This window comes from Williamsia sp. Y721 (assembly GCF_059683565.1).
Map to the genome: position 1 here is coordinate 1,143,877 of NZ_JCASNH010000002.1, position 115,343 is coordinate 1,259,219.

Annotated in this window: 91 protein-coding genes and 1 tRNA gene (1 of these 92 running past the window's edge); 45 read left to right on the forward strand and 47 right to left on the reverse strand. The window is 64.0% G+C overall.

Annotated features, from left to right (window positions below; all coding sequences use genetic code 11):
* The 3 genes from AC56PL_RS14090 to AC56PL_RS14100 all read left to right on the forward strand — a co-directional run.
* On the forward strand, positions 1–8,651 hold the 3' portion of the coding sequence (locus AC56PL_RS14090) for an amino acid adenylation domain-containing protein (RefSeq protein ID WP_497154206.1). Its footprint begins 3,256 nt before the window's first position; 8,651 of the gene's 11,907 nt are visible here — the last part of the coding sequence; its start codon lies beyond the left edge, outside the window; its stop codon occupies positions 8,649–8,651.
* Positions 8,652–8,680: 29 nt separating this feature from the next.
* The gene (locus AC56PL_RS14095) at positions 8,681–17,656 is read left to right on the forward strand and encodes an amino acid adenylation domain-containing protein (RefSeq protein WP_497154207.1); all 8,976 of its coding nucleotides are present in this window, start codon (positions 8,681–8,683) and stop codon (positions 17,654–17,656) included.
* Positions 17,657–17,813: 157 nt separating this feature from the next.
* On the forward strand, positions 17,814–18,713 hold the full coding sequence (locus AC56PL_RS14100) for an AMP-binding protein (protein ID WP_495514288.1): 900 nt from the start codon (positions 17,814–17,816) through the stop codon (positions 18,711–18,713).
* Here AC56PL_RS14100 and AC56PL_RS14105 read toward each other — a convergent pair.
* Both AC56PL_RS14105 and AC56PL_RS14110 read right to left on the reverse strand, forming a co-directional pair.
* Positions 18,691–20,592, reverse strand: a complete 1,902-nt coding sequence (locus AC56PL_RS14105; RefSeq protein ID WP_497154208.1) for a hypothetical protein — start codon at positions 20,590–20,592, stop codon at positions 18,691–18,693. The two genes, AC56PL_RS14100 and AC56PL_RS14105, sit on opposite strands and share 23 nt — an antisense overlap.
* A gap of 68 nt (positions 20,593–20,660) precedes the next feature.
* Entirely contained in the window at positions 20,661–21,815 is a 1,155-nt protein-coding gene (locus tag AC56PL_RS14110) for an isochorismate synthase (protein ID WP_497154209.1), read from the reverse strand.
* Between the two features lie 102 nt (positions 21,816–21,917).
* Here AC56PL_RS14110 and AC56PL_RS14115 point away from each other — a divergent pair, with 102 nt between their 5' ends.
* Positions 21,918–23,663: an ABC transporter ATP-binding protein gene (locus tag AC56PL_RS14115; protein ID WP_497154210.1), complete on the forward strand. Its 1,746-nt coding sequence runs from the start codon at positions 21,918–21,920 to the stop codon at positions 23,661–23,663.
* Positions 23,660–25,459 carry an ABC transporter transmembrane domain-containing protein gene (locus AC56PL_RS14120; protein WP_495514292.1) on the forward strand — a complete coding sequence of 600 codons (1,800 nt, stop codon included), beginning with the start codon at positions 23,660–23,662 and terminating at the stop codon, positions 25,457–25,459. Before AC56PL_RS14115 ends, AC56PL_RS14120 begins: the two co-directional genes overlap by 4 nt.
* Here AC56PL_RS14120 and AC56PL_RS14125 read toward each other — a convergent pair.
* The gene (locus tag AC56PL_RS14125; RefSeq protein ID WP_495514293.1) at positions 25,431–26,699 is read right to left on the reverse strand and encodes a serine hydrolase; all 1,269 of its coding nucleotides are present in this window, start codon (positions 26,697–26,699) and stop codon (positions 25,431–25,433) included. The two genes, AC56PL_RS14120 and AC56PL_RS14125, sit on opposite strands and share 29 nt — an antisense overlap.
* Before the next feature lie 136 nt (positions 26,700–26,835).
* On the opposite strand from AC56PL_RS14125, the gene AC56PL_RS14130 reads away from it, so the two are divergent.
* Complete coding sequence (locus tag AC56PL_RS14130) at positions 26,836–27,477, forward strand: MSMEG_1061 family FMN-dependent PPOX-type flavoprotein (RefSeq protein WP_495514294.1); 642 nt, start codon at positions 26,836–26,838, stop codon at positions 27,475–27,477.
* Positions 27,478–27,526: 49 nt separating this feature from the next.
* A complete protein-coding gene (locus AC56PL_RS14135; protein ID WP_497154211.1) occupies positions 27,527–28,303 on the forward strand; it encodes an SDR family oxidoreductase in 777 nt (258 codons plus the stop codon).
* A gap of 28 nt (positions 28,304–28,331) precedes the next feature.
* Here AC56PL_RS14135 and AC56PL_RS14140 read toward each other — a convergent pair whose 3' ends face one another.
* From AC56PL_RS14140 to AC56PL_RS14155, 4 genes are all read right to left on the reverse strand, one after another.
* Positions 28,332–30,101, reverse strand: coding sequence for an HNH endonuclease signature motif containing protein (locus tag AC56PL_RS14140; RefSeq protein WP_497154212.1), 1,770 nt, complete (start codon positions 30,099–30,101; stop codon positions 28,332–28,334).
* Positions 30,102–30,205: 104 nt separating this feature from the next.
* A complete protein-coding gene (locus tag AC56PL_RS14145) occupies positions 30,206–31,153 on the reverse strand; it encodes a hypothetical protein (RefSeq protein ID WP_497154213.1) in 948 nt (315 codons plus the stop codon).
* A 121-nt stretch (positions 31,154–31,274) separates the two neighbouring features.
* Positions 31,275–32,120, reverse strand: coding sequence for an HpcH/HpaI aldolase/citrate lyase family protein (locus AC56PL_RS14150; protein WP_497154214.1), 846 nt, complete (start codon positions 32,118–32,120; stop codon positions 31,275–31,277).
* Between the two features lie 121 nt (positions 32,121–32,241).
* Positions 32,242–34,074 (reverse strand): acyl-CoA dehydrogenase, encoded by a 1,833-nt coding sequence (locus AC56PL_RS14155; protein ID WP_497154215.1) that lies wholly within the window; start codon positions 34,072–34,074, stop codon positions 32,242–32,244.
* A 223-nt stretch (positions 34,075–34,297) separates the two neighbouring features.
* Between AC56PL_RS14155 and AC56PL_RS14160 the strand changes: the two genes are divergently transcribed.
* On the forward strand, positions 34,298–35,029 hold the full coding sequence (locus AC56PL_RS14160) for a GTP pyrophosphokinase (RefSeq protein ID WP_497154216.1): 732 nt from the start codon (positions 34,298–34,300) through the stop codon (positions 35,027–35,029).
* A 7-nt stretch (positions 35,030–35,036) separates the two neighbouring features.
* Here the strand turns inward: AC56PL_RS14160 and AC56PL_RS14165 are convergent, their stop codons facing one another.
* Complete coding sequence (locus tag AC56PL_RS14165; RefSeq protein ID WP_495514303.1) at positions 35,037–35,810, reverse strand: deoxyribonuclease IV; 774 nt, start codon at positions 35,808–35,810, stop codon at positions 35,037–35,039.
* A gap of 130 nt (positions 35,811–35,940) precedes the next feature.
* Here AC56PL_RS14165 and AC56PL_RS14170 point away from each other — a divergent pair, with 130 nt between their 5' ends.
* Positions 35,941–37,338 carry a wax ester/triacylglycerol synthase family O-acyltransferase gene (locus AC56PL_RS14170; RefSeq protein WP_495514304.1) on the forward strand — a complete coding sequence of 466 codons (1,398 nt, stop codon included), beginning with the start codon at positions 35,941–35,943 and terminating at the stop codon, positions 37,336–37,338.
* Here the strand turns inward: AC56PL_RS14170 and AC56PL_RS14175 are convergent.
* The gene (locus tag AC56PL_RS14175) at positions 37,335–38,237 is read right to left on the reverse strand and encodes an alpha/beta fold hydrolase (protein WP_497154217.1); all 903 of its coding nucleotides are present in this window, start codon (positions 38,235–38,237) and stop codon (positions 37,335–37,337) included. The genes AC56PL_RS14170 and AC56PL_RS14175 overlap by 4 nt on opposite strands.
* A gap of 105 nt (positions 38,238–38,342) precedes the next feature.
* Here AC56PL_RS14175 and AC56PL_RS14180 point away from each other — a divergent pair, with 105 nt between their 5' ends.
* Complete coding sequence (locus tag AC56PL_RS14180; protein ID WP_497154218.1) at positions 38,343–38,627, forward strand: hypothetical protein; 285 nt, start codon at positions 38,343–38,345, stop codon at positions 38,625–38,627.
* A 1-nt stretch (position 38,628) separates the two neighbouring features.
* Here the strand turns inward: AC56PL_RS14180 and AC56PL_RS14185 are convergent, their stop codons facing one another.
* Entirely contained in the window at positions 38,629–39,744 is a 1,116-nt protein-coding gene (locus tag AC56PL_RS14185; RefSeq protein WP_497154219.1) for a DNA adenine methylase, read from the reverse strand.
* Positions 39,745–39,801: 57 nt separating this feature from the next.
* Entirely contained in the window at positions 39,802–40,017 is a 216-nt protein-coding gene (locus AC56PL_RS14190; protein WP_482136089.1) for a hypothetical protein, read from the reverse strand.
* A gap of 169 nt (positions 40,018–40,186) precedes the next feature.
* Here AC56PL_RS14190 and AC56PL_RS14195 point away from each other — a divergent pair, with 169 nt between their 5' ends.
* Positions 40,187–41,314 carry a phosphatase PAP2 family protein gene (locus AC56PL_RS14195; protein WP_497154220.1) on the forward strand — a complete coding sequence of 376 codons (1,128 nt, stop codon included), beginning with the start codon at positions 40,187–40,189 and terminating at the stop codon, positions 41,312–41,314.
* On the opposite strand, the gene AC56PL_RS14200 is transcribed toward AC56PL_RS14195, so the two are convergent.
* Positions 41,302–42,321 carry a DMT family transporter gene (locus AC56PL_RS14200; RefSeq protein ID WP_495514309.1) on the reverse strand — a complete coding sequence of 340 codons (1,020 nt, stop codon included), beginning with the start codon at positions 42,319–42,321 and terminating at the stop codon, positions 41,302–41,304. The two genes, AC56PL_RS14195 and AC56PL_RS14200, sit on opposite strands and share 13 nt — an antisense overlap.
* Before the next feature lie 113 nt (positions 42,322–42,434).
* On the opposite strand from AC56PL_RS14200, the gene AC56PL_RS14205 reads away from it, so the two are divergent.
* On the forward strand, positions 42,435–43,601 hold the full coding sequence (locus AC56PL_RS14205; RefSeq protein WP_495514310.1) for an ATP-grasp domain-containing protein: 1,167 nt from the start codon (positions 42,435–42,437) through the stop codon (positions 43,599–43,601).
* Positions 43,602–43,607: 6 nt separating this feature from the next.
* Here AC56PL_RS14205 and AC56PL_RS14210 read toward each other — a convergent pair whose 3' ends face one another.
* The 6 genes from AC56PL_RS14210 to AC56PL_RS14235 form a co-directional block, all read right to left on the reverse strand.
* Positions 43,608–44,441 carry an alpha/beta fold hydrolase gene (locus AC56PL_RS14210; protein WP_495514311.1) on the reverse strand — a complete coding sequence of 278 codons (834 nt, stop codon included), beginning with the start codon at positions 44,439–44,441 and terminating at the stop codon, positions 43,608–43,610.
* A gap of 18 nt (positions 44,442–44,459) precedes the next feature.
* Entirely contained in the window at positions 44,460–45,272 is an 813-nt protein-coding gene (locus AC56PL_RS14215; RefSeq protein ID WP_495514312.1) for an acyl-CoA thioesterase domain-containing protein, read from the reverse strand.
* Entirely contained in the window at positions 45,262–46,512 is a 1,251-nt protein-coding gene (locus tag AC56PL_RS14220) for an MFS transporter (protein ID WP_497154221.1), read from the reverse strand. Before AC56PL_RS14220 ends, AC56PL_RS14215 begins: the two co-directional genes overlap by 11 nt.
* Positions 46,509–47,168: a GntR family transcriptional regulator gene (locus tag AC56PL_RS14225; RefSeq protein WP_497154222.1), complete on the reverse strand. Its 660-nt coding sequence runs from the start codon at positions 47,166–47,168 to the stop codon at positions 46,509–46,511. The genes AC56PL_RS14220 and AC56PL_RS14225 overlap by 4 nt, the downstream gene beginning before the upstream one ends.
* A 58-nt stretch (positions 47,169–47,226) precedes the next feature.
* Positions 47,227–47,682: a hypothetical protein gene (locus tag AC56PL_RS14230; RefSeq protein ID WP_495514315.1), complete on the reverse strand. Its 456-nt coding sequence runs from the start codon at positions 47,680–47,682 to the stop codon at positions 47,227–47,229.
* A gap of 87 nt (positions 47,683–47,769) precedes the next feature.
* On the reverse strand, positions 47,770–48,126 hold the full coding sequence (locus tag AC56PL_RS14235) for an SH3 domain-containing protein (RefSeq protein WP_497154223.1): 357 nt from the start codon (positions 48,124–48,126) through the stop codon (positions 47,770–47,772).
* Between the two features lie 146 nt (positions 48,127–48,272).
* Here AC56PL_RS14235 and AC56PL_RS14240 point away from each other — a divergent pair, with 146 nt between their 5' ends.
* A complete protein-coding gene (locus AC56PL_RS14240) occupies positions 48,273–49,691 on the forward strand; it encodes a YibE/F family protein (RefSeq protein ID WP_495515990.1) in 1,419 nt (472 codons plus the stop codon).
* Between the two features lie 24 nt (positions 49,692–49,715).
* Here the strand turns inward: AC56PL_RS14240 and AC56PL_RS14245 are convergent, their stop codons facing one another.
* The 3 genes from AC56PL_RS14245 to AC56PL_RS14255 are packed head-to-tail and all read right to left on the reverse strand — an operon-like array spanning position 49,716 to position 52,757.
* On the reverse strand, positions 49,716–50,708 hold the full coding sequence (locus AC56PL_RS14245) for a fumarylacetoacetate hydrolase family protein (RefSeq protein WP_497154224.1): 993 nt from the start codon (positions 50,706–50,708) through the stop codon (positions 49,716–49,718).
* On the reverse strand, positions 50,705–51,700 hold the full coding sequence (locus AC56PL_RS14250; protein ID WP_497154225.1) for an MBL fold metallo-hydrolase: 996 nt from the start codon (positions 51,698–51,700) through the stop codon (positions 50,705–50,707). Before AC56PL_RS14250 ends, AC56PL_RS14245 begins: the two co-directional genes overlap by 4 nt.
* A gap of 28 nt (positions 51,701–51,728) precedes the next feature.
* Positions 51,729–52,757 (reverse strand): ABC transporter permease, encoded by a 1,029-nt coding sequence (locus AC56PL_RS14255; RefSeq protein WP_497154226.1) that lies wholly within the window; start codon positions 52,755–52,757, stop codon positions 51,729–51,731.
* 110 nt (positions 52,758–52,867) lie between these two features.
* Between AC56PL_RS14255 and AC56PL_RS14260 the strand changes: the two genes are divergently transcribed.
* Together AC56PL_RS14260 and AC56PL_RS14265 are read left to right on the forward strand one after the other, a co-directional pair.
* On the forward strand, positions 52,868–53,458 hold the full coding sequence (locus AC56PL_RS14260; protein ID WP_497154227.1) for a TetR/AcrR family transcriptional regulator: 591 nt from the start codon (positions 52,868–52,870) through the stop codon (positions 53,456–53,458).
* A 41-nt stretch (positions 53,459–53,499) separates the two neighbouring features.
* Positions 53,500–54,069 carry a DUF308 domain-containing protein gene (locus AC56PL_RS14265; protein ID WP_495514321.1) on the forward strand — a complete coding sequence of 190 codons (570 nt, stop codon included), beginning with the start codon at positions 53,500–53,502 and terminating at the stop codon, positions 54,067–54,069.
* Positions 54,070–54,083: 14 nt separating this feature from the next.
* On the opposite strand, the gene AC56PL_RS14270 is transcribed toward AC56PL_RS14265, so the two are convergent.
* From AC56PL_RS14270 to AC56PL_RS14280, 3 genes are all read right to left on the reverse strand, one after another.
* Positions 54,084–54,887 (reverse strand): lytic transglycosylase domain-containing protein, encoded by an 804-nt coding sequence (locus tag AC56PL_RS14270; RefSeq protein ID WP_497154228.1) that lies wholly within the window; start codon positions 54,885–54,887, stop codon positions 54,084–54,086.
* 342 nt (positions 54,888–55,229) lie between these two features.
* Complete coding sequence (locus AC56PL_RS14275) at positions 55,230–55,655, reverse strand: hypothetical protein (protein ID WP_497154229.1); 426 nt, start codon at positions 55,653–55,655, stop codon at positions 55,230–55,232.
* Positions 55,652–56,326 carry an acyl-CoA-like ligand-binding transcription factor gene (locus tag AC56PL_RS14280; RefSeq protein ID WP_497154230.1) on the reverse strand — a complete coding sequence of 225 codons (675 nt, stop codon included), beginning with the start codon at positions 56,324–56,326 and terminating at the stop codon, positions 55,652–55,654. Before AC56PL_RS14280 ends, AC56PL_RS14275 begins: the two co-directional genes overlap by 4 nt.
* 122 nt (positions 56,327–56,448) lie before the next feature.
* Between AC56PL_RS14280 and AC56PL_RS14285 the strand changes: the two genes are divergently transcribed.
* Together AC56PL_RS14285 and AC56PL_RS14290 are read left to right on the forward strand one after the other, a co-directional pair.
* On the forward strand, positions 56,449–57,396 hold the full coding sequence (locus AC56PL_RS14285; RefSeq protein ID WP_497154231.1) for an AAA family ATPase: 948 nt from the start codon (positions 56,449–56,451) through the stop codon (positions 57,394–57,396).
* Positions 57,397–57,465: 69 nt separating this feature from the next.
* A complete protein-coding gene (locus tag AC56PL_RS14290) occupies positions 57,466–58,386 on the forward strand; it encodes a vWA domain-containing protein (RefSeq protein ID WP_497154232.1) in 921 nt (306 codons plus the stop codon).
* A 1-nt stretch (position 58,387) separates the two neighbouring features.
* Here AC56PL_RS14290 and AC56PL_RS14295 read toward each other — a convergent pair whose 3' ends face one another.
* A complete protein-coding gene (locus AC56PL_RS14295) occupies positions 58,388–59,206 on the reverse strand; it encodes a DUF1542 domain-containing protein (protein WP_497154233.1) in 819 nt (272 codons plus the stop codon).
* Positions 59,207–59,316: 110 nt separating this feature from the next.
* Here AC56PL_RS14295 and AC56PL_RS14300 point away from each other — a divergent pair, with 110 nt between their 5' ends.
* Positions 59,317–59,883 carry a DUF4334 domain-containing protein gene (locus AC56PL_RS14300; protein WP_497154234.1) on the forward strand — a complete coding sequence of 189 codons (567 nt, stop codon included), beginning with the start codon at positions 59,317–59,319 and terminating at the stop codon, positions 59,881–59,883.
* A gap of 6 nt (positions 59,884–59,889) precedes the next feature.
* Here the strand turns inward: AC56PL_RS14300 and AC56PL_RS14305 are convergent, their stop codons facing one another.
* Positions 59,890–61,080 (reverse strand): glycoside hydrolase family 183 protein, encoded by a 1,191-nt coding sequence (locus tag AC56PL_RS14305; protein WP_497154235.1) that lies wholly within the window; start codon positions 61,078–61,080, stop codon positions 59,890–59,892.
* 161 nt (positions 61,081–61,241) lie between these two features.
* On the opposite strand from AC56PL_RS14305, the gene AC56PL_RS14310 reads away from it, so the two are divergent.
* Positions 61,242–61,883 carry a nucleoside/nucleotide kinase family protein gene (locus AC56PL_RS14310; protein WP_497154236.1) on the forward strand — a complete coding sequence of 214 codons (642 nt, stop codon included), beginning with the start codon at positions 61,242–61,244 and terminating at the stop codon, positions 61,881–61,883.
* Here the strand turns inward: AC56PL_RS14310 and AC56PL_RS14315 are convergent.
* The 3 genes from AC56PL_RS14315 to AC56PL_RS14325 all read right to left on the reverse strand — a co-directional run bounded on the left by AC56PL_RS14315 (position 61,880) and on the right by AC56PL_RS14325 (position 63,551).
* Entirely contained in the window at positions 61,880–62,389 is a 510-nt protein-coding gene (locus tag AC56PL_RS14315) for a hypothetical protein (protein ID WP_495514331.1), read from the reverse strand. The genes AC56PL_RS14310 and AC56PL_RS14315 overlap by 4 nt on opposite strands.
* 279 nt (positions 62,390–62,668) lie before the next feature.
* The gene (locus AC56PL_RS14320) at positions 62,669–63,133 is read right to left on the reverse strand and encodes a DIP1984 family protein (protein WP_497154237.1); all 465 of its coding nucleotides are present in this window, start codon (positions 63,131–63,133) and stop codon (positions 62,669–62,671) included.
* Positions 63,134–63,305: 172 nt separating this feature from the next.
* Positions 63,306–63,551: a hypothetical protein gene (locus AC56PL_RS14325; RefSeq protein WP_495514333.1), complete on the reverse strand. Its 246-nt coding sequence runs from the start codon at positions 63,549–63,551 to the stop codon at positions 63,306–63,308.
* 392 nt (positions 63,552–63,943) lie between these two features.
* Here AC56PL_RS14325 and AC56PL_RS14330 point away from each other — a divergent pair, with 392 nt between their 5' ends.
* Positions 63,944–64,468 (forward strand): CarD family transcriptional regulator, encoded by a 525-nt coding sequence (locus AC56PL_RS14330; protein WP_495514334.1) that lies wholly within the window; start codon positions 63,944–63,946, stop codon positions 64,466–64,468.
* A gap of 45 nt (positions 64,469–64,513) precedes the next feature.
* Here AC56PL_RS14330 and AC56PL_RS14335 read toward each other — a convergent pair whose 3' ends face one another.
* Positions 64,514–65,011: a MarR family transcriptional regulator gene (locus AC56PL_RS14335; RefSeq protein WP_495514335.1), complete on the reverse strand. Its 498-nt coding sequence runs from the start codon at positions 65,009–65,011 to the stop codon at positions 64,514–64,516.
* Positions 65,012–65,103: 92 nt separating this feature from the next.
* Here AC56PL_RS14335 and AC56PL_RS14340 point away from each other — a divergent pair, with 92 nt between their 5' ends.
* Positions 65,104–65,526, forward strand: coding sequence for a Rid family hydrolase (locus tag AC56PL_RS14340; RefSeq protein ID WP_495514336.1), 423 nt, complete (start codon positions 65,104–65,106; stop codon positions 65,524–65,526).
* Positions 65,527–65,547: 21 nt separating this feature from the next.
* Here AC56PL_RS14340 and AC56PL_RS14345 read toward each other — a convergent pair.
* A tRNA-Gly gene (locus AC56PL_RS14345) sits at positions 65,548–65,621 on the reverse strand.
* Between the two features lie 125 nt (positions 65,622–65,746).
* Between AC56PL_RS14345 and AC56PL_RS14350 the strand changes: the two genes are divergently transcribed.
* Positions 65,747–67,531 carry an HNH endonuclease signature motif containing protein gene (locus AC56PL_RS14350; RefSeq protein ID WP_497154238.1) on the forward strand — a complete coding sequence of 595 codons (1,785 nt, stop codon included), beginning with the start codon at positions 65,747–65,749 and terminating at the stop codon, positions 67,529–67,531.
* Positions 67,532–67,613: 82 nt separating this feature from the next.
* Positions 67,614–68,234 carry a methyltransferase domain-containing protein gene (locus AC56PL_RS14355; protein WP_495514338.1) on the forward strand — a complete coding sequence of 207 codons (621 nt, stop codon included), beginning with the start codon at positions 67,614–67,616 and terminating at the stop codon, positions 68,232–68,234.
* A 29-nt stretch (positions 68,235–68,263) separates the two neighbouring features.
* Here the strand turns inward: AC56PL_RS14355 and AC56PL_RS14360 are convergent, their stop codons facing one another.
* Positions 68,264–69,142: a sigma-70 family RNA polymerase sigma factor gene (locus tag AC56PL_RS14360; protein ID WP_497154239.1), complete on the reverse strand. Its 879-nt coding sequence runs from the start codon at positions 69,140–69,142 to the stop codon at positions 68,264–68,266.
* A gap of 97 nt (positions 69,143–69,239) precedes the next feature.
* On the opposite strand from AC56PL_RS14360, the gene AC56PL_RS14365 reads away from it, so the two are divergent.
* From AC56PL_RS14365 to AC56PL_RS14375, 3 genes are all read left to right on the forward strand, one after another.
* Positions 69,240–69,701 (forward strand): carboxymuconolactone decarboxylase family protein, encoded by a 462-nt coding sequence (locus AC56PL_RS14365; protein WP_495514340.1) that lies wholly within the window; start codon positions 69,240–69,242, stop codon positions 69,699–69,701.
* Positions 69,702–69,726: 25 nt separating this feature from the next.
* On the forward strand, positions 69,727–70,305 hold the full coding sequence (dcd, locus tag AC56PL_RS14370) for a dCTP deaminase (RefSeq protein ID WP_495514341.1): 579 nt from the start codon (positions 69,727–69,729) through the stop codon (positions 70,303–70,305).
* Between the two features lie 75 nt (positions 70,306–70,380).
* A complete protein-coding gene (locus tag AC56PL_RS14375; RefSeq protein WP_497154240.1) occupies positions 70,381–71,793 on the forward strand; it encodes a UDP-glucose dehydrogenase family protein in 1,413 nt (470 codons plus the stop codon).
* Between the two features lie 4 nt (positions 71,794–71,797).
* Here AC56PL_RS14375 and AC56PL_RS14380 read toward each other — a convergent pair whose 3' ends face one another.
* Complete coding sequence (locus tag AC56PL_RS14380; protein ID WP_497154241.1) at positions 71,798–72,529, reverse strand: MerR family transcriptional regulator; 732 nt, start codon at positions 72,527–72,529, stop codon at positions 71,798–71,800.
* A 343-nt stretch (positions 72,530–72,872) separates the two neighbouring features.
* Between AC56PL_RS14380 and AC56PL_RS14385 the strand changes: the two genes are divergently transcribed.
* Complete coding sequence (locus AC56PL_RS14385; protein WP_495514344.1) at positions 72,873–74,096, forward strand: hypothetical protein; 1,224 nt, start codon at positions 72,873–72,875, stop codon at positions 74,094–74,096.
* 17 nt (positions 74,097–74,113) lie between these two features.
* Here the strand turns inward: AC56PL_RS14385 and AC56PL_RS14390 are convergent, their stop codons facing one another.
* Positions 74,114–74,722, reverse strand: coding sequence for a WHG domain-containing protein (locus AC56PL_RS14390; protein ID WP_495514345.1), 609 nt, complete (start codon positions 74,720–74,722; stop codon positions 74,114–74,116).
* A 119-nt stretch (positions 74,723–74,841) separates the two neighbouring features.
* On the opposite strand from AC56PL_RS14390, the gene AC56PL_RS14395 reads away from it, so the two are divergent.
* A complete protein-coding gene (locus AC56PL_RS14395; protein ID WP_495514346.1) occupies positions 74,842–76,443 on the forward strand; it encodes a DHA2 family efflux MFS transporter permease subunit in 1,602 nt (533 codons plus the stop codon).
* Positions 76,444–76,446: 3 nt separating this feature from the next.
* On the opposite strand, the gene AC56PL_RS14400 is transcribed toward AC56PL_RS14395, so the two are convergent.
* From AC56PL_RS14400 to AC56PL_RS14415, 4 genes are read right to left on the reverse strand one after another with little or no spacing between them, the layout of a single operon-like run.
* Positions 76,447–77,958, reverse strand: coding sequence for a flavin-containing monooxygenase (locus tag AC56PL_RS14400; protein WP_497154242.1), 1,512 nt, complete (start codon positions 77,956–77,958; stop codon positions 76,447–76,449).
* Positions 77,959–77,987: 29 nt separating this feature from the next.
* Positions 77,988–79,106, reverse strand: coding sequence for a PDR/VanB family oxidoreductase (locus AC56PL_RS14405; protein ID WP_497154243.1), 1,119 nt, complete (start codon positions 79,104–79,106; stop codon positions 77,988–77,990).
* Positions 79,103–79,978: a metal-dependent hydrolase gene (locus AC56PL_RS14410; RefSeq protein WP_495514349.1), complete on the reverse strand. Its 876-nt coding sequence runs from the start codon at positions 79,976–79,978 to the stop codon at positions 79,103–79,105. The genes AC56PL_RS14405 and AC56PL_RS14410 overlap by 4 nt, the downstream gene beginning before the upstream one ends.
* Before the next feature lie 23 nt (positions 79,979–80,001).
* The gene (locus AC56PL_RS14415) at positions 80,002–81,795 is read right to left on the reverse strand and encodes an SDR family oxidoreductase (protein ID WP_497154244.1); all 1,794 of its coding nucleotides are present in this window, start codon (positions 81,793–81,795) and stop codon (positions 80,002–80,004) included.
* Between the two features lie 635 nt (positions 81,796–82,430).
* On the opposite strand from AC56PL_RS14415, the gene AC56PL_RS14420 reads away from it, so the two are divergent.
* Positions 82,431–82,652, forward strand: a complete 222-nt coding sequence (locus tag AC56PL_RS14420) for a hypothetical protein (RefSeq protein WP_497154245.1) — start codon at positions 82,431–82,433, stop codon at positions 82,650–82,652.
* Here the strand turns inward: AC56PL_RS14420 and AC56PL_RS14425 are convergent.
* A complete protein-coding gene (locus AC56PL_RS14425; RefSeq protein ID WP_495514351.1) occupies positions 82,640–83,893 on the reverse strand; it encodes an aminotransferase class I/II-fold pyridoxal phosphate-dependent enzyme in 1,254 nt (417 codons plus the stop codon). The two genes, AC56PL_RS14420 and AC56PL_RS14425, sit on opposite strands and share 13 nt — an antisense overlap.
* A 234-nt stretch (positions 83,894–84,127) precedes the next feature.
* Entirely contained in the window at positions 84,128–87,466 is a 3,339-nt protein-coding gene (locus tag AC56PL_RS14430) for a (Fe-S)-binding protein (RefSeq protein ID WP_497154246.1), read from the reverse strand.
* 195 nt (positions 87,467–87,661) lie between these two features.
* On the opposite strand from AC56PL_RS14430, the gene AC56PL_RS14435 reads away from it, so the two are divergent.
* A complete protein-coding gene (locus AC56PL_RS14435; protein ID WP_495514353.1) occupies positions 87,662–88,267 on the forward strand; it encodes an ElyC/SanA/YdcF family protein in 606 nt (201 codons plus the stop codon).
* On the opposite strand, the gene AC56PL_RS14440 is transcribed toward AC56PL_RS14435, so the two are convergent.
* Entirely contained in the window at positions 88,209–89,471 is a 1,263-nt protein-coding gene (locus AC56PL_RS14440; RefSeq protein WP_497154247.1) for an acyltransferase, read from the reverse strand. The genes AC56PL_RS14435 and AC56PL_RS14440 overlap by 59 nt on opposite strands.
* Before the next feature lie 102 nt (positions 89,472–89,573).
* Between AC56PL_RS14440 and AC56PL_RS14445 the strand changes: the two genes are divergently transcribed.
* The 4 genes from AC56PL_RS14445 to AC56PL_RS14460 all read left to right on the forward strand — a co-directional run bounded on the left by AC56PL_RS14445 (position 89,574) and on the right by AC56PL_RS14460 (position 92,932).
* A complete protein-coding gene (locus AC56PL_RS14445) occupies positions 89,574–90,347 on the forward strand; it encodes a TSUP family transporter (RefSeq protein ID WP_497154248.1) in 774 nt (257 codons plus the stop codon).
* A 77-nt stretch (positions 90,348–90,424) separates the two neighbouring features.
* Positions 90,425–92,002, forward strand: coding sequence for an HNH endonuclease signature motif containing protein (locus tag AC56PL_RS14450; RefSeq protein ID WP_497154249.1), 1,578 nt, complete (start codon positions 90,425–90,427; stop codon positions 92,000–92,002).
* Between the two features lie 38 nt (positions 92,003–92,040).
* A complete protein-coding gene (locus AC56PL_RS14455) occupies positions 92,041–92,451 on the forward strand; it encodes a helix-turn-helix domain-containing protein (RefSeq protein WP_495514357.1) in 411 nt (136 codons plus the stop codon).
* Between the two features lie 19 nt (positions 92,452–92,470).
* Positions 92,471–92,932 (forward strand): VOC family protein, encoded by a 462-nt coding sequence (locus tag AC56PL_RS14460; RefSeq protein WP_495514358.1) that lies wholly within the window; start codon positions 92,471–92,473, stop codon positions 92,930–92,932.
* A gap of 12 nt (positions 92,933–92,944) precedes the next feature.
* Here AC56PL_RS14460 and AC56PL_RS14465 read toward each other — a convergent pair whose 3' ends face one another.
* Together AC56PL_RS14465 and AC56PL_RS14470 are read right to left on the reverse strand one after the other, a co-directional pair.
* Positions 92,945–95,098, reverse strand: a complete 2,154-nt coding sequence (locus tag AC56PL_RS14465; RefSeq protein ID WP_497154250.1) for an acyltransferase family protein — start codon at positions 95,096–95,098, stop codon at positions 92,945–92,947.
* Positions 95,095–97,275, reverse strand: a complete 2,181-nt coding sequence (locus AC56PL_RS14470) for an acyltransferase family protein (RefSeq protein WP_497154251.1) — start codon at positions 97,273–97,275, stop codon at positions 95,095–95,097. Before AC56PL_RS14470 ends, AC56PL_RS14465 begins: the two co-directional genes overlap by 4 nt.
* 283 nt (positions 97,276–97,558) lie before the next feature.
* On the opposite strand from AC56PL_RS14470, the gene AC56PL_RS14475 reads away from it, so the two are divergent.
* Both AC56PL_RS14475 and map read left to right on the forward strand, forming a co-directional pair.
* Positions 97,559–98,713: a hypothetical protein gene (locus AC56PL_RS14475; RefSeq protein WP_497154252.1), complete on the forward strand. Its 1,155-nt coding sequence runs from the start codon at positions 97,559–97,561 to the stop codon at positions 98,711–98,713.
* 59 nt (positions 98,714–98,772) lie between these two features.
* Positions 98,773–99,540, forward strand: coding sequence for a type I methionyl aminopeptidase (gene map, locus AC56PL_RS14480; protein WP_497154253.1), 768 nt, complete (start codon positions 98,773–98,775; stop codon positions 99,538–99,540).
* Positions 99,541–99,639: 99 nt separating this feature from the next.
* Here map and AC56PL_RS14485 read toward each other — a convergent pair whose 3' ends face one another.
* Together AC56PL_RS14485 and AC56PL_RS14490 are read right to left on the reverse strand one after the other, a co-directional pair.
* Positions 99,640–100,518: a universal stress protein gene (locus AC56PL_RS14485; RefSeq protein WP_495514363.1), complete on the reverse strand. Its 879-nt coding sequence runs from the start codon at positions 100,516–100,518 to the stop codon at positions 99,640–99,642.
* A gap of 98 nt (positions 100,519–100,616) precedes the next feature.
* Entirely contained in the window at positions 100,617–102,089 is a 1,473-nt protein-coding gene (locus AC56PL_RS14490; protein ID WP_497154254.1) for an MFS transporter, read from the reverse strand.
* Between the two features lie 410 nt (positions 102,090–102,499).
* Here AC56PL_RS14490 and dnaK point away from each other — a divergent pair, with 410 nt between their 5' ends.
* The 5 genes from dnaK (at position 102,500) to AC56PL_RS14515 (ending at position 108,027) form a co-directional block, all read left to right on the forward strand.
* Positions 102,500–104,347 carry a molecular chaperone DnaK gene (gene dnaK, locus AC56PL_RS14495; RefSeq protein WP_495514365.1) on the forward strand — a complete coding sequence of 616 codons (1,848 nt, stop codon included), beginning with the start codon at positions 102,500–102,502 and terminating at the stop codon, positions 104,345–104,347.
* Positions 104,344–104,961 carry a nucleotide exchange factor GrpE gene (grpE, locus tag AC56PL_RS14500; protein ID WP_495514366.1) on the forward strand — a complete coding sequence of 206 codons (618 nt, stop codon included), beginning with the start codon at positions 104,344–104,346 and terminating at the stop codon, positions 104,959–104,961. The genes dnaK and grpE overlap by 4 nt, the downstream gene beginning before the upstream one ends.
* A gap of 108 nt (positions 104,962–105,069) precedes the next feature.
* A complete protein-coding gene (dnaJ, locus tag AC56PL_RS14505) occupies positions 105,070–106,263 on the forward strand; it encodes a molecular chaperone DnaJ (protein WP_495514367.1) in 1,194 nt (397 codons plus the stop codon).
* A 65-nt stretch (positions 106,264–106,328) separates the two neighbouring features.
* Positions 106,329–106,691: a heat shock protein transcriptional repressor HspR gene (locus AC56PL_RS14510; RefSeq protein WP_495515991.1), complete on the forward strand. Its 363-nt coding sequence runs from the start codon at positions 106,329–106,331 to the stop codon at positions 106,689–106,691.
* Between the two features lie 91 nt (positions 106,692–106,782).
* A complete protein-coding gene (locus tag AC56PL_RS14515) occupies positions 106,783–108,027 on the forward strand; it encodes a DUF7159 family protein (RefSeq protein ID WP_497154255.1) in 1,245 nt (414 codons plus the stop codon).
* Between the two features lie 8 nt (positions 108,028–108,035).
* Here the strand turns inward: AC56PL_RS14515 and AC56PL_RS14520 are convergent, their stop codons facing one another.
* Positions 108,036–109,190 (reverse strand): FAD-binding oxidoreductase, encoded by a 1,155-nt coding sequence (locus AC56PL_RS14520; RefSeq protein ID WP_495514369.1) that lies wholly within the window; start codon positions 109,188–109,190, stop codon positions 108,036–108,038.
* Between the two features lie 181 nt (positions 109,191–109,371).
* On the opposite strand from AC56PL_RS14520, the gene AC56PL_RS14525 reads away from it, so the two are divergent.
* Complete coding sequence (locus tag AC56PL_RS14525) at positions 109,372–110,568, forward strand: amidohydrolase family protein (RefSeq protein WP_495514370.1); 1,197 nt, start codon at positions 109,372–109,374, stop codon at positions 110,566–110,568.
* A gap of 1 nt (position 110,569) precedes the next feature.
* On the opposite strand, the gene AC56PL_RS14530 is transcribed toward AC56PL_RS14525, so the two are convergent.
* Entirely contained in the window at positions 110,570–112,291 is a 1,722-nt protein-coding gene (locus tag AC56PL_RS14530) for an FAD-dependent oxidoreductase (RefSeq protein ID WP_495514371.1), read from the reverse strand.
* A 122-nt stretch (positions 112,292–112,413) separates the two neighbouring features.
* On the opposite strand from AC56PL_RS14530, the gene AC56PL_RS14535 reads away from it, so the two are divergent.
* From AC56PL_RS14535 to AC56PL_RS14545, 3 genes are all read left to right on the forward strand, one after another.
* Positions 112,414–113,835 (forward strand): LLM class flavin-dependent oxidoreductase, encoded by a 1,422-nt coding sequence (locus tag AC56PL_RS14535; protein ID WP_497154256.1) that lies wholly within the window; start codon positions 112,414–112,416, stop codon positions 113,833–113,835.
* Between the two features lie 40 nt (positions 113,836–113,875).
* A complete protein-coding gene (locus tag AC56PL_RS14540; protein WP_497154257.1) occupies positions 113,876–114,634 on the forward strand; it encodes an SDR family oxidoreductase in 759 nt (252 codons plus the stop codon).
* Between the two features lie 153 nt (positions 114,635–114,787).
* A complete protein-coding gene (locus AC56PL_RS14545) occupies positions 114,788–115,177 on the forward strand; it encodes an SHOCT domain-containing protein (RefSeq protein WP_495514374.1) in 390 nt (129 codons plus the stop codon).
* Positions 115,178–115,343 lie beyond the last annotated feature (166 nt).

The following is a 115,343-nucleotide window of genomic DNA, read 5'->3' on the forward strand; positions in this document are numbered from 1 at the left end:
ACCGCGGCCTGACCAACATGTACTTCAACCATGCCGAGCGCATCTTCGATCGTGTCGTCGCCGGGCAGGGTGGACGCCGAATGCGGATCGCCCACACCACTTCCTTCTCCTTCGATGCGTCGTGGGAGCAGTTGTTCTGGCTTCTCGCCGGACACGAGGTGCACGTGATCGACGAGGACATGCGCCGGGATCCGACCGCACTGCTGGCCTATTACGACCGCGAGGTGATCGACGGATTCGACGTGACGCCGTCGTATGCGCTGTATCTGATCGAGCAGGGACTCCTGGAGCGGGATCGTCCGCGGGGTCTGTCCGTGTCGGAGACTGCGCCCGGCGTCGTGTTCGTCTCACTCGGCGGCGAAGCGGTACCGGATGTGCTCTGGACCGCGCTGCGGGACGCACCCGGGGTGGAGGGCTACAACCTCTACGGCCCAACCGAATACACGATCAACGCACTGGGGGCCGACGTCGCGGACAGCACCGTGTCGTCGGTGGGGAACCCGATCTTCAACACGCGTGCACACATCCTGGACTCCGGCCTCAATCCGGCCCTGCCCGGTGTTGCCGGTGAGCTGTATCTTGCAGGCGCGGGGACAGCGCGTGGCTACTTCGAACAGCCGTCGATGACCGGCCACCGATTTGTCGCCTGCCCCTGGGGCGATGGTGAGCGGATGTACCGCACCGGCGATCTGGCGCGGTGGCGTGCCGACGGCAGCATCGAATACCTGGGCCGGGTCGATGACCAGGTGAAGATCCGGGGTTATCGCATCGAGCTCGGGGAGATCGTCAACGTCCTGCTCGATGCACCGTCGATCGCGCAGGCGACGGTGGTTGTTCGGGAGGGTGCCGCGGGCCCGATCCTGGTCGCGTATGTGGTTGCTGCCGAGCATGATCGACACATCGACACCGATGCCCTTCGTTCGCACGTCGCACAAAGCCTGCCGGACTACATGATCCCGTCGGCGTTCGGCGTGATCACGGAGATACCGCTGACCATCAACGGCAAGGTCGATACCAGGGCGCTACCTGCAGTGGACACCGGCGAGGACGTCCATGTGGCGCCACGCACGGCGACCGAAGAGGTTGTCGCCGACGTCATCGCCTCGATCCTGGGTCTCGACCGGGTGTCGGTGGATGACGACTTCTTCGCGTTGGGTGGCCATTCGTTGTTGGCGATGCGGTTGGTGTCGAGGGTCAACGGGGCAGTGAACTCGGCGTTGTCGTTGCGGGACGTGTTCGACAGTCCATCGGTGGCTGGCATCGCGGCGGTGGTCGATTCGGAAACGTCCGGTGTCGGACGGCTCAGGGTGGCCGACGTCGCGCGCGCAGATGTGGTGCCCGCGTCGTACGGCCAGCAGGCCCTGTGGTTGATCGGGCAGGTCACCGGCGCCGGCTCGGTCTACACGATTCCGGTGCTGCTCTCGGTTGGTCCCGACTTCGATCAGGCGGAGTGGTCTGCGGCGTTGACGGATGTGGTGACACGCCAAGAGGCGTTGCGCACCTTGCTGGTCGATGTCGGTGACGGAGTCCTGCAACAGCAGCTTGTTGCCGCTGACGAGATCGATTCGTGGCTTGTTGTCGAGAACATCGACGTGACCGGCCCGGCGGAATCGGCGGTGCCGCAGCGGGTGCAGGCCTGGGTGCGGCAACCGATGGACGTGGGCCGCGACTTTCCGGTGCGGGCGGCGGTGTTCTGCGGTGGATCCGATGGAATCGCTGTGGGCGCGCCCGTGGTCGCGGCACTGGCGATACACCACGCGTTCATGGACGAGTGGTCGTTGCCGGTGTTGTTGCGCGACCTCGGTGTTGCGTACGCGGCACGCAGCCGCGGGCGGAACCCGGCATGGGAGCCGTTGACGGTGTCGTACGGGCAGTACGCGCTGTGGCAGCGGGAGCTGTTGGGTGAGGGTGATGTGGCGGGTTCGGTTGCCGCGCAGCAGCTGAACTATTGGGCCACGCATCTGGCGGATGCGCCGGATGTGTCGATGGTGGCGACGGACCGGCCTCGGCAGGCACTGGCATCCTATGACGGCTTCTCGGTGGAGTTCTCGGTCGATGACGCTGTGACGCAGGGGCTCCGGGCTTTGGCGGCGTCGTCGGATGTGTCGATGTACATGCTGGTGCAGGCGGCTGTCGCGGTGACGATGAGTGCCTTCGGTGCCGGCGATGACGTGGTGCTGGGATCGCCGGTGGGTGGCCGCGGTGACGAGGATCTCGATGATCTGGTCGGCTATTTCGTCAACACCTTGCCGATGCGCCATCGACTGGACGGCAACCCGGCCTTGGTCGAGGTGCTCGATCGGGTGCGTGAGGTGGTACTCGGCGGCTTCGCGAACCAGGATGTTCCGTTCGACCAGATCGTGAAGCACTCCGGGGTGAGGCGTAGTAGCGCGCACAACCCCCTGTTCCAGACGCTGGTGACCTATCGGGCCGCTGGCGTGGTCGGGTCGAGTGCTGATTCGCTTGCGGCAGCAGGATTCGGGCCGTATGCCGAGCGGGTCGAGATCGGCACGGTCAAGAGTGACCTCGACATTGACATCGCAGATGGGGTCGACGGGCTGACCGGTGTCATCGCCTGTGCAGCAGCGCTGTTCGACGAGTCGACGGGCAGGCGATTGGCGGCGGGTCTGTCGCGAGTACTGGCCGCATTTGCCGGCGATCTGACCCGTCGACTTTCGGACCTCGCGGTAGTGAGCTCATCGGATCTCGAACACATCGAACACTGGTCGCAGGGTGAAGCTGTGCCCACCGATCGTGACGCGACGCTGGATGTCCTGGTGGCCGATGCGGTCCGCGCGCAGCCGGACGCGACTGCGGTTCGCGGCGGTGGGAGGGAGCTGTCCTACCGGGAGTTGGGTGAGGCCACCACGCGCCTGGCACGACGCCTGATCGCCGATGGGATCGCACCCGAAGACCGTGTCGCGGTGTTCGTTCCGCGATCGATCGAGATGGTGACCGGGTTCGTCGGTGCGGCTGTGGCCGGCGCGGCCGTGGTGCCGGTGGATTCGTCGTACCCCACCGAGCGCATCCGGATGATCCTGGACGACTGCCGTCCGGCGGTGGTGTTGACCACTGCCGCATTGGCCGAGGCCATCTCGGAGATCACCGGAGGGCTCGGGGCACGTGTGATCTGTCTGGACGAACTCGACCAGAGTTCTTCGGAGGCCGCCGGTCTCGACGATGGGCTACCTGCGCTTCGCTCGTCCAACGCCGCGTACGTCATCTACACGTCGGGGTCCACCGGCCGTCCCAAGGGTGTCGTCGTCGACCATGCGGCGATCATCAACCTCATCCGGTGGCGGCAGTCGGAGTTCCCGCTCACCGTGGGTGAGGGTGTGTTGCAGAAGACGTCGGTGGGATTTGATCCCGCGATCCCGGAGATCCTGTGGCCCTTGGTCGTCGGAGGCACGGTGGTCCTCGCCGATGATGGCGGGGACAAAGACCTGTCCTATCTCGGCCGGGAGCTGAACTCGGGCGGCATCACCTTTGTCGAACTCGTCCCGTCGGTGATCGCGGCGATGCTCGAACAGGGCATCGACCTGTCCGGCTCCGGTCTGAAATACCTGTCCGCCGGTGGCGAGGCGTTGTCCGGGGCCCTCCGTGAGCGCATCGCGCAGGCCTGGGGTGTGCCGGTCTGGAACACCTATGGTCCGGCCGAGGCAGCGGTGGAGGTCACCAGCTTCGGCGGCGATTCCGACAGCCGGGGTGCGGTCCCGATCGGATCGCCTGTCTGGAACACCCACGTGCTGGTGCTCGACGATCTCCTGCGGCCGGTCGCCCCAGGAGTGACGGGCGAGCTCTATGTGGGTGGGCACCAACTGGCCCGCGGTTACCTGGATCGCCCCGACCTGACTGCCGGACGATTTGTCGCCTCTCCCACAGGCACAGCAGGCGCGAGGATCTATCGCACCGGTGATCTCGTGCGATGGACCGAGGCCGGGGATCTGGTCTTTGTCGGGCGGGTCGACAACCAGGTGAAGATCAACGGGTCCCGGGTCGAACTCGGTGACGTCGAAGGAGCACTCGGGTCCATCGCCGACATCGCGAATTGCGCGGTGACCGTGCTGGATACACCGAACGGCGTGTCCCGCCTGATCGCATACGTGACCCCGGCCGGGCGCCGGAAGGCCGACGACCTCGATCCCTCGGCGATCCGAACCGCTCTCTTCGATCACGTCCCGGCGCACATGGTTCCGTCCGTGGTGATCGCGGTGCAAACGTTGCCGCGCACCGCAAACGGCAAGCTCGACCACAGGGCGCTACCCGCACCGGCGGATACTGCCGGTACCGGGCGGCTTCCGCAGACCCCGACCGAGCAGATGATCGCCGCCGCGTTCGCCGACGTACTGGGTGTGGATCGGGTGTCGGCCGACGACGACTTCTTCGGTTTGGGCGGTCACTCACTGTTGGCGATGCGGGTCGTGTCGCGGATCAATGGCGCACTCGGGTCGGCGTTGTCCCTGCGGGATGTGTTCGACCGTCCGTCGGTGGCAGGGCTTGCCTGCGTGGCGGATTCGGCGGTCGGTGGGACCGGCCGGATTCGGCTCGCCGATGTGACATGTGGCGAGGTCGTGCCTGCGTCCTTCGGTCAGGAGGCGTTGTGGCTGATCGGACAGGTGACCGGTGCGGGCTCGGTCTACACGATTCCGGTGGTCCTCACGGTTGGCGCTGATTTCGACGAGAATGCATGGTCGGCGGCGTTGACCGATGTGCTGATCCGGCAGGAGGCGTTGCGAACCCTGCTCGTCGACTCCGGTGAGGGTGTGTTGGTGCAGCGGGTTGTCCCTACCGGTGGCCTCGGTTCATGGTTCGGCGTTGAACGGCTGGCTCTTTCGGGTTCCGATATCGACGGTGCCGCGAGCACTGATGCTCATGCGCGGGTCGAATCCTGGGTGCAGCGCCCCGTCGACGTGGGTCGCGACTTCCCAGTGCGTGCTGCTGTGTTCGCGAACGTCGACAGCAGCGCGGATGATCGGGTGGTCATCGTGGCGCTGGCGATCCACCATGTCGCGGTTGACGAGTGGTCGCTGCCGGTATTGCTGCGTGACCTGGGTATGGCGTACTCGGCCCGTCGCCATGGCCGCGCTCCGGTCTGGGACCGTCCGGTGGTGCCATACGGACGCTACGCGGTGTGGCAACGGGAGTTGTTGGGCGACTGTGATAATCCGGGCTCAGTCGGTCACGAGCAGTTGGGTCATTGGCGCGAACATCTCACCGGTGCGCCGGAGGTGTCGATGGTGGCGACGGACCGGCCGCGCCCTGTGGTCGCGGCGTTTGACGGATTCTCGCTCGAGTTCGACGTCGATGACACTGTGACGCAGGGTCTTCGGGAACTGTGTGCGTCGTCGGACGTGTCGATGTACATGGTGGTCCAGGCCGCTGTCGCAGTGATGATGTTCGGATTCGGCGCCGGTGACGACGTGGTGCTGGGGTCGCCGGTAGGTGGCCGTGGTGATGAGGATCTGGATGACGTTGTCGGCTATTTTGTCAACACTCTGCCGTTGCGTCATCGGCTGGATGGGAACCCGACCCTGGCCACGGTGCTGGCCCGCGTTCGGGAGGTGGTCCTGAGTGGTTTCGCGAATCAGGACGTGCCGTTCGGCCAGATCGTGCAGGACTCCGGCGTGAGGAGGAGTAGCGCCCACAACCCGTTGTTCCAGACGCTCGTGACGTATCGGGTTGCCGGAGTGCTCGACTCGAGTGTGGAGTCACTGCTGGCAGAGGGCTTCTCGCCGTTTCCCGACAGGGTGGGGATCGGTGCTGTCAAGAGCGACCTCGAGGTCGACATCGGCGAAGCCGGTGACAGTCTCGTCGGCACCATCTCGTGCGCGTCCTCGTTGTTCGACGAGGTCACCGCACAACGGTTGGCCGATGGAATGCGTCAGGTGCTGGCGGCTTTTGCCGGCGATGTGGATCGGCGGCTGTCGGATGTCGCGGTGATCGGTTCCGCAGAGTTGGCGCGAATCGACGGCTGGTCGCGCGGTGAGGTGGTACCCCTTGATCACGATGTGACCGTGGACGTGCTGCTGGCCGAGGCCGCGCGGACGCATGCCGCCGTGCCCGCGGTTCGCGGTGGTGGGAAGCAATTGTCCTATGCGGAGTTCGATGGCGCGGTGAACAGGCTGGCTCGGTTCCTGCTGGCGCGGGGTGTGAGACCGGAGGCCAGGGTGGCTGTCCTGCTGCATCGCTCCGTGAAACTTCCCTCGGTGCTGAGCGGAATCGTGCGTGCCGGTGCGACATTCGTTCCGATCGACCCGTCGAACCCGGCGGACCGGATCGAATACGTTCTCACACAGAGTGGCTCGACCATCGTGTTCGTCGAATCCGCCACGCGCTCCGCGCTCGACGGGGTCGCGATCGGAGACGACGTCACGGTCATCGACCTCGGAAGTCCGGACGTTCAGGTGCAACTCGCGCAGTTCGGCAGTGCCCCGATCGAAGACGAAGAGCGTCCTCGTCGGATACTGGGATCCGACGCGGCCTACGTGATCTACACATCGGGATCGACCGGCCGGCCCAAGGGCGTGGTGATCGAGCACCACGGGTTCGTGAACTTCCTGCGGTGGAAGCAACAGGTCACCGGTATCGAACCCGACGAACGAGTGCTTCAGAAGACCCCGATATCATTCGACGCTTCCCTCTGGGAGTTCTTCGTGCCGTTGATGATCGGTGCGACGGTGGTGATGGCGGATCCGGATGGACATCGGGATCCGGCCTACCTGGCGCGGATCATCGCCGAAGAGCAACTCACGACCATCGAGTTCGTCCCGTCGATGCTCGACGCCCTCCTCGAATACGGTGTCGACGACGTGGACATGTCGAGTCTGCGGCGGATCTTCTGCGGTGGTGAGGCACTCTCGGTGGCCACCGCATCCGCGGCATTGGCGAGATTCGGTGACATCTTGTTCAACCTCTACGGGCCCACCGAGACCACGGTGGGAATCACCTCGCAAAGGGTCAGTTCGTCGTTGCTCGAATCGGGTGCACGGTTCGGCGGAGGATTGCCGATCGGCGTGCCCGCACACAATTCGCAGGCCTTGGTGCTCGACCGGTACCTCTCGCCGGTCCCGGTCGGTGTGGTCGGCGAGTTGTACCTGGGCGGTCCGCAGTTGGCCCGCGGCTACCATGGCCGAGCTGATCTGACGGCCACCGCGTTCGTGGCGAGCCCGGTGCCCGGCGCCACGGGGGAGAGGATCTACCGAACCGGAGACCTGGTGCGGTGGAACAAATTCGGCTCGTTGGAGTACCTGGGGCGGGTGGACGATCAGATCAAGATCCGTGGGTTCCGGGTCGAGGTCGACGAGATCAGAACAGTTCTCGAACAGCATCGGGGTATTCGGTCGGCGGCTGTGGTGGCCCGTGACCGGACCGGTGTCGGCTCTTCGGACCGATACCTGGCCGCCTACTACTGTGTCGAGGCATCCGGCGGACCCGAGTTCGCCGCCGCTGATCCGGTGGCAATCGAACGCACACTGCGAGCGCATCTGTCGGCGCGACTGCCCGACTATATGGTGCCGTCGGCATACGTCGCGCTGGAGTCCATTCCGGTGACCGTCAACGGCAAGCTCGATGTGAAAGCGCTGCCGGAGCCGGGCACCTCGAACGAAGGTGGCACTGAGCCGACCACGGATCTCGAAAGGGCTGTGGCACAGGTGGTGCAGGAGATCCTGGGTCTCGATGCTGATCAGACGCTCTCGCTGGAAGACGACTTCTTCCGGCTCGGTGGGCATTCGCTCTTGGCCGCGCGCCTCGTCACGCGGCTGAACCGGGACCTCGGCAGTTCACTGACAATGCAGAGTGTGTTCTCGGCCCCGTCGGTCGGAGCTCTGGCGCAGGCCCTCGATCCTGATCGCGGCGTCGGGTCGGACACCGATCCGTTGCTCCTGCGCCTGACCGATACCGAGGCCGGGCAGCAGCCGGTCATCGCCGTGCATGCGAGCTCGGGCTTCGGGACCGTCTATTCGACGCTGGCGTCGTACGTCGAACCCGGGAGGGGTCTTGTGGCGCTGCAGGATCCGTCCCATGCGGGTGATCAGCGCGACTTCGAGACCCTCGACGAGCTGGTCGATTTCTACACCGGTTCTGTGCTGGCGGGTGCACCCGAGGGACCGTACAACCTGGTGGGCTGGTCGTACGGAGGTCACATCGCCTTCGGTATCGCGCGTGAACTCGAGGCGATGGGCAAAGAGGTTGCGACCGTGACGATCCTGGATACCCCACCGGTGACCGGGTCGAGCGTGATCATCTGGGACGACCAGGAACGGGAACACGAGGTGCGGACCTCGTTCGCACGCTTCGCCGAACTACCCGATGTCACCGGACTGTCCCGCGCGGAGATCCAGGAGCTCAACACCGCAACAACCGGTCCGCTCTCGAATCTCGGTGACCGCGAGGCATTCGCGTTCATGGATTCCTTCGATCGGTGCCTGCGGTTGATGGAGGCCCTGCCTACCAGGGGTGCGCTCAAGGCCCGGGGTCTGCTCGTCCTCGGCCGGGAGCACGCGGACTTGGCCCGCCAGACCACAGAGCAGTGGAGCCGTCACTTCCACGAAGGCGTCGAGGTGCGCTGGGTGGACGTCGACCACGAGGACATGGTGTCAGCCATCGGTGTCACCGAATGGGCGCCGTGGTGGGCGCAGCACCTTCGCTGAACTCGTAATTCGATCTAGGAGATATGAACATGTCAACGTCGACAGTCACCGGAATCGAACTGTTCCGAGCTCAGCAGGGTGTGTGGTTTGCACAGCAGCTGATACCGGACAGCGCCGTGTTCAACATCGGCCAGGCGATGTGGTTGCACGGGGAGCTCGACGCGCGGGCGCTCGAAGGCGCATGGCGGCGAACATGGCACGACGCAGAAGTGCTGCGTTCTCGCTTTGTTGCCGACGGGGACGGCGTGATGGCTTACCCCGCCGATCGGGATGCGCCGTGGACCGTCATCGACCTGTCGTCCGATCCGTCCGGCACAGAGGCATCCGACGGCCGGGTCCGTCGCGCGATGGAGGCAGAACTGGCGGTCGCCCGTGACCTGCACGGTGACGACCTGGTCGGCTCGATACTGTTCGATCTCGGTGAGAACCGGTGGGTCTGGTTCTTGCGCATCCATCACATCCTCATCGACGCCTATGGCCTGTCGCTGGTGTCGAAGCGCGTCGCACAGGTGTACACCGCGCTCGTTGCCGGCAAGCCCGTGGAGGATTCGTCGTTCGCTGCTCTGGCCGCGGTCGCGGAGGCGGCCCGACGATCGCCCGATGCTGTTGCCGCCGACCGGGAATTCTGGTCGACGACGGTTGGCGGGCGTGGTGTCGGCCGGTCACTGGCCGGTGAATCGGTGGCGCTGGCACCGGTCAACCCGAGATTCCCGCTGCATGCGCGCCGTGTGGTGGCCGACAAGGTGATCTCGGACATCGAAAATCTCTGCAAGGCCACGCGTTCCACATGGGCGGAGGTGGTGGTCTTCGGTTGGGCGGCCCATACCCGGCACCTGATGGCGTCCGACCAGGTGATCGTGGGTATGCCGATGATGGGGCGACGTGGCCCGGCCGCGCTGCGCACGCCGATGTTGGCCGCCAACATCTTGCCCCTGCATCTCGACCTTCCCGGCGGGGCAACCATCGCCGATTCGGTGAAAGCGGTTGTGGCAGGGCTCAAGAAGCTACGGGCCCACCAGGAGTACCGAGTCGAGGACGTCGCTCGCGACAACGGACTCGTCGGCACCGACATGCAACCGGTCGGCTCGCTCGTCAACATCAAGGCCTTCGACTATCGATATGGGTTTGGCGCCCTCGACGTCGTCCCGGAGAGCATAGCCACCGGACCGGTCACCGATGTGGCGTTGTCGGTGTACAACGACCCGATCCACGGCTTCGTGTTCGACTGTGACGCGAACCCGGACCTCTACACACAGGAAGCACTCGAAGCCCTGCTCGACCGGTTCGCGGATTACTTCAGTCGGATCGTGGCTGCAGGTCCGGCGACCCGAACCGGTGACGTCACCACGGTCACCGAGGCGGAAACCCGTTGTATCGCAGACTGGTCCGGAATCAGCCACCGGCCGACGACCGAGCACTCCGCCGTTGCCGACCAATTCGCCTCACGCGCCGGCGAGTGCTCCGTATGCACGGCACTGATCACCAGGACCGGAGAGCTCACCTACTCCGAGCTGGCCCGTGACGTCGCCCGGATGGCACGGCTGCTTTCTGCTGAAGGGGCCGGCCCGGAAAGCCGAATTGCGTTGTTGTTGAACCGAGGAACCGAACACGTCACCGCGCTGCTGGGTGCACTGACCGTCGGATCAGCGATCGTCCCGGTCGATCCGACCTATCCCCGAGCCCGGATCGGGTACGTGCTCGATGATGCGCAGCCCGACGTGATCGTCACCAGCGGGTCGCTGTTAGCGCAATGGGCAGACCTGGTGGGTTCGCGCAGCACCCGTGTCATCGTGCTCGACGACCCCGAAACACTCTCGCGCATCTCGGAATTCGCGGGCGAGAGGATCGAGGTGGGTGAACTCGGGCGGCCGGTGGAACCCGCCGACATGGCCTACCTCATCTACACATCGGGTTCGACCGGGCAGCCAAAAGGTGTCGCCGGAACACACGGAGCGCTGGCCCATCGGATCGGATGGGCGACCACGGCCTGGGGGCCGGTCGATCCCGGTCGCCGCGACGTCCGGATAGCCAAGAGCTCGGCCGGCTTCATCGACGGCACCACGGAGTTGCTTGCCGCGTTGGTTGCGGGGGCCACCGTGGTGCTGGCCGACGATCAGATCGCATCCGACCCGCGGGCCCTCGCCGAGGCGGTGGACACGCATCAGATCACTCAGCTCACCGCGGTGCCTTCCCTGTTGCGCTCGATGGTCGATGTGGCCGCCGACAAGCTCGCCGGTGTCGAGCGATGGATATCCAGCGGTGAAGATCTGCCGGAATCGCTGATGGTGGATCTTCTTCGGGTGGCACCGGATTCGGTGGTCATCAATTCGTACGGATCATCGGAGGTGGCCGGAGATGTGGCCTACGCCGAACTCCGCGGGTCCGGGTCGGTGACGATCGGCAGGCCGGTCCCGGACACCACCATCGAAATCCTCGACCGCTGGCTGGCGCCCGTGCCCCCGGATGCCGTTGGGGAGGTCTACGTCGGCGGCACGCAGTTGGCGCGCGGGTACTGGGGCCGTGCCGGCCTGAGTGCGGAGCGATTCGTTGCCGCGCGGCACGGGAACCCCGGCACCCGGATGTACCGCACCGGTGACCTCGCGCGCTGGACCTCCGAAGGTGAACTCGTCTATCTGGGGCGCGCCGATCATCAGGTGAAGATCCGTGGCTTCCGGATCGAACTCGGTGAGATCGAGTCGGTGCTCGGCGGACTCGACGGGGTGGCGACCGCAATGGTGGTCGCACATCCCCAGAGCGACGATGGCCGTGTTCTGGTCGGATACGTCACCGCCGAAGGTGTCGGAGATCTCGATCCCGCCGCGATGATCGCCGACCTGTCTTCGGCCCTGCCCGCGTATCTGGTCCCGGCAGCGGTGGTGGTACTCGACGAGTTGCCGGTCACCGCATCGGGCAAGCTCGACCGGGCCGCATTGACGCTCCGTGACTTCCGACCCCGGCATGCCGAGACCACCGCACCGTCCACCCCGACGGAAACACTGCTGTCGGAGTACTTCTCAGACGCTCTCGGTGTGGCGGATCCGGGAACCACCGAGAACTTCTTCGCCCTCGGCGGTCACTCGCTGTCGGCAACCCGGGTGCTGGCGCGGATCGCGGGTCAGACCGGCGTTCCGTTGTCGTTGCGGGATGTCTTCGACAACCCGACCATCCGGTCCCTGGCCGTCGTGGTCGAGCGCAAGCGCAATGCCGGGGGCTTTGACGCAGCACCGCCGATCCTGCCCCGAGCGCAATCGGGCCCGGCGCCGTTGTCGGCATCGCAGGCGCGCCTGTGGTTCCTCTATGAGCTCGAAGGCCCGAGCCCGGTCTACAACATCGTGATCCCGCTGCGTGTGCATGGTCGACTCGATGCCGATGCCCTCCGTACCGGGCTGCGCGAGTTGCTGTCCCGGCACGAACCGCTCCGCACGATCTTCCTGGACACGGAGACGGGCCCGGTTCAGAAGGTGCTCACCGTCGACGAGGCGGATCCGGGTGTGGCGTTCACCGACGGTGACGACGACCCGGACTTCGTGGATCGTTGCCGTGGGCACCACTTCGACCTCGGATCGCAGATTCCCATCAGGGTGTCGGTGCTGGAACGCTCCGACGGCGAATCGGTGTTGTGCATCGTTGTGCACCACAGTGCTTTCGACCAGTGGTCGGTACCGATCCTGTTCGCCGACCTCGACCGTGCCTACCGGCGGTCCCGGGGTGAGGGTGTTGGAGAACCCGAACAACTCCCGGTGCACTACGCGGATTACGCCCAGTGGCAGCAGGCACTACTCGGTGGGGGAGCGAGCGGCACCGAACCGGCGCAGATGATCCGGCGCCAACTGGGCCACTGGGCAACGCTCCTGTCAGATCTGCCGGACGAACTGCCGATCCTCACCGACCGGTCACGGCCGGTCGTGGCGGGCCAAGAGGGTTTCACCGTCAGCCGGGTCCTCGACCCGAGTGTGGTGCGCGCGATCAAGTCGGCCTGCAGTCGGCACGAGATCACCGAATACATGTTTGCGCAGACCGCGGTTGCCCTGGTGCTCGGCCATTTTGGCGCGGGCGCCGATGTCCCCATCGGTACACCGGTCTCCGGTCGCGGACAACCAGGGATCGAGCATCTGATCGGCTTCTTCGTCAACACGCTTGTCGTCCGTAACAACCTCGACGGTGATCCCACCGTCGAGGACCTGTTGCAGCGGACAAAAACGCTCGTTCTCGACGCGTTCGACAACCAGGATGTGCCGTTCGAAAGGGTGGTGGACCAACTCAATCCGGAGCGGATCGCCTCGCGACACCCGCTGTTTCAGACGATGGTCGTCTACCGGAACGCGCGTGGACTGCCCGCCGACATCGGTGACGTACCGATCGAGCTGATCCAGACGCAGGCAACCACCGCCAAGTTCGACCTCGAATTCGAACTGGTGGAACTCGATTCGGGTGCGTTGAGCGCCGACGTCGTCTTTGCCGCGGACCTCTTCGATCGTGGTACCGGCGAGCGCTACGTCGATACCCTGCTGCGGGCGTTGGAGCAGCTCGCCCGCGCCACCACCGAACGGATCAGCGACCTCGACATCGTCGACCATCGCGAGCGCGAGATGGTGCAGAAGTGGTCACGTGCACCGCGGGTGGACGTGCGCGCACACACCATCGACGGCTTGTTCGCCGAGCAGGCCGCCGCGACCCCCGAAGCGGTGGCGCTGTCACAAGAGGAGGCCCGGTGGACGTATCGCGATGTGTCGCAGGCCGGTAACCGCCTGGGCCGGCTGCTGATCTCCAGGGGCGTCGGTGCCGGGGACCGCGTGGCCGTACTGGCGCCACGGCGGCCGGAATTGGTGGTCATGGTGCTGGCGACGCTGACGGCAGGCGCCGCGTATGTGCCGGTCGATCCGGGCTATCCCGCAGCCCGGATCGATCACCTGCTCACCGACAGTGATCCTTCGGTACTACTGGTGTACGGCGAGGACGAGCGCCTGCTCGTTGCCGATCATGCGGCACCGTGCATCGTTCTGACCGATACCGAAGTGGCGGAGCAGCTTCAGGTACTGTCGGCGGATCCGGTTGCCGACACCGAACGCCGTCGCCGGCACGTGAACACCGATCCGGCGTACATGATCTACACCTCCGGCTCCACCGGGACGCCCAAAGGTGTTGTGGTCCCGCACCGCAACGTGGTTGCACTGCTCGATGCAACCGGGGACATGGACTTCGGCGCGCAGGATGTCTGGACGCTGTTCCACTCCTACTCCTTCGACTTCTCGGTCTGGGAGATCTGGGGCGCGCTGTGCACCGGCGGGCATCTCGTGGTGGTCGATCAGGAGACGTCCAGGGATCCGGCGGCATTCGGGGATCTCGTGCGCCGAGAACAGTTGACCGTACTCAATCAGACACCCTCGGCCTTCTACGCGTTTGTCGATGCCGAGCGCGAACGGGACGGTGATACCTCACTTGCCCTGCGCGCCATCATCTTCGGGGGTGAGGCGCTCGATTTCCGGAAGCTCCGGGGATGGTACGACACGCATCCGGAGAGCGCAGCGAACCTGATCAACATGTTCGGTATCACCGAGACCACGGTGCACACCACCGTCCATCGACTCAGCGGTGACTCCGAACCCGGGGCAAGTGTCATCGGCCGACCGCTCGACAACCTGAACACGTACGTACTGGATCACCGCATGTCTCCGGTTCCCCCGGGCGTTGTCGGTGAGCTATATGTCGCCGGTGATCAGGTGGCACAGGGTTATTGGAATCGTCCCGGACTCAGCGCAACCAGATTTGTCGCCAATCCGTTTGATGGCGGAGGTAGTCGTCTGTACCGCACCGGCGACCTGATGCGCTGGAATTCCGCCGGACTACTCGAATACGCCTCACGCGCGGACGAACAGGTCAAAATTCGTGGATACCGCATCGAACTCCATGAGATCGTGGCGGCGCTCGAAGCGCACCCGCTGGTGAAGTCGGCGGTCGTCGTTGTCGGCGAGCGCGAACGCGGCGGGTCGGCGGTGGAATACGCGCCGGAGAAGTACCTCGCCGCGTATTGGGTTGGCGCTGATCAGGACCCAGGCGATTTGACCGGCGACATCGGCAGGATGCTGCGCGAACACCTGGAGGCCTCACTTCCGGCGCACATGGTGCCCGGTCATGTGATCGGTCTGGATGCGTTGCCGCTCACCACCAACGGAAAGCTCGATCGCCGGGCATTGCCGAACCCGCAGGACGTGCTGCGGGTCGGCACCGATGCGCGCGGACCGGAGGGGCCGATGGAGGTGGCGGTGGCCAAGGCTTTCGAAACCGTCCTCGGACTCGACGCCGTGGCGGTGGACACCGACTTCTTCCATCTCGGTGGTGACAGCATCTCTGCGCTGGCAATCGTCCGTCATGCCCGGACCCACGGCGCCCACACCAGTCTTCGGAAGGTGTTCGACCACCGCACGGTCGAAGACATTGCAGCACATGCCGACCCGGTCGACGGTGCCGATTCGGCAACGGATCGGGTGCACCTGACCCACCGTCCGACGTCGTTGATGCCCATCATGCACCGGCAGCTTGCCTCCGGTGGCGATGGTGCCGGAGGTGATCAGTCGGGGGTACGGCAAACACTTCTGCTCACCGCACCCACCGATGTCGATCTCGTGCGGTTGCGGGAGGCACTGTCCGCGACCATCGCGATCCACGGGGCACTGTCGCTCCGCGTCACCTGTGATGATGGGCGTCCCACGGTGCATGCGGGGGATGCGTACCTAGAACTTCCGGATATCAGAACCGTTGATGCCCGGGGTCTTTCGCAGGACGAGTTCACCGACCTGATCCGTGCGGAAGAGCAGAAGGCGTCGCAGGAACTCGATCTCGGGGGCGGAGCCCTGACCACCATGGTCCACTTCGACCGTGGTGGAGGCGAGGGTGTGGTGGCCTGGCTGGTCAACCATTTTGCGGTCGACTTCGTGTCCTGGGAAATTTTGGTCGCCGACCTGTCGCAGATGTACGAGCGTCCAGAGCTCGCAGATGAGGTGGATCTGTCGTATTTCGAGTGGATGGAATACCTCAACACCGAATCGACACTCGATCAGTTTCGTCCCCAGCTGCCGTACTGGATCGAGTGCGTCGGGGCGGTCGGTTCGAATCAGGCGGTGGCAGAACCGGACCGGATCGACAGGGTTGCACATACCGGAACCTTCGGCGAGGCGGCCTCGGCTGCGGTCGCCGGAGGTGTGGCCGGGCGCGACGGGTTCGTCAACTCGGTGCTCCTGGCGGGTTTGGCACTGGCACTGGGGATCCGGCGCCAACGCGTCGGGCAGGAGCCCTGGGCCGGTCTGCTGGTCGACGTCGAAGGACACGGCCGGGTGAGCCGACCGGACGCGCCACCGTCAGAGGGCGCGGTGGGGTGGTTCACCACCGTCAAGCCGATCGCCCTTCGGGTTCCGGACGACGTGTCGGGGCGGTTGTTCGATTCGCCGATCGTGGGACTGGATGCGCTCGATGCCGTCGACCGGGCTCTGGATCAGGTGCCCGACGACGGACTCGGTTACGGCATCCTGCGGTACCTGGACAATCAGAGCCGGGAGGTGTTCGACCAATTGCCCACTGCAGAGGTCCAATTCAACTATGGCGCGATCACAAACGCGTCGCCGCAGGCGCAGGTATGGACGACACCGCCGGGGCTCCCACGCCTGATCGCAACAGATCCGGCACGGCCGGCGCATCCGTTGGTGGTCAACATCGTGGGCCGCCGTACCGCCGGTGGCGTGGAGTTCCACTATTCACTGGAATCCGATCGGGTGGAGTACGGATCTGCCCTCACCGAGATCGCCGAACTCTGGGAACAGGCCGTCCTGGCGCTGATCTCCGTGACGGATCTCGAGCGTCCCGCGGCGCGTGATGAAGCCGCGGCGGCCGTGGTTCCGACGGCAAATCAGCATCGGCTCCGGGCATCCGCTGTGGATGTCGCCGGATTCGCCCTCACCGAGGTGATCGACCTCGCGCAGGCCCCCGGCCGCGGCCAGCTCGAAGCAGCGCTACTGGATCAGGTGCACCGATATGATGCGCTGCGCCAACGGATTCGGGCCCGGGGCCGGGTATTGCTCGCCGAGGTGCTGCCGGTCTCGGCCGTTGCCGTTGCCGACGCCATCTCCTTCCACACCCTCGACATGTCCGCCGATGCCGCCGTCGCCCACGTCGCGCATCAGATGTGTGGCGAACTCGACGCCGCCGAGGGCGTGATGTGCAGGGTGGCAGTGGTCGCCTCCTCTGCCGGACACCACCTGGTGGTCGCGGTGCACGGGACGGCCGCCGACAACCGGTCCTTGCACACGCTGGCGACCAGACTCGCCACCGGGTCGCGGGTGGTCGAGCCTGGCGATGCCGGGATCTCCGTGGTGGACATGGCTGCTGCGTTGAACGACCTGTCCCGGTCACAGCGGGCCACAGAGGCGATCGACGATCTGTGCGACCCCGGGTCCGCCGCTGTGGTGGACCTTTCGTCGATCACTACCGGCGACCGGGTGCAGACCTTTACCCGCGAGGTGCCGGCCAACGCTGACGCCGCAGCGGTGGAGGCGGCATTCCTGCAGGCGGCGGACCGGGGCGAGTTCGGTTCGGCAGTCGACGTCGATGCCGATCTGCGACTACTCGTCGATGGCGACGATCGGGAGCGCCATGACGCATTCGGCTGGTGGACGGCATCCGGACCGGCCGCGTGCGGCGGTGTGCCCGCGGACCCGGCAGCACGGGCCTGGGATCCGTTGGTCCGCTTCGGAACACGTGAGGGTCGCAAGAAGGCGAAGGGATATGCGGCTTTGCCGATATTGCTCACCAGAAAATACGGGGCGAGCGCGCGACCGAATATGCGCGAGAGTAACGAACTCTTCTACCAATTGGTGTTCAGCTATCGCATCCGAGAAGAATCGGTTGATCTCCGGGTTTGTGGAGATCAGAAGGAATTCGGCGCCCATTTCCTGGACATGTGGGCATCCGCCATCATAAACCGCACATCAGATATGTCCGATATTGATTCTTGAGGTCACTAAACAGAGATAAGGCATCCGTGCAAATCGAATAGGGAGGCTGGCGCCCCAGATAAGATAAGGCTACCCTCATGAAGTTGGTGAGTGGCCCGTGTCCGGTTGGCACGGCGCCGAGTGCGCCGACGTCATACCGACGGGAGGAAATTGCCGCATGCTCGCTGTTGCGCCGAATGCGATATTCGATCACGTTGTATGTGACGATCCGCAGCTGGAGGCCATGGTCTGCGGTGATGACGTGGTGGATTTCGAGCGACTGGACGAATCCGTCGACTGGCTCTGTGAGGATCTGTCCGCGTGCGGCATGCGCTCGGGCCATCGGGTGGGGCTCTGTATCCGCGAGGGCTGGCAATTCGTGCTCGCGTTGCACGCCTTGATGCGCATGGACGCCGTGATCGTCCCGCTGAATCCTCTCGACGACGAAGCGCTTGTCGGCGCGCGTGATCTCGACCTTCACTACGTCGTGTCCCACGTGCTGGAAGACGACCTCGTCGAGGACGTGGCCGTGCTGGTCGGTGAACGCGATTGCGCCCCGATGTTCAGCGTCGCCGATGAGTTCACACTGATCGGCGTCGGGGACGGGCCCATCGACCGAAACGGCGGATTCGTCCTGGGCGGGTCCGATCGATCGATGTGGAGCTGGCCCCGGTGTGTCGAAGCGGTCGACGAGGTCCGCAGGGGGCTCGACCTGGATTCGCAGGCCCAGGTGATGCTCTGTGGAAGTTGCGAGAGTGCAGCGGCGGTCATGGTGATTCTCGCCTGTGCCAGCGCCGGATCCTGCCTGCAGATCGCGCCGCCTGCGGTGGATGCGAACACCTGGCCGGGCATCGGTAGCGGTCAGACGTCAGTCCTTTTTGCGCCCTCCGCATCTGTATGCGCATTCATCGAGCAAGCACCACAACAGCTTTGGCGCAACCTTCGGGTGGCACTGGCGTTGCGGGACGCGGTGCCGGAGGTGGTCGAACGCCGGTACGGGCTGGTTCACCAGTGCGTCGGGAACGTTGCGATCTACGAGGTGGAGAACTGCCCGATCAGGTTGAGGTCGGTTTCGTAGTGTCTGTGCCCGCGGGCCCGGTCGCGATGTTCACCAGGTCGGCCAACGCGTCTTCTCTGCGGTGCCGGAGTGTGTCGATCACCGCCGCGATATCCGCGTCTTCCGGCAACCACAGGGCCGACACCAGGGTCTCTCGCAGGTGCGAAACGTCCGCGGACCTGTCCGCACGACCGAGCATGGCCAGGATCTGTTGCGCCGGTTCGGCTCCGACTTGGGGCCGGTAGGGCCGGATATCGAAGTGCTGTGGCGCGAACTCCAGGAAGATCTCGTCACCCTCGGTCAGGCCGAGGTCGTCGATGAACCGTTTGACGGTGCCCAGCCGGCCTTGCACCGACACCCAGATGATCGATTGGGGACCGAGTCTCGACGGTAGCTGCAACGGCGTCCCCGGCCCGACGCCCAGATGCCCGGCCAGTGCGGACGGGATGTTGAACGCCGACCCCTTGATGTGCGCCTTGGATACCACCGAACGCCAGCGGACGATGTCGCCGTCGCGGTACAGATTCCGGGTCTTCGTCGGCGATTTTCGGTTCACGTAACGCTTTTCACGCCGGGTGACGACATCGTCGCGCGTGATGAACTCACCGGCCCCGGCGTATGCGCGGATGGATGATTCGGTGACGTTGTACTTGGCCATGATCCGGCTGATCAGGTCCTCGATGCCGATCTGCCCGCCGACCTCGTCGAGTATCGCGCCGATCTGCCGGTGGACGGGAAGGTAGCGTTCCCCACCCCAGCGGGCCAGGCCGTACGTCGCGCGGTCGGTTTTCACGATCCGGTCGTCGGTGGCGATGGCGTTGCGGATGCTCGACCGCGACCGCGGTGTGTCCGCCATGGAGTCGACGATCTCGTCGAAGGTCAGCGAGGTGCCTGCGATGGACAACGTGGCCGCGACCAGATCGCCGGTCGCGGTCGACGCGGTCACCACATGATCGCCGATCACGGCAAAACCATTGCGCCCCAACCAGCGGGCGGTGGTCTCGGCACTGAGCATCAACGCCTTCGCCACCGGGGCGAGCGGTACCACCGACTCCGGTCCGGCATGTTCGTCGAGGATCTCCCGCACCCGGGTATTCGCCTCTTGCACACTACCTTTGACGATCCAGTCGTCGGTGATGTGGAGTTCGCCGGACCCGGCGCCGAGGATGCGCCACAGTGGGATCTCCAGGGTGGGGAATGGCAGTCCCAGCTCGGGGATGTCCGCGATCACATCGGAGATGTCGGCGATCGGGTTGGCCCGAGCGATCATCTCCGAGAGCAGCGGGCGCAATGTGGCCGATGCCTCGACCATCTCGGCCAACTGCAAGCGCAGGCTCCGGTCGAGCTGGTTGACCCGTTCGCGGGACAGGCCTATCTGGGTGGCCAGGTGGGCCTGCGTGCGAGGCCGCGAGGCGACGATGCGTTCGCCGAGGATGAGACGGTCGCGGTCATCGAGACCGTCGACGAACTCCCTGACGCGTCGGTCTTCGGTCAGCGGGACCGGCAGTACGTCATCGGTGGCCGATGGATCGCCGGCAACCGCTGTGGCCGCGACCAGGTTCCGGACGATCTCGGTCGCCGCGTCGCGGTCGATGCCGGGGGATTCGAGCAGCTGGTTCACTGTCCGATCGAGAGGTTGGCCGGTGTGAGCGGCATTCGGGAAGTCGGAGGCGAGCCGGTGATCGGGCCGGTCGGCGACGTATCGGGCCGCAACAACGGCGCAGAACGCGTCGAAGTTCTCGCTGGTCAGGCTCTCCGCCGGAGTGGTGCCGATCCAAGCGTTCGGGATCAGTTCGTTCTCGGACAGGATCGGCGGACCGGACCGATAATCATCGAGCCACGGCAGGAGCTCACCCCAACGGCGGTGTGCCAGCGGGCGAACTGCATTCGCGGCGGGCATCAAGACGACCTTTCGGGTGCAGCGGGTATATCGAGCAGAGTGGACAACTCAAGCCGCGACACCGCAGTTTAACCGACACCCAACGCCGAGAGGATGGTGCGGAATTTTGCAGAGGTCTCGGCCAGTTCCTGATCCGGGTCGGAATCGGCCACGATACCGCCGCCCGCCGAAGCGCGGATGGTGCGACGGTCGGCGTCGAGTTCGGCGCACCGGATGCTGACCAGCCATTCTCCGTTGCCGGTGGCGTCGCACCAGCCGACCGCGCCTGCGTAGAAGCGCCGGTCTTCCTCGGTGCGCAGGATGTGGTCGCGAGATTGTGCGGTGGGTGTGCCGCAGATGGCGGGCGTCGGGTGCAGGATGCGGGCCAGGTCCAGCGCCGTGATGGACGGATCGCGGATCTGGCCGGAGATCTCCGTTCCCAGATGCCACATCGCAGGCGTCTTGGTGAGTGAGGGTGTGGCGGGCACGATGACCTCGCCGCACAGTGGACGCAGCCGTTCGGCCAGCGCCTCGACAACAAAGGCGTGCTCGTGCTGATCTTTGACCGAGGCGGTCAGTCGCTGAGCCTGCTCTCGATCGGTGTCCGGATCAGCCGACCTCGGTGCCGAGCCGGCGAGCGGATGGCAGGTCACCGTCGAACCCGTCCGGCGCACAAGCAATTCCGGGCTCGATCCGATCAGGAGATGGCCGTCGTAGGCGGGCCCCGCGGGTGTCAGGTCGGCGAGGAAACCGTTGTGGGTGGGGTCGGCGTCGACCAATCGGCCGAGTAGTGCGAGGGGGTCGATCGGCGCGCTCGCCCGCAACAACAGTGTTCGGGCCAGAACCACCTTCGACAGTTCGGTGGCCGGATCGGTCAGAGCGCGCAGGGCCAGACGAACGCGTCGGACGTGCTCTTCGGGTGCAGGCACCGTTGAGACGATCTCCACCGGCGGGAGCGACTTGGCCCGCGACTGCCATTGCTGTGCGGTGTGGGTCACCTCGGCAGGCGCCAACAGGGCGGCGGGCTGGTCGGTGTCGAAGGGGAGTGCGCCCACGATGTAGTTGTGGCCACCACGTTCGAGTGCCTCGCGCGCCGCTGCGATGCTGTCAAAGTGGGCGCTGACACCGGTCGCCAGCAGGTGATAGCCCGGGCGCGAGAGTACAAACGCCGGAGTGGTTTCTGCCGTGGCGCTTGTGGTCGTGGCCTCCGGCTTCGAGCGTGTACCGGCGGATGTGGTGGACATGGTCTGACTAACCCCTTAAACGCTTGTCGGCTGTGAACAGCCTAGTGCTTCCGGTCGGACGCCAGTAGAAATAGCCTATCCGAATGATGTAGTTCTTGATAGGTGTCCTCCCTCGCGCCCCCCAGACCACCCACTCGGCGCCGGTTACCGGTCTTCTTCGATGCACCAACCGAACCGGTCGACTCGACCTGGATCGAGGTCGATGCCACAACGACCCCGCGGCAATTCACCCTGCGGACGATCTTCGCGGCCAAACGGCGCACCCTGCCCGCAGCCGGGCTGATGATCGGTCACCAGGTGGGTGAGGCGCTTGTCCCGGTGGTGATGGGTCTGGCGATCGATCAGGCGATCACCGACCACGACCTGACCGCTCTGGTGATCTGGCTGATGGTCCTCGGTGGCATCTTCGCGATGTTGTCGTTCTCCTTCCGCTTCGGTTCCCGGATCGGATTCCTCGGCATGCAATCGATCCAGCATCAGCTGCGCAGCCGGGTCACCGACCGGATCCTCGATCCGGCCGGGATGGAGGGTCCGCCTGCGATGTCCGGCATGCTGCTCTCCATCGCGACCGCGGACGTGGCGAAGTTGTCGGCGGCGGTCGCGGTGGCGGTATATCCGGTCGGACAGCTCGCCGCGGTCCTGTTCTGTGGCGTTGTGCTGCTGTGGATCTCGTGGCCACTGGGCCTGGCGATCCTGATCGGCGCCCCGGTCATCCTGCTGGTCCTGGACCTGTCCGGTGGGCCGTTGCGCCGGCGGAGCGAGCATCAGCAGGAATTGGCGGGCGAAGCCGCTGCCACGGCTGAGGATCTCATCGCCGGGTTCCGCGTCGTCAAAGGTATCGGCGCCGAGGCGCAGGCGCGGCACCGGTACGACGAGGCCAGTTCGCGCGCACTCGCCGGGGTTCTGGCGGCCCGTCGATCCGAGGGCTGGTACCTCGGTGCGATGGAGTGGGTGTCCGGCCTGTTCGTGGTCGCTGTCGCCGTCGCGGCCGGATTGATGGCGGTCGACGGATCACTCAGCGTGGGCGAGCTGATCACGGTGGTCGGTCTGACGCAGTTCGTGATGGAACCACTGAGCGATCTGGGCACCGGCTTCGGGAAAATCTGGTCGGCGGGGATCGCATCGGCCGAACGCGTTCTCAAGGTGCTGCAGGCACCGACCGTGACACCTGCACCCCGGTCATCCGCTGGAGAAGTGGTTGTTGCACAGGGCGTCTCGGTGCGCTGCGACGGGCTGACCGTGGATCCGATCAAGGCGCTCGACCTCGAACTGCCCGACCGCGGGCTTGTTGCCGTGGTCGCCGATCACGAGACGACAGCTGCGTTGACCGCGGTGCTGGCGCGGCTGCGCCGACCCCGAGCCGGGTCCGTATGGGTCGGTGGTGTCGACCTGTTCGACCTGGATGATGTTGCCGCACGGCACAGTATCCGCGTGGTCCCGCACGCCACCGATCTGTTCGAGGGCTCGGTGCTGGAGAACATCACCGCCGATGTCTCCGAGTCCCCGGACCGGGAGGCGGCGATCGCGCGGGCCGTGTTCGCCGCGGCTTGCGACGACATCGCCGAGGTCCTGCCGCAGGGCCTGCACAGCCCGGTCGGTGAGGCAGGCCGCCGATTGTCCGGTGGTCAGCGTCAGCGCGTGGGACTGGCCCGGGCTCTGGCCGCGGAATCGGCGGTGCTGGTACTGGTCGATCCGACCACGGCGGTGGATTCCGTCACCGAATCCCTTGTTGCCGAACGCATCGTGAAGGCACGCGCCGACCACACGACGATTGTCTTCACGCGATCTCCGGCACTGCTTGCGCTCGCCGATCAGATCATCGTCCTCGATGAGAGTGGGCAGGCATGAGTGCGCCGACAACCGTGCCGATGACCGTGGCCGGACCAAAGGCGGTCTGTGGCCGGATGGCCGCAACCGTGCGGGGCCGATGGTGGTTCCTGGCGGCAGTGGTCGTGGTGCTGATCGGCGCGGCCGCGCTCGGTCTCGTCACGCCGTGGGCTCTCGGTCGAATCGTCGACATCGCCATCGACGACAGCGGGTTTCGTCAGGTGTGGCAACTCGGTGGATTGATGCTGGTTGCCGCATTCGGGTATGCGGTGCTGACCGGACTCGGCGTGGCACTGTCGTCACAGCTCTTCGAGACGATGCTCGCGCGGCTGCGTGAACAGATGCTCGATGCGGTGCTCCGCCTGCCGCTGGCCCGGGTCGAGTCGGCCGGTAGCGGCGATGTCGTCTCCCGGGCCACCGACGATGTCAGCGTGGTGAGCGAGGCGATCTCCAGAGCTGTTCCCGCACTGTCGACCTCGGGTTTCACGATCGTGCTGACCGGCATCGGTCTTGCCGTACTCGACTGGCGCTACCTCGTGGTCTTTGTGGTGTTGATGCCGGTCTACGTGGTCGGGGTGCGGATGTATCTGCGCGAGGCGCCACAGGTCTACGCGGCCGAACGGGTGGCGATGGCAGAACGCGCCCATCACGTCCTCGGCGCAATCCGCGGCCTGGAAACCGTGTACGCCTTCGGGTTGTCGGCCGGGCTCAGCAGGCGGATAGCGTACCGGTCATGGGACGTCGTGCGCTGGGCACTGCGTGCCCGGATCGTTCAGAACCGGTTCTTCGGCAAGATCAACCTGGGCGAATTCCTGGGAATGGCAACGATTTTGATCGTGGGCTACAACCTGGTGGGTGCCGGGATGTCGACGGTGGGTGCCACCACCACCGCCATGCTGTTCTTTTTGCGGCTGTTCGGGCCGATCTCGGCCCTGCTCCTGGTGATCGACGATCTGCAGTCCGGTGCGGCGTCGCTGGGACGGATCGTCGGCGTCATCGAGGAGGCCGAAGGATTTGTGTCACCGGCGCCGGTGGCACCGAACGCCACCGGTGGTACCGAATTGTCTGCGGAGTCGGTGAGCTTCGGATACTCGGCGGAACATCCGGTGTTGCAGGACATCTCCATCCGCCTGGTGCCGGGCGAGAAGGTGGCGGTGGTGGGGGCGTCCGGTGCGGGCAAGACCACGTTGGCATTGTTGCTGGCCGGCGTGCATCCGGTCACCTCTGGCCGGATCTGCCTCGGCGGGACCGACGTTCGCGATCTCGAAGGCTGCGATCGGGCCCGCCGGATCGCGATGGTGACCCAGGACGTCCACATCTTTGCCGGACCGTTGGCCGCGGATCTGCGGATGGTCGCGCCGGAGGCAAGCGATTCGGCGCTGAGGTCGGCGCTGGAGGCGGTGCTCGCGTGGGACTGGGTCAGTGCGCTCGACGACGGTATGGACACGGTGGTCGGCGCGGCCGGGGTCAGGCTCACACCCGTGCAGGTTCAGCAAGTCGCATTGGCCAGGTTGGTTCTGCTCGACCCGGAGGTGGTGATCCTCGACGAGGCGACAGCCGACGCGGGCAGCTACGGTGCCGAGACGCTCGAGAGGTCCGCGCAGGCCGCCATTGCGGGACGTTCGGCCCTGATCATCGCCCACCGGCTCAGTCAGGCGGCGATGGCCGACCGGATTCTGCTGATGGAGAAGGGTCGCATCGTCGAGTCCGGGACCCACGCGGACCTGGCCTCGGCCGGTGGCCGCTACGCACGGTTGTGGTCCGCCTGGTCCCGGGACCGTGACGGCGCTATCGCGTCTGGCCCGACGACCCGGTGACCGACGAGCCGGGCGCCGGGGCGGTACCCGCGGCCAACGCCAGGCGCAACTGATCGGCAACGGCGGTGGGATTCGCCGAGTTCTCATTGGTCAACACCGTGACCGCCCACCCCGTCGATGGCACGAGCTCGGTGACACTCTGGGACCCGCCGGTTGTGCCGTCCTTGTAGGCGTAGGGCAGCGGGTTGGCATCCGACGTCGGATACAGCTGCCAGGCCATGCCCATCTGCATGCCGCCGGAACCTCCGGGCGCCACCCGATCCAGGGTGGTGTTCAGGGTCGCGGCCAGCGGGTTCCCGCCTTTGCCCATCGTCGCTTCGGCCCACGTCGCCATGTCCTCGGCGGTGCTGACCAGACCGCCGGCGCCGGCGTATGCCTCGGTGTTGTTGTGGTAGCAGACGGGCTTTCCGTCGCTGTACGGCACGGCCAGATCGGCATTCGGCCCCGGCTCCAACTCCGTGGCGGACATCCCGAGCGGGCCGGTCAGTTCGTTTGCCACAACGTGTCCGTAGGGCTCACCCGCGCCCGGCTTGAACCCGCCGCTGACAATCGACCCGAGCAGCCCGAACCCCCAATTCGAATACAGCCAGTCCGTACCCGGGGTGTGGACAAGGGCGTCGTAGTTGTTGTTCAAACCCGCTGCGAGCTTGGTGATGTCGTAGTTCATCTCGGCATAGCAACCCTGCCCGAGATTCATCGCATCCCGCTTCAACCCCGACCGATGGGTGACCAGCTCGCCCATGGTGATGAACTTGCCGTCCGCTCCCGGCAGGGTCAGGTCGGCCGTGGCGGGTAGGCGACCCTGAGCGCGGTCGTTCAGCGCCACCGCGCCGGACTGAACCCGCAAGGCAAGTAGCGAGGCAGTGAAAGTCTTTGTCTGTGAACCGATCTCGAATTGAGTCTGCGGTCCCACGGGCAACGACTGTGCCTTGTCGGCGTCGCCGAAGTAGTAGGTGGTCGTGATCGATGCGCTCGGGTTGCCCGGAGCCGGTTTCACGATCGCGATCGCGGCCCCTGTCGTGTCGGTCAATTGCGAACCGACAGCGGCGACGACCGCCGCCACTTCTGCGGCGTCGCCGGGACGAGAACCAGGGTTGAAGGTGGTGGGCACCGCGTTGGCGGCCGGTGCGACGATGCCACCGAGTGTCAGTGACGCACACACTGCCACCGCTGCCGGAACCCATTTCCCGCGCCGCGTCTTCTCGGACGAATTGGTCGACAATGAGCGGCGCAGATTCATGTCGTGAGGTTACTTCACGACTTTCGAAACGGCAGCGCGTCGGAAACTCCTTCGCCGCATCATTGCGCTCACGCGTGTCTCACACGATGGTGGGGGCCGCTGCCGGGCACTGGCAGACCTGGTGTCTGATGGGAGTGTGACGACCCATCCAGCATCGAGCTCAGGCGACACCCACGCGATCACCACCCCGGCGGACCTCGAGCGGGTGCTCGGAGTGGCCCACGAAGGTGTCCTGAACAAGCACACATCGTCGATGACGCCGTTGATCGTCGAGTACCTCGAGCGCGCAAGGTTTTTCGTGTTGGCCACGGCGGACGCCGACGGCAACTGTGATTGCTCGCCGCGCGGCGACGTCGACTCGGCGGTACTCGTCCCCGACCCGCACACCCTGGTGCTGCCCGATCGGATGGGCAATCGCCGGGTCGACTCCTACCGCAACATCCTGGCGAATCCCCACGTCGGGGTGTTGTTCATGGTTCCGGGAATCGACGAGGTGGTCCGGGTCAACGGTCGGGCGAGGTTGCGCACCGACCCAGATCTGCTGGATGCCATGGCGATCAAGGGCAAGGCGGCGACACTCGCCGTCGTCATCGACGTCGACGAGGTCTACGTCCACTGCGCCAGGGCGATCCTGCGGTCGGATCTGTGGAATCCCGAGCGGTTCGCCGATCCGGACGACGTCCCGACTGTCCGCGACATCTACGCCGAACAGCACGCGGAGACGGTGCCTGCCGACGAGCCCCGCCGGCAGGAGCTGTACCGCTCGTATTTGTACTGATCGCGATTGACCCTTGAACCGAACAAGCGCTCGGTCATAGGGTGCGAGGATGGAAATCAACGGAGCAAGCGCAATTGTGACGGGTGGGGCATCGGGTATCGGTGCTGCAGTGGCGCGGCAACTCGCCGCACTGGGGGCCAAGGTGGTGGTGGCCGACGTGCAGGCGGACAAGGGGGAGGCCCTGGCCAAAGAGATCGGCGGAGCCTTTGTCAGCGTCGATGTCACCAAGACCGAGCAGATCGAAGCGGCGGTCAACAAGGCACTCGAGCTCGGACCGCTACGAGCGCTGGTCAACTCGGCGGGTATCGGATCGGCGCAGCGCACCATCGGGCGCGACGGTGAGTTCTCCTCCGCGCATGACATCGATGTCTTCCGGAAGGTCATCAACATCAACCTGATCGGCAGCTTCGACGCCACCAGGTTGGCCGCCACCGCGATGAGCCGTGGCGAGCCGACGGAAACGGGCGAGAAGGGCGCGATCGTGTCCCTGGCCAGTGTTGCCGCGTTTGACGGCCAGATCGGCCAGGCCGCGTACTCGGCGTCCAAGGGCGGCATCGTCAGCCTGACCCTGACCGTCGCCCGCGACCTCGCGGCCGCAGGCATTCGCAACAACACCGTCGCCCCGGGTCTGATCGAGACCCCGATCTACGGCAGCGGGCCCGAGTCCGAGGCGTTCAAGGCCAAACTCGGTGAGAGCGTGCTGTACCCGCGCCGTCTCGGCACCCCCGACGAACTCGCGTCGATGGTCATCGAACTCATCACGAACTCCTACATGAACGGCGAGGTCGTCCGCGTCGACGGCGGCGTGCGGCTCCCACCGAAGTAGCAAGCGGACTTCTGAAGGGACGCTGCGATCATGGCGCCGGCGATTCGTCGGCGCCATGATCGGCCCGTGAACGAACCCGGTTCCGGTTGCGTTCTCGCTCCTGTTGTCGGCGTTTGTGTTTGGCTTCGGTGCGGGGTCTTCTTTTCGGAGGTCTGTCCGGTGCCCGCTGTGGTGCTGACGGTGATGGCTCGTCCCAGGTGATGTGTCGTATCGCTGGGAAGAGGTCGTCGCCGGTCCAGGCTGGTCCGTGATAGATGCGGCCTTCGGGGGTGATGACAACGGTGGTGGTGCGGCCGTTGTCGTCGACGTATTGGTCGTCGAGCCAGTCGATTGGTCGAGCTTCGCTGCGCTTCGTCTCTGCCGTGTGGGTTTTGAGCAGGTGGTGAAAACGGCACAGCGCTTTGAGTCCGGTGGGATGGGTGCGGCCTCCGGCGTCGGGGTCGGCGTGGTTGTATTCGGTGGTGTGGTCGAGGTCAGCGGTCCAGGCGGGTTTGTTGCAGCCGGGCCAGGTGCAGTAGCAATCACGGATGCGGATGAATGCATCAAGGACTGCGGACGGTCGGTAGTGGTCACCGGGTTTGTCGACCGGTAGTGGAATTGTTTGCAGCCGTGGTTCTTTGACCCGCGCCCAGTCGGGGTCGATCCCGGCCAGTCGTGGATCGGGTGGGCCCTGCATCGGCACTGTCTTCTTGGCTGCGCGGCGAGCCTTGCGGTTCGGGCCGGACGGTGGTGTCGGGCACTGCTGTGCCACAGCATCGTTGGCTTCGGAATCGCCGGCCGGTGCGGGTGCCGACTCAGGTGCTGGTGCGGGTTTGGTCTTGTTGCCGAGCGGTCGGACGGTGGTGGCGTCGTGGTCGGCCAGTTCGCGGGCGTGGTCGGCGGTGATGACGCCGTGGCCTTCGAGGTAGCCGGGTTGCTCGTCGTCGCCGTCGAGAGTCGATTGGTTGACGATGGCGTGCAGCACGATCTTCACATCAATCCCGGAGACGACGTGTCTGCTGGGTACGGACAGGATTTCGGCCAGGCAGGGGTGTTCCGCATCCTCCTCGCATTGGCAGGCGAACTCGCGGGCCATGGTGATCGCGAACAAGGCGTCGGACATCCGTTGCGGTTTACGGCGCGGGTCACGTTTACAGGTGGAGGCGGCGAGCTTCTCGAGGCGTCGCATGATCATCGCGGTGTGTTCAGCTGCCATCGTCGCGGTCAGGACACCCATACCGTTTTGTTTCTCGTCGGCCCAGACTCCCCGGTTGTTGTTGGCGTCCTCGCGTTCCTCACGGACCAGGGTGGGGTCGCGGCGAAAGATGGTGGCATCGATCATGTCCCGCATTGCTTTCGACGACCAGGATCCGCGACGACGCAGGTTCTCGGCGATGTCCCGATCGATGTCGGCGGCGTGATCGGTGCCTTCGATCAAATCCGTGCGGGCGACGATCGCCGCGATGTGATGCGCTGCCACCAGACCGTACTTGAGGGCTTCGGCCACGTGCGGAAGGCGATCACGCAACGCCAACGCACACGTCAGATGATTTTCGGCGACCGTCTGACTCATCCGCTGCGCCAACGCCAACCGGGCCGCGCACTGGGTGTAGGCGTCCTTCAGGAAGTCCGAGGCGTCGAGGCTCTGGGTATCCATTTGCCGATGCAACTCCGCCGCATAGGCGTACCGGGCCCACTCCAGATACCCCTGTCCGGCCATTGCACGCTCCACCGAACCCAATAAATCGTTGACGCCCAACAACATCGCCGGTTGTATCCCGGTGATGGCGGGGTCCACGCTGGGCCACGGTTCGAACATGCTCCTAGTCTAAATGCGGGGTCCGACATTGCTTTTCATCGCCCGAAACCGTAGTCCTACGGCCCGATCGGTCGAAATAAGGGCCCGGTCAACGGTGTTCGGCCTCAGTTGAGGTTGCACCTACGCGCGGCATCATTGGCCTGATGCATAGTCGGCCCGAAGTTCCGGGGACTCATGAAGTCGTACAGATTGATCCGAAGCTGATTCTGGCCGGTTCCGAACATTGTGTTGGCGGTGTTCGGCCTGATGAAGTCGTCGGTTTGATCGTCTCCCCAGACCCCCGGATTCTCGCGCGTGAAGAACATGTTCCATTTCACGGGCTGTCCGTTGCCGGCGAAACTCCACGTCGCTCGCATCTGAGCGTTCGCGGGCATGGAAGACCAGGGATGCCAACTGAGGTCGCTGGGAAACTCGTACTTGGTACAACTCAGACCGTTCACGTCACCGGGACCCACTGGTGGGGGAGTGCCGCGGATGAGCCATGGATACATGGCCGAGACGAGCGTGGTTGCGAACCACGTGCGCAATCCGGTCGTCAGGTTGTTCAACAGTTGCCCGGGTTCGATAGGCGCGATCCAGTGCTCCTCAGCGAGCTCCGCATTGGCAGCTTCGAGTTTGCCGTAGTCGGACGCCATGACCAATGCGACTGTGGTGAACGCGTACGTCGAGGCCGTGGGGGAATCTTCGACTTGCTGCGCGAGCCGATCGGCTCGGACCTTGGTCCTGTTCGCCAGCGAGTTCGCGTTCGCGTTCGCGTCGGCTTCGCCACTGGCATAGGCGCCTAGTGCGAGGAGAGTCGATATGGGCCCCCACACCGCTTTGATCTCCGGTGCGACCAGCATCACGGTATTCATGACGACGTTCGTCAGCTTGAGGCCGTCAGCGAAAGCGGTGCTTGCCGGCGGCGGTGACACCTCGTTGACGATGTCGTTGCCGATCTTGGTGACGCTCAGTTTGGCGTCGCCGCGAACCAACCCCATCGCTTGCTGCAAATTCGCGTAGTAGGTCTTGACTGCGACGAATGCGGTGACTTCCTTACGAAGTTGTGTCACGGCTGCGTCGAACTCCGCGGCGGTGAATGTGGCTCCACAGTGCCGCGCCCAGTGCGCACACTATTGCCAGGAGAGAGTCGCTCACGGCGGGAATCTATCCCGGCCAGATGAACCGCGGGCATCACACCGGTGAGATACCGAATTCGCCTGCGAGCTCGGCAATTCGCTCGGCGCGTTTGAGGCGGGGGAGGTCGCTGCCGTCCCGCACCAAGCGACCACGGGCTTCGAAGTCGGAGAGGAACCCGGTCGCCCACGCTACGTCGGCCGGGCTCGGACTGATGACGGTGTTGATGACTCCCGTGTGGGCCGGATTCAGGCACAGCTTGCCGGTGAGTCCGAATGACACGCTGGTGGCGGTCTTTTCGCGGAGGATCGTCTCGTCGTCGGTGACCGCCGGTCCATCGATCGGTCCGGTCAGGCCGGCCACCCGGCTGGCGACGACCAGGCGCGATCGCGGGTAGGCCATCACCAGATCGTCTGCGTCGGTGGCGGTGTCACGACGGTAGTCACCGCTTCCGAATGCCAGACGCAGGACGCCGCGGCGCCGGGCGATGTCGACCGCGTTCTCGATCCCCATCGCGGACTCGATGAGCGGGATCACGGGCACGCGTCCGCCGAGGCGGTCGTAGGTCTCGTCGACCTGGTCGGGATATTCGGTCTTGGCCAGCATGACTCCGCCGAGGCCCGGTGCCGCCCGGAGGTGATCGACGTCGTTGGACCAGAAAGGCGTGGTCCGGTCATTGATCCGCACCCATGCCTCTGCGGCGCGCAGCCACGCGGTGACACTGTCGCGGGCCGCGTCCTTGCTGCGTGGATCCACGGCATCTTCGATGTCGAGGATGATCTGGTCGGCCTGCGAGCGGGCGGCGGCCGTGTAGGCCGCCGGGACCGACGCGTTCACCAGGAGCCATGAGCGTGCGATATTTGCGTCGATGCGAGGGCGGGACTGCAGATCGGGTTGTGCCATGGAGCCCAGTGTGCCGTAGCCGGTCGAGCACGCCGGCGGTCAGTGCAATACGTTCATCGTTTGCCGCCAGAAAAGTGGGCCGCCCCTGACCTGTGGAGCGACCCACTCTCTCGTCAGTTGACTAGAACGAGGCTTCGTCCAGCTCCATGATGTCGTTGTCGACCTTCTCGACGATGCCGCGGACGGCGGTGAGCTCGGGCAGCATGTTCTTCGCGAAGAACGTCGCCACGGCGACCTTGCCGTTGTAGAAGGCGGTGTCGGCTTCGCTTGCACCGGCATCGAGAGCAGCTTGCGCCACCTCGGCCTGCCGCAGCAGCATCCAGCCGATGAGCAGATCGCCGACGCTCATCAGGAAGCGGACACTGCCGAGGCCGACCTTGTACAGCTCGGTCGGCTGCTCCTGCGCGTTCATCAGGAAGCCGGTGAGGGTGGCGGCCATGACCTGGACGTCATCGAGGGCGGTCTTCAGGAGCGCCTTCTCTGCCTTGAGGCGGCCGTCGCCCGAATCGGACTCGATGAAGGCGCTGATCTGGCCGGCGACGTGAGCCAGGGCCTGGCCCTTGTCGCGAATGATCTTGCGGAAGAAGAAGTCCTGCGCCTGGATGGCGGTGGTGCCCTCGTACAGCGAGTCGATCTTGGCGTCGCGGATGTACTGCTCGATCGGGTAGTCCTGCAGGAAGCCCGAACCGCCGAGCGTCTGCAGCGAGCCGATGAGCTGCTCGGAGGCCCGCTCGGAGCCGACACCCTTGACGATCGGCAGCAGCAGATCGTTGACGCGGTACGCCATTTCCTTGTCCGAACCGGAGACGAGCTGTGCGGCCGCGGCGTCCTGGTGCGACGCGGTGTACAGGTAGACCGCCCGCAGACCCTCGGTGTAGGCCTTCTGGGTCATCAGCGACCGGCGTACATCCGGGTGGTGGGTGATGGTCACGCGCGGTGCGGCCTTGTCGGTCATCTGCGTCATGTCGGCGCCCTGCACGCGCTCCTTGGCGTATTCCAGCGCATTGAGGTAACCGGTCGACAGCGTGGCGATTGCCTTGGTGCCCACCATCATTCGAGCGTGCTCGATGACGTCGAACATCTGCGCGATACCGTCGTGGACCTCGCCGACGAGCCAGCCCTTGGCCGGGACGCCGTGCTGGCCGAATGTCAGCTCACACGTGGACGAGACCTTCAGGCCCATCTTGTGCTCGACGTTGGTGACAAATGCGCCGTTGCGCTCGCCGAGTTCGCCGGTCTCGTGGTCGAAGTGGAACTTCGGAACGAAGAACAGTGACAGACCCTTGGTGCCCGGGCGCGCGCCCTCGGGGCGGGCCAGCACCAGGTGGATGATGTTCTCGGTCATGTCCTGGTCGGCCGAGGTGATGAAGCGTTTCACACCGTCGATGTGCCAGGTGCCGTCTTCCTGCTTGATCGCCTTGGTGCGGGCGGCGCCGACATCGGAACCGGCGTCGGGCTCGGTCAGGACCATGGTGGCGCCCCAGCCGCGCTCGGCACTGATGACGGCCCACTTCTTCTGCTCGTCGGTGCCGTTGTTGTAGAAGATGTTGGAGAAACCGGCGCCGGCTGCGTACATGAACGCGCCCGGGTTGGCGCCGAGGAGCAGTTCGCCGATCGCCCAGTACAGCGAACGGGGGGCAGGCAGGCCGCCGAGCTCCTCATCGATGCCCAGCTTGTCCCAGCCGGCGTCGGTCAGAGCCTTGTACGACTTCTTGAACGACTCGGGGACGGTGACGCTGTGGGTCTCCGGATCGAAGACGGGCGGGTTGCGGTCGGCGTCCGCGAAGGACTCCGCCAGCGGGCCCTGGGCGAGGATGTTGACCTCGCGCAGCATGTCGATGGCGGTCTCTTTGTCGAGATCGCCGAAATCTCCACTACCCAGGACTTCCTCGAGCTTGAACATCTCGAAGAGGTTGAACTGGAGGTCGCGGAGATTGCTCTTGTAATGCCCCATTGCAGAATCCTTTGCAATCGTCGAACTGCTTTTGATTGTGGTGAGTACTCGGTGGGTGGACTGCACAGTAAGTTACTCACCAGTAACAACCCGAATATACATCCGCTTACCACGTCGCACAAACGCTCGGTGAGTCAGTAATTGTGATGCGCAGCACTTCAGGGGCTGGATGGGGTGATGACTCACCGGTGGCGTGTCCGGCAGGTCGGGCACCATGGATGGCATGTCTGACGCGGTGAAAAGCAGTGAAGGTGTCCAGAGCGAACCTTCCGGCCCCCTGGTGCAATGGTTGGCCGAGGCCGGACCGGAACGCGATCTCGGGCCCGCCGACATCGTCGAGATCGGTCAGAGCATGCAGAAGTTCATGCTGCCGTTCCAGTTCGCGATCAAAGAGATCGTCACCAAGCTGGAGATCTTGCGCGATGAGTTCGCCTACCTCAACGACTACAACCCGATCGAACACATCAGCGCCCGGGTCAAGAGTCCCGAGAGTCTGCTCGCCAAGGCCAGTCGCCGCAACATCCCGGTGAACCCCGAAGCCCTCCAGGGCCAGATCGACGACATTGCCGGAGTCCGGGTGTCGTGCACGTTCATCGCCGATGCCTATCAGCTCACCGAGCTGTTATGCGCCCAACCTGACGTGAAAACCCTGCACACAAAGGACTACATCGCCCATCCGAAACCGAACGGATACCGCGGACTGCACACCATCGTCGAGACGCCGGTCAACCTGAGCACCGGCCAGTTGCCGGTGAAGGTCGAACTACAGATCCGCACCATCGCGATGGACTTCTGGGCCAGCCTCGAGCACAAGATCTACTACAAATACGACCGCACCGTGCCCGCCCATCTCCTCGACGAGCTGACCGAGGCCGCCGAAACCGCCAACATCCTCGATCAGAGGATGCAGGCGATCCGGCGGGAGATCCACGGCAGCGGAAATCGCGAGCTCTGACGATGTGTCAGGCCAGCGCCTTACGCAGATAAATCAGATCGTCGGCGAGACCTTCCTCGGGCGTCTCGAGGATCACCGGAGCACCCGCCGCCTTCACTACCGCGACCAGGACATCGGGGTCGATGTGGCCATCGGTGAGGTTGGCGTGGCGGTCGCGGCCGGAGTCGAACTCGTCGCGTGAATTGTTCAGGTGGATCAGGTCGATCCGCCCGGTGATGGCCTTGACCCGCTCGACGATGTCGACGAGATCTTCTCCGCCCGCCCACGCGTGGCAGGTGTCGAGGCAGAAGCCTGCGTTCTCGTAGTCGCCGACCGCTTCCCACAGCCGTTCGATGTTCTCCAGGGTGCGGACCATCGCATGGTCGCCGCCTGCGGTGTTCTCGATCAGGATCGGGACGGGGAAGCCGCCCTTGTCGTTCGCCCGCTCGAAGAGCTTGCGCCAGTTCTCGTATCCGTCCTTCGCGTCTTCGTCGTCGCGTAGGTGTCCGCCGTGCACCACCAGTCCGAACGCGCCGAGTTCCGCGGCGGCGATGGCCTGGTTGATCACTGCCTGACGTGACGGCATCCGGAGCCGGTTGTTGAGGCTGGCCACGTTGATCATGTACGAGCTGTGCACCACCACATCGATCGGGGAGTTGCGGATTTGTTCTGCCAACGGATGGGGTTTCGGCTTTTCCCAACCCTGTGGATCTGTCACAAACATCTGTAGCAATTCGGCGCCGAGCTCCTCGGCGCGGCCGATTGGATCGCTGTCTTGTCGTACGTGGGCACCTGTGCGCATGAACACAGCTTAGGAGGCTCGGGCTGTCAGAGTGTTTTTCATCGGCGATCCCGAGGTATTTGGCGACAATTAGGGGCAGAGTGGAGATCCGTAAGACTCTGTCGGACGAACTGTTTTTGGGGGAGTAAACGTGGAACGTTTGAGCGGTCTCGACGCCTCATTTCTCTATCTCGAATCACGATCGCAGTTGATGCACATCGTCGGGCTGATCGAACTCGACCCGGACACCGTCGAAGGCGGATATTCGTTCGAGAAGATGCGCGATGTACTCGACCGGCGGATCGCCGGACTCCCGACATTCCGTCGGAAACTCCGGGATTCGATCCTGAACATCGACCATCCCGTGTGGGTGGAAGACCGGAATTTCGACATCGAAAGTCATGTCCACCGGGTGGCCGTCCCGCCTCCGGGCGGACGCCACGAATTGGCAGATTTCTGTGCACACATCGCCGGGGTGCCGCTCGATCGCAGCAAACCACTGTGGGAGATGTGGGTCATCGAAGGGCTGCTCGACGGGAAGATCGCGGTGTTGCTCCGGATGCATCACGCCAGCGTCGACGGGGTGAGCGCTGCGGATCTGCTGGCCAAACTGTGCACCATCGGTCCCGACGAACCCGAGCTGGACGAGGAGGACCTGGCCCAATCCGCCGGGGACGCCTCGCTCGTCGGCCTGGCGGTCGACGGTGCGCTTCAGGTGGCGCGTCGGCCGCTGAGCTTCGCGCGATTGCTCCCCAAGACTGCCCAGGTGCCGTTCGACTGGATCTCGCGGGCCCGCCGCAACGAGGCGATGCCGCTGCCGTTCCGGGCACCGCGGACACCGTTCAACAAGTCGATCACGGGCCACCGGAGCCTGGCGTACACGCAGGTGTCGCTGACGGACGTCAAACGCATCAAGGATCACTACGGCGTCAAGATCAACGACGTCGTCCTGAGCGTCTGCGCGGGGGCATTGCGGAGCTACCTCGACGATCTGGGTGAACTCCCGGACCAGCCGCTGGTCGCGATGGTCCCGGTGTCGGTCCACGGCGACAACGACGACGACCTCGTGACACAGGGCACCAACAAGGTCACCGGCATGTTCACCAAGCTGGCCACCGATATCGCCGACCCGGTCGAGCGCATCACCACGGTGGGCGATCAGGTCCGAAAGTCCAAGGAACACCATGGTTCGATGGACTCGAACCTGTTCCGGGGCTGGGCACAATTCGTGCCGCCTGCGACCATCGGCATGGCGATGCGGCTGTATGCCTCACAGGAGCTGGCAGATCGGCATCCGGTGATCTACAACCTGGTGATCTCCAACGTGGCCGGACCCGACTTCCCGATGTATTACCTCGGCGCGAAGATCGAGGGGATGTACCCGCTGGGGCCGGTGTTCCACGGTGCAGGCATGAACATCACGGTGTTCTCCCTCGACGGCCACCTCAACGTCGGCGTCATCGGCTGCAAAGAACTCGTCCCCGATCCGTGGCCGTTGGTGCAGGCCTTCGAAGACGAGGTGAAGGCGCTCCTGGAAGCCTGCGACTAGCTCTCGACGGGCTCGAGAACGAGCGCGGAGACCTCGCGCGCGGCCTCCATGAAGACCGGGATGAATTTGGGGGCTTCGAGGACACAGCAGGCGTGGCCCCCGTCGACCTCGAAGACCTTGATGCCGGGAATGTTGTCGGCAAGCAGATGCTGGCGCGACGGGGGGATGACCCGATCCTTGACCGAGATCAGGACCGCGCTGGGCACGTCGATCTCGGACAGCCACGGGCGTGAATCGAACCTGCCCATGCCGTCGCCGAGCGGGCCGAGCCGAGAGAGCGGCGTCGCCAGGAACTGCCGAATAGCCCACAACGAGTCGGGGACCGTTCGATCGTCGAGCTTGGCGGCATTCGGTTGCACGTGGGGCGGATGGATGACCTTCATCATCCGGCCGATGTTCGACATGCTGGTCTGGCGTTTCGGGTCGTGGCTGCCGAAGAACGGGCCGGTGGAACACAGGATCAGACCGTTGACCCGGCCCGGGTGCCGCCGCCAGGCCAGCTGTGCCACACCGCCGCCCATCGAGAACCCGGCAGCGGTGAAGGTGTCGATACCCAGGACGTCGGCGAGTGCGACCACATCGTCGGCGCAGTCGTCGAGATCGAACCGACCGTCGCGGATGCCGCGCCCGTGCCACCGCTGGTCCAGCGTGATGACCCGGAACTCCTTGTTGAGCTCGGGGATCAGCGGATACCAGCACAGCAGCCCGTTGGTCATGACCGAATGCAGCAGGAATATCGCCGGTTTGTCCTTCGGCCCGGAGTCGGTGACGTACGTCGAACCGCGTCCGGGCAGGTAGACCATGCGGCCGTCGGGGAGGTCGCGGACCGGATAGGGGTCGATGACGCGCTCGACCCGGCGCAAGATCGCATTGCGAACCCTGACCAAAGAACTCTCCATCTGTTCGACGGTACGGGGGAAATGGTCCTGCCGCCGCTTCTGCACGAAGCGTAGGATCAGAAAAAAGTGATGTGGATCACGGTCGGGCAGAGATGGGAGATGTCCATGCATTCAGGAACCTCACTACACGTCCGCAGGCTTGCGGTCTGGCCGGCCGGCTGGCTTGCTTACTTCTCCGGCTTGGCCGGGGCGGCGGCCGCGGCTCTGACGCTTCTCGCGATGGCGAGTGAACACTATGTGGAAGGTGCTGTCGCCGGCATCTGTTTGGTGGGCCTCGTCGTGCTGGGGATCGTGTCGTTGCGTGCGATTCCGCGGATCTCCGACGAGCACACCCACGCCATCGAGGCGCGGCGAGATCACGCGGTGTACCGGGCCCGCTATCCGCTGTAGTTCAGAACCGCTCCACGAGGTAGAGGTGCTCGGTGACGTGTGCGCTCCTGCCGCGAAGGTTGCGGCTGCCACGAAAGGTGTTGTAGCGCTGGGTGAATTCGGTGACGACTCCGATGGGCTCGAGCATGTCGCGCATCTGTTCCGGTGCGATGAAACCCTCGTCGTTGAACGAGATCAGTAGATACCTGGCGTCGAGTTCGTCGATCAGTGACCGCAACAGCCCGGCGGCAATCGAACGCACGTTGTAGCCCGAGCGGTTCCAGTCGCCCGGGATACCCGAGACCGGACTCATGGCCGTGGGCACGCGATTGTCGGCGATCAGGTTGAGCATGAAGTAGTTCGACCCGTAAGGATGCTGGTTGTACGGCGGGTCCAGGTATGCGACGTCGACGCCCCCGACCAGTGCCGGTAGCTTCGCGGCGTCGGTCTGCAGTACCCGGCGCTCGCAGTGGTGCGTGCTCAGGACGGGCGGGCGCAGGGTGATCGTTCCGGTGATGCGGCCCAGTGCATCTGCGCCACTGCCGCCGAATCGTCCGATCCCCGTTTCGCGATCCTTGTAGAAACCCTTGAACACCCCGGAGGTGTTGGCGTGGACCGAGGCCGCCGAGAGCAGCGGTCCGAGCAGCAAGGTGCGCAGCGGTTCATCGAGCTCATGGATGAGGTGGATGTAGGAGTCCAGGCGCCGCGCGTTGTCGCTGGTGTAGAAAACCCGTTCCCCGGGGGCGATCTGGTCGTCGTCCGCGGGCGCGTAGTGCTCGGCGATGAAACCATTTGTCCGGTGGCCTGATTCGACGATCTGATTGATCTCGTAGACGGTCTTGGCGAGCAAGTCCGGATCCATCTCGCAGGCATTGGTCAGGTAGCAGTCGCTGATCACCCGGGCATAGCTCTCCAGGTCGTTCGCGATCACCGTGCTCGACCGTGCCTTCGCGAGCCGCGAGACCACACCACTGCCGGAGAACGCGTCGAGTGTGACGAGCGGCCTGCCGATCTGCCGCTGTACCTGGGCCAACGCCTCGTCGATGAGGACCAGGAGTTGGCGTTTGTTGCCGATGTAGGTGATCAGCTGCGACGTGCGGTAGGCGGCTTCAGGGTCTTCCGCGTCAGCCGTGTCCACAACTGCAGAGCGTATCGAGGACGGTTCGCACATCGAACAGGCGTCCACTGTGCCGGTTCAGTCGTCCAGGCAGATCTCGGTTTCGATGGTGATGGGAACGCCGGTGGCGATGAGCAGCCGGCACGGGGCCTCGGAGTCGCGGTACAGGCTCAGCCACTGGTGGCCCCGGCTGCCATCGGCGTAGACCGCCTCCAAGGTCCGGTTCAGGCGTGCCTCGGCCTCGTTGTTGATGATGTAGCGCCGGTCGCCGTATCGCAGATACTTGTTGGGCACGTTGCCTCCGGAGTCGAGTCGGTTGCGTGTGCAATCAGTGTGACTCACGCCACTTCTGGTGTTGGCCGGTTTGGGCCGAGCCAATCCTGGAGATGAACGTCTGTTTCCGGGCAGGAACGTTTTCGCGAATTCTTGGCCAACAGTCGGCCTCTGGTGACAACGTGGCTTCATGAGCACGCAGGAGGCCGATCGGTCCGACGTGGCAATCGCCCGTGGTCCGCTCGCCGATCGGTCGTGGCGCACGCGGCTGCGCGAGGTGAGGCGAATTCGCCTGGGCGATCTGAGGCTGTGGCGTGCGGTTGCGCTGGCGGTGTGGTTGGCGGTCGTGATCTGGCACATCGCCTACCTCGGGTTGGCCTTCGACCGGACCCGGCTGTTGCTGCTTCTGTGTGCCGGGCTGGCAGCGGCCAGCATCGGACGCAGGCGCGTCATCACGGTGGTCATCGACTGGCTGCCGTTTGCGCTGATCCTGCTGCTCTACGACTTCACCCGCAATATCGCCCAGTGGCTGGACATGCCAACCCAATGGGCGCTGGCCGTCGACTTCGATCACTGGATGTTCGGGGTCAACCCGACGGCGTTTCTGCAGAGTCACCTCAAACAGGCCGAGCCGCCGTGGTGGGAGGTGATCACCAGCGTTGTCTACATGTCGTATTTCATCGTCCCGTACGCGGCGGCCGCGCTGCTCTGGCTCAGAGACCGTCACGCCTGGCGACGGTATGCGGTGGGATTTCTGCTGACGACGTTTCTGGCGCTCGTCGGCTACACGCTGGTGCCCGCCGCGCCGCCGTGGGCCGCTGCCCAGTGCTCGGCAGTTGAGGTCACCGACAATCCTCGGCATCCGGACTGTATGGACCGCGCTCCGTATGAGGGTGGCGGCATGCTGGGCGATGTGACGCCCGCACACGAGGGCGCAGAGCCGTACGTGGAGCGGATCTCGGCCAGGGGCTGGGACGTTCTCGACATCCACGCGGCGTCCGGGCTGCTGCAACTCGGTCAGGCAAAAGCGAATCTGGTGGCGGCCATACCTTCGCTGCACGCCGGCCTGACGATGTTTCTCGCACTGTTCATGTGGCCAAGGGTGGGCGCGTTGGCCCGAACATTGTTTGTGGGCTACGCATTTGCGATGGCATTCACGCTGGTCTACACGGCCGAGCATTTTGTGATCGATATCCTGCTCGGCTGGGGGCTCGCCGTTTTTGCAGTTGTCGTGGTCGGTTTGGGTGACAAATATCTGGCAGGCCGGAAAATGAACAAAGAAGAGGAATTTCTCGGGCGCCTGAGTCAGGTGCCCTGATCGCGTAGGGCATCCGGGGCATCGGTGCCCGAATCCGTAGACGAGGTTGTGCTGCCGGACCCCGAGGAAGCGGCGGGTTTGGATCGTCGCAGACTCCAGCCGCCCGTGTCCGGCTCGGCTTCGCCGAAGTGGTCGGCGTCCACGGAGCTGTACAGCGCCACCAACATGGCCCCGACCACGGCACCGATGAATCCGAGGAACGCGAGCCAGGTGAGGCCGGGTTTGGCGGTGTCGTCGAGGAATATCACGCCGATGATTCCGGGGCCTGCGGTCTCGCCGACCACCAGAAGGGCGGTGACCCCGTTGACCTGGCCGAGCTGCAGGGCCACGGTCTGGACGTAGAAGCCCACCGCACCCGCGACCGCGATCGTCCAGGCGGCCGGATCGGTGAGCAGTGCGACGATGTCGAACGGATGGACCCCGCGCAGGATGCGGACCGAGATCGCAATGATGCCGAACAGGAGTCCGGCAGCAGCTCCCCCGACGATGGCCCCGCGTTTACCGAGGCGGTAGACGGCCAGCAATGCCACGATCGCCAGCAGGCAGGTGGCAGCGAACAGGCCCCAGTGGAAGCTGTTTTCCTCGTCGCCGCCACTCTGGTGTGACGACGACACGCCCAGGGCGCACAGCGAGAAGACGACCAGGCAGATGGCAACCCAATCGCGGCCGTGCAAACCGATGCCGAGGATGGCGGTCCCGAGCAGGGCGGTCACGATCAAGTTGGCCGAGACGATCGTCTGAGACAGGAACAGCGGGAGGAATCGGGCCGCCACCGCTCCGGCACCGAAGCCGAGCACCACCAGGGATGTTCCGATGATGAACTCACGTGTCTTGAAGGTGTCCAGGGTGGAGGCGACCGAGGGGCCGCCTTCGCTGGTGAGCTGATCTTGCTTGTTGGCATCGCGGGCGGCGACAGCTGCTTTGCGGGCGCCGAAGGCCCGCAGGACTGTCGATACGCCATACGCGACAGCGGCAGCGCTCGCGAAGAGGACGCCGATCAGGAACATTCGGACACCTCTCCCTCACGGCACGGCGGCATACACCATGCGACTGTTATGCAGCGAATTTTAAGCTACCATGCTGCGAGTGCAGCCATTTCTCGGTTTCCCTGCGAGGTTCGATGCCCGATCGTAGCGGTAAAAAGGTCCTCATAACGTTTGGTCGGTCGTTTCTCACACTCGATCTCGCCAGGTTGATGAATGCCGGTGGACACGATGTGTACATCGCCGATTCGGTGCCATTCCCGATTGCTCGTTTCTCCAATTCGGTGCAAAAAGTGTTTCGGGTGCCGCGGCCGAAGTTCGAGCCGAAAGAGTATGTCGCGGAAATAGCGCGACTGGTTCGAGCTGAATCCATCGACATGGTCATACCCGTGCACGAGGAGACCGACATCCTGGCGATGGCGCGTGATCAGTTCCCGCCGCAGTGCCGTCTGTTGTTGTCGGATTTCGAGACCGAGTTCCGGCTACACAACAAGTTTGAATATCAGGTCATGCTCGATGCCCTCGGTGTTCCGACGCTGAAGTACGCACAGGTGGGATCTGCTGAAGAGTTCGCGGCGCTGGATTTTGACAAGCCCTTCGCGCTGAAGCAGGTCTACTCGCGGGGTTCGCAACAGGTGTACAAGGTGACACCGGGGCAGATGCCGGAAGGTATCCAATTCGACCCCGCCAATCCATGGTTGGCCCAGGAGTGGCTCAAAGGCGACAAATATTGTACGTATTCGATATGTCATGAGGGACGGATTTACGCGCACGCGATTTATCCGGTTCGTTATGCGATCGATGGACACTCATGTCTTACCTATGAGTCGGTTGAGCACCCGGGAATCACGGAGTGGGTGACAAAAAGGGTGAAAGAAACGAATTTTACCGGACAAATCGGATTCGATTTCATCGAAGATTCGTCGGGCGGTTTGTTCACCATCGAATGTAATCCGCGTTCCACCAGCGGGATCCTCATGTTCGAGCCGCACAACCGCGTCGACCGCGCGTTCTTCGGTGAGAACGAGGAGGTCATCACGCCTGACGCCGGTGTCCGGAAGATGGTCGGCCCTGGAATGCTGCTCTACGGCTGGCGCAAGTCGGCGTACGAAGGCAACACGTTGCGAGGCTTCATCCGGGACTTCCGGAACACCGACGAGATCATCACCCGAAGGGACGACATCGGCCCATTTCTGGGTATTCCGTTTGCCCTGGGAAACATCCTGCAGAACTCTGTGCGGTACCGGGTGGGCCTGGCCGAAGGATTCATGCACGACCACGAGTGGGATGGTCAGCCGCTCTGAGCTGACTCAGCGTTGGTGGGTGCAGAACTCGGTGATGCGCTCGACACTGTCGCCCGGTCCGGTGAAGAGTCCACCGTGACCGGCCCCGTCGATCTGGGCGAACTGCGCGCCCGGGATCAGTCTCGCGGTCGCCTCGCTCTGCTCCGGTGGGAAGAACAGGTCGTGTTCGAAAGCGAGCACCAGGGTGGGGATGTCGATCGCGGCCAGATGCTCGGCGAGCGGTTCACCGGCCTTGATCCAGGCATGCGAGGCGGTGAGTTGGCCGGCAAATCCCTCCGGGCTCGTCCAGCCGCCGTCGGAGTTGGTGAGCGCGTCCCGCCAGCCGGCCACCGTATCCGGATCTTGCAGGAGGGTGGTGTGCAACGTGGTCATCAGTTGTTCGAAAACCAGTACCGCGCGCGGAATCTCACCGATCTGCTCGATGAGGGCCAGTTCCATCTCGCCGACCAGGGCGCCGATTGGGCTCGGTTGTAGGCCGGCGAAAAATACTGCCGCACTGATCAATTCGGGTCGAGTGCGCAACATCATCTGAGTTGTGTAGCAGCCCATCGAGAATCCGACCACCATCGCCTGTGGGACGTCGAAGTGATCGAGGAGTCCGCAGGCGTCCTCGGCAAGGTCGGCGACGGAATACGGTGAGGGTGGCGCGGACGAGGGAGCCAGGCCCCGGCCGTGGTAGGAGATCACGCTGAATCCGGCACCGACCAGTGAGTCAACGAGACCGCAGATGTCCCACACCATCGACGGCATCCCGAGCCCGCCGTTGAGGAGCACAGTTGGACCTTCGCCGACCCGCTTGCAGCCCAGGACAACTCCGGTTTCCAGCGTCACCGTCTCCATGGATCGCGCCTTTCGGTCCTACAGCAGTCCCTTGCGCGCCGAGAAGTCGATCTGCGCCGCAGCGTTGCTGACTGCGGTGACCATACCGGTTCCGAATGGCCCTTTTCGGTCATACAGCGTTGCGGTTCCGACGGAGATCCCGTCCGCCGTGATGTGGGTGTCGGCCTCGATGCCGAGCTCGTGTCCCTCGGGTATCCGTGACAACGCCATGGTCAGGTCGCAGTTGATGTAACCGATGCCTTCGGTGCCCAGATTCGTGACCAGGCTTGTCGACTCGGCGCACTGGACGGCGTGGACGAGGCGTGAACACGGTTCTCCGGGAAGCACACCCATGCCGGTGCTCCAGGCCCGCTTCCGTGCGACGTTCTGGTGCCCGCCGATGCTCTGGGTCCATTCGCTGCCGTCGGTGTGCACGTAGGGGTGGCGGGGTTTGTTGTCGAAGGCGTTCTCCGGCGGGGTGAAGGTGGACTCGGGGCGCCACTCGTTTCCGGGCGGCGGGGCCGACCGGCGCAGGAACACGACGGAGGCCCTGGCCACCATCACCTCGCCCTGCATCACCTCGGCGTCGGCTACGACGATCCGATGACCGGACCGGACCTTGCGGGTGTTGACCACCGTGGGTTCGTTGCGTGCCGACTTGAACAAGTCGATCGTCATGCGTGAGGGCACGAAGTCGGGATCTGCATGGTCGCGTTCGAGGGCGTGGGCCGCGGCGGCGCAGACTGCGGGACCGTTCAATGAGTTCGGGCCCCACGCGCTTCGCGCCCATTTTGTCGGGATCAGCGTGACGCCGTCGGCGTCGAGGGTGAAGTAGCTCGGGTCAGACACCATTTGATAGTTGCAGACCTGCGGAAATCTCGTTGCCCTGGGTGTCGGGGACCACAGGCGGCAGGTTCTTGCGGGACTGGAGAGTGATCATCGCCAGAGTGAGTGTCGCGGCGAGTGCTCCGAACCCGAACATCTGTGGGTACGTGACCGCCGGAATGTATTCATGCAGGTAGGCCAGGGTCATGGGGATGGCGAACCCCAGATAGGTGAGTGCGTAATAGACCGCGGTGAGACCGGCGAGGTCGCGCGGACCGGCGATGCGCTGCACCTCGGACAGTCCGGCGACCAGTGCGATGCCATACCCGGCACCCAGGATCACCGCCGCGATCAGTACCGCCCAGATGGTCAGCAGTGCTGCCGCCAGTGCGGCCGCGCCCATCCCGACGATCATCAGGAGCAATGCCACCTGGCTGGCCCTGGCCGAGTCGGGCCGGTCGATCCGGCGGCCGACCGATTGAATGGTGAAGCCGCACGTCAGTGTGACCGCCGAGATCAATGCCGCAAAAGCCATCGGAGCGGCTTCGACCTCGGGCGCGATCAGGGTCGGCAGGATCGCCTGGCATCCGATGGCGGTCCCGAACACCCACGGCGCCAGCGGGACCACGACCAGCAGGAACCGGCGGTGGCGGAGCGACGGGATCCGCAGATCGTGGCGCAGCCGCGTCTTCTCGGTCGCGGGACGTCGCGTTTCCGGCACCGACCACATCCAGGCCGCGGCGATCAGGCAGATCGCTGCGTTCACCACGTACGACGTGCTGTGTGGCCATGGACCCCACTGCGCCATCGTTCCGGCGAAGGCCGCTCCGATGCCGAAACCTGCGGTCAGGCTCATCGCGGCTCGGCGGGCGCCGTTCCCGGCGCCGGCAGGGTCGAATGGAGGGCTGGAGAGTTCTTTGAGCCAGCTGGTGCCGACCGCCATCGCCAGTCCGATGGCGACGCCACTGAGAATGCGGCCGACGGTGAGCAGGGGGACGGAGTCCGACGCCAGTGCCAGCACCAATGATCCGGCGGCGGCGATGAACGCGGCCGGACGCATCAGGGGTCGGCGGCCGAATCGGTCGGAGAGCGGGCCGCCGATCAGCAGCGCGGGCACCATGCCCACCACGTAGGCGAAGAGCAAGACATCGACGGTCGGCCCGGCCATCTCGTACTCATGCTTGTAAAAGACCAGCAGGGGCGTGAATTCGTTTCCGCCCCAGGCGATTGCGAACATCGTCGCGGAGACCCCGCGCCAGTCCCTCATGACGGCGTGCCGCCGGGGAGTAGCGGTGTCCGAAGGTTGTGCACCGAATTGAGGTGCGCGGCAAGGGCTGTTGCAAATCCATCGGCGTCGCCGGCTTCGATGAGTTCGGTGAGCTCGGTGTGGTGGGAGATGATCCGCTGCACCTGGGCGCGATCACGTTGGACGGAGGTGCTCGTCATGCGTAGCTGGCGATCTCGAAGGGTGTCGTAGAAACCTTCGAGCAGCGGGTTGCCTGCAGCCGCGACGAACATGCGGTGAAATGCGGCATCGGCGATGGTGAACTCGTCGACGTCACCGGAGTCGGCGTGAGCGGTTTGCCTGTCGAGTCCATTGCGGAGATCTGCGACCAGCGATGTGCGATCGCGAGAGGCGAGCATTGCCGCGGCGGCGGTCTCGACCACAAACCGCGCGGTGATGACGTGCTCGGCCTCGTCGACGGGGACCGGCACGATCAGGGCGCCGCGTTTCGGATACAGCTTCATCCAGCCCTCGGTCTCGAGGCGCAGAAACGCTTCGCGAACGGGGGTGCGAGAGGTTCCCAGGGTGGTGGCGATCTCGCCTTCGCTGATCAGCTCACCGCCGGCCAGCGTTCCGGCCAGGATCTGGCCTTTCACCTGTTGGTACGCACGCTCCGAGGCGGACAGCTCCTTAGACACAACTTGTATCTAAGCATCGAGCCCGCGCAGTGACCCAACCCGGGGTGCAGGCAGGGGGTCAGCGAGTTGCAGGTTTTGTGGTTGCCGCCTGATAGCGGACCACGGCGTCGCGGAACGACAGCGCTTTGCGGTGTTGACCGTCGGCAGTCAGTAAATCAGCGGTGCGCTCGCACAGTTCGGCGGCCTCGTCGGGTCGTCCGAGGGCGTCGAGGGTTCGTGCCATGTGTTCGACGACGTCGAGGGTGTCGGGGTCGATCGGTCCGTGGGTGAATGTGTACTTCGCGAGCAGCTCGCGGCACTGTGGTTCACATTCGGCCCAGAGCGCCAGCCGTACCTGGCACCGGATCACGTCATGCAGGTTCGAGAGGCACTTCAGCGAGTAAGGACCCTCGCGGCGGCATCGGATCTCTTTCAGAACCGAGAATTCCGCGAGTGCATGTTCGTATTCACCGGATTCGAAGAGCTCGGTGGCTTCGCGCTGCATTTCGTCGAGCACATGTCCACTCTCGCGCATCCGGTGTTCCGCTGTGGCGGGTTCACTGATTTCCGCTCACCGAGAGGAGTTTCGAAGCCGGTGCCCGAGGCCCCGGCCCGGTTGGGATCAGCAGCGCGTGTTGCTGCCGTTGTCGAGATAGACGTGTGAAATCCACCCCTGCTTGTGGGCGTCGTCGAACTGGACGTGTGTGAACTTCTTGCCCACGTCGTTGACGATGTAGCAGTCGAAGTCCAGGGTGACGCCCCCCGGAACACGGGCGACGACGTTGCAGGTGTTGTCCGGTCCGGTGCGCAACACCGCATTGTTCGACTTGACGGTGCTTGAACCGGTGTCCTTGTCGGACCAGACGTGCGTGCAAGAGACCGGCGTTGGGGCGGCTTGCGCTGGGGCGGAGGTCCCTCCGACGAGACCTGCCGTCACCACGGGGATTGCTGCCGCGGCGACGGAGAATGAGCGATTCATGGTGACATACTCCTTTCTTGTGGTATAAGAATGGGCCGTTTCCACGGTAGGCCCGACCTCACCGAGGGCGGAAGGCTTCTTCTGTCGACAAGCCGGATCGGCCCCAAGACGTGACGTTCGGCGAACGCATGGGCGCGACCACTAATGTGACCCGGGTGAGCCGACCCTCTCGTCGCGACGAGTCCCACCAACATCACCACCACCAGCTTGGCCCGGTGGACCTCCATCCGAATGTGGCGAAGGTGGTCATCGGGCTGCTGGTCGCATCCGCGATCGCGGTTGTCCTCGGACTCGTCCTGCTCTGGCCCGGCGACCGGGATCACGACGTCCCGGTGAACTTCCAGTCGGTCGGTGGTGGATCCATCCAGGTCGAATCGGGGGAGGTGGTGGCACAGGCCACCTCCGATTGCCTCAATCAGCAGTCCGGGCAGGTGTTCGCCGGCGATGCGGCAGTCGCGTCCGTCAATGACGGCCCGTGCATCCAGAACACCGTGCGGCTGACCTCGGGGCCCAATGAGGGCGCCAACACACTGATCGAAGTCCCGACGCATCGGGTGCAGGCCGGGATCGAGCAGGATTCGGGCAGTGATGAGCTCACGGCGCAGCAACTGGCGCAGCCGTTGCCCGGTCAGCCGGATCTGAAGGTCGGCGACAACATCAAACTGTCGCGTTCGGTCGGTGTCGACGGGACCGACACCTATTCGTTCTTCGACTACGGTCGCTCGACGTCGATCATCGTGTGGGCGTTGGTGTTCGTGTTCGCGATCGTCTTGGTGGCCTCGTGGCGGGGCCTGCGGTCGGTGATCGGACTCGTCTTCGCCTTTGCGGTGCTCTTCGGATTCACCCTGCCCGCGATGCTGGACGGAAAGTCGCCGGTCGCGGTGGCGATCGTGTCGTCGGCGGCGATCTTGTTCGTGGTCATCTATCTTGCGCACGGACTGAGTCTGCGGACCAGTGCGGCATTGCTCGGCACGCTGGCGTCACTTCTGCTTGCGGGTTTTCTGTCCTGGCTGGCCATCGAGACGATGCACATCTCCGGTATCTCGCAGGAGCAGACGATCAATCTGCAGATCTACAACAACGCCATCTCGGTGAACGGAATCCTGTTGGCGGGATTCATCATCGGTGCGCTCGGTGTACTCAACGACGTGACCATCACCCAGGCGTCGGCGGTGTTCGAGCTCTCCGCAGCCGACGGTGGTAATCGGCTGCAGACCTTCGCCGCTGCGATGCGGGTGGGCCGCGACCACATCGCGAGCACCGTGTACACGCTCGTTTTTGCGTACGCGGGCAGCACACTTCCGCTGCTGTTGCTGTTCTCGGTGTCCGGTCAGACGCTCGGGACTTTGATGACCACCGAGTTGGTGGCCATCGAACTCGCCCGGAGCTTTGTCGGTGGTATCGCGATCGCACTGTCGGTTCCGCTGACCACCGCGGTCGCGGTGATGCTGTCCACCAGGCCGCCGGCAGGCGCCACCAGCAAGGATCAGGACAGCGACAACACCAACGGCGTGGCACTCGACAAGCCCGAACCGGAACACGGACGACACTGGCTGCCCGAGTAAGTCAGAACATCTGAACCGATCCGGTCAGGCCGGGTAGGCCACCGTGTTGGTCACCGAACCGATCCCGTCGATCGTCAGGGCCACCTCATCGCCCGGACGGATCCAGCGGTCGAGTTCGAGCCCGCATCCGGCAGGCAGGGTGCCGGAGGTGATCAGTTCACCGGCGTGCAGATTCTCTGACTGACTGGCCCAGGCGACGACCTCGCCTGGGCTGTAACGCAATCCGTGGGTACTGGTGGACGACCACAACTCTCCGTTGACACGGACCGAAGCGGTGAGTCGATCGATCTTGGGCAGGATCTCGTCGGCGGTGACCACCACCGAACCGATGGAGCTGCCAAAGGTTTTGGTTTTCACCACGGGGCCGAACACGCCGCGCCGATGCTCGTCCCACTGCACGTCGCGTGCACTGAAGTCGTTGAACACCACAAATCCGCCAATGGCGGCAGCCGCAGTCTTGGGCGTGGCATCGCGAACGGGGTGGGCGATGATCATGCCGAATTCGAGCTCGTAGTCGAGTTCGGTGGTGTAGTTGGGCCAAGGCATCGGTTCACCGTCACCGATCACCGTCAGGTGATTGCCGGTGTAGTAGACGGGATGATCGTAGAAGGCGGCGCCCGGTCGTAGCAGTGGAAAAACCTTGTGCGTCAAGCGTTCATAGGTTCGGATGACGGGCCGGCTGACGGGGAGGTTGCGTTGGACCAAGCCGTGTGCGGCTTTGATCCAGTGTTCTTCCCACCCGAGAAAGCAGCGTAGCGAACTGGGGTAGTAGGGGATGGCCGGTGGCGGATCGGTGAACATCCCGATTCCCGCATCCGCGGCCTGATCGACGACGTCGATGATCTTGGCACGGGATTGCACACCGGCAGCCAGCAGTGCCAACAGATTTGACTGCAGATGTGTGAGTTCTTCGAGCCCGTCCCTGGCACCCAGGGCGGCGCGCAGACTGATCCACTGTCCCGACGGCTCGTGCAGGATCGCCAGCGACGCGGGGCCGGGTAGGCGGCGGATCTTCATGACCGCATGGTGTGTTGGAGTTTGCCTGCATCGGCAAAGGCGCGGGCCCGGCGAACGATGGTGGGCGGTGCGGGCTGCGCGCCGTCGAACGACCGGTAGAAGGTACTGAGATTCAGCACGATGCGCTCGGGAGAGCCCCATTGCGAAAACGGGACGAACTCGGGGGAACGGATCAATGCCCGGGCCGCTGCCAGTGGTGCCCGCCCGGCGGCGTGGTGCTCACGGGCGGCCTGCGACAACCACATCCAGTAATCGCGCAACAGCTCGATCTCGGCGCGACCGCAGACCGGACCGTGTCCGGGGACGTACGTCGCGCCGTCGAGTTGTAGGAGATGGTCGATTGCGGTTATCCAATTAACCAGCGGCCCATGCCAGATCACCGGGGTGGTGCCGATGAACAAGAGGTCGCCGGTGAAAACGACACCGCTGTCGCGGATGTGAACGATGAGATCCCCGGGTGTATGCGCAGGCCCGAAGTCACGTAGGTGAGCGATGCGGCCACCGACCTTGATGTCTTCGGTGTCGGAAAAGGTGTGGTCGGGCAGCCGCGGTAGTCGCTTGGGCAGGTCGGCGCCACCTGTCACCTGATACATATATCGGCCGAGATACCCTGCCGCACCGGGTATCGACCGGGTCATCCTGCCGAGCGAGGCGAACGTGGCGACCGCCCCCGGCGGTGTGTCATCCTTCATCGCAGCGAGCGCGGCCACCGACGTTGTGATGCGTGTGGTTTCGGGCAGGGTGTTGTTGCCCCACCAGTGATCACCGTCGGAGTGGGTGTTGACCGCTTCGGTGATCGGGACATCGCTCACCGACGACCACGCTTCGACGTTGGCCTGCGCCCGGCCACGGTCCCAGACCGTGTCGATCACCATCGCTGCGTCGTCGCCCACCACCAACCCGGTGTTGGTCTGCCCCCATCCGCCGGGTAGATGCATGAAAGCGTATGTTCTGCTGTCGATTTGGGTCAGTTGATTGTGCCGAGTGGGCATCGGTGTTCCTAAGTTGAGGCCTTTCGACTCACTGTACCGAGCGAGGGCTCGCTTTTGTTGGCTCTGGGGAGACTCCGGAATCGGCCGTGGCGAGGACGCCGAATGTCTCGTCGTCGTCGGCGGACGGAGTCCGCTTGTGCGCAAGGAGTATCAGGCCTGCACCGATCGCGGTCCAGCACAACAGCACGATCAGTGCGTGGGCGCCGCCGTGGCCGTCGAAGAAGGCAAGTGAACGAAGGAGCGTTCCCGAGGCGCCCGGGGGTAGCAGTTGACCGAGTTCGGCCCACCCTGACGGCAGCCAGTACGAGCTCGTCGCGATGCCCGACAATGGATTGCCGACAATCATCATGACGACTGCGCCGGCACCGAATCCGACGATGCCGACATTGCCTGCCAGTCCGATCAGGGTCAGGCTGATCGCAGACATCCCGAGTGCGATACCGAGGGATACCGCGATGACGTTGCTGTCGAATGTGCCGACGGCAAACCGCAGGATCAGTCCGAGGGCGAATCCGGCGAGACCTGCCATGCCGATCGCGGCCGCACCCTGCTGAAGCGTTTTTCCCGGGAGGAGTCTGCTGAAGGCGACGGCGGGGATGATGCCGCCGAGCACCAGTGGCAGTGCCAGCCCGGCGATGCCGGTGCCCTGCGGATCATCGGCCGTGGTGGCGACGACATCTTCGACCGGCACCGCCACACCGCTCGCCGTCGACATCGCGGTCGCCGTAGCCCGCAGGGTCTGGGCGATCTGTGCCCCGCCCGCCGATGTCACGAACATCGTCGGCCCAGCAGGGGTGATGGCGATGCCACCGACTACCTCGCGTTCCTCGATGCCGGTCCGGAGTTCGTCGACCGAGTCGTAGTGGCGGACATCGAATGTGTCCGCGGACTGCACCCGCAATCCACTCTCGATGGGGGTGCTCGCCGAGGTCGGTCCGGCGATGCCGATCGGAAGATCGTGTGCTCCAGAGTTTTTCATCGGCAGGACAAAAGCGAGCGAGATCAGTGCCAGCACCCCGGCCAGCCCGATCATCGCCCCTACGATCTTGCGGTTCATGGAAACCCTTCACATGTCAGATGTGGAGGAATATCCTCCACTTAATACGGAGGATATTCCTCCGTATAGAATCTGCTGTCAAGTGCGGTGTCGCGAAGAGGGGCGTGTAGATGAGGGCAGATGCGGTGCAGCGGCGGGCCAGATTGATGGACGCCGGACGGGAGTTGTTCGCGGAAGTCGGCTACGACGTGCCACTCGAGACGATTGCCGAACGTGCCGGGGTCGGTATTGCCACCCTCTACCGGAACTTCCCCACTCGGCACGATCTGAAAGTCGCGTTGTTGGAGGACGGGTTGGCCCGGGCCCGCGCGACACTCGAAGCGTTGATCGAGGACGTCGACGCGGATCCGGCAGACGCCCTGGTAAGGCTCAGTGGAATGTTCGTGTCACTGCGGTTGGGCTCGTTGATACCGATCATCGTCCGCGATGTCGATGTATTGCCGCAGCATCTGATCGACGAACGTCACGCAAACCTCGCCATGCTTGGCGAGGTTCTCACCCGGGCCAAGGCCAAAGGTGTTGTGCGAAAAGATCTCACGGAGATCGACTTCTTCGCCGGGCTGGCCTTGATCACCCGGCCCCAGTCGTCACTGGATGCCGATCCGATGGTGGCGGGCAACACCACGGTTGATGAATTGATCCCGCGGGTACTGGCCATCTTCCTTGCCGGGCTGCGGCCAGATGGCACAAAGTTGCCTTGATTTGGTGTGTCACCAGGGGTTTCGCGGGGTAAGTTCCACCCATGACGAACATTGTTGCCACCCAGTCGTTTCCCGATCAGCTGCGCAATGCGGTGCGGGCCGGGCTCATCGCCACCGCGGTCATCGGGATCATCATCGGTATCGTGGCCCTCATCTGGCCCGAGCCGACGCTTGTCGTGGTTGCGGTTCTTTTCGGGATCACACTGATCTTCACCGGCATCTACCGCCTGACCATGGCCTTTTCGGCAAAGCTGTTGCCAACCGGGCTGCGGGCCTTCCTCGGGCTGATGGGCGCGATCATCTTGATCGCGGGCATCGTGTGCCTGTTCAACCCGGCTGAATCACTGGTCTTGCTGGCCATCGTGATCGGTATCTCGTGGATCTTCCAGGGAATTCAGGAGATCGCCGCCGGATTCGGCGGTGCCCTGTACGCACCCAAGTGGTTCCTCATCGGGTCCGGGGTGATCTCACTCATCGCCGGCATCGTTGTGCTGTTCCTGCCGGGCGCCGCGATCACCACGTTCCTCGTTGTCGGTGCGATCCTGCTCATCATCGTCAGTGTCGTCACGCTGCTGACCCTGCCGCGAGAGACGGTCGCACCGGCCGTCTAGCCGGAACCTCCGAATCAGTAACCGTCGGCCCAGCCACGCACCTTCGACACGTAGTCCATCGAGTTGTTGTAACGCAGGACGGCTTTGACGACCTGAGCCGGATCCCGGAGGTCGAGCCCGCCGTCGCAGAGGTAACGGCCGGTTGTCAGGGCCGCGTCAAAGAGGTTCTGGGGGTCGGCGACGCCGTCGCCGTTTCCGTCTTCGGCGTAGTGATTCCAGGTTTCTGGAAGGAACTGCATGGGTCCGACCGCGCGGTCGTAGGTGGGGTTCCCGTCGAGTTTTCCGCCGTCGGTGTCGCGGATGACGTTGTTGCCTGCCAGGCTGCCGTCCAGCAGCGGACCGAGGATGGGTGACTCCAGGGCGCCCGTCGGATCCGCTTTGCCGTTGTTGGCGTGGGTCGATTCGACGCGGCCGATTCCGGCGATCAGCTGCCACGAGACGCCGCAGCCGGGAAGTTCCTGCGCCAGCTTCGATCCGGCGGCGTGATACGCCTCGTAATTGATGCGGGGGATCTGGCCACTGGTCACACTCGCCGGGACCACCTCGGGTGCGGGAGCGGGGGCCGGTTCGGCTTCGGCGGTGACGTGCTCGACGACCGGGGTGGCCGGAGCAACGGACTCGGTGTTCGATGCGGATCTCACCGCGGCCGATGCGGCGCTCTCGGCCACCTGCTTCGTCGGTTCGCCCGTCATCTGCTGACCCGCATGGGCACCGGCTACTGCGGTGACCAGTCCGACGGGCACAAGGGCGGCCAGCGCATACGGCGACCGCCACTTTGTTTTCAGCGTCGACTTCTTTGGTGCCGAATGCTTACCCAAGGCGATGAACCTCCTGTAGATGGGCGTTCGCCCGTTGAGTCCGCGCCGACGCTACACCAGAATTGACCCCCTTCGTTATCGTTCCGTGATCGGCAACCGGAGGGTGCGTTGCAGGATCGAGACCCATCGCAGGTCAGGCATTTAGCGATGCTAAGAATGTGACCTCAGTCACTTTACGCGCGTGTCGGGGACCCGCATGCGGCGTTATATCAGGGGGTCGACAGACGCCCAGCGCTCCGCCTCAGCGCCTCCGGTCGGCTCTGCCTGGAGACAGTTCGCGAGTGCCTGGCGCAGCGCCAAGTCGCGGGGGATCTCCCTGCAGTTCGATGCCCATTTTGTCTGTTACGTAGCCGCAAGCGTCTGCGGCCGCAGGCCGAGCGGTCCACCGGCGGACGTGAAGGCGCCGTAGAAGCCTGTCCCGGGGTGGAACCGACGCCGGCGTCCCGATGAAGACCTCGTCGCCCACCCCCAACGGCACCGCGATGTCGCCTCGGAAGACCTGGCCGATGATGCGGTGCTGCGGGTCGATCCGTCGGACCAACTCGCGCCCGTCGCGTTGTCGCGGAGCCCGCCCCACAGGTCCACGACGACCTCACCGTCGATGACCACGCAGACCGCCGCGCCGAGCTCGGCCCGCACGGTGAAGTTCTCGACGAAGGTCTCCTGGACGCGCTCGAATCCACGCGAGACGTGCCCGCCGATCGATCCGGGATCGGGGTACGGCGGGATCGGTGTGGACCAACGCCCGAGCCCGCAAGCGGATCTCACCACCCGGAGTGAATGGCCGGTTCCCTGGATAATCCGATCGACGGCGCGGTCGCCGGAAGGCGCGGTGCGATCCACTCCGTTCCCGGATCGACCGGGAGCAGTAGCCGAATCGTGGACCGAAGACATTCTGCGAGTGTGGTTTCGGGGTGCGTTATCCAGTACTCGTGCGCGGCCATGATGGCGGCGGTTGTCGCGTGGGCAAACGTCAGGGCCGCCAATTCGTTAGCCGGCCAGATGCCTCGCCGCTCCAGAAATGCGATGACCGATTCGTGGATCCGGCGGTACATCCTGGCGGCATGGGTGTGGACTGCGGGCACGGTGAGGATCAGTTGGGCGCGGTACCTGGCCCATCGCTCGTCGGCAGGACGACACAGCAGTGCGGCGACGACTGCGGATTCGAGCACCTCACGTGGTGGATAGATGCCTTCGTCGGCGGCGAGGAAGGCGTTCAGGCGGTCGATTTCGGCATTCGATTCAAGCCAGAGCACATCGGCTTTGGTGGGGAAGTAGCGGAAGAAGGTCCGGCGGCTGACACCGACTGCGGCGGCGATGTCCTCGACGCTGGTGCGCTCGAAACCCTGGGTGATGAAGAGTTCCTGTGCGGCGGCGGCCAGTTTGCGTGCGCTGGTTATGGCGGGTCTGCCGCCTTTGTCTATCGTCGCGTGTTCCATACCGTTCCCCCGGTTTGTCAGACTGTGTGCCATCGTCTCACCTACGTGGCCCGAAAGCGATGGCTGCTGCGCTGCGTACAGCGTCCCTTGTCGTCGGTGCCCGTCGACCTTAGATTGATGGCATGACAAGAGCTCTCGTAGGTGTGGCCGCAACCGCTCAGATCCGGGCCAGGATCGCCGAGCAGGTGGTGGGCCGCGAGCGCGAGGTCGACCTGTTGCTGGCGGCGGTGTCGGCCGGACGGGACCTGATGCTAGAAGGCCCGCCCGGGACCTCGAAGTCGACGTTGCTGGGCACCATCACCGCGGAATGGGACATCCCGCTGGTGTTCGTGGAGGGCAATGCCGATCTGACCCCGAGTCGGCTTGTGGGACATCACAATCCCGCCCGGGTCCTGCGGGAGGACTACTCGGCGGACAATTTTGTCGAGGGCCCACTCATCGAGGCGATGCGCACGGGCGGGTTCCTGTACATAGAGGAGTTCAACCGCGCGCCGGAGGACACACTCAACACGTTGCTCACCGCGATGGCAGAGCGGGTCATCACGATCCCACGGGTGGGCAGTGTGAAGGCGCTCCCCACATTCCGCGTGGTGGCGTCGATGAATCCGTACGACAACATCGGTACCACCCGGCTGTCGACGTCGGTGCACGACCGGATGTGCCGACTGGTGGTGACCTATCAGGACGCAGTGGCCGAACGCGAAATCGTGAAGCGCCGAACCGGCGTCGATTCGGCTCGGGTGGTGGCCGATGCCGTCGCGGTCACGCGAGCCACCCGCGAGCGCGACGACATCCGCCAGGGGAGCAGTGTGCGCGGCGCCATCGACGTTGCGTTGCTGGCGTCGGAACTGGCGCAGATGCGGGGGATCTCGCTGCCCGTGGTGGACTCGGTCGATCCGCCGAGGGGCCTGCCGGAGGACTACACGAACACCATGCTCGACGCCATGCTGGTGGCGTTATCCGGGCGAATCCATCTCGACGACACCGCCTTCGAGACTCCGGAAGCGGTGTTGCGGGAGATCTGGCAGGACCACTTCATTCTGATTCCGGCGGCTGCCGAACCGGGTTGAAGAGCCGTTGCGGCCGATAGTCCGCTGTCGCGTCGGTCGAAGAGTGATCACGGCCGGGATCGCGCGCACATGCGCCCGCTGCGTCGTAAACCCAAGGTCCTCGACGAGGAACCCGCACTGCTCAAGCCGTCGGCCGGAGGTGGCGGGTTCACGCTGATCCCCAAGGGAACCGAGCGCGGTAAGCCCATGCAGTTGCCCGGTTCGTCGGCGCCGGGTGCCACCGACGACGAGGGTGATCTGGTGGACTCTCATAGTGTTTCGGTCGTCGACGAGATCGGTAGGCAGCGGGCCAAGCAGATCGCTCGGAGGCTGGCGCTGGCGCAGCCGATGCGGCAACGTCGGGCCCGGCGGGCCAGCACAGGGACGTTGACCACGATGCGTTGGCGCGGTGGCACCGATGAGATCGATCTGGACGCGACACTGGTGGCGATCGCAGGCAATCCGTTGCCGACCGACGACGACATCCTGGTGCGGGAACGGGTTCGCAACCGTCGCTCGATCGTTCTGGTTGTCGACATCTCGGGGTCCACCAAAGGCGAACAGGTACGGACCGCGGCAGCGACGGTCGGTGCGATGGTCGGCGAGCTCGCCCGTGATGATGTTGCGGTGGTGGCCTTTTGGTCAGATGCCGCGATCCTGGTTCGGCTGGGAGAGCGGGTCAGCGCCCAGGCCGTGCTCGATCAGTTGCTGACGTTGCCGACGCAGGGACTGACCAATGTCGCGTTCGCTCTCGAGGTGGCGGCGCGGGAGCTGGTCGGGGTGCCGCCTGCGGATGCGCGGGTGCTGCTGCTCAGCGATTGTGTCCACAATGCGGGGCCTGATCCGCGCGGTGTCGCGGCGCGACTGCCACGTCTGGACGTCCTGCTCGACACCTCAGGGGAGGACGATGTGGACCTGGGCCGGGACCTCGCGACCATCGGCCGGGGACGATGCCGCCTGATCCGCGATCATCACGACGTGGCGCCGGCCTTGACGTCGATCTTCGGCTGACTCAGAACCCGCCGAAGTCGCCGCCGCCACCGAAGTCTCCGCCACCGAAGTCTCCGCCGCCGAAATCTCCACCCTGGTCGCCACCGCCGAAGTCACCGCCTTGATCTCCGCCCATGTCACCGCCCATGTCACCACCCTGGTCGGCGTCGATGCCGTCTTGGTAACCGTCGCCGTATCCGCTTTCGAAGGCGTTGCTGTCGTAATTGACGCCGGCCATCCCGGAGAACATGGCGTTGAACAGCAGGACCGATCCCAGACCCCAGGCGCCGGCCACCAGTGCCGGTTTCCACCACGGCTCGGAATACCAGCCCGCGGGCACCGGCCGGCCCGCGACGCGTCCACCCGGGTAGTAGTTGGGCGTCTTGTCGGAGGGGTTCGGTGATGCCGCGATGTGCCGGCCGTCGAACTCGATGTCGCGGTCTTCACTGACGGCTCCGGAGGACTTCTGGCCGTCGAGCGTCGCGATCTCGGGTCCGGGATCCATGTCCATGGCCAGGCGGGCCGCACGAACGTAGTACAGGCCCTCCAAGGCGGTTTGTTTCGCAAGTTGTGCCTGTTTGGGAGTGGTGGCCTGTTCGATCTGTGATCCGGCGGCATTGAACCGTTCCGAGGCATCGGACATGGCCGATTTGGCCGGTTCGTTGGAGCCGATGAGGCTGTAGACCTGGCCGCCGAGTCGTTCGATTGCCTGGCGCGCATCGGCTTTCGCGTCCGCCAGGGAGGTCTCCTCGGTGCGGCGAAGCGCGGAACCCTGGCTTCGGTTCAGCGCAACGAAGCCCACGATCACAGCGATGACGGCGATGACCAGAAATAGTTCCATGATCGTGCCTTTCGATTCTGAAATCGGACAAAGTCCAGCGTACCTGGCATTCTTCCGCGGATCCCGGACTAAGGGTTGGCCGGAGCGCGAAGGCTGGCTAGATTGTCGGAATGTCGATCGCAGAGAACGTCATTGCCGAACAGCAGGCCACCACCGAGCAGGCGCAGGCCGTCTTCGACGACGCCGCACCGGTCGAACCCGACTTCATGATCGGAACCTGGCGAGGCGCCGAAGTGCGAACCGGTCACTGGATGGACGGAATGCTCGCCGCCAGTGGGTGGTGGGGCAAGCAGTTCGTCGATGCCGAAACGGTGCATCCGTTGCTGTTCCCGACCACCGACGGGCAGGCGCTGTGGGCGCTCGACCCGCGCCGGCTGCCGTTCAACCTGCTCAAGCGCGCGCCGCTGCCGTCGCTGGAGGGGCGATCGCTGGCAGGCCTGGTGACGGCCTCGCGTCCGGTGATGGGTACCAAAAAGCCCAAGGCGCGGCTGCGGACCACCGTGTACGGCGGGGTGGGTTCGGCCACGATGGTCTACGACGCGCATCCCATCAACGACGTCTTTCGCAAGATCAGCGACGATGTGGTGATCGGCCTGATGGATCAGCGCGGGGCGCCGCCCTACTTCTTCTCGCTGCAACGCGACGAATCCCTGCCGGTGCTCGCGCAAGGACGTTAGAGGCTGTCAGACCAGGTCGAGGTCGGTGCGCAGCAGCATCACGTTGTAGTGCTTCCACACCGATGCGGTGTAGTAGAGGTACTTCCCCGATGACGCGGGATGGATGTAGGGCGCATAGATGCCGCCGAGTCCCTTCGCGGGTGCCAGGAGTTTCGTTGCGCTCCAAGGGCCTTCGGGCTTCTCGGCCGTCCGCATCACGAGTCCACCGGCACGGTCGCTGGTGTGCAGCATCACGTACCGTTGGAGGTGGTTGTTCCACGCCACCGACAGTTCGCTGACGGGTTGGGGTGCAACGTTTCCGAGGTTTCCGAACTCCGTCGACCAGCGCTGGGCCACGTTGTTGGTGTAGTACTCGTACTTGTTCAGGTCGAGGATGTTCTCCGGCTGAAACCTTGCCAGATAGGCGGAACCGAACCGGCCGTTGGGGGTTCCGTACTGATAGATGTAGCCGTCGTTGCCTTTGGTGTAGGCGTTCATCTGGAACTTGCTGTTGTCTTGACGGACTTGCCCGATGCCGGGAATGGTGATGTCCGCGTTGACACGAATGGTGTTGGTGTCGGGGGCCCAGGTCTGACCGTTGTTGTGCGAGACGGCGATCGCCGAGAAGTTGGTGGCCCACTGGCCGGGTTCGCCCCAGGCGCGCACCGACATGTAGTTGATGTACTGGGTGTTGCCGATCGAGATCGCGGCCGTGGGAATGCTGGTCGCTTCGATGTAGCTCACGCCGAGCGCGGGGATCAGTTCGCCCGGAACCGCGCTCGAAATCGTGATCCCGTCGGAGAGGTCTGTGTCTTCGGAGCGCAGCAGCACATTGTGCCGCCATTCCTGCCCGGCGACCGAGCAGTTTCCGAAGGTGTCACCGAATGCCATCAGGATCTGTCCGGATCCGTTGTCCCAGCTGATGCCGAGGTCGGTGCCCGAGATATGGAAACGGTCGTACGTGCTGTTCTTGCTGCGGGGGCCGGTGACCCATTCGACGGCGTTGGTGTTGGCGCTGGCGATGACCGGGAGCGCGCCTTGCGGTCCCTTCGGCGGTTGCCCGCCGCTGCTGCCCAGTCCGCTGCTACCAAAGCCGCTGCTTCCGTTGCCGGCGTTTCCACATGGTTGCGCGATGGCGGGGGACGTCAGCGCGACGAGTCCGGCGGCAGCGAGTGCGACCACAGAGGTTCCGATCGTGACCGAGCGGAATGCGTGCATATAGGCTCCTCGCGCCGGACGCAGATACTGAAGTGACCAGTGTTGCGCGCCGATTCTGGATTTCTCAGTGTTGCAGAGATCCGCGGCGTCTATCGCGCTTCTGCGGGGAAACCCGGATATGGCTGATAATCAGCTTCGGTAATCGATGAGAGGCAGCGAATGTGATCACCGAGACGGACGAGCTGATCGAACGCGTGGAGGCGCTCCGACGACGAAACGATCGCGTACTCGTCGGTGTGGTTGGCGCCCCGGGAAGCGGTAAGAGCACGGTATCTGCCGCGGTGGCTGATCGACTGGGCGGCCAAGCGGTCGTCGTCCCGATGGATGGATTCCATCTCGCGAACACTGAACTCGCCCGGTTGGGTCTGGCCGACCGCAAAGGTTCGATCGACACTTTCGACGCGTTCGGCTATCTCCACCTCATCAAACGCCTGCGGGACGCCGTCGATCCCGTGGTCTATGCACCCGATTATGTCCGCGGTGTCGAAGAGTCGATCGCGGGTTCCATCGCGGTCCCCGCCGAGGTTCCGGTGGTCATCACCGAGGGCAACTACCTGCTCGATTCCGACGAGCCGTGGGCACAGCTGCGCTCACTGCTCGACGAGATCTGGTACGTCGAAACGCCGCGAGAGGTCCGCTTGGAGCGATTGGTGCAGCGGCACATGAGTTTCGGAATGGACGAGGCCACGGCCCGCGCCTGGAGCGGAGGTCCGGACGAGACCAATGCGGAGAGGATCGAGGCGCTCCGCGATCAAGCCGATCTGGTCATCGACGTGATGCGCTTTGCCGAAACACTGGCCTAACTACCCTCGACGGTGAAACCGACTCGGCGGAAGTACTCTTCGAATCCCTCGACGTGATCGCCCAAGTGGTGGATGAGTTTTGCGGTGTCGTGTTCATGTTGTGTGGTAGCAAGACCGCGAATCTCCAGGGCCCAGGGCAGCACGGCTTTGCCGCCGTCGGCGACCACGTAGTTGAACCGGTCGACGAGTGCACCGCACCAGAAGAAGTCGGCAAAGCACAGTCTGACCGTCTTGTCGGAGAAGGTCTTTGACCACTCGAATCGGCGAGCGTGGCTCGCGTCGCCGGCGTGCTCGAATTCCAGGCCCATGCCCCAGGCGATGGTGATGTTGATGTCAGGCTTGTATGACGCGGTGGCGTAGTGGCTGTTGACCTCGATGCGGTAGCCACCGTCGGGAGTCACCCCACCGTCGAACCAGTTGTGATAGCTCGGTCCCTGATGCTTGATCACCTGCCAGTCATCTGGGCCCGAGTTCTGGATGATTTGACGGAATTCCTCGAGATTCAATGCGCTTCCCTTCGTCTGGTCGAAGGATAACCCGCCGACGCTTGTGGCGAATGCAGTTCCCCTTGCCCTACCCTCCCCGATGGCAATCAGCACGTGGTGATGTGTTGTGCGCTTTGCACATTCACCTGTGCGGTGTTCTGAGCGTGCGATGTGTGTGAGGGAATCGAACCCTCGGCGCCGCCCACGGCACCGCCAGAAGCGGCGGATCCGCCGCCGCACGGTGTGTGCTCGCCTTGCAATCGGGTACATGCTGCAGTCGGTCTTCGTCGATCTTCGGCTCTAGTCGATCAGATCCGTGGACCAGTTGGCCTGTTGGACCTGCAGATCGACCTCGCGGAGTTCGCGGGCGAGATTGTCGGCTCGCTCGCGCAGAGGCCGGACCGTCAGTGCCGAGACATACATCAGTTCTGAGCGGAGTTGCCGGTAGGCCTGCTGATTCTTACCTGCCGCAGCGTTCGCCGAACTGGTGATCAGCCCATGGCGTAGTCGCAGAACATCACGCCGGGCCAGCGCGTCGGTGATGGTGCCGTTTCCAAGGGGCGTCGCCGAGTTGGTGGCGTTGATCTTTCGGATCAGCAATTCCAGTTCACTGAGTGCGTATTCGGCCTCGGCCAGTAGGTCTGCGGCGTTCTCGGAGGGTGGCTCACCCTCCTGGTATCGAGCGTTGTCGGCGATACGGGCACGCAGTTGCTCAACACGCCGACTTGTATCGGTGCGTCGGGCCAGCGCTTCTGCCAGCTTCATCGGGTCCTCCTCCTCGGAACGTCGGTGTGAACGTCAGCAATGCAACGCGACCGCTGTGATGAGCGCAACCGAATTGTTTCGGACTGATCGCTGCCGCAGCATGATTCGCGAGCCGAGAGAGGGCATGAACGTATGCGGCGACCGAGCCGCAAGGCCATTCGTTCGTCAGGACCTATCGGCTACGAAAGCCCGGGTTGTCCAGGCTGCGGACGAGATCGCATGGCCAAGCCTCAGGGGGGTTATGGCGTCCGAGGCAGTCGGCGCCGTACACGCCACCTTCGGGCTGGTGGGCCTTCAACTTCCTCTTCGCGGCCTTCTCGGCTCGCACAGCATCGGCTGAGCGACCGGCGCGAACCGTCTGGTTCTGCCACCACATGCTGATCGAACCGTTCTTCTGGGCCACGAGGTCATCTGCCATGCCCGAGACCTTAGCTCCCACTCGGTTGGCCGGCGGCTACCGGTCTGACCCATGGTGGCCGGGGCCCATGGTGCAGCAGGAATTCTACCGGCTCGAGTGATTGTGGACTCGTCACTCATGTTGCAGGACTGTGTGTTTCGAGATGACGGCCGCCACTGGAACACGTGAGCAAACTCACTGGCGCGCCAGGTCGGCGAAGGGGGATAATGAAGAGGTTGGCTCGCGGGCTCCGATGCGTTCATCGGCATGGGTGCAGTGTCCCGTGGTTGCGCCACTTGGTCGAACATCCGAAGGGATTCCCAGTGGTGCGATGACCGTCAGTGCTGTGGGTGTGCGCCCGGGGTTCCTTGCGGTTGAGTCCAATGCCCGCACGATCAAAAAGGTTCACACACATGCAGTTCTCTGTCGGTCAAGTTGTTGTCCACCCGCATCACGGTCCCGCGACGGTTGCCGAAATATACAGTCGCACAATCCGAATGGAGCCAACGGAGTATCTGCGGCTCACCATTCATCACAGCGATCTCGCCATCGACCTGCCGGCCCTGAAAGCCGAGGAACTCGGCGTCCGGCCGCTCTGCGATGCCGCCGGTGTTGCACGTCTGATCGAGGTGCTGCGCGCGCCCACCGGCGACGAGCAGGAGGCGTGGACGCGACGGTTCAAAGAGAATCAGGAGAAGCTGCGGCGCGGTGATCTCTTTGTCGCCGCAGAGGTCGTCCGGGACCTGGCCCGGCGCGAACGCAACAGTCACCTTTCGGTAGGCGAGAAGGCAATGCTCCGGTCGGCGCTCGGCCCGGTGGTGACAGAGCTATCCCTGGCTTTGTCGATCCCCGAGCAAGATGCCGAAAGTTTGATCGACGCAAACGTATTCATGTCCGAAGCGGTGTCGGAAGAGCGCGAACTCGCTCAGGCAGGCTGACGCGCCGAGCTGACCCGACGGATGTGACAAGAGCCCACTCGACGATCAGGCGAGGTCGGCAGGTCGGGTGCGGAGTTTGGCGGCGATGCGGGCAAGTGCGCGCTGGTCGGCCGAGTTGAGCGGGTCGAGGACGAATTGGCGCACCGTGCGTACATGCGTGGGTGCAGCGGCTACGACCATCTCGTATCCGGCGTCGGTGAGGGCGGCAATGGTGTAGCGGCCGTCATCGGGGTCGGGGTATCGCTCCACCCAGCCGCGCTGTTCGAACCGCTTGACGACGTTGGACAGGCGTGAATGCGAACCGTTGGTGAGGTAGGCGAGGTCGCCCATGCGCAGGCGGCGCTCCGGGGCCTCTGAAATGTGGCTCAGGGTCAAGTATTCGAAGAGTGTCAGGCCTGTTTCATGTTGCAGTGGTGACTCCAGTCGTCCCGGCAGGAGTAACACCAGTGCGACCAAGCCGGTCCACGCATCTTTCTCCTCCGCGCTCAGCCACGGGGGTTCGTCGTGGCTGTCCCCGATGTTCGGGGTCGCTGTAGTGGCCATGGGAGAACTATACCGAGACCCGGAATGACTTCACGTATGAAATGAATGGTGTTACCGTCATTTCACACATGAAGTCAATGGAGAGGAATGACATGACCAAGCCGGAGTTCTTTGCGACCCCTGGTTACGGCGATACTCAGCTCAGGGAAATGCACTACAACCAGGCGGTCCGTGTCGGCGAGCGCGTCGAGATATCGGGTCAGGGCGGTTGGAACGACGACTGGATCTTCCCGGAATCGCTCGAAGACGAGATCGTGCAGGCATTCGATAACGTCGAGCGCACCCTCGCCACGGCAGGTGCCACCTGGAGTGAGGTGATCTCTGTGGACTCGTTTCACGTACCCGAGTCCTCCGAGTTCATCGGAGAGGTCCACAACCGGGTCATGGTGGAGCAGTTCCGGAAGCGGATGGGTGACCGCGCCCCCATCTGGACCGAGATCGGTGTTTCGGCGTTGGGTGCGCCGAGGATGCGCGTCGAGATTCGTGTCTGCGCCATTGTCGGGCAGGATGCTTGATCGCATTGGCTTGATATCTGGTGGAGCCGATGACGGGAATCGAACCCGCGTATGCAGCTTGGGAAGCTGCCGTTCTGCCATTGAACTACATCGGCGCGCGGCCTCGAAGGCTGCGAGAGCGATATTAACAGGCATTGGTGCCGACGCCTGCGGCACGCCCCAAAACCGGCCGCACGCTGCACAAATCGATTTGTCGGTGGCTTGGTCTAGTCTCGAATGCATGTTCGATAGAAGCGCTGAGAAGCCGGTCGGGATCCCCGAGTTCGGACCCGTGGCGTCGTTGAGTCCGAACGAATTGCTGCGCGATGCAGAGCAGGCGCTGGTGGTGCAGGCTCGGATGGAATGGGAGCGTTACGCAGTGGCCGCCGAGCTGCATCGTCAGTTGGTGCAGCCCCATGCCGGCACCGAGGCCGAGATGCGGGCGACCGATCCATTTGCGGTGTGCGCGGCCAGGATTGGGGCGGCGCAGATGAGCACCCAGTATGCAGCCGAAATCCAGATCAATCGGGCGCTGGCGTTGCGTGATCGGCTACCGCTGGTCAATCTGGCGTTGAAGGACGGAAAGGTGGCCGCGCACCATATTCCGGCGATCATCACCCGGACCGAATTGATCGAGGGTTCAGAGCATATGGAGGATATCGATCGCGATATCGCTGAGCATCTGCGTCGTAGGGGGTCGTGGTCGAAGAAGCGGATGCGGGACATGGTCGATGCCAGCATCTTTCGCCGCGACCCGGACCTGGTCCGCAACAACCGCGAGGACGCGAAGAACAATCGGGGAGTCTGGGGTTCAGCGGCCGAATATGGCATGGCCACGATCGACGCGCATGGCACCGCGGAAGAGATGGCCATGATCATGGCTCGCCTGGAAAAGCTTGCGATGGCGGTGTGCAAGGCTGATCCGCGGCGTAAGGCCGACCGGTTGGCGGATGCCCTGTTTTCGACGGTGATGGGCCGCGAGTTCCGATGTGAATGTCCGAACGACCCGAAGTATCCATGTACGGCTGACATCATCACCATTCCTGCCGACCAGTTGGTTTCGGGTGTGGATGTGAAGATCGTCCTGCACGTGATCGCCGATCAGGCCACTGTCGACGGCGCCGCAAACAACCCCGGATTCATCGCGGACCATGGTGTCATCTCTGGTGACCACGTTCGCGACATCGCCGCCCGCCCAGACGTCGTCGTACGACCGATCGGCAACAAGACCAAGCGGGCCAAGGTCGAGCAGGCCAAGACCAAGAAGGCCAAGACCGAGCAGGCCAAGACCGAGGGCACCACCGCTGGGCAGCCTGCCGGTTGCACGCCCCAACCAAACCGCAAGACGCGGCGATCGAAGAAGGCCAGGCGGGCGAACAAGATCAAGAAACTCCATGTGCAAGCTCCGCCCAACCCGGACCTCGCGGACTTTACCGACTCGGCGAAGGACGTCAAAGAGCCTTTGGTGCAGACGGTTCCGCTCCCGGCAACCCGGCCCGGCGATGATTACCGGCCGTCAGCAGTACTCGACAGTTACATTCGGATCCGAGATGCCTACTGCAGGTGGCCCGGATGCGATGAGAAGGCCTGGGACGCCGACCTCGATCACACGCACGAATACAACCATCAATGTCCAGACGACGGTGGTTCCACGCATCCGTCAGAGATGAAGACACTGTGCCGTTTTCATCATCTGATGAAGACATACACCGATTGGCTCGACGACCAGTATCCCGATCCGAAGTCCGGGTGCCCCCGATTGGTGTTCACCACCCCGGAAGGGCGGGATTACGACGGCCCCGCCTGGACCGGCGAGGACTTGTTTCCCGCGCTACGGATGATCGTCTTCGACGAACACCGCGGTCCGTCGCGTCGGCCGCCGCCGGCAACGTCACCACCGACCCCGCAGCAACACCGCACGCAACCGCGTACCGCAGCCAAACACGCACGCCGCCAACAAGAACGGGTCCGCAATCGTCGCCAGCGCGAAGAACAAGAGCGGAGTATCCCGCCGGCGCCGTTCTGATGGGGGAGTGAACCACGCATGTGTGGACTGACCTGTGCGGAAGTACTTGTGTGGGCTCGCGGGTCCGGGAAGGATGTTCGCAATGACGCAACCTGGTTATGACGCGCTCGCGCAGGTCTACTCCGAAACGTTTCCGACGGCGTACCAATCTCCGCTCGAGCAGCACACGGCCGCGGCCTTCGCTGACCTGGTACTGCAGGGTCCACGCGGGGGCCTCGTGGTGGATGTGGGTTGCGGGCTCGGGCACGTCGCAGCAGATCTGTCCCGCCGTGGCCTGGACGTGATCGGAGTCGATCCGAGTCAGGAAATGTTGCAGATCGCCCGCCGCGAGCACCCCGAACTCCGATTCGTCCACGATGACGCCGAGTTGCGGTCTGTGGAGCTGGCAGACGAGCGCGTCATCGCAATTCTGGCGCGTTACAGTCTGATTCACGTACCGCCGTCAGAGATCCCGCCCGTCTTCGCCGGATGGGCGGCGAGAATGGAACCTGGGGCGCTCGTCGCGGTCGCCTGCCAGGCCACCGACGAGGTGGACTCGGTCGTAGAGTTCGATCACGTAGTGGCACCGGCGTGGCGGTGGCATCCGGACCGGCTGGCAGCAGCGCTGTCTGAGGCAGGGTTTGATGAACTGTGGCGCACGATCAGCCGCCCCGACGCAGATTATCGATTTCCCTTGTTTCACGTGGTTGCACGCCTGCGGTGACAGCGCCTGAAGCAATGGTGGCTGACGGGTCAGACGATGCCCGAGAAATCCATCCGCGCAATCCGTTCCGGATCGGAAACGATGTTCATTGCGAGCACGCGGTTGTCGGCAACGGTGAACGATGCGATCGCGGACACGTCGTCTCCGGCAAACGACAGCACACCGAACCCACCGTTCACGCGCACCAGCTGACTGCGTGCATTCGCGGCCCGGTAGATGATCGCGCCGCGGGCAACGCGATCGGCGCCCACCAATTCCATCGGGGCCTTGTCGGCGGCATGATCGTTGCGCAACACGATGTCCGGGTCGAGCACCGCCATGAGCGCGTCGAGATCGCCGCCACGAGACGCAGCAAGAAATGCCTCGACCACCCGACGCTGTTCCGAGTGTTTTGGCGACCGTGGCGTCGCACCCTGCACGCGAGTTCGCGCGCGACTGGCCAGCTTCCTAGCGGCTGCGGGCGTCTTGTCGACGATCGGCGCGACCTCCTCGAACGGCATGGCGAACAGATCATGCAGAACAAATGCCAACCGCTCGCTCGGCGTGAGCGTCTCCAAGACGACAAGCAGGGCAACACTCACCGAGTCGGCCAGCACGGCCTGACCTTCAGGATCGTTCGCCGAGTCGAGCGGAGCCACAATGGGATCGGGCACGTGCACGATGTCGAGCGACTCCTCATGGCGAGTCCGCCGCGACCGCAACATGTTCAAGCACACGCGTGAGGTGACCGTGGTGAACCAGCCGCCGATATTGGCGATGTCATCGGTGTCGGCGGCGGCGACCTTCAGCCAGGTCTCCTGCACCGCGTCCTCGGCCTCGGGCAGCGACCCCAGCATCCGATAGGCGACTGCGCGCAGGTGTCCTCGATTGGCCTCGAACTCGGTGAGCAAAAAATCGTTGGTGTCCATCGGTCACATATCCCTTCCCTCGGGTGTCAGAGCAATGAACCGCCCGACACCGCAGATGTGACATGCACATCGGCCGGGCCGATCCGAGGAGCCGACAATGTCCGCACGTATGACCAACCCAGCCACCATCCTGCCGCAGGCCGTCAAGGCCGTTCCGCATCTGCTCGGCGCGATCGATCAAGGTGGCGTTCCCGTGACGTTGCGCGAACTCATCATGCTCCGCGCCAGCCAGATCAACGGCTGCGCAGCCTGTGTCTACGGCCACGTCGCGGCCCTGCGTAAGGAAGGCGAATCCGACGAGCGCATCGACGCAGTTGTCGTCTGGCGCGAATCGCCCTTCTTCACCGACGCCGAGCGGGCCGCGCTGAACCTGACGGAATCAGCGACCCGGCTCGCCGATTCGCCTGGCAAAGCCGTTTCGGATGCGGTCTGGGACGAGGCCGCCGACCTCTTCGACGAAAAGGCGATGGCGGGGATCGTTCTGGCGATTGCAACCATCAATTTCTTCAACCGCATCAACGTGACGATTCAGGAACCCGCAGGCACGACGTGGAGCTGACTTCGGGAGCGGCTAACCTCGTCGTGTGCTGCTCTCCGACCGCGATATCCGTGCCCAGATAGCCGACGGCCGGTTGGCCATCGATCCGTTCGATCCGACGCTGGTCCAGCCGTCCAGCATCGACGTCCGGCTCGATGGTCTTTTCCGGGTCTTCAACAACACCCGCTACACCCACATCGACCCTGCTCAACGGCAGGACGAGCTGACAACCCTGATCGAGCGAACCGAGGGTGAGCCGTTTGTTCTGCACCCCGGCGAGTTCGTCCTCGGGTCGACGCTCGAGGTCTGCACCCTGCCCGACGACCTCGCCGGCCGCCTCGAAGGCAAGTCGTCGCTGGGTCGCCTGGGCCTGCTGACCCATTCGACCGCGGGTTTCATCGACCCCGGCTTCACCGGACACATCACGCTGGAGCTCTCGAACGTGGCAAACCTGCCGATCACGCTGTGGCCGGGCATGAAGATCGGGCAGCTGTGCCTGATCAAGCTGTCCAGTCCGGCGGAATCGCCGTACGGCAGCGCCGCGGCCGGATCCAAGTACCAGGGACAACGCGGTCCGACACCGTCCAAGGCCTACCTGAACTTCCCCCAGAAGCAGAACGACTGAGGGTTCCGCTGACGGTGGCCGACACGCCACCTGATCGATGCCTGATGGCCAACCGCGTTCAGTACCCACAGGGGTATGAACGTCACGGTATTTGGATGCGGCTACCTCGGAGCCACCCACGCTGCGTGTCTGGCGGAACTCGGGCATGACGTGCTCGGCGTCGACGTCGATGCGGCCAAGGTCGCCGGATTGCAGAACGGTGACCTCCCGTTCTACGAGCCAGGGCTATCGGATGTGCTGCGGCGCAACCTCGCCGCCGGGCGCCTGCAGTTCACCACCGACTACGACAGGGCGGCGGCCTTTGCCGACGTTCACTTCCTGGGCGTCGGCACCCCGCAGATGAAGGGCGAATACGCGGCGGACCTGCGCCACGTGTACGCCGTGATCGACGAATTGGTGCCGCGGTTGCACGGTGAGCACCTCATCATCGGCAAATCGACCGTTCCCGTGGGCACCTCGGAAGAACTGAAGCGTCGCGCGCAGAGTGCGGCGGGCAACGGCGCCGAAATCAACAGCGGCGCCACGATCACGATTGCCTGGAATCCGGAGTTCCTTCGGGAAGGCCATGCCGTCGACGACACTCTGCGTCCGGACCGGATCGTGTTGGGGGTCGACGCCGACGATGCCGCGGGTACCGCAGAAGCCGGTGCTGTCGAAGTGAAGGTGCGCGAGCTCTACCGCACGATCCTGGCCGCCGGAACCCCGCTGCTGGTCACCGACCTCGCGACCGCCGAGCTGGTCAAGGTCTCGGCGAATGCCTTTCTGGCAACCAAGATCTCGTTCATCAACGCCATCAGTGAAGTATGTGAGGCCAGCGGTGCCGACGTGACGATGCTGGCCGACGCGATCGGGTTCGATGATCGCATCGGACGCCGATTTCTCAATGCGGGCCTGGGATTCGGTGGTGGATGCCTGCCCAAGGACATCCGTGCATTCATGGCGCGTGCCGGTGAGCTCGGTGCTGATCAGGCCTTGACGTTCCTGCGTGAGGTCGACTCCATCAACATGCGCCGTCGTACCGCGATGGTCGACCTGACCACGAAGATCTGCGGTAACACTCTGCTGGGCAAGAACATTGCCGTTCTGGGTGCGGCCTTCAAGCCGGAGAGCGACGATGTTCGTGACTCGCCTGCACTCAACGTCGCCGGACAGCTCCAATTGAAAGGGGCAACGGTCAGCGTTTTCGACCCGAAGGCAATGGACAACTCCCGCAAAGTCTTTCCGACACTCACCTACGCAAGCTCTGCGCAGGATGCATGTCTGCAGGCCGATGCGGTACTGGTACTGACCGAGTGGACCGAGTTCGTCCACATGGACCCCGAAGCGCTGACACCGCTCGTCCGCAAGATGAACGTGATCGACGGCCGACGATGCCTGGACGCCGGTGCGTGGCGTCGGGCCGGCTGGATGTATTCGAGCCTTGGCGGCCCCGTCCGAGATCAACCCACCGCGTCGCTGCGTCCCGCATTGGCAGGGCCGCGCCCGTAACGGGCTATTCGGGCTCTTTGTGCCCGAGGTAGTCGTCGAGTTGTTCGGCCAGATCGCGGTCCAGTGCGCGGTCGAGTGCATTGTGCGCGGAAATCGTTCCGGCCTGGCGCATTTCGCGGATCAACTCTGCGGCCCACTCGGATTCGGAATCGGTGTTCGGAATCCATCCGTCGCCGTGTTCCTTGGCCATGACCGTGCGTCCGGCCGAGATCAGAGTGGATGCGACCTGGGCCATGTCCGCCTCCACCTGGCCGTGCACATCGAGGAGCATCGACAGGGACAGCCCGAGCTTGGTGAGTCTGCCGAACGCTCGCACCGTTTCGCGGTCGAGCAGGGTATAGCCGTCATCGGTGCGCTCGATGAGCCCGTATTCGATCAGCTTGTCGTAGTGAGTTGGGTTGCCGGAGTTGAGCAATGTCTTGAGGCCTTCAGCGGAGATCGCCTCGGTGTGCGCCTTCGACCACGGCTCGGTGACCACCTCGCGAAGACCGAGGACATCGGCAAGATCGTCGCCGCGTTGTATCCCGTGCAGGAAGTCGCCGATGTGCCGGATGGTGAACCCACGGTGCAAAAGGTCATTGATCACCTTCAACCGGGCCAGATGACTGTCGGAGTAGATCGCGATGCGACCACGCCGGGTGGGCCGGGGGAGCAGCCCTCGATCCTGGTACCCGCGGACATTGCGGGTGGTGGTTCCCGCGGCTCGCGCCAGGTCGTCGATCCGGTACTCGGTCATCAGGCCGCTTTCGATCGAGCTGCATTTCGGATTCGTTCACGACAGGTCGAGGGTTGATTCTAGCGGAGCTGAACGGAACGTTCGCAAATGGCACAGTCGAGCATGAGAGGCTCGAAGTCGGGCTGATGAACGAGATAGCCGACCGATGCCGGCTTCAAATGCAACAATGTTTCCTGGTTCGGCGACTTGAGTTCGCACGGCAGGATGCCGTCGGCTGATCTGACTACAGATATCATCAGATTTGGTCGCGGCGAAGGTCCCGAAGGCGACAGTGCCGATGGCTCGGGCAGAATGGCGACCGACAACGTACGCAAATGTGAGTCGGTCACGGCGGGGGGCAGTGGTGGATCACGATCCGGGAGAGGCGCTGGCACCGGGCCGGGTGGTCTGGCTCGACGCAGCAGCGCTCGCGGATATCCGAGAGCTGCTCACAGCCACTCTTGGTGCCCTTGGGCCGGCCTTTGTGCTGGTAGAGGTCGACGACGGCGGTTTGCGCGGGGCGGCTGTGAATACCGAAACCGGCCAACGAATCATCGAACTCAACGACAACACCCTTGACTCTGCATCTTTCGATCGCGCGATTGCCGACCACCTGGTGCGCACCGGCAAAACGAAGTTGCCTGCAAAGCCCGAGTGGGCCCGCGAGCTGATCGGGCTGATGTCGCAGGCCAGGACGATGCTCGGAATCGCCGAGGCCACCTTTGTGATGGGCGAGCAGGAGGTCGGCCTGCTCCGGGTCACCAGGGCAGATGTCGAAGAGGCATTGCACCCGGCTGCGGTTCGGGCTGTCAGCGTGGCCCGGGCGGTGTCTCTGGCCTCTCCGAGTCAGATCTGTGCAGTGGTTGTGATGTCCCACGTCGAATGGCCGGGACTGCTCGGTGCGATGTCGCAGGCCTTCGATGGCCAGTTGCCGGTGCTGACGGTAGGTACGAGGCCGACACAGACCCGCGAGGGTAAGCATTCGCATTCGGGGGCAGGCAACCTCGACGGTGTTCCGGCGTTGACCCCCAACCGGGCACCCACGCCGGCCTACGTTCCGAAGACACGCACCGAACCGGCGCCGATGCCGGTGCAGCCACCGGAGTCCGGGGCGATCACCGACCCGCTCCCGGACCCGCTGCCAGAACCGTTTCCCGGACCGATCACGGAGCCCGCCCCGGTGTTCGATGCGCGGGCTGCCGAGCGCCGACGCAAACAGAACCGATTTGTGATGGCAGGCGCTGCGACGATCGCTGCGGTGATCGTGACCGGCGGAATCACGGCCGCTGTCGGACCGTGGCGGGAGGACACCACCGGCCTGGAGTCACAGCGCTATCTGACGGCACCGGCCACGAGTGATAGCACCACGACCACCACGAGGGCGCCGGCTTCCACGTCGGCGTCGTCGTCCGCCCCGTCGACGCCCGCGATCCCGCCGATCAACACCAAGGCCGCGCTCGCCCCGATCGTCGTCTACACCACGCCACCGCCGCCGCCACCGACCACGCGGCGCGTCACGCCACCACGGCCGCGGCAGAACACGATCCCGAACCCGATCCCCGGGCAGCCCCCGATCATCTTGCCCTGAGGGTTCGGTTCGATGAGTCAGGGCGCGACGCCCCGGCTGATCAGATCAAGGGTCTGCTCGTAAACGAGGGGCCAGTGCGAATTGGTACCGGGAGGTCCGCCGCCGTCGAACTCGCGGCTGTCGAGTTCGAGGCTGACGGCGCCGTGCACGCAGGCCCAGATCTGCAGTGTCAGGATCATCGGATCGCCCGCTCGAATGGTTCCGGCGGCCTGTCCGTGCCGAATGATCTCGGTCAGCGCGTACAGGGCGGTCTCCGCCAGGTCACCTTCCGGCTTGCACTGGCCGGAGAACATCAGGCGGTACAGGGTGGGCGACTGTAGGGCGAACTCGCGGTACGCCACGCCAGAACCTCTGAGCCGGGCTCGCGGGTCAGAATCGGCCACACCGCCGACCATTGCGCGTAGACGCACGAATCCTTCCGTGACCACTGCGGTCAGCAGGCCGGCTTTGCCATCGAAATGGTTGTAGACACCCATCGGTGCCACTCCGGCCTCGGTCGCCACTGCCCGAACCGTCAGACCTTTTTCGCCGTGTTCGTCCAGAACGCGCAGCGCGGCGGCCAAGAGCAATCCGCGCACGTCACCGGCCGGAGTTCTTGTTGCCGGCCCCGATGATCTGACAGCCACGACGTCAATCCTTTCACAGAGATTCTGGGAAACTCTTGACTCCGTTGTAGCACAGTGTTCTTCTTGACTAGAACAATGTCCTACAACAATAGATCGACCTTCTACTCGAGGAGCCTTCGATGAGTGACCGACCCCTGGTTGCGCCGGCGACATCGCCGGCAACCGATAAGCGCTGGTGGGCACTTGTCGCCCTCTGTGGCGCGGTCCTGTTGGTGATGATCGACAACACGATCGTCAACGTGGCACTGCCGACCATCAGCCGTGACCTCTCCGCCGACAACTCAGGTCTGCAGTGGGTCGTCGACGCGTACACGTTGACTTTCGCGGGACTGCTCCTGACGGCCGGCCACTTTGCAGATCGCTTCGGTCGTCGCAGATTGCTGGTGATCGGTGTCCTGGGCTTTGCGGCGGTCTCGGTGGTTGCCGCCGAATCGCAGACGCTGGGGCAACTCATCGCCACCCGGGCCGGCCTCGGACTGTTTGCCGCGATGGTGTTCCCGGCGACGTTGTCGCTGCTGATCGGGCTGTTCCCCGACCTCAAGGAGCGCGCGATCGCCGTCGGCATCTGGGCCGGTACATCCGGTATCGCGGTGGCCATCGGGCCGGTCCTCGGTGGCTGGCTGCTCGAGCACTACTCCTGGTCGTCGGTCTTCTGGGTCAATCTGCCGATCGCGGCAGCGGTACTCATCGGTGTCGCGCTCGTGGTGCCGAGCGGCGGCAAGGCGCAGCCGGGTCCCTTCGATGCAATCGGTGCGATCGCGTCCATCGTCGGTATCTCGCTGCTGGTGTACACCGTCATCGAAGGACCGAACCACGGCTGGGGATCAGTTACGACGATTGTCGGATTCATCGGTGCGGCAGTCATTCTCACGCTCTTCGTGCTGCGGGAACTACGCGCGGCGCATCCGATCCTCAATGTTCGGCTCTTTGCCAACAGGCACTTCTCTGTTGCTTCCGGGTTGATCGCGGTCGCGTTCTTCAGTCTGTTCGGATTCATCTTCCTGATCACCCAGTACTTCCAGGCGGTCAAGGGATATGGCCCGCTGTCGGCAGGCCTTCACACGCTCCCGTTTGCGGTGGTGATGGCGGTGTTCTCGCCGCTGGCAATGATTCTGGCCCGGCGTCTGGGACCCGGCCGGGTCGCCGCCCTCGGGTCGGCGACGATGGCCTGCGGATTTGCATTGGTCCTGCTTGCCGGACGGGAGGCTTCGTACTGGGGGCTGATCATCTGGTCGATGAGTTTGATGGCGATGGGGCTCGCACTTGTTCAGGGCCCGGCGACCAACATCATCACCAATTCTCTGTCCGCGGAACAGACCGGCGCCGGATCGGCGGTCAACGACGTGACCCGGGAGATCGGCGGAACGCTGGGCGTGGCAGTCCTCGGTTCAATCCTCACCTCGATGTACACCGCCGAGATCGGAACCCAACTCGACAATGTTGGTCTACCACCGGAAGCTGTTGATGCAGCGCAGAACTCGGTGATGGCCGGCGTCCAGATGGCCTCGGACATCGGCGGCCCGTCGGGTCAGCAGATCCTGGTGACAATTCAGGACGCATTTGTCGACGGGCTCCACACATCTGTCATCGCAGCGATAGCCGCCGCCGGACTGGCAGCGCCGATCGCATGGTTCACGCTGCGGGGCAAGCAACTCGGCGACGCCGTTGTGGCCGAGAGCGTGGAAGAGGATGCGGCGTCTGAGATTGTGACATCCCGTTGAACGTCAGGCCGAGTATTCGTAACCCTCTTTGAGGGCCTTGCGGAGTGAGAGTGCCGACTCGATTCGGGAGGTCGGTCGAAGGTAGGGCGAATCGCCCTGGGCGTTGATGTAATACGTATTCGACCCGGCGCAGCGCGGACTTGCAAAGACCGTGCTGCGCACCTTTTTGCGCATCTTCTCCACAAACTCGGTGGTCTGCTCGTCGGTGGCACTGACCCGCGACGAACCCGACTGCACTGCCTTGGCCACCACCTGCACCGCGTGGGTGACACACAGATCGATGGTGTCGAACCACGAGAAACCGATGACACCGTACGGTCCCGGCGCAAGGAACAGATTCGGAAAGCCCGGAACGGCGATGCCCTCGTAGGCATGCATCCGCTCGGAATCCCATGTCTTGGAGAGGTCTTGGTTGCCGACCCCGGTGATCTGATAGGGCAGGTCGAAGATCTTGAAGCCGGTTGCCAGGATCAGTGTGTCGATGTCGAGGGTGCGACCGTCGGTGAATTCGATTCCCGTACCGGTGATCCGGTCGATCGAGGCGGTTTCAAGATCGACGTTGTCCCGGTTGAACGTGGGAAAGTAGTCGTTGGAGAAGGACGGACGTTTGCACGCGTAGCCGTAGTGCGGGGTGAGTTGCTCGCGCAGACGCTTGTCTTTCACCTGGCCGCGCAGATGCCGTTGACACAACTTCTCCACGCCACGGGTGATGGCCGGTAGCTGTTTATTGTAGACGACGCCGATCGTCTCCGAGATCTCGAATGTGGTGTCGATCAGAAAACGGGGCAGCAGTTGGAGTTTGGGGACTCGTCGGTAGATGTTGCGGAGGAACCCGGGGATGGGTGCATTGGGTTTGGGAAGGACCCAGATCGCGGTGCGTTGCAACACGGTCAGATGCTGCACCTGCGGCGCAATGGTGGGGATGATCTGGATCCCGGTGGCGCCGGTGCCGATGATACCGACCTTCTTGCCGGTCAGGTCGTAGTCGTGATCCCACGATGCAGACCGCAGGACCTTGCCCGAGAAGCTCTCCAGACCAGGAAGATCCGGGGTGGCGGGTGTCGACAGTGCGCCGTGGCAGGAGATCAGGAACCGTGCGGTGACGGTGTCGCCGGAGGCGGTGGTGATGGTCCACAGATCAGTGGCCTCATCGAAGTCGGCTGCCGTGACCGGCGTCCCGAAACGGATGTGCCTGCGGATACCGTAACGCTCGGCGATGTCGCGGGCATACTGCAAGAGCTCTGATCCGGGGGCGAAGACCTGCGACCAGTCAGGGTTCAGCGCGAACTTGTATGAATAGGTGACCGAGGGAATGTCGACCTCGACGCCGGGATACTGATTGGCGAGCCAGGTGCCGCCGACATCGTCGTTGCGATCGAAGATGATGTAGTCGTCGATACCGCGTTCCTGCAACTTGATTCCGGCGGCCAACCCACCGAACCCGGCACCGATGATCGCGACGGTGTGGTCAGGTGCAGCGGAGTGATCACGTTGCGGGGTGTCGGCTGACGCCATGAGAGCCTCCTGGGCTGGATGGTTGAAGTCTAGAGGTCGAGGCGGAGATGGTCGCCTGCGGCGCGGGATACGCAGGTGAGCATCACGCCGGCTTCACGTTCGGGTTCGGTGAGGATGTTGTCGCGGTGATCCACCTCGCCCGCGAGTACCCGGACCTTGCAGGTTCCGCAGAAGCCCTGCTGGCATGAATAGGGAACGGATGGCAGCTCGCGACGGATCGCGGCCAGGGCGGATTCTGTTGCGCTGACCGGGATCTGCTGTTCAATCGAGTTGAGACTGACCGTGAACGGCCTCCCATTGTCCACCGGTGGCGGACTGAACCGCTCGAAGTGGAGTTCTACGTCGCCACGTCCGAGTAATTCCTTGCGGATCGAGTTGAGCATCGGTGGTGGGCCGCAGCAGTACACGGCGGTCCCGGCCGGGATCGGCCCCAACAGGTCTGCGGCGCTGGGTAGTCCGTGCCGGTCGTCGGTGCGGATCGTGACCTTGTCGCCGTAGTCGGCGAGTTCTGCGAGGAACGGTAGCGAATCGGCACTGCGGCCGGTGTAGACCATCGACCAATCCAGTCCGAGACGTTGCGCCGCGCCGAGCATGGGCAGAATCGGTGTGATCCCGATACCGCCTGCGACGAATCGCAGTTTCTTGGCCGGTGAGCCATGGCCAGGTGCGGCAAGCGGAAATGCGTTGCGCGGACCCTTGATCCGGACCGAGGATCCCACACCGAGGGTGTCGTGGACCTCGATCGATCCGCCACCGCCCTCCGGGATCCGCCGGACCGCGATGCGATACCGGTGGCGGTCGGCCGGGTCTCCACACAGCGAGTACTCCCGCATTCGGCCAGACGGCAACAACAGGTCCAGATGTGCCCCGGCATACCAGGGCGTCAGTTCACCGCCATCGGGTGCGGCCATGGTCAACGCGACCACATTGTTGTCATGCGCGACCACCTCGCGACCGACGACTTCGAGCGAGGTGACGCGACCGGTCTGATCGGGAATGTTCAGGTGAGTGAACCTGCCCCACAACGGAAACCAGACCTTGCCGATGGCGCTGGCAACCCGCATCGCGGGATCGTGCTGATACCGGCCCCGCAGATGTGGGGGCGCGGCGGTCATCGTGGTGGTGTGCTCGAGGCGACGCTGATTCACTTGTGCGCAGCCCTTGCTGCCGGCGACGACGCTAGATAGGCGACGGCCTGCGCTGTGGATCCGACCTGGGTCGGCCGGAACGACGGTTTGAAGTAGGTGAAGGTGGCGAAGACGATCGATCGCACCGTGGGTAGCAGTCCCTTGCGGGCTCCCCGGAAGTATCCGAGCATCGTCTTTCGGTAGCCGATCTTGCCGGTCGGATCATTGACGGACAGGAATCGGGTGCCGCGATGGATCACGAACAACAGAGCAGGTAGTACGGCAAGCATTGCCCGGCCGCGCTTGAGATAGCTGTCACCGAAGTATGTGGCCACGTCGTGGGCGACCTCGCGGTGTTCCACCTCTTCGGCGCCGTGCCAACGGAACAGATCCGCCATCGCCGGGTCGGCGTTGTACTCGGTCCAGGTGTTGTTGAGGGAGAAATCGCCCAGGATGGCCGTGTAGTGCTCGATGGCCGCGATCAACCAGAGGCGCTCCACCAGATGTTTGTGCCGCACTTCGGCATCCGGATGCTGCGATGGCCCGAGTACCTTGCGGAACACCCATTCCATCTGCCTTTGGAAGGGTGTTGGATCGAAGCCGCGCGCTTCCATGAACTCCCACAGCACGCGGTCGTGGGTTTCGGCGTGCATCGCCTCTTGGCCGATGAATCCGCGCATGGCCGCTGCGAGTTCTTCGTCCTTCACCAGCGGCACGGCCTCGTTGTACGTCTGGACGAACCAGCGTTCCCCCTCGGGGAGCAACAGGTTGAGCATGCTGACCACATTGGAGGGGACCGGGTGGTCCGGAATCCAGTGCAGAGGTGTGTCTTTCCAATCGAACTCGACATTGCGGGCGTGGAGTTCGACTGGTCCCGGATCGAAGTTGTACATCTGGTCCTCCCGAAGTGCTGGCGCTAAAAGAGTTTGGTGCGGGCCATCCGGCGCGACAGGGCGGGAACAAAGCGGTAGATGCGGTAACCGATCTTTGCTTCGATGGTCACCGGAACCACAGCCTTGTTGTCGGTGATGGCCCGGAGGATCGCGGTGGCCACCCGATCAGGGGTGAAGCCGCGGCGTTTGTAACGTCCACTCATCTTGTCCTGCAACCGCCTTTCGGCATCTTCGGTGACACCGGCGAACTCGGTGGCGGCAACGATGTTGGTGTCGACGATGCCGGGACAGATCGCCGATACGCCGATGCGGTGCTCGGCCAGCTCGGCACGCAGCGATTCGGAGAACATCAAGACGCCGGACTTGGTGGCGGCATAGCCGCCCAGACCTTGCTGCGGCATGAACGCGGCGGCCGAAGCGAGGTTCACGATGTGCCCGCCGAGGCCGCGTTCGACCATCTTGCGGCCGAACACCCGGCTGCCGGTGATGACACCCATCAGGTTGATGTCGACGAGGCGCCGGATCTGTTCGTCGGTGGCGTCGAGAACGTGCCCGGCCAAACCGATTCCGGCGTTGTTGACCATCACGTCCGCGACACCGTGTGTTTTGGCGATCTGCTCACCGAACTCGGTGAACGCGCTCGTATCGGCCACGTCGAGTGCGTAGGCATGTGCGGTGCCGCCGGTGGCGGTGATCTCCGCGGCGGTCTCTTTGGCAGCATCGAGATCAATGTCGGCCAGCACCACTTCGGCCCCGTTCTCGGAGAGCAGGTAGGCGGTCTCGCGTCCGATGCCGCTGCCGGCTCCGGTGATCACTGCGAGTTTGCCGTTCAGCGATCGATGCTCACCGTTCTGGCGGGCACGCGCGATGGTCGGTGACATATCGTCTCCTCGTATCGACTCGATGAACTGGGTTGCGATGTCGGCCAGGTATCCGGGGTTGGTGTAGGGCAGCCAGTGTCCGGTAGGAGTGTCTTTGCGCCACAGTCGATCTGTGAACTTGTACGTATTGGTGAAGATCGCGCTGCGCAGAGCCACATCGCGGGTGTTGACCACCTCGAAGACGGGAACCCTGGTGCTGCGTGGGTCGGGGTTGGTGATCCGATGGCGGATGTTGGCGCGGTAGTAGCGCAGGCCAGACACTGCGTCGGCGCGGAATGTGGGCGCCAGGGTCATGTTCTTGGGGTCGGTCCCCTCGATTTCGGTGAGGAATCGATGCCAGACCGGAGCGTGTAAGCCGATGCCGAACAGGACATTCGGTACCACAGGCAACTGGAAGACCACCGTGTAGGCAGAGGAGACGGCCTGAGACAGGGCCTGGCCCAACGACTTCGGCGTGGGTCGGCTCAGGCGTTCGCGGGTCCACAGACCCAGGTGGTCGAGATTGGGGCCGGACACCGAGACGAACGACGCGATGTGCGTTTCGGCATCGGGCGTGGTGACGGCCTCCCAGGTCTGTACCGAACCCCAGTCGTGGGCAACCACATGAACGGGACGATCCGGGCTCACCGCGTCGATGACCGCGAACAGATCGGCAGCGAGTTCAGGCAGCCGGTACGGTGCATCGCCCTGCGGCCGGTCGCTCTCGCCGTAACCGCGGGTGTCGTAGGCAACCACGTGATAGCGCGATTCCAGGTCTGCCGCGACCAATGTCCAGAGGAGGTGAGTGTCAGGCCATCCGTGCACCAGGACAACGGTGGGACGGTCAGCCGCGGGTTCCCCCAACTCGAAAACCGCCAGTCGGACCCCGTCGCGGACAACCGTCCGTCGGCGCCATACGACCGGTGGTGCGGACCCTTCGCTATCGATAGCGGTCATCAACTCCCCTTTGAGTTCGCCGTGATGCATTAGACGTTACCAGCAGTCACATATAAATCAAGGAGCCTGACCTGGGCATCTCGTCGAAACTGCAGTTGTGAAGAGATCTTCTCGGCCGATGCCTTCACAACTGCGGACTCAAATCGTCGGGAGGCCCGTGGGCCGAGTCGGCGTCCAAAGATCATGGGGGAGCTGGATGTGCCATTCTCGGGCAGGAACGCTGTTGCGCGCGGGCTTCTGACCACGCATGAGCTCCGCAAAGATTTCGTGGCGGTCTATCGCGGGGTGTACGTACGGCGCGGTCGCGCGATCAGCTTGCGCGTGCGCACCGAAGCAGCTGTGGTGTGGTCCGGTTTGCCGGTCACTGTGGCCGGGTTCGCGGCTGCTGCGCTTCATGGTCAAGTGGGTCGACGAAGGCACCCGGTGGACCTCGATCGCCCTGCGCGGCGCGCTGTTTCCGGGATCATCGTTTCTGAGGACCGACTGTTCGACGACGAGGTCTGCCAGGTGGATGGTCGCATCGTGGCGCTCGCGGACTGCGCCAGTTGCATGAAGTGCTGGCGCTGGTCGACGGTGGAGCGGAGTCGCCGCCCGAGACCCGAACTAGATTGCTGCTCATCAGGTTTGGGCTACCGATGCCCGAGACTCAGATCGAGATCGTCGATGAGCGCGGCCGCGCATACATCCGTCTCGACATGGGCCGGCGTAAGTGGAAGGTCGCGGTCGAGTACGACGGTGAACATCACTGGACGAGGTCCGCCAGACCTTATATGAGGCATCGGGTCTGCAGTTGTGAAGGACTCTTCTCGGCCGATGCCTTCACAACTGCAGACTCGATCACCGACTACTGCTTGTAGCTCGCCAGGAAGTTGCCGAGGCGGTCGATGGCGTCGGAGAGATCGCGGGACCAGGGCAGCGTGACGACCCGGAAGTGGTCCGGTCTGGGCCAGTTGAAGCCCGTTCCCTGGACAACCAGGATCTTCTCGCGCAGGAGTAGGTCCGTGACGAACTTCTCGTCGTCGTGGATCTCGTGCACCTCGGGATCGATCCTGGGGAAGGCGTACAGCGCGCCCATCGGCTTCACACAGCTGATACCGGGGATCTCGTTGAGCTTCTCCCAGGTGATGTTGCGCTGTTCGAGTAGGCGTCCGCCGGGAAGGACGAGGGCATCGATGCTCTGGTAGCCGCCGAGCGCCACCTGAATTGCGTGCTGGCCGGGCACATTTGCACACAGGCGAGTCGATGCGAGCATCTTCATGCCGTCGACGAAACCCTTGGCGTGATCTTTGGGCCCGGTGATGGCGACCCAGCCGGCGCGGTAACCGCAGACGCGGTACGCCTTGGACAGCCCGTTGAAGGTGAGGCAGAGCAGGTCCGGCGCGAGCGAGGCGATATTGATGTGTTTGGCCTCGTCGTAGAGGATCTTGTCGTAGATCTCGTCGGCGAGGATCAGCAAGGAATGCTTGCGCGCCAACTCGACGATCTCGGTGAGGACCTCGCGCGAGTAGACCGCGCCCGTGGGGTTGTTCGGGTTGATCACCAGCAGTGCCTTGGTGCGCGGGGTGATCTTCGCTTCGATGTCGGCGATATTCGGGTTCCAGCCGTTGTCCTCGTCGCACGCGTAGTGCACGGCCTTGCCGCCGGACAACGCTGTCATCGCGGTCCACAGCGGATAGTCCGGCGAGGGGATCAGGACTTCGTCGCCGTCATCGAGCAGCGCCTGCATGGTCATGGTGATCAGCTCGGACACGCCGTTGCCCAGGATCACGTCGTCGACGTCGAAGTAGGGGAAGTCGGGTAGGAGCTCGTATCGCGTCACCACGGCCCTGCGGGCCGACAGGACGCCCAGCGAGTCGCTGTAGCCCTGCGAGTAGGGGAGAGCGTGGATCATGTCGCGCATGATGACGTCAGGGGCCTCGAAGCCGAACTGGGCAGGATTGCCGATGTTCAATTTGAGGATCCGATGACCCTCCGCCTCGAGGCGGGCCGCGTGGGCGGTGACGGGTCCGCGGATCTCGTAGGCGACATTGCGAAGCTTTGCCGATTGTTCGAGTGGTTTCAGGTCGCGGTAAACATGCGAAACGTGTGGTCTGCTCACGTCCTTATGGTGCCAGTACCGGGCAAGTGGGTTTCAGGCTGCGAGGGGTATTGCCCTCGAAATCGCCCCATTTTTGTCCGGTAACCCCCAAAAATTGCAGCTGTAACGGGGATTGGACGCCGTCGCGTTGCATCGAAAACGGCAGCGGCCGCCGACTTGGCGTTGTATTTCGCCAAGACCGGCGGCCGCGACCGCGTTCAGTGTGAAGTTTCTCTAATTTTTGACCCGGGTAGGTCAGCTCTTACCCGGCCTCTTCTTGCCTGCCGCGATGCCGAAGCCCTTGGCCTTTGCCGGGCCGGATTCGCTGAGCGTCCGCGCCTCACCGTTTGTCGATGGGGTCTCCGTCGACACTTCTTGAGTTGCCTCGGCCTGAGCGGGCTCGGCCGGAGTTGCCTCAGCCGGAGTTGCCTCGGGCTCCGTTGTCTCGGGCTCGGTCGTCTCGGGCTCGGCTGCCTCCGTTGCGACCGTCTCCGGCTCGGCAACCGGTACTGCGGCAGGCTTCGGCGCTCCGGGCCGTTTGGCGCCCGGACGCTTGGCCTTGCCGCCGATGGCCAGACCCTTGACCGGAACCGTGGGCTCGTTCGGAGCCTCGGTCACGGCTTCGGTTGCAACTTCTTCCGATGCAACTTCTTCCGGTGCGGCTTCGGCGGGAGCCGATTCCGCGGCCGGTGCTGCCGCTGCGGGCTTGGCTGCGCCGGGCTTCTTGGCTGCGCCGCCGGGTCGCGGTGCTCCCGGACGCTTTGCGCCGCCGCCGATGGCCAGACCCTTCACTGGTGCGGCTGCCGGCTTGGCCTCTTCAGGAGTTGCCTCGGCTGCCGGTGCTTCAGCAGGTTCTGCTGCTGCGGGCTCGGCTGCTGCAGGCTTGGCTGCGCCGGGCTTCTTGGCTGCGCCACCGGGCCGGGGTGCTCCCGGTCGCTTGGCGCCGCCGCCGATGGACAGACCCTTGGCCGCGGGTGCCGCGGTTTCGGTTGTAGCGGTCTCGGTTGCCGGTGCTTCGGTTGCGGCTTCCGCGGGTGCTGCCGCCGCAGGCTTTGCCCCACCTGGTTTGGGAGCTCCGCCGCCGGGCTTCTTCGCGCCGCCGCCGATACCGAGTCCACCTGGCTTCTTGGCTGCGCCGGGCTTGGGGGCGCCTCCACCTGGTTTGGGTGCTCCGCCGCCGGGCTTCTTTGCGCCGCCGCCGATACCCAGGCCGCCGCCGACCTTCGGCTTCTCGGCCGGCTTCTCGATGGTGTCGACCGAGGCGGTGGCTGCAGCTGCGGGCGCTGCGACCTTGGCAGGCTCAGGTGCCTTCTTGACTTCGGGCTCGATCGTCGGAGCAGAGAGGCCGAGCGACGCGGCTCCGAGGAACCGTCCACCCCGCTTGATCTCGGGAGCGCCGCGCTTGACGGACTCCAGGATCAACTGAGCGACGTCGACAACCTCGACCTTGCCCTCGTTCTCGGTTCCTGCTGTCTGTGCGGTGACACCGTCGGTCAACATCACCTTGCAGAACGGGCAACCGGTGGCAACCTTTTTGGGGTTGGTGCCCAGGGCCTCGTCGACCCGGTCGATGTTGATGCGCTTGCCGATGCTCTCTTCCATCCACATGCGGGCGCCACCGGCGCCACAGCACATCGACCGCTCGCCGTGGCGAGGCATCTCCTTGAGAGTGGCGCCCGAAGCGGCCATCAGCTCGCGGGGAGCGTCGTAGACCTTGTTGTGCCGGCCCAGGAAGCAGGGGTCGTGGTAGGTGATGTCCTCGTTGACCTCGGCGACCGGGATCAGTCGCTTGTCGCGGACCAGCCGGTTCAGCAGCTGCGTGTGGTGCACGACCTCGTACTTGCCACCCACCTGCGGGTACTCGTTGCCCAGTGCGTTGAAGCAGTGCGCACAGGTGACGACGATCTTCTTCTTCTGCTGCGGAGCGGTCGCGAAGAGCTCTCCGAGCATCTCGATGTTCTGCTGCGCCAGCATCTGGAACAGGAACTCGTTGCCCGCGCGGCGAGCGGAGTCGCCGGTACAGGTCTCGCCCTCGCCAAGGACCAGGAAGTCGACGGCTGCGATGTCGAGCAGTTCGGCGACGGCCTTGGTGGTCTTCTTGGCGCGGTCCTCATAGGCGCCGGCACAGCCGACCCAGAACAGGTACTCGAAGCCTTCGAAGCTCTCGACGTCCTGCCCGAACACCGGGATCTCGATGTCCATCTCGTCGATCCACTTGGTGCGGTCCTTGGAGTTCTGGCCCCAGGGGTTGCCCTTGTTCTCGAGGTTCTTGAACAGTCCGGCGAGCTCGGTCGGGAAGTCCGACTCGATCAGCACCTGGTAGCGACGCATGTCGATGATGTGGTCGACGTGCTCGATGTCGACCGGGCACTGTTCCACGCAGGCGCCACACTGCGTGCAGCTCCACAGGGTCTCGGTGTCGATGACGGCACCGGTGGCGCCTTCACTCTCACCGACGAGCTTGCGCTCGGCCTCGGCACGCGCCGCAGCCGGAATGGCGTCGAGCTTGTCCTGCAAGACGTTTCCATCGGCGTCGACCAGGCCTATCTCGTCGCCGCCGAGATCTTTCTTGCCGCCGGCCAGCAGGTACGGCGCTTTCGCGTTCCCGTGGTCACGCAGCGACATGATGAGCAACTTGGGTGACAACGGCTTTCCGGTGTTCCAGGCCGGGCACTGGCTCTGGCAGCGACCGCACTCGGTACACGTGGTGAAGTCGAGCCAGCCCTTCCAGGAGAAGTCCTCGATCTTGCCGGCACCGAACGCGTCGACGTCGGGGTCGGCGGTCTCCATGTCGAGGACCTTGCCGCCCGACATCATCGGCTTGACCGCACCCAGGGCGACGCCGCCGTCGTCCTCACGCTTGAAGTAGATGTTGAAGAACGCAGCGAAGCGGTGCCACGCCACACCCCAGGTGATGTTGCGGCCGACGGCCGCCAGCCAGATCATGCCGCTCATCAGCTTGATCAGCGCGAAGATCGAGACCATGACCGCACTCGCGGGCAGGAGCTTGGCCACCTGCATGGTGAAGAAGTCCGAGCCGGCATTGGCGTGGCCGTAGGTGGCGATCTTGCCGGCCTTCACGAAGATCATGCCAAGGCCTTCGAGGAGCACAACGATCTCGACGAAGTACGCGGCGTTGAAGTTGGAGCCGCCGAACCGGGAGAGACGCTCGGGTACGCGGGGGTGATTGATCTGGCGGATCGCCATCAACGTGACGATGCCGATCACGGTGCCCAGGCCCAGGATCTCGTCCAGCAGATGCCAGGCGAAGGTGTCACCGAAGATCGGCCAGTGGAATTTCGGATCGAACGTCTGTCCGTAGGCCTCGAACCACAGCAGCGCGCCGAGGAGGAAGCCGATCATCACCAGCCAGTGCGCCCAGCCGACGGTTCGGAATTTGTTCATCCGGGTGTGGGCGATGAACTCGATCATCATCGTCTTGAAGCGCGGGATGAATGGGCGCCAGCGATCTGGCGCCGGCTGACCCTTCATGATTGTTCGGAAGATGCGGCCGACTCCACGGAGGAATAGGGCCCAACACACGAGGCTCAGAAGCGCCCCGATGGTTCCGAGGGTGATCGTCGTGGCATTCACGGCGTCTCGACCTTTCTCTTACCGAACTCCCCGACTTCCGTTGCAGCTACTTCGAAACAGAAGGCGGGCGTTCACCGGGATGGCAGTACACAGCGCAGAGTGCACGCAGTGTTCTCCGATAGGTACGTTAAGGCTTCGCTTCACAGCACTATTGCGCAGGTAGACCTAAGTTACTAATCGGTAAGGTTCATTGTGATGTCTGCCATAAATCGCGTCAGAATCCTTGCGTTGATCGGTGTGATCGCGGTCTCTGTCCAGTTTGTCATCGCAGTGGCTGCCACGTGGATTTACGTGATGGCGTTCGACCGCGAGTTCACGGCCCGTGAGGCACCGTCGGCACCGATTGCCCTGGTGCTGGGATCGAAGGTAGACGATCAGGGGCCGGGCTCGTATGTGCGCGGCCGCCTCGATACCGCGCTTCAGTTATATCGAGCGGGCCGGGTGGAGCGCATCCTCAACTCGGGCAACGGGCGGCCCGAGGCCGGGAACGAGCCGGCCGTGATGCGGGCTTACCTCGAAGAACGAGGTGTCCCGGCCACCGCGATCGTCGACGACCCGGAAGGCTTCGACACCGCGGCCAGCTGTCGTCGGGCCCGGGACATCTTCGGCTTCGACGACGTTCTCATCGTGACGCAGGACTTCCACCTCGGTCGTGCGATCGCGCTGTGTCGTGACGTCGGGGTCGATGCCCGTGGGGTCTACGCCGACTGCGATTGCGCGGTGTGGACCGTGGCCCGAAACGTCATTCGCGAGACGTTTCTGGCGCGGCCGCGAGCGTTGTTGACCGGCCTGACGACATAGGCGGTGTGCTGGTGCCTTGACCAGGCATCGGAAGACGTGGGCGTCCGGTCAGGTAGGACGAACCGGGGAGGCGGCGCAGGATCTCCACCAGCAGCAACGAGCCCGCGATCGTGCCGATGTACATCAGGACCGGCGCCCAGGGGGAACCGAGGGTGTTGATCCACGGTTGCCCGTTCTTCTGCGGGTGCAGGATCGCGAAGATGAGGATGGCGTGGCACAGGAACACGCTGAACGACCGGTTCGACGCGTACTTGACCACACGGTCGAAAACGGGTGTGTGCACGCGGTACGTGTCGGTCCAGTGCTGGCCCAGCGCGTAAAGGCAGGCGATGGCCGCAACCAGGAAGAGCAGCAGCGTGGGCTGGAAGGCGGCACTGGCGTACATGGGGATCTGGCCAAGGCCCCAGACCCGTCGCCAGAAGGTGATGAGCGCGAAAGCCGCGGTGAGCAGCAGTGCCGCGAACAGCAACGAGCCCTTGCCCCGCAGCCAGAGCCGGATTCGCTCGCGATGTACCGCCGCGACGGAGCCCAGGAAGATGAAGAACTGGTACGGAACGAATGTGGCGTAGTAGTGCCACCAGACGCCGGCCCAGTCGGCCGGTGGCTGCCAGTACGTGATGATCGAGACCACTGCGACCTGGACCGCAAAACTGGCCGCGAGCAGCGCCGCGTGGTGGTTCCTGGTCGCGCGGACAATCCACAGAACCAGCGGGAACAGCAGGTACACCTGCAGCATCACGAACAGGAAGTACATGTGGAAGCCCGACAGGCCCCACTTGAGCAGATCCCAGAACTCGTCAAGGCTTCCCGGAACCTCACTGAGGCGGCCGTGGTCCCACATGTCCTCGATCACCCAATAGATGAATGACCAGATGAGATACGGGATGATGACGAGCTTGATCCGGCGGCGCCAGAAGTCGACCGTCCGGAAATCAGCCCGATCGAAATTCTGATACATCAACACGAATCCGGTCAGTGCAAAGAACGTGTTCCGGGTGAAATGCAGCAGCAGGGTCGTCGAGTTCACCGGCATGCTGTTGAACTCATCCGTGGTCGCGGTGAGGCAGTGCACGAAGATGACCAGGGAAAATGTGGCCGCGCGGATCAGGTCGACATGGTGCAGATAGGCAGGCCGAGTCCGCTGGCGAGCCGTCTCGGTGACGGTCGTGGCGACCGAGGCGGTCGCGGAGTTCGGGGAAAGCATCGCGTACAGCATGCCGTAACCAACTGTTCACTTGCTAGACGGGAGATTCGGATCACATTGACGTGCAATCTACGGTGCATTGATGCATGACAGGTGGTCGCGATGATTCCGGACTGGGACGTCCTGGTGTTGTTGCTCGCGGCGGCGGGGGTGGCGGGCTGGATCGACGCTGTCATCGGCGGTGGCGGGCTGATCCTCATCCCAGCGATGCTGATCGCCTTTCCGGGTGCGGTGCCGGCGACGGCGCTGGGAACCAACAAGCTCGCGGCGATCGCGGGGACGAGTGTGGCCGCATTCAACTATTCGAGAGCGGTCACGGTTCCTCGCAAGCTGGCGCTGGTGTCGGTACCGATCGCTTTTGTCTCTTCTGCTGCCGGTGCGCTGTCGGCGGCAGCGATCTCGGCCGACGTGATCCGGCCGTTGGTGATCGTGCTGATGCTGGCGGTGGGGATCTTTGTCGCGGTCCGGCCGTCGTTCGGGAGTAACAGTGGCCAGAGTCCGCCGCTGACCGGCAAGCAGATGATCGGTGGATGCATCACGTTCGCCGTGATCGGATACTACGACGGTATTTTCGGTCCCGGGACCGGCATGTTCCTCATCATCGCGCTCACCGCGTTGTTGTCGCGCAACTTCATCGAGAGTGCGGCGCTGGCCAAGATCGCCAACACGGCCACCAACCTCGGTGCGCTGGTGGTCTTTGCGATCGGTGGAAACATTTGGTGGGCACTCGGTTTGATGCTCGCCGTTGCCAACGTCGGTGGGTCCATCCTCGGGTCGCGGACAGTGCTCAACCGCGGCACCGGTGTGATCCGGATAGCGCTCCTGTCAGTGGTGGTCGTGATGTCGATCAAACTCGCGTGGGATCAATGGGCCTGACGCTGTCGACTGGGCCTTGAGTGCACGGCGGTCGGGACGGCCAAGGACTTGTCGGTGGGTGCTGATAGAACTGTTTCATGACCGCGGGGGTGGCAGATCTGATCGACCGTATCGAGGGTATGGCTCTTGATGCGGAGGAGATCGTTGCTGTCCGTGAAGTGTTGTCCCGCAGGCTTGTTGATATTTCGTTGGCGAACTTGTCGGACAAGGAGGCTGTCGAACTCGCCCAAGTGATCGAAGCCCAGAGTCGCCGTGATGAAGCCGTCAAAGTACGGGTGGCGGTCGAGCTCCGAGAACGCTCGGTCGCCGCGAAGCAGGGTTTCAAACACAACAAGTTTTTGCGCCATCATTTGCGCATTTCGGCGACCCAGGCGAGTGCCCGATCGAAAAGGGCTGAACGCGTGGGCCAGTGGCATACCCCGTCGGGTGAGGTGATCGCTCCGGTGTACCCGCATACGTGGTTGGCGTTGCGTGATGGTGCGATCGGGGTGGCGCATTACACCGTCATTCACGACACCTTGCGCAGTCTGCCGGGGTCGATTCGCGGCGACCTCGAGAAGTGGTCCGAGGGGGAGCAATTGATGGCCGAGGCCGCTCGGACGATGGATCCTGACGAACTGAAGAAGGTCGGGCTGTATTTGCGTGATCATCTGGATCCGGATGGTGATTTCGATGATTTTGATGACCTGGATCGGCAGCAGAAACGGGAGTTGTCGGTGTCCAAGCAGGGTGCGGACAAGATGGCCGCCATCGCCGGCACCCTGGATCCGGTGACCAAGGCGTTGTGGGATGTGGTGGCCGCGAAGTGGGCTGCGGCGGGGATGAACAACCCGAACGATCCCGAATCGCCGTCCGGACCAGCCGATAAAGCCGATAGGGCCACGGTGCAGGCTGCAGCCAAACGTGACAATCGCGCGCCGGGGCAGCGCAATCATGATGCATTCAAACGGTTGCTGGAGTTGGCTGTCGGGCAAGGAACTCTGGGTCGGCACCGGGGTTTGCCTGCGCGGGTGATCGTGACCATGACTCTGGATCAGCTCGAAAAGGAAACCGGGGTTGCGACCACCGCCTCGGGCGGGGTGATGCCGGTGCGTGATGCCATCCGGTTGGCCGGGGTGAATCGTAAGTTTCTGGCGTTGCTCGACGACAAGCACCGTCCGCTATACCTAGGTCGTGAACAACGGTTGGCGACTGCTGATCAGCGGATGGCGTTGATTGCCGCTGAGCGGGGTTGTTCGCGGCCGGGTTGTGATGCTCCCGCGACTGAGGTTGCGGTCCATCACACGCGGGAATGGTCCAAAGGTGGGTGGACCGACATCACTGTGTTGACGTTGGTGTGCGATTCCGATCATGGGCAGGTTCATGATGGTGAAACAGGATGGATCACCGAGATCATCAACGCTGATACCGGTCCGCCGGGTTGGCAGGGCCGGATCGGCTGGCGCCAACGCGGAAGCCTGGATTTGCCGCAGCCCAACAACACTCACTTCCCGGACAAGTACTTCACCAACCCGGAGATGTGGAACCCGAACAGCGACGCCGACGCCGAGTGGTTCATCGAGCGTGCTCGAGCAGTGTTCGAGGAGAAAACCGTAGAGGCACAGGTGTTCGCTGTCGACTTCTGCTGGCGCCGCGTCAAATACAGCGCCGCCTGACCTGCGGGTGAACGGACCATTAGGCTTCTGGTGTGGCAATGAGCCCTGTGGAAGATCAGAATAGGCGCCTGCTGCGCGCCCGAGACACGATGGATCGCGAGTACGCGAACGAGTTGGATATCAAAAAGCTGGCCGCCATTGCGTATATGTCGCCTGCCCATTTCATCCGCACCTTTCGGGCGACGTTTGGTGAAACACCCCACCGGCACCTGCAACGGCGACGGATCGAGCGTGCGATGGCGCTGCTACGTGGTCCGGATGCATCGGTGACGGACGTCGCGCGCAAAGTCGGGTTCGAGAGCCTCGGCACGTTTAGCCGGACCTTCCGAACCATCACGGGTAGCTCACCCAGCGAATTCCGCGCTCGCGCACAACCGTTGCGTGTGCCGGTGTGCTTTGTGAAGGCCTGGTCGAAACCGAGCAGTTTCGGAGAAGCGCCACCACGCTGACGGGCTCTACTGTTTGCCTATGTTCAACAAAATCGGAATCCACTCGGTCATGGTTCTCAATCAGGATGAAGCGCTTGACTTCTACGTCGGCAAGCTCGGCTTCGAAGTCGCGGACGACGTCGACATGGGCTTCATGCGGTGGCTCACCATCGCACTGCCGTCCGACCCCGGCCGGCATATCCTCCTCGAGGTTCCTGCACCGCCTTCGATGACCGAAGACGTGGCTGCGCAGGTTCGTGACGTCCTGACCAAAGGGGCGCTCGGGATGGCCGCCACTCTGACCACCGACGACTGTCACAAGACCTACAAAGAACTGCTGGCCAAGGGTGTGGAGTTCACCGAAGAGCCGACGGACCAGCCGTACGGAATCGACTGTGCGCTGCGAGATCCCTTCGGCAACCACATCCGCATCACCCAACCGGCCACCGGGCCGGTCGAGATCACCGATGAAGACATCGCAAAATGGGGTGCGGACAGGTAGTCGTGCAGCCCTTCACCACCAGCCGGGCAGCGCATCCCGTAGGCCGTCGGACATGGCCTGGGTCAGGCTTGTGACGAAGGCTGTGGTCAGGTGGTGATAGTCGTGCCACACCAGGATGTTTCCGACGATCGCCGGACAATTGGTGTCGTCGCAAAGGGCATCGGAGAAGTCGAGGAACGACATGTTCGGGAACTGCGATCGGATGGCGAGGGTGGGATCTTCCGGGGACAGTGCCTGCTGGCGGTCGACCCCGCAGTCGATGGCTGATCTGCCTTCGGCGAGGCACTCCGGTGGGGTCAGCTCCGGGCCGAGCGCCCATGGGGTGTCGCGGATCGCGATCACCTGCTGACCGCGGTCGCGGAACTCGGTGAAGATGTCGAGGTAGTCAGACGGGATGTAGTCGCCGGACCCCTCGCCGTCGGTGGGGCGGGTGCTGGTGGTGAACACGACGTCGGGTTGGTCGACGGCCAGCTGATCCATCACCATCCGCGACCACGCGTTGCACTGTGGGTACTCGTCGCCGATCGGGGTGAGGATCGTGTCGGTGATCAACGGACACCCGACCTTCAGGTAGGTCGTCACCCGGAAGTTCTGCTCCCGGCCGATCGCATCGAGAGCTGTCAGCCAATGTTCGGAGTGTGAGCCACCGACCAGCGCGATCGTCCGGCCGGCGTCACGAGCACCGTAGACACCCACCCGCACCGAACCATCAGTCCATCCGGATACGACTCCATCACCCGATGAGATAGGCCAATCATCCTTGACTGCAAGTGCATTCGGCTGTGGCGTCACCCGTGGAACTGCTGCATTCGACCAGTATGCCCGGGCTCCCGGATACAGCTCCGGGTCCAGGTTTTGCGCGTCGATGATCAGGTTTGCCGAACGGGACTGCCATGCATGGATCGCCAGACCGGTGCCGGCGGTGAGGACCACGAGCACGCAGGTGAGGGCCGTGGCGTAACCCGGTACCAATGTGTGGCGCACGTTGATGCGCGCCGGCTTGACCTTCGCTCGGCCGGCCCGAAGTGGAACTTCGATGAATTTGGTTGTCAGGTAAGCGAGTACCGCCGACACCGCGATGATTCCCGCACCTTCGAGGAGCGAGACGTCGCTCTGATAACGCCAGGCCAGGTAGAAGATCAAGACGGGCCAATGCCAGAGGTACAGCGAATAGGCGATGGATCCGAGCCAGACGAGCCGAGGATGGGCCAGCCACGCACTCACCTGCGCCGTCTCGGGCGTCGCGGACGGATTGGACACGGCCGGAGCGGTGTACGCCGATCCGATCCAGACCAGCAGCGCCGTCGCTCCGACGGGTACCAAGGCCATCGTCGACGGATACTCGTCGACGCCGGAGATCCACCACCCACAGCTGATGATGAGAGCCAGCGCCGCGACGCCGATCACGTTGCGGATCCACTGCGCCAACGCAACACGGGGCATCCACAACGCCAGTAGGCCACCGAGTAGCGGTTCCCACGCCCGGGCGAAGGTGTCGTAATAGTTGAACGGCTGGTCGATCCCGTGTCGATGCCTCGCCCAGGCGAACGCTGCCAGCGCCGCGAGGGCGATGACACCGGCCAGTGCGCCGCGTATCACCGCTGGTCGCCGGAAGGCTTCCGAGCGGACGCCTATCAACCGAACCACTCCGCCGGCCAGCAGCATTGCCACCAGCGTGGCGGCAAAGAACTGGCCCTGCACCGACATTGACCACAGATGCTGCATCGGGCTATTTGCCGAGTCGGCGGCGGCGTAGTCCTGTGCGGCCAGTGCCAAGTGCCAATTCTGGGAATAGAGCGCCGAGGCGATCACCTCGTCGCCCAACCCCTCCCAGCGGGCCCGCGGCAGTACGGCCACGGCGAGCGCAACGATGGCGACCAGCACGACGACCAGCGCAGGCACCAATCGTCGGGCAAGGCGCCACAACCGGCCGAACGGGTTCAACGCCGCGGCCCACGTGGCGCCGGATCCGGCAGAGGTTGCCAGGATGTGTTTGAGCAGCGATGCGACAAAGAAGTAGCCGGACAACGTCAGAAAGACGTCCACCCCACCGGAGACCCGGTTGAACCAGATATGGAAGATGACCACGAGCGTGATCGCCAGCCCGCGCAAACCATCGAGATCGAGCCGATAGCCGCGCGCGGCCCCAGCCTGCTGCGTGCTCACCACCAGCCGGACAACACCTTTTGCACGTCGGTGCCCAGCGCCGGGATCAGGCTGCGCACAAACGTCGCACTCAAGTGGTGGAAGTCGTGCCACACCAGGATGTTCCCGACAACCGCCGGGCAGTACGTGGCGTCACACATCGCGTCGGTGTAGTCGAGGAAGCTCATGTTGGGAAAGTCGGCTGCCACGGCCAGTGCCGGATCAGTCGGCGCCATGACCAGCGACCGCTCGACGCCGCAGACCGACGGCTTCTTACCCAACGCCAGGCACTCCGGTGGACTCTCTTTGCCGACAGTCCACGGATTGTCGCGGACCGCAATGACTTTCTGGCCGCGGTCACGGAACTCGCTGAAGATGTCGATGTAGTCCTGTGGGACGAAGTCGCCCGTGACCTCACCTTCAACCGGCCGAGTGCTGTTGGTGAACACCACATCTGGCTTGTCGATGGCCAGACGGTCCATTACGTCCCGTGACCACTCGTTGCACTGGTAGTACTTCTGTCCGAACCAGGTGAAGACATGATCGGTGGTCAGCGGACATCCGACCTTCAGGTACGTCGTGACCTTGAAGCCCTGCTGTTTTCCGACCGCGTCGAGAGCCGTGATCCAGTACTCGGCATGCGACCCGCCGACGAGAGCGACGGTGCGCTGCGCGGTGGGATCGCCGTAGACCCCGACCCTGATCGAACCGTCCTTCCATCCGGAGATGACCGAGTCGTATGACGTGATCGGCCAATCCTTGTCGGCCACATCCGGAGTGGGCTCTGCCTCGACGCGCGGAACCGGTACACCGTCGAGGTAGGCGCGCGCACCCGGATAGAGCCGGGGATCGAGATTCTCGGTGTCGATGGTCAGGTTCTTGACGTGGTTGTTCCACGCGACGATGCCGACCCCGGTAACTGCGGTGAGCACGACCAGCGCCGACGTGAGAACCGATGCGTAGCTCACCCATTGCGGGCGGCGCTGCGCGGCTACAGGGGCCTCGTTCGATTGGGGCACTCGCTTTTCATTGGGCTGGCGCAGCGGCTTTTCGATGAATTTGGTTGTCGCCCATGCCAGTGCCAGTGAGGCCGCGATGACGCCTGCACCTTCGAGGACGTTGACGCTGTCCTTGTACCGCCAGGTCAAGTAGAAGATCAGCAGTGGCCAGTGCCAGAGATACAGCGCATAGGCGATGGAACCGAGCCAGACGATCGAGGGGTGGGCCAGCCAGGAGCTGACCGCGGCGGGTCCGGTGATGGCGGTGGGCGCGGTCTGCCGCGAACCGCTCCAGATCAGCAGAAGCGTTGCGCCGACGGGCACCAGTGCCATCGTCGACGGATATTGCTGAACTCCGACGATCCACCAGCCGCAGGTGATGATCAGGCCCAGGGCAGCGAGTCCGATGGTGTTGCGCAACCATTGGGGCATCCGGATCCGGGGCATCGCGACCGCGAGCAACCCGCCGGCGATCGGTTCCCAGGTGCGGGCGATGGTGTCGTAGTAATTGAACGGCTGATTGATGCCGTGGCGGTGGTGCGCCCACGCGAACGACACGAGTGCGACCCCCAGCAACGCCGCCCCGATGATCGACTTGATCATCACTGGTTGGCGGAACGAGGAAAACCGCATCGCCAGCAACTTCAGGATCCCGCCGAGTGCCAGCGCGGCGAGAATGGTCACCACGAAGAACTGGCCTTGCACCGACATCGACCACAGATGTTGCAGCGGGCTGTTTGCCGAGTCGGCAGCCGCGTAGTCCTGCGCTGCCAGCGCCAGATGCCAGTTCTGGTAATAGAGCGCCGACGCGATCACTTCACTGCCCAGCGGGTCCCACCGGGTTCTCGGCATCAACACCAGACACATGACCACGATGAACAGCAGCACCGTGAGCAGGGCGGGCAGGAGCCGACGGGCCAGGCGCCATAGCCGCGGCCCCGGGTTCAAGGCATTCGTCCAGCTGACGGTGGCAGGCGACGTCGCGAGGACGTGTTTGAGGAGCGAAGCGACAAAGAAGTAGCCCGACAGGGTCAGGAAGACATCGACTCCGCCGGAGACCCGGCCGAACCAGATATGGAAGACCGCCACCAGCGTGATCGCGATGCCGCGTAGGCCGTCGAGATCCACACGGTATTCGTTGCCGGGGGCGGTATGAGGAGAGTGTGATGCGACGGACGGGTCGGTCACGGTCGCACTCACGCGGCAGATTCTTCCAGATGGGACGCCGAAACCCGGCGCCGACAACCCGGTTCTATGAGCCAGATCTCCCAGCTGTGTCGTTACACCACGGTTCTGAGGGTGTTGCCCTGGCCAGGCGCCCGTTATGTCCACTTTTGGGTAATCGAGCGATTCGGGATTCGAAGCCCCGACCGGACTGTAATTTCGATGCAGTCCAGCAGAGAGGCGGTCCGCAATGTCGCGTGGCGCAAGATCAGGTTCACAGAAGTCCAAGAGGGCTCGCCGACAGAAACAACGGGCCGGGGTGGCCACTGCAGCTCTGATGACGGCGGCGATGGGTGCCACTGTCACGTTCGGCGGCGGCCAGGCGTCCGCGTTCGAGTTCGGACCGCTTGTCGAATGCGCCGGGGGGAGCGGCAAAGCCACCGACAATCTCGATTGCACGCGGAGTATCGATCCGCCGGTCGGGCAATTGTTGCCGACGCTTGGCTTGCCGGTCGACCTCAACAGCACGGCAGCCGCGCGCGAAGACCTGCGGTTGCCCATATTCGGCACGCTCATATTGGGCGGCACCGAAGCCAAGATTTCCGGGTTGGGTCTGGCCTACGCGGACTCGCAATTCGCTTCGGCAGGTAGCACCGCCGAGGCGAATGCCTGGGGTTTCTTGTCTGCGGCGGTTGCGGTCAACCTTCCGCAGTTCAGCTTCAACCAGGAACCCGGCACCACGAAGGCGACGTCGCTGCCGCTCGGGGTCACCATTGCATTTGCCGGCGAGGGCGACGCTTCAGCTCTTGCCCTGGGTGGGTTCGCGACGGCAATCGGTGATGTCCCGCTCGGACTCGTCGAGAACGTCAGCTGCATGGCGATCTTTGCCAAGGCCTCCCATTCAGATGTCGGCAGCTGCGTCGGAGTGCTGTTCATCTTCAGCGTGAGCCAGAAAGCCGGTTCACCCGAGTACGTCTTTGCGATCGCGGACCCGACATCCCTCGAGTTCTTCAACGACGACGAGGGCTTGATCCCGCTGCCGATCCCGAACTTCGACCGCGACATCGTGCGGGTCGGTGTCGGTGGGCCGTCAGGTATCCGGGTCGAGACCGACCTGTTCCAGTCCTCGTCCGGGTCCTCGACGTCCGCCCGGACAGCAGCGGCGCCGGCAGAGTACGTCGGAAAACACCGGGCGCCCGAGGCCTCTGATATCGCCGCCGACACCGATATAACCGACACCGATATAACCGACACCGCTACAACCGACACCGCTACGACGGACACGGCTGACGGGACCGCCCTCGATGACGTCGCGGAATCTGAGGACAAGGCAAGCGCTGAACCGGAAATCCTGAGGACCGAACCCGAGACCCAGGCGTCGGTCCCCTCTGCGTCTGCCCCTTCTGCGTCTGCCCAGTCTGCGCCCGTTTCGTCTGCGCCAGACCCGTCGATGGATGCGATCGACGCCGAGTAGGCGTCTTTCCGGGCTTCGGTGTAGAGGATCATGGCGGGGACGACGAAAGGGGAGTGGCCATGGTGCAACTCAAGTCACCCGGTGAGATCGAGATGATGCGCGAGGCCGGCCGGGTGGTGGCGCGGGCGCTGAGCGCGGTTGAGGCGCACGCCGCTGTCGGTTCGACTCTCAAAGAACTCGACGATGCGGCAGCTGCCGTCATCTCCGGGGCGGGAGCGAAGTCGGCATTTTTGAACTATCACCCGAAGTGGGCTCCGTCGCCGTTTGCCGGCGTCATCTGCGCCAGCGTCAACAATGCGGTCGTGCACGGCATCCCCGATGGGCGAAAGTTGCACGACGGTGATCTGGTGAGTATCGACTGCGGAGCGTTCCTCGACGGCTGGTGTGGTGATGCCGCGGTCAGTTTCATTGTGGGTGAAGCCGATCCGGCCGACGTCGACCTGATCGCGGCAACCGAGGCCGCGCTGTTGCGCGGTATCGAAGCCGCCCAACCCGGCGGGTGGATGGGTGACATCGGACATGCGATCGAAGGACCGGCCCGCGCAGCGGGATACGGGATGCTGGAAAATCACGGCGGTCACGGCATCGGCAGGGCGATGCACGAAGCCCCCCACGTCCCCAATGAGGGACGGGCGGGCCGTGGTATGAAACTCCGTGTCGGACTGGTGATTGCGATCGAACCCATGCTGATCCGGGGTGGCGACGACAGATACGTTCATGCCGCCGACGGGTGGGAGCTCCGAAGCGCTTCCGGTGCTCGCGCCGCACATTGCGAGCACACGGTTGCGATCACCGCGGACGGACCGCGGCTCCTCACCGCTCTGTGATCTGACCGCGCTCTGAGCTCGTGACCGAGCGCGCCAATTGCAGAACTCGGCCCCGCGCACTCCGTAGAGTATGCGGGGCCGAGTGCAGCGCGCGGAAGATCAGCTGTTGTGCGAGTTGATGATCAGGACCGGGCTCGGCGCATGGTGCAGCACCGTCTGGCTCACAGAGCCCAGCAGCAGTCCGGTGAAACCACCGCGTCCGCGACTGCCGAGGACCAGGAGCTGGGCTCCTTCGGCAGCAGCGGTCAGCAGCTGGTGTGCGGGTCCGTCCGCAGCGACAACGGTCGAGACCCCGACGCCGGGGAACTCGGCCGAGTGGGCCGCAACCCGTTCGGCGACAAGCTTGTTGGCCTCGTCACGGACCTCTTGGATCATTTCGTCGGTGATTCCGAATCCGCCGAACGTGTTGGTGGCCATGTCCGTCCAGGTGTGGACGACGGTGAGGCTCGTACCCCGCAGTGCTGCCTGCTCGAATGCTGCTGTGAGCGCACGATCTGCGATCTCGGAACCGTCGATGCCGACCACCACCGGCCCGTTGCCCGGGGCATGGGCGATGACGGCCACCGGGCTGGTGGCGTGCGCCGCCACACCCGTGCTGACAGATCCGGCGATCAGGCCACGGACTGCACCGAGTCCACGGCTACCGACGACAACCATTGCGGCGCCCGCCGATTCGTGGGTCAACACCGAAGCGGGGGTCCCTGCGACGACCCGTCCGGTCACCTGCACCGACGGGGCGGTGGTCCGGGCCAGCTGCTCGGAGGCGGCGACGGTGTCTTCTGCCGCTTTCTTGAGAATGGCGACAAGGTCACCGGTGTATGCCAACGACGATGCGGCGTATCCGCCGACCTGCGGTTCGTAGACGCCGACCACTACGAGGTCACTGCCGGTCAGCTGGGCGGTGTTCGCGGCCCACACGACGGCTTGATCTGAGCTTTCCGAACCGTCGACTCCGACGATCACAGGTGATTTCGACATTCTCGCCTTCTCTTCTTGGTTGTTCTCGTGACCCGATGACGCCCGAAGGCGCTGCAGCTGCAGCGCCTTCGGGAGATCGGATTGCTATCTGGTGATGCTCACTTGGACGATGTGAGTGCAGCCTCATGATCGGCCACGGCATCGGATCCCTCTGTGGTGCTCGGTGCCCGGAACTTGGGCAGGAACGCGGTGATGATCAACGCTGCGATCGCCGAGCCTGCCGCCAGTGCCATGACAATCCGGAATCCGTCCTCGGAGGGCAGGGAAGCGGAGCCGAGTGTCATCGTCATGTTGGCGATGATGACGCCGGCGATGGCGCTGGCAAACGAGGTGCCGAGTGAACGCATCAGGGTGTTGAAGCTGTTCGCTGCACCGGTCTCGGTGGGCGGAACCGCTGCCATGATGAGAGCCGGCATTGCGCCATAGGCCATACCCGTTCCGGCGCCGATGATGAGCGCGATCACGATGAGCTGCCAGATCGAGTGCATCGCAACGACACCCATGCCGTATCCGATTGCCACGATCACGGCACCGATCATCAGCGTGATCTTGGGGCCGACCGCATTGGTGATCTTCGATCCGATCGGCGAGATCAGCATCATGATGATGCCGGACGGTGCCATCACCAGACCCGAGACGAGCATCGATCCGCCGAGTCCGAAGCCGGTGGCCTCAGGTAGCTGAACGATCTGAGGGAAGACCATCGTCTGCGCAAACATGGCGAACCCGAACACGATCGACGCGGCGTTGGTGAGTAGAACCTGTCGGCGAGCGGACACCCGAAGGTCGACAAGCGGCTTGGCGGTGCGGAGTTCCCACCAGCCCCAGACGAGGAATGCGATGAGCGAAACAACAAGCAGCGCAATCGTCTTGCTGTTGGTCCAGCCCCAGTCTGAACCCTTCGAGATGGGGAGGAGCAGCGCGATCAAGGCAATGGCGAGTGTTATCGCGCCTGCGAAGTCGAACTTGCCGCCGGTCCGCACCGGGGATTCCGGCACCACGCGGACGACCAGTGCGGCTGCGATCAGGCCAAGAACAGCGGAGGCCCAGAAGAGCATGTGCCAGTCGGCGTACTCGGCGATGATCGCGGCGATCGGAAGTCCCAGTGCGCCACCGACACCGAGCGAAGCGCCCATCATGGCAACTGCGCCTGCAAGCTTCTGCGGCGGCAAGATGTCGCGCATCACGCTGATACCCAGCGGGATGAGGCCTGCGGCCAGACCCTGCAGGCCGCGGCCGACGATCATCGGGATGACGCTCGAAGAGAGTGCGGCGACGACGGAACCGGCGACGAGCAGCGCGATGCTGATCAGCATCATGCGACGCTTACCGAACATGTCGCCGAGGCGGCCCATCGTCGGCACTGCCACGGCAGCGGCCAGCAGGGTGGCTGTCACGGCCCACGCGGTGTCGGAGGCCGGGGCGTTCAGGTATTCGGGCAGATGCGGGATGATCGGGATGACCAGGGTCTGCATCAGTGAGGCCACGATGCCGGCGAATGCCAGCACTGCCACGATCGGCCCGGTTGGTGGGGTCTTCGCCGATGGTGGCGAATTGGTGGGTGCGGACATCAAAGGCTCTCCATACGCTTGCAACAGTTTGTGCATATTTAAGTCACACGATTTAGTTAGCCTAGGGCAACCATGTGGCATCCGCAAAACTTGGCGCGCTATTCGTGACAGACCTCACCTGAATCCGATTCGGGTGATCGGAACCACTTGCCGAGCGAGGGCGATCGCCCTGGGCGTCGTCATACCTGAGTCGCTTACGCTCAACTTGTTTGTGAAATCGGGAACACATTCGCGACGGCCACCGTTAGAAGACTTGTGAGACCTGAGCGGCACCGACTCAACCCGACTTGACTGAGACGTCGAGACTCGGTAGAAGTTGAGTCGATCGCGCTGAGGTTTCAGTTACAACCACAAACGTGAACGTCCGTGCGCCGCGCTGCTGCGGATGCACTGCTTATAGGAGGCAAGAAATGGCTCGTGCTGTAGGAATCGACCTGGGCACCACCAACTCGGTGGTGTCAGTGCTCGAAGGTGGAGAAGCCACCGTCGTCGCCAACGCCGAAGGCGCCCGCACCACCCCATCGGTGGTCGCATTCGCCCGTAACGGCGAGGTCCTGGTCGGACAGCCGGCCAAAAACCAGGCTGTGACCAACGTCGACCGCACCATTCGTTCCGTCAAGCGCCACATGGGCGAAGACTGGACCACCGCGATCGACGACAAGAAGTACACCCCGCAGGAGATCAGCGCCCGCACGCTGATGAAGCTCAAGCGTGACGCAGAGGCCTACCTCGGCGACGAAGTTGTCGACGCCGTGATCACCGTGCCCGCGTACTTCAACGACGCCCAGCGTCAGGCGACCAAGGAAGCCGGCCAGATCGCCGGCCTCAACGTCCTGCGTATCGTCAACGAGCCCACCGCGGCTGCGTTGGCCTACGGCCTCGACAAGGGTGAAAAAGAACAGACCATCCTCGTCTTCGACCTCGGTGGCGGCACCTTCGACGTGTCCCTCCTGGAGATCGGCGACGGCGTCGTCGAGGTCCGTGCGACCTCCGGCGACAACCACCTCGGTGGCGACGACTGGGATCAGCGTGTCGTCGACTGGCTGGTCGACAAGTTCAAGGCTCAGAACGGCATCGATCTGACCAAGGACAAGATGGCCCTGCAGCGTCTGCGTGAGGCTGCCGAGAAGGCAAAGATCGAACTGTCCTCGGGACAGAGCACCTCGATCAACCTGCCCTACATCACCGTCGACGCGGACAAGAACCCGCTCTTCCTCGACGAACAGCTCACCCGTAGCGAGTTCCAGAAGATCACCGGCGATCTGCTCGAGCGCACCCGTGCGCCGTTCCAGGCCGTGATCAAGGACGCCGGCGTCTCGGTTGCCGACATCGATCACGTTGTGCTCGTTGGTGGTTCGACCCGTATGCCGGCCGTGACCGAACTGGTCAAGGAGCTCACCGGTGGACGCGAGCCCAACAAGGGCGTGAACCCCGATGAGGTCGTGGCCGTCGGTGCCGCACTGCAGGCCGGTGTCCTGCGCGGTGAGGTCAAGGACGTGCTGCTGCTCGACGTGACCCCGCTGAGCCTCGGCATCGAGACCAAGGGTGGCGTCATGCACAAGCTCATCGAGCGCAACACCACCATCCCGACCAAGCGGTCGGAGACCTACACAACGGCCGAAGACAACCAGCCTTCGGTGCAGATCCAGGTCTATCAGGGTGAGCGCGAGATCGCTGCGCACAACAAGCTCCTCGGATCGTTCGAACTCGCCGGTATCGCTCCTGCCCCGCAGGGTGTCCCGCAGATCGAGGTGACCTTCGACATCGACGCCAACGGCATCGTGCACGTCACCGCGAAGGACAAGGGCACCGGCAAAGAGAACACCATCCGTATCCAGGACGGCTCGGGCCTGAGCAAGGACGAGATCGACCGGATGATCAAGGATGCCGAAGCTCACGCAGACGAGGATCGTGCGCGTCGCGAAGAGGCCGAGACCCGCAACCAGGCCGAGTCGCTGGTGAACCAGACCGAGAAGTTCCTCAAGGACTCCGACGACAAGGTTCCCGCCGATCTCAAGACCAAGGTCGAGGGTTCGATCGAAGGTGTTCGCGAAGCACTCAAGGGCAGCGACCTCGGCGCCATCAAGTCGGCCGTCGAGAAGCTGACCACCGACTCGCAGGAGCTGGGTCAGGCCATCTACGCCAACGCCGCTGCTGAAGAGGGTGCACCGACGCCCGGCGGCGCCGATGACGTCGTCGACGCAGAGGTTGTCGATGAGGGTGTCGACGGCTCTGAAAACGCCGGAGACAACAAGTGACCCGTCCCGAATCCGAACCGGTGACCGTGACCGACAAGCGGCGTATCGATCCCGAAACGGGTGAGGTGCGCCCCGGCGAGAACACGGACGCTCCGGAGACAGAAGGGGCGCAACCGGATTCGGTGGACACAGTGGATGCCGCAATCGATGAGGTCGCTGCTGACGCGGCGGGCTCGGACAAGGAGGCTGAATTGCTGGCCGACTTGCAGCGCGTTCATGCGGAGTACGCCAACTACCGCAAGCGTGCCGAACGGGAGAAGATCTCGGCTCAGCAGTACGGCAAGGGTGACCTGATCAGGTCGCTGTTGCCGGTGCTGGACGACCTGGACCGGGCGCGGGCACATGGTGATCTCGAAGCCGGACCGCTGCGCGCGGTGGCCGATAAGATCACCGAAACGCTCAGTTCCGCCGGCCTCGCGGCCTTCGGGGCCGAGGGCGACGAGTTCGACCCCGCATTGCACGAGGCCGTGCAAAACGAGGGCGAAGGCGCTCGCCCGGTGATCGGGACCGTCTATCGCCAGGGCTTCCGCCTCGGTGATCGCGTCCTGCGCACGGCGATGGTGGTTGTTGTCGACGGGCCGGCGCCCGCAGACACGACGTCGCCGCAGGAATAGGAGCTGACCGGCCCAGGCACTTTTCAGTGCCTGGGCCGGCATCTTCGGCACACAATGAATACAACGCAGACAAAAACAGCGAAGATCTACAAAAGGAGGTGACGCCTGGTGGCCCCACAACGTGAGTGGCTGGAACAGGACTTCTACAAAGCGCTGGGCGTCGCGCCCAGTGCGTCCGCCGATGAGATCAAGAAGGCCTATCGGAAGCTGGCCCGGGAATTGCATCCCGACGCCAACCCGAACGACGCCGCGGCAGAAGAGCGATTCAAGCTCGTCTCCGAGGCGCACAGTGTCTTGTCCGATCCGGCAAAACGCAAAGACTATGACGACACCCGGCGCATGTTCGCCGGGGCACGTGGACGTGGCACCCGAGGCGGCGGCGGGGGTTACCCCGGTGGCTTCGGTGGATCGTCCGGTGGCCAGGAATTCAACATCAACGACCTGTTCGGAGACGGATCGGGCGGAGGGTCCGACGCGAACCTCGGCGACCTCTTCGGAGGGTTGTTCAACCGCGGCGGCGGCGGATCACGGGGGACACAGACCCGGAGCCGACGCGGCAACGATCTGGAAACCGAGACCACGCTCAGCTTCAAAGAAGCTGCGTTGGGCACCTCGACCACCCTCACCATCACCAGCTCTGCGCCATGCACCAGCTGTCATGGCAGCGGCGCCAAGCCCGGCACCAGCCCGCGGGTCTGTCCGACCTGCAACGGCGCCGGTGTGGTCAGCCGTAACCAGGGTGCATTCGGATTCAGCGAGCCCTGCACGGATTGCCGTGGCACCGGCTCGCGGATCGACGATCCGTGCCCCGATTGCGAAGGCAACGGCGCAACCATCCGGACCCGTCCGATCACCGTGCGGATCCCCCCGGGTGTTTCGAACGGTGGCCGCATTCGACTGGCAGGTCAGGGCGAGGCCGGTCTGCGCGGCGCCCCGTCCGGTGATCTCTATGTCACCGTCAACGTGGCACCCGACCGCACCTTCACCCGCAGCGGCGACGACATCAAGGTGACGTTGCCGGTCAGCTTCTCGGAGCTGGTACTCGGCACCACGGTGTCGGTGCCGACGCTCGAGGGCAGTGTCGGGTTGAAGATCCCGCCGAACACCGTGGACGGACGGACCCTCCGGGTTCGCGGACGCGGTGTGGCAAAACGGGCGGGCGGTGCCGGTGACCTGTTGGTGACCGTCAAGGTGGCCGTCCCGCCGACGCTGGACGACGCCGCGATCGAGGCGTTGAACAAATACGCCGCCGCAGAGAAAGCCAGCGGGTTCGACCCGCGTGCAAACTGGGGTAAATCATGACCGAGCCGCCGCCGGATGATCGAAACAGAGAAGCCCGAGACAGGGAAGCCACGGAATCGGCGCGGATGTTCGTGATCTCGGTGGCGGCCGAACTCGCCGGGATGCACGCCCAGACGCTGCGGACCTATGACCGTCTCGGACTGGTCACCCCGCAGCGGGCGGCAGGCGGCGGTCGCCGCTATTCCAGCCGCGACGTCGAGCTCTTGCGTGAGGTGCAGCGTCTGTCCCAGGACGACGGTGTGAACCTCGCCGGGATCAAGCGGGTCATCGAATTGACCAATCAGGTGGACGCGCTCCAGAGCCGCGTACGCGAACTCGAAGCCGAGCTCGCGCAACAGCGTTCGCCGCGCAGAGGCGACCTTGTCCCGGTCCCGCGCACCAACGCGCTGGTGGTGTGGAAACCGCGACGAGAACGCGGCAATCGGTGACCAGCCGGCGTGGTGGACCGAGTTCCACCACGCTTCGTGTCCACAGGTAACAAGAGGTAACAAGACCAAACGGTAAGGCGATATATCAGCCATGAGCCAGGTACTCGGGATATCTGTCACCGACCTGGAGATCGCGTCGGTTGTGGCCGACGCGGGCACCGGCGAGGTGCTGGCCCGCAACTTCGTGGAATTGCAGAGTTCGACCCCCGACGACGTATTCGACGCGATCTACCAGCTCGTGCAGTCCGCGCCGATCATGCCCGGGGCGATCGCAATTGCCTGTGCCGACAGCGCGACCACCCTCGCCATCGGTGACACCATCGATTCGGGGCGGCTTCCGGCACATCTGTTGCCGCCGCAGAGCGCTGCCGAGGTTGCATCATCGAATACCGCACGATCGAAACCGGACTGGTTCGCCCGCACGACCGTGGTTGGGTCCCCGGTGGCTTACGCGGAGGTCGCGGCAGCCATATTCGGCGGCAGTGGCTTGGTGCTCGTCGCCGACCTCGATCGCTCCGGTGCACTGTTCCCCGGGCAGTCCGTTGCCCTTGTCGATACCAACACCCGCGTGGTCGTCGGTGCCAGTGAGATCTCCGGAATCGGGGCGCGACCACCGGTCACCGAACCCGATGGAGCGCAGCTCGTCGGCGATGCGGTGGGAGTCATCGCCAACGCGTCCGGCCCGCTGCAGGGCATCGTGGTACTCGGTCCCGGAGCAGCGATACCCGGTGTCGCGCCATCCCTTGAATACGCACTGCAACTGCCCGTGCAGGTCGCCGATGACGGCCAGTACGCAACTGCCTACGGCGCCGCGATGGTCGCAGCTGCCGCGACCGGTGGAAGCGACAACAACCGTTGGGTGCTGTTGTCGGCCGCGGCTGCGGCCGCACTGCTCGTGGCGATCGGTGTGATCACCGCAGTGGTGATGACCGGCAATTCCAGTGAGCCCACCACCGCCGTCGAAGACCATTCGACCTCTGCCGAGTCGACGCCCACGACCACGACGACGACCACCACCACCACAACAAAACCGGCACCTCGGACGACGACTTCCTCACCCACACCCGTGCCCGAGACCACAACGCAGGCTCCGCCGGTGATCGAGGAACCGGCCACTGTCACCGTGGTCCCGCCGCCGACGACGATCACGCAGACCCCGCCACCGCCGTCGCCCTCACCCCCGCCGCCGAGCGAGACGTCCACGCCGCCCAGCGAGACGCCGACGTCACCCAGCGTGTCGACACCGCCGACCAGCGGCGATCCGGGAGAAGGTGCGGACCTGCTGCCGGAACTGCCGCAACTCCCACAGCTACTACCTCCGTTGATCCCGCAGTAGTCCGTTGTTCAGTACGGGTCGTGCTGGATGCGGCTGGCCGGGATCCCCGCGATCAGGAATCGTCGACGGGTGTTGACGAGCATCTCGGGGGATCCGGCCATCAGGACCTGGTGTGAGGTCCAGTCTTTGCCGTACTCGAGGACCGCATCAGACAGCGTTCCCTGGATGCGTTCGAAGGTGATCCGCCCGGAATGTTCGCTCGAGGTACTCCACCAGGGGTCGTCGGTGTCCTCGACCACCGTGGTGACCTTGAGCCATGGGTTCATGGCGGCGATCTGCCACAACCTCGACAGGTCATAGAGGTCGGCGGGATACCGCGCTCCGTAGAACAGATGCACCGCCGGTGGGGCGACGAGACGGGACAGGTCGATGACGATCGCGCGCAACGGCGCCAGCCCGGTTCCGCCCGCGACCATCAGCACATCGTGACCGGTGGGATCGACATGGAGGGTGCCGTGACTCTGCGCCAGATTCCAGACGTCACCGACCTGGGTTTCGGTGACGATCGAGTTGCTGACGGTTCCGCCGGGGACCGCTCGGACATGGAACTCGAGTTCGCCGTCGGGATTCGGCGGGATCGACGGTGACAGGTGCCGCCAGATCCGCGGCCACTGGGGGATCTGCACTTCGAGGTACTGCCCGGACGCAAATCGCAGCGGCTCGTCGGTGTGTAGCCGGACCACGGCGAGATCTCTTGACAGTCGATATTTTTCGGCGACGGTCGCGGGCCAGGTTGCCGGGCCCTTCGCCGAATGTGCGGCACCACGCATGACGCCGGTCGTCAGCATCAACGCCTGGGACACGACGCCTGCTGCCTCCTCGTCCCAGGCATCACCCATGACGGACGCGATCTCGCGCATCAGCGCGACGAAGAACTCGTTGTAGTTCTCCTCTGTGACACCGTATTTCCGGTGATCACGACCCAGCTGGCCGAGAAACTCCAGCAGCAGTGCGTGATTCTCGCGGTCGGGGACCGCTTCAAAGACATAATCGATGACCCGGAACAGGGTTTCCCGCTGGCGTGCCATATTCGCCGGAAAGAGTTCACGGAGCGCTGGATTTGTTGCGAATAGCCGGTTGTAGAAGTTGGCCGTGAATTTTTCCGGATCCCGGGCCAGCACATCGCGCACCTGTAGCAGCACGTGCCGCGTATGGGTACCCACGCTCAGCCCTGGCCTCTCCGTTGATTTGCCTACAATTGCCAGGTGAGAGGCACGATCAATGGTTGCGCACCGCGCAGTTCATCGAGCGAATCATGTCGGCCTCGCCACCCGTGCCACAGTTTATTGTGTTTTGCCCCCACTTACGATCAAGTGATGGCGGTCAGCTGGGTACAGTCTTGTTATGGCAAAGGAGCGCGCCAGTAATTATGTGCGCGACAGTGCGCTCGCCGGTCCTTCCGAATGGTCCGGGGCACATGCGCGCGTAGCGCCTGCCGACGATTCCGGCCTACTGGGGCGGGTTGTCCCCAGCATCATCGACACACACGTCCATCATTGGGATCCGTTGCACTCGCCGTGGGAGTCCACGCGGCGGGCTCGCCTCTCTCGGGCGGCCCCGGTGCTCGGCAAGGCCATCTTCCGGTATGCGGTGGCGCAGGGCGATCGTGAACTCGTCCTCGATCCCCGGATCGTGGCCCGGCCATACCTGCCGAAGCACTATCACTCCGACTTCCGGGGTGCGGAGCCGACGGCGGGTGTCCCGGTCGAATCGGTCGTGTACATGCAGACCGATTGGGTCTTCGACCAACCCTTTGGTTCAACCGACGAAACACGTTGGGTGGCAAACCTTCCGTTCGGAACAGATGGTGCTCCCGAACTCGCTGCGATCGTCGCCAGGGGCGATCCGCGCAGCCCGGCATTCGGAGAGCTCATCGAGCGGCACATCGACATCAGCGACAAGGTTCGCGGTATTCGTTGTGTGTCGGCCTGGCACCCCGATCCCAAGGTTCGCAGCTGGGTCGAAGCCGAGGGCGTGTTGATGGACCCGGAGTTCCTGGCCGGGTTCGCCGCGGTCGCAGAGCACAAACTGGTCTTCGAGGCCTGGGTGTATTCACATCAGCTCCGAGACGTGCGGGCCTTGGCGCGCGAGTTCCCGGACACCACCATCGTCCTCAACCATCTCGGGACCCCGGTCGGGCTGTTCGGTCCGATGGGGCAGACAACCGGCAGTACCGCAGCGCAGCGCCATGAGCTGTTGCGGGCCTGGCGCGAGGACATCTCGGCATTGGCGAGTTGCCGCAATGTGGTCGCGAAACTGTCGGGTATCGCCTTCCCGTTGCTCGGCTACGGCCATCAGCGTTCCGGGAACATCGGCACCCAGCAGACGCTGACCAACATGACCGGCCCGCTGATCGAGCACGCGGTGACGGCGTTCGGGCCGGACCGGTTGATGTTCGGGTCCAACTTCCCTGGAGACAAACCGAACGCGACGCTCCAGATGATCGTCGGGAGCCAGCTCGAGGTCCTGGAACCCTACGGCGGCAATCTGCTCCGGAAGGTATTCCGAGACAACGCTCGCCGCGTGTACAAGTTGGGCTGATCTAGTGCGCCGGTGGCAGGTTCTCCAGTCGGAGTTGCTGTAGCCGATCGTGGACCAGCGGGACCGCGGAAGCCCCTTCGCCGCTCGCCGCCGCCACGCGCTTCATCGACCCGCTCCGGACGTCGCCGACGGCGAAGATCCCCGGCACCGTGGTCTCCAGGAATGCCGGTGGCAGGCCGGCCTGCCAATACTCCTTGGGAATGAACCGTCCGGTCAGGAGGAAGCCGTGCTCGTCGCGCTTGACCTGTGGGGGGATCCAGTCGCACGTCGGTGCCGCTCCCAGGAGCAGGAACAGGCCCGACGCGGTGATGCGCTGCGATGAGCCGGTCCGGTTGTCGCACAGCTCCAGCCATTCCAGATGGCCTTCGCCGCCGCCGTCGACCACCTCGGTGTGTCCGCGCACCGTGATGCAGGGACTGGCCTCGATCTCCCGGATCAGATAGTCCGACATCGTTTCTGTCAGCGATTCACGGCGGATCGCGATCGTCACCGACCGGGCGAACCGCGACAGGTGCATCGCTGCCTGTCCGGCCGAGTTGCCGCCGCCGACCACCACGACGTCGCGGCCGGTCATCTCGCGGGCCGCGCTGGTGGCGGCACCGTAATAGACACCCGACCCGACGAGGTCTTCGCAGCCGCGGACACCGAATCGGCGATAGGCGACACCGGTGGCGATGACGATGGTGCGTGCGCAGATCCGTGCCTCGTCGACCATCACGTGGTGGTGGTCGAACCGCGAATCGATCTCGACCTCGGTGACGCCGCGACCGCAGAAGAACTGCGCCCCGAATCGGCCTGCCTGAATCCTGGCCCGTTGTGCCAGCCGCATTCCGGAGATCCCGCGCGGGAAGCCGAGATAGTTGCGGATCATCGAACTGGTTCCGGCCTGTCCGCCGATGGCCCCGGTCTCGATGACCGTGGTGGACAGACCTTCGGAGGCGCCGTAGACGGCAGCGGCCAGGCCCGCGGGGCCGGCTCCGATCACGAGCAGATCAGCGACGGTGCCTTCGGGGATGTTGTCGGGGGTGCCGTAGATGCTGGCGGCGACGTCGCTGACCGTCGGCCGCGACAGTGGTGGCTTTCCGGGGTGATGCAGGATCGGCAGTTCGGAGTCGCCCGTCACCGACTGGAGGATCTCCCGGCCCGCCGGGGACTCGGGATCGTGGATCTGGACGGGCATGCCCATCCGGTCGAGGAAATCGCGGATCTCGGCCAGTTCGGGCGACGGGCCGTCGGCGACGATCTGCAGGAACGCGACCTCGGGTGCGGCGACCGACCAACCCCAGTCCGACAAGTACTCGACGATCGCGGTGTGGAACTCCTCGTCGCGCTGGCCACGAGGGATACCGAGGTAGGTGTCGTAGCGTCCTTCGGCGACACCGGCTCGCAACTCGTCATACGAGGTCCCGAACCGAATGGCCGGGATGAGGGCGACCCTCCTGGCGCTGGGTACGACGAACCGCAGCTTCTGGAGCAGGTCAGAACCCTGCCACGAACCGAGCTGTTCGAGTTCGACAAGTATCAACGCCACTGGGACAGCGTGTTCCACAAGGCTTTTCACGATATCGAGGCAGGCGTCGCCGCTGTCGGCAAACTTCACGGTGTAGTCGCGGCCGTAGCGGCTGCGGATCTCGTCGATGACGGTGTTGCGGGATTGTTCGGTGGTTGCCAGCACAATCGCCGGAGTCAGACGGTCATTGGGATCGATCGCGGGCGAGGTCACCTCGTCAAATCTAGCGCGGTGTTCAGCTCAGCGTGGGTGTAAGTGTTTCCGGTCACGCTCCGGCGGGGAGAAGATCGAGCCGGCCGACTTCGGCCATGTACGAGTTGAGAGGTCGGTTACCGATGTCCCGCAAGATCCGGTTCAACGCGTTCGACATGAACTGCGTCGCCCACCAATCGCCAGGCCTGTGGCGTCATCCGCAGGACCGGTCGTGGGACTACAACACACTCGACTACTGGGTCGACCTGGCGAAAGTCCTGGAGACCGGTGGTTTCGACGGCCTCTTCATCGCCGATGTTCTCGGCACATATGACGTCTACGCCGGTACCGATGAGGCGGCGATCCGTCAGGGCGCTCAGATCCCGGTCGCCGATCCGCTGCTTCTGGTTTCGGCGATGGCCCACGCCACCGGGCACCTCGGTTTCGGGATCACCGCGGGCACCGGGTTCGAGCACCCGTACCCGTTTGCGCGTCGGCTCTCGACCCTCGATCACCTGACCCGCGGTCGGATCGGCTGGAATGTGGTCACCGGTTACCTGCCCTCGGCGGCCCGGAACATGGGCGAGGTCGATCAACTCGAGCACGACGCCCGATACGACCATGCCGACGAGTACCTCGAAGTGCTCTACAAGTTGTGGGAGGGCTCCTGGGAGCGTGATGCGGTGCGCCGCGACAAAGACCACGGCGTGTTCGCCGATCCGGCGAAAGTTCACCACATCGGCCATCGCGGTGAGCATTTCAGCGTGCCGGGCATCCATCTGTCTGAACCGTCGCCGCAGGGTTCGCCGGTGATCTATCAGGCCGGGGCGTCACCGCGCGGCGTGAAGTTCGCCGCCCAGAACGCCGAAGCCGTGTTTGTCGGTGCACCCACCAAAGAGCTTCTGCGCACACTGGTTACGAACATCCGACAGGAGCTGGTCGCTGCCGGACGCGATGCCTACGACGCCCGCATCTACACGCTGCTGACCATCATCACCGACGAGACAGACGACGCCGCGCAGGCGAAGGCGGAGGAATACCAGCGCTACGCCAGCGCCGAGGGCGCGTTGGTGTTCATGTCGGGCTGGATGGGAATCGACCTGTCGGAGTACGACCTCGACGAGCCGATCGGCAATGTCCACAGCAATGCGATCCAGTCGGCGGTGGCCGCTTTCAGCCAGGCCTCCGGTGACCTCAAGGAATGGACGGTCCGCGACATCGCGGCCTGGGGCGGCATCGGCGGTATGGGCCCCGTGCTGGTCGGCTCGGGTGAGAGTGTCGCCGCGCAATTGCTCGAGTGGGCGGAATTCACCGACGTCGACGGCTTCAACCTCGCGTATGCCGTGACCCCGGGTACCTTCACCGATGTCATCGACCACGTGGTCCCGGCTCTCGAGGCGCGCGGTGCCTATGACCGCGAGTATGTGCCGGGTACATTGCGGCACAAGCTCTTCGGCAAGGGCGACCTGTTGCCCGACCACCACCGCGCCGCCACCTACCGAGTGGGTGGGGTCAATTCCACCATCGACGACTCGGTACGTGACGGGGTTGGTGTGCAAGGCTGATTCCCGCACTTTGTGGGGGCAGGCTTGGTATCAACAGAGCATGACTACCGATCTGTTCGACGTCAGCGGAAAAACTGCCCTGGTCACCGGAGGTACCAGCGGGATCGGCGCGATGATCGCCCATGGTCTCCACGAGCGTGGGGTCCGGGTGATCATCGCCGGCCGCAAGCCCGATGCGCTCGAGAAGGCTTCCGAAGCAGGGTTGATCGCCATCAAGGCTGATCTGTCGACACCCGAGGGGTGTACAAAACTCGCGCAAGATGTTCTGGGTCAGGTGAATTCGCTGGACATCCTGGTGAACAATGCCGGAGCCACCTGGGGTGCTCCGGTAGACGAGTTCCCGTCGTCGGCCTTTGACAAGGTACTCGGGCTGAATGTTCGTGCGCCCTTTCTGTTGACGCAGGCTTTGTTGCCTGCGCTGGACCGGGCCGCCACGTCGCAGGACCCTTCAAGGGTTGTGATGATCGGAAGCATCGACGGGATCCGGGTGCCGCAGACCCCGTCGTATTCGTACTCGGCGGCCAAGGCCGCGGTACACCAGCTCACCCGTCATCTGGCGAGTCATCTGAGTTCTCGGAACATCACCGTAAACGCCATCGCGCCTGGACCTTTCGAATCCCGCATGATGCGGGCGATGTTGGAAGAGCGACGCGACGAGATCGAGTCGAGTACCCCGCTCGGCCGCATCGGTCGTCCTGACGACGTGGTCGGTGCCGTCGTCTACCTGACGAGCCGGGCGGGTGCCTATCTCACCGGCGCGGTGATTCCCGTTGATGGTGGCATATCCACCACGCGTTGACCGATTTGTTGCAGAGCGTTCACCATTTGATTAGCGAAGCTTCGAATAGGGCACAAATCTGCTCGCGTTATAACGTGGATTTCGATCGCTGACGTGCGATGATTCATTGGTCGCCGATAGCCGGCGATCTGCCGAGCAAGGAGCACGCGGGCTATGTGGGATTCATTCTGGGACTTCATCTGGTACACGTTGGTGATTTTCGCCTTCATTGCGTATTTGATGATTCTTTTCAACGTTTTGATAGATCTGTTTCGTGACCACAAGACGTCCGGTTGGGTCAAGGCAGTTTGGATTCTGTTCTTGGTCTTGTTGCCGTACATAACCCTCTTCGTCTACCTCATCGCGCGTGGTCGCGGAATGTCTGAGCGGGCGCGTGAGGCCCAGCTCGAGGCACAGAAGCAGGCGGAAACCTACATCAAGCAGACCGCCGGAACCGCGGGGCCCGCAGATCAGATCGCGTCCGCGAAGGCGCTACTGGATGCAGGCACGATCACCGAGGATGAGTTCCAGCACCTGAAGGCAAAGGCGCTCGCAGCGGCGTAATCCACGCGTACCAACCACCTCCATTCCAGGCACCGAATGCTCACGCGTCCGGTGCCTGGAATGTTGGTGTGACCAGTGCACCTACGTGTAAAGCGGCGTCAACCATCGCATCGATTCGTCTTGTAGTATTCCGACCGATGAGTCAGGGCCCTATCGGCCGCGGAGC

Bases quoted from the DNA above. Each gene is read 5' to 3' on its own strand.
- AC56PL_RS14260 (WP_497154227.1), top strand. From the start codon at position 52,868: ATGAGGGCAGATGCGGTGCAGCGGCGGGCCAGATTGATGGACGCCGGA.
- AC56PL_RS14150 (WP_497154214.1), bottom strand. From the start codon at position 32,120: ATGGCACAACCCGATCTGCAGTCCCGCCCTCGCATCGACGCAAATATC.
- AC56PL_RS14450 (WP_497154249.1), top strand. From the start codon at position 90,425: ATGACCGCGGGGGTGGCAGATCTGATCGACCGTATCGAGGGTATGGCT.
- AC56PL_RS14210 (WP_495514311.1), bottom strand. From the start codon at position 44,441: ATGGAGACGGTGACGCTGGAAACCGGAGTTGTCCTGGGCTGCAAGCGG.
- AC56PL_RS14290 (WP_497154232.1), top strand. From the start codon at position 57,466: ATGCGCCCGCTGCGTCGTAAACCCAAGGTCCTCGACGAGGAACCCGCA.
- AC56PL_RS14350 (WP_497154238.1), top strand. From the start codon at position 65,747: ATGTTCGATAGAAGCGCTGAGAAGCCGGTCGGGATCCCCGAGTTCGGA.
- AC56PL_RS14360 (WP_497154239.1), bottom strand. From the start codon at position 69,142: ATGGACACCAACGATTTTTTGCTCACCGAGTTCGAGGCCAATCGAGGA.
- AC56PL_RS14245 (WP_497154224.1), bottom strand. From the start codon at position 50,708: ATGAAGATCCGCCGCCTACCCGGCCCCGCGTCGCTGGCGATCCTGCAC.
- AC56PL_RS14105 (WP_497154208.1), bottom strand. From the start codon at position 20,592: ATGCCCGCCGCGAATGCAGTTCGCCCGCTGGCACACCGCCGTTGGGGT.
- AC56PL_RS14300 (WP_497154234.1), top strand. From the start codon at position 59,317: ATGTCGATCGCAGAGAACGTCATTGCCGAACAGCAGGCCACCACCGAG.
- AC56PL_RS14215 (WP_495514312.1), bottom strand. From the start codon at position 45,272: ATGGTGTCTGACCCGAGCTACTTCACCCTCGACGCCGACGGCGTCACG.
- AC56PL_RS14455 (WP_495514357.1), top strand. From the start codon at position 92,041: ATGAGCCCTGTGGAAGATCAGAATAGGCGCCTGCTGCGCGCCCGAGAC.
- map (WP_497154253.1), top strand. From the start codon at position 98,773: ATGGTGCAACTCAAGTCACCCGGTGAGATCGAGATGATGCGCGAGGCC.
- AC56PL_RS14255 (WP_497154226.1), bottom strand. From the start codon at position 52,757: ATGAACCGCAAGATCGTAGGGGCGATGATCGGGCTGGCCGGGGTGCTG.
- AC56PL_RS14250 (WP_497154225.1), bottom strand. From the start codon at position 51,700: ATGCCCACTCGGCACAATCAACTGACCCAAATCGACAGCAGAACATAC.
- AC56PL_RS14280 (WP_497154230.1), bottom strand. From the start codon at position 56,326: ATGGAACACGCGACGATAGACAAAGGCGGCAGACCCGCCATAACCAGC.
- AC56PL_RS14285 (WP_497154231.1), top strand. From the start codon at position 56,449: ATGACAAGAGCTCTCGTAGGTGTGGCCGCAACCGCTCAGATCCGGGCC.
- AC56PL_RS14535 (WP_497154256.1), top strand. From the start codon at position 112,414: ATGTCCCGCAAGATCCGGTTCAACGCGTTCGACATGAACTGCGTCGCC.
- AC56PL_RS14110 (WP_497154209.1), bottom strand. From the start codon at position 21,815: ATGTCCACCACATCCGCCGGTACACGCTCGAAGCCGGAGGCCACGACC.
- AC56PL_RS14490 (WP_497154254.1), bottom strand. From the start codon at position 102,089: ATGTCCGCACCCACCAATTCGCCACCATCGGCGAAGACCCCACCAACC.
- AC56PL_RS14440 (WP_497154247.1), bottom strand. From the start codon at position 89,471: ATGCTTTCCCCGAACTCCGCGACCGCCTCGGTCGCCACGACCGTCACC.
- AC56PL_RS14140 (WP_497154212.1), bottom strand. From the start codon at position 30,101: ATGTTCGAACCGTGGCCCAGCGTGGACCCCGCCATCACCGGGATACAA.
- AC56PL_RS14135 (WP_497154211.1), top strand. From the start codon at position 27,527: ATGGAAATCAACGGAGCAAGCGCAATTGTGACGGGTGGGGCATCGGGT.
- AC56PL_RS14160 (WP_497154216.1), top strand. From the start codon at position 34,298: ATGTCTGACGCGGTGAAAAGCAGTGAAGGTGTCCAGAGCGAACCTTCC.
- AC56PL_RS14325 (WP_495514333.1), bottom strand. From the start codon at position 63,551: ATGGCAGATGACCTCGTGGCCCAGAAGAACGGTTCGATCAGCATGTGG.
- AC56PL_RS14400 (WP_497154242.1), bottom strand. From the start codon at position 77,958: ATGGCGTCAGCCGACACCCCGCAACGTGATCACTCCGCTGCACCTGAC.
- AC56PL_RS14095 (WP_497154207.1), top strand. From the start codon at position 8,681: ATGTCAACGTCGACAGTCACCGGAATCGAACTGTTCCGAGCTCAGCAG.
- AC56PL_RS14180 (WP_497154218.1), top strand. From the start codon at position 38,343: ATGCATTCAGGAACCTCACTACACGTCCGCAGGCTTGCGGTCTGGCCG.
- AC56PL_RS14175 (WP_497154217.1), bottom strand. From the start codon at position 38,237: ATGGAGAGTTCTTTGGTCAGGGTTCGCAATGCGATCTTGCGCCGGGTC.
- AC56PL_RS14335 (WP_495514335.1), bottom strand. From the start codon at position 65,011: ATGGCCACTACAGCGACCCCGAACATCGGGGACAGCCACGACGAACCC.
- AC56PL_RS14340 (WP_495514336.1), top strand. From the start codon at position 65,104: ATGACCAAGCCGGAGTTCTTTGCGACCCCTGGTTACGGCGATACTCAG.
- AC56PL_RS14375 (WP_497154240.1), top strand. From the start codon at position 70,381: ATGAACGTCACGGTATTTGGATGCGGCTACCTCGGAGCCACCCACGCT.
- AC56PL_RS14415 (WP_497154244.1), bottom strand. From the start codon at position 81,795: ATGACCGCTATCGATAGCGAAGGGTCCGCACCACCGGTCGTATGGCGC.
- AC56PL_RS14355 (WP_495514338.1), top strand. From the start codon at position 67,614: ATGACGCAACCTGGTTATGACGCGCTCGCGCAGGTCTACTCCGAAACG.
- AC56PL_RS14445 (WP_497154248.1), top strand. From the start codon at position 89,574: ATGATTCCGGACTGGGACGTCCTGGTGTTGTTGCTCGCGGCGGCGGGG.
- AC56PL_RS14380 (WP_497154241.1), bottom strand. From the start codon at position 72,529: ATGACCGAGTACCGGATCGACGACCTGGCGCGAGCCGCGGGAACCACC.
- AC56PL_RS14540 (WP_497154257.1), top strand. From the start codon at position 113,876: ATGACTACCGATCTGTTCGACGTCAGCGGAAAAACTGCCCTGGTCACC.
- AC56PL_RS14220 (WP_497154221.1), bottom strand. From the start codon at position 46,512: ATGAGGGACTGGCGCGGGGTCTCCGCGACGATGTTCGCAATCGCCTGG.
- AC56PL_RS14435 (WP_495514353.1), top strand. From the start codon at position 87,662: ATGTCTGCCATAAATCGCGTCAGAATCCTTGCGTTGATCGGTGTGATC.
- AC56PL_RS14305 (WP_497154235.1), bottom strand. From the start codon at position 61,080: ATGCACGCATTCCGCTCGGTCACGATCGGAACCTCTGTGGTCGCACTC.
- AC56PL_RS14265 (WP_495514321.1), top strand. From the start codon at position 53,500: ATGACGAACATTGTTGCCACCCAGTCGTTTCCCGATCAGCTGCGCAAT.
- AC56PL_RS14545 (WP_495514374.1), top strand. From the start codon at position 114,788: ATGTGGGATTCATTCTGGGACTTCATCTGGTACACGTTGGTGATTTTC.
- AC56PL_RS14195 (WP_497154220.1), top strand. From the start codon at position 40,187: ATGAGCACGCAGGAGGCCGATCGGTCCGACGTGGCAATCGCCCGTGGT.
- AC56PL_RS14515 (WP_497154255.1), top strand. From the start codon at position 106,783: ATGAGCCAGGTACTCGGGATATCTGTCACCGACCTGGAGATCGCGTCG.
- AC56PL_RS14205 (WP_495514310.1), top strand. From the start codon at position 42,435: ATGCCCGATCGTAGCGGTAAAAAGGTCCTCATAACGTTTGGTCGGTCG.
- AC56PL_RS14120 (WP_495514292.1), top strand. From the start codon at position 23,660: ATGAGTGCGCCGACAACCGTGCCGATGACCGTGGCCGGACCAAAGGCG.
- AC56PL_RS14460 (WP_495514358.1), top strand. From the start codon at position 92,471: ATGTTCAACAAAATCGGAATCCACTCGGTCATGGTTCTCAATCAGGAT.
- AC56PL_RS14320 (WP_497154237.1), bottom strand. From the start codon at position 63,133: ATGAAGCTGGCAGAAGCGCTGGCCCGACGCACCGATACAAGTCGGCGT.
- AC56PL_RS14165 (WP_495514303.1), bottom strand. From the start codon at position 35,810: ATGCGCACAGGTGCCCACGTACGACAAGACAGCGATCCAATCGGCCGC.
- AC56PL_RS14395 (WP_495514346.1), top strand. From the start codon at position 74,842: ATGAGTGACCGACCCCTGGTTGCGCCGGCGACATCGCCGGCAACCGAT.
- AC56PL_RS14100 (WP_495514288.1), top strand. From the start codon at position 17,814: ATGCTCGCTGTTGCGCCGAATGCGATATTCGATCACGTTGTATGTGAC.
- AC56PL_RS14295 (WP_497154233.1), bottom strand. From the start codon at position 59,206: ATGGAACTATTTCTGGTCATCGCCGTCATCGCTGTGATCGTGGGCTTC.
- AC56PL_RS14485 (WP_495514363.1), bottom strand. From the start codon at position 100,518: ATGTCGAAATCACCTGTGATCGTCGGAGTCGACGGTTCGGAAAGCTCA.
- AC56PL_RS14510 (WP_495515991.1), top strand. From the start codon at position 106,329: ATGTTCGTGATCTCGGTGGCGGCCGAACTCGCCGGGATGCACGCCCAG.
- AC56PL_RS14125 (WP_495514293.1), bottom strand. From the start codon at position 26,699: ATGAATCTGCGCCGCTCATTGTCGACCAATTCGTCCGAGAAGACGCGG.
- AC56PL_RS14525 (WP_495514370.1), top strand. From the start codon at position 109,372: ATGGCAAAGGAGCGCGCCAGTAATTATGTGCGCGACAGTGCGCTCGCC.
- AC56PL_RS14365 (WP_495514340.1), top strand. From the start codon at position 69,240: ATGTCCGCACGTATGACCAACCCAGCCACCATCCTGCCGCAGGCCGTC.
- AC56PL_RS14420 (WP_497154245.1), top strand. From the start codon at position 82,431: ATGCCCGAGACTCAGATCGAGATCGTCGATGAGCGCGGCCGCGCATAC.
- AC56PL_RS14200 (WP_495514309.1), bottom strand. From the start codon at position 42,321: ATGTTCCTGATCGGCGTCCTCTTCGCGAGCGCTGCCGCTGTCGCGTAT.
- AC56PL_RS14230 (WP_495514315.1), bottom strand. From the start codon at position 47,682: ATGCGCGAGAGTGGACATGTGCTCGACGAAATGCAGCGCGAAGCCACC.
- AC56PL_RS14235 (WP_497154223.1), bottom strand. From the start codon at position 48,126: ATGAATCGCTCATTCTCCGTCGCCGCGGCAGCAATCCCCGTGGTGACG.
- AC56PL_RS14155 (WP_497154215.1), bottom strand. From the start codon at position 34,074: ATGGGGCATTACAAGAGCAATCTCCGCGACCTCCAGTTCAACCTCTTC.
- AC56PL_RS14410 (WP_495514349.1), bottom strand. From the start codon at position 79,978: ATGTACAACTTCGATCCGGGACCAGTCGAACTCCACGCCCGCAATGTC.
- dnaK (WP_495514365.1), top strand. From the start codon at position 102,500: ATGGCTCGTGCTGTAGGAATCGACCTGGGCACCACCAACTCGGTGGTG.
- AC56PL_RS14330 (WP_495514334.1), top strand. From the start codon at position 63,944: ATGCAGTTCTCTGTCGGTCAAGTTGTTGTCCACCCGCATCACGGTCCC.